This window comes from Sphingomonas sp. 35-24ZXX (assembly GCF_000786215.1).
Lineage (GTDB): Bacteria > Pseudomonadota > Alphaproteobacteria > Sphingomonadales > Sphingomonadaceae > Blastomonas.
In genome coordinates this window covers 230,687-343,936 of the sequence record NZ_JROG01000001.1, presented here as the reverse complement: position 1 = coordinate 343,936, position 113,250 = coordinate 230,687, and the positions used below count along the sequence as shown (strand labels likewise).

At 63.8% G+C, this 113,250-nt stretch carries 108 protein-coding genes, 2 tRNA genes and 2 pseudogenes (2 of these 112 only partly in view); 57 read left to right on the top strand and 55 right to left on the bottom strand.

Features of this window, described 5'->3' with window-relative positions:
* Both gatA and gatC read right to left on the bottom strand, forming a co-directional pair.
* Positions 1-1,377, bottom strand: partial view of an Asp-tRNA(Asn)/Glu-tRNA(Gln) amidotransferase subunit GatA gene (gene gatA, locus LI72_RS01550; protein ID WP_033924094.1) — the 5' portion only. It extends 108 nt beyond the left edge of the window; the window shows 1,377 of its 1,485 coding nt (coding positions 1-1,377); its start codon is at positions 1,375-1,377; the stop codon falls past the left edge of the window.
* A gap of 2 nt (positions 1,378-1,379) precedes the next feature.
* Positions 1,380-1,667, bottom strand: a complete 288-nt coding sequence (gene gatC / locus LI72_RS01545) for an Asp-tRNA(Asn)/Glu-tRNA(Gln) amidotransferase subunit GatC (protein WP_033924093.1) — start codon at positions 1,665-1,667, stop codon at positions 1,380-1,382.
* Between the two features lie 158 nt (positions 1,668-1,825).
* Between gatC and LI72_RS01540 the strand changes: the two genes are divergently transcribed.
* A complete protein-coding gene (locus LI72_RS01540) occupies positions 1,826-2,938 on the top strand; it encodes a DUF3089 domain-containing protein (RefSeq protein ID WP_033924325.1) in 1,113 nt (370 codons plus the stop codon).
* On the top strand, positions 2,935-3,393 hold the full coding sequence (gene ruvX / locus LI72_RS01535; RefSeq protein ID WP_033924324.1) for a Holliday junction resolvase RuvX: 459 nt from the start codon (positions 2,935-2,937) through the stop codon (positions 3,391-3,393). Before LI72_RS01540 ends, ruvX begins: the two co-directional genes overlap by 4 nt.
* A 25-nt stretch (positions 3,394-3,418) precedes the next feature.
* Here ruvX and LI72_RS01530 read toward each other — a convergent pair whose 3' ends face one another.
* The 4 genes from LI72_RS01530 to LI72_RS01515 form a co-directional block, all read right to left on the bottom strand.
* Complete coding sequence (locus LI72_RS01530) at positions 3,419-3,697, bottom strand: ETC complex I subunit (RefSeq protein WP_033924092.1); 279 nt, start codon at positions 3,695-3,697, stop codon at positions 3,419-3,421.
* 98 nt (positions 3,698-3,795) lie between these two features.
* Positions 3,796-6,240, bottom strand: a complete 2,445-nt coding sequence (gene hrpB / locus LI72_RS01525) for an ATP-dependent helicase HrpB (protein WP_033924091.1) — start codon at positions 6,238-6,240, stop codon at positions 3,796-3,798.
* Positions 6,233-7,639 carry an MATE family efflux transporter gene (locus LI72_RS01520; protein WP_052129385.1) on the bottom strand — a complete coding sequence of 469 codons (1,407 nt, stop codon included), beginning with the start codon at positions 7,637-7,639 and terminating at the stop codon, positions 6,233-6,235. Before LI72_RS01520 ends, hrpB begins: the two co-directional genes overlap by 8 nt.
* A 52-nt stretch (positions 7,640-7,691) precedes the next feature.
* Positions 7,692-8,720: a polyprenyl synthetase family protein gene (locus tag LI72_RS01515; RefSeq protein ID WP_033924090.1), complete on the bottom strand. Its 1,029-nt coding sequence runs from the start codon at positions 8,718-8,720 to the stop codon at positions 7,692-7,694.
* A gap of 92 nt (positions 8,721-8,812) precedes the next feature.
* Here LI72_RS01515 and LI72_RS01510 point away from each other — a divergent pair, with 92 nt between their 5' ends.
* A complete protein-coding gene (locus tag LI72_RS01510; protein ID WP_033924089.1) occupies positions 8,813-9,100 on the top strand; it encodes a chorismate mutase in 288 nt (95 codons plus the stop codon).
* A 10-nt stretch (positions 9,101-9,110) separates the two neighbouring features.
* On the opposite strand, the gene LI72_RS01505 is transcribed toward LI72_RS01510, so the two are convergent.
* A complete protein-coding gene (locus LI72_RS01505) occupies positions 9,111-9,476 on the bottom strand; it encodes a hypothetical protein (protein ID WP_052129384.1) in 366 nt (121 codons plus the stop codon).
* 29 nt (positions 9,477-9,505) lie between these two features.
* Here LI72_RS01505 and LI72_RS01500 point away from each other — a divergent pair, with 29 nt between their 5' ends.
* Both LI72_RS01500 and LI72_RS01495 read left to right on the top strand, forming a co-directional pair.
* On the top strand, positions 9,506-10,627 hold the full coding sequence (locus LI72_RS01500) for a serine hydrolase domain-containing protein (RefSeq protein ID WP_033924321.1): 1,122 nt from the start codon (positions 9,506-9,508) through the stop codon (positions 10,625-10,627).
* 59 nt (positions 10,628-10,686) lie between these two features.
* Positions 10,687-11,316 (top strand): hypothetical protein, encoded by a 630-nt coding sequence (locus LI72_RS01495; protein WP_052129442.1) that lies wholly within the window; start codon positions 10,687-10,689, stop codon positions 11,314-11,316.
* Between the two features lie 41 nt (positions 11,317-11,357).
* Here the strand turns inward: LI72_RS01495 and LI72_RS01490 are convergent, their stop codons facing one another.
* Together LI72_RS01490 and pdxH are read right to left on the bottom strand one after the other, a co-directional pair.
* Positions 11,358-12,167: a PhzF family phenazine biosynthesis protein gene (locus LI72_RS01490; RefSeq protein ID WP_033924087.1), complete on the bottom strand. Its 810-nt coding sequence runs from the start codon at positions 12,165-12,167 to the stop codon at positions 11,358-11,360.
* On the bottom strand, positions 12,164-12,742 hold the full coding sequence (pdxH, locus tag LI72_RS01485; protein WP_033924086.1) for a pyridoxamine 5'-phosphate oxidase: 579 nt from the start codon (positions 12,740-12,742) through the stop codon (positions 12,164-12,166). Before pdxH ends, LI72_RS01490 begins: the two co-directional genes overlap by 4 nt.
* A 139-nt stretch (positions 12,743-12,881) precedes the next feature.
* On the opposite strand from pdxH, the gene LI72_RS01480 reads away from it, so the two are divergent.
* From LI72_RS01480 to LI72_RS01445, 8 genes are all read left to right on the top strand, one after another.
* Positions 12,882-13,343, top strand: coding sequence for an ABA4-like family protein (locus LI72_RS01480; RefSeq protein WP_033924085.1), 462 nt, complete (start codon positions 12,882-12,884; stop codon positions 13,341-13,343).
* Positions 13,344-13,422: 79 nt separating this feature from the next.
* The gene (locus tag LI72_RS01475) at positions 13,423-14,355 is read left to right on the top strand and encodes a DnaJ C-terminal domain-containing protein (RefSeq protein WP_033924320.1); all 933 of its coding nucleotides are present in this window, start codon (positions 13,423-13,425) and stop codon (positions 14,353-14,355) included.
* Between the two features lie 15 nt (positions 14,356-14,370).
* Positions 14,371-15,264, top strand: coding sequence for a YihY/virulence factor BrkB family protein (locus LI72_RS01470; protein WP_033924084.1), 894 nt, complete (start codon positions 14,371-14,373; stop codon positions 15,262-15,264).
* A 10-nt stretch (positions 15,265-15,274) separates the two neighbouring features.
* Positions 15,275-16,081, top strand: coding sequence for an enoyl-ACP reductase FabI (gene fabI, locus LI72_RS01465; protein ID WP_033924083.1), 807 nt, complete (start codon positions 15,275-15,277; stop codon positions 16,079-16,081).
* 87 nt (positions 16,082-16,168) lie between these two features.
* Positions 16,169-17,239 (top strand): chorismate synthase, encoded by a 1,071-nt coding sequence (gene aroC, locus LI72_RS01460; protein ID WP_033924082.1) that lies wholly within the window; start codon positions 16,169-16,171, stop codon positions 17,237-17,239.
* A gap of 167 nt (positions 17,240-17,406) precedes the next feature.
* Positions 17,407-18,768, top strand: coding sequence for a spinster family MFS transporter (locus tag LI72_RS01455; RefSeq protein WP_081984510.1), 1,362 nt, complete (start codon positions 17,407-17,409; stop codon positions 18,766-18,768).
* A gap of 42 nt (positions 18,769-18,810) precedes the next feature.
* Positions 18,811-20,595 (top strand): SLC13 family permease, encoded by a 1,785-nt coding sequence (locus LI72_RS01450; RefSeq protein WP_033924081.1) that lies wholly within the window; start codon positions 18,811-18,813, stop codon positions 20,593-20,595.
* Positions 20,596-20,665: 70 nt separating this feature from the next.
* Complete coding sequence (locus LI72_RS01445; RefSeq protein WP_033924318.1) at positions 20,666-21,904, top strand: dicarboxylate/amino acid:cation symporter; 1,239 nt, start codon at positions 20,666-20,668, stop codon at positions 21,902-21,904.
* Between the two features lie 10 nt (positions 21,905-21,914).
* Here LI72_RS01445 and LI72_RS01440 read toward each other — a convergent pair whose 3' ends face one another.
* The 3 genes from LI72_RS01440 to LI72_RS01430 form a co-directional block, all read right to left on the bottom strand.
* Positions 21,915-22,349, bottom strand: coding sequence for a hypothetical protein (locus LI72_RS01440; RefSeq protein WP_081984509.1), 435 nt, complete (start codon positions 22,347-22,349; stop codon positions 21,915-21,917).
* A gap of 81 nt (positions 22,350-22,430) precedes the next feature.
* Positions 22,431-23,591 carry a M14 family metallopeptidase gene (locus LI72_RS01435; RefSeq protein WP_033924080.1) on the bottom strand — a complete coding sequence of 387 codons (1,161 nt, stop codon included), beginning with the start codon at positions 23,589-23,591 and terminating at the stop codon, positions 22,431-22,433.
* Positions 23,588-24,214, bottom strand: coding sequence for a hypothetical protein (locus tag LI72_RS01430; RefSeq protein WP_081984508.1), 627 nt, complete (start codon positions 24,212-24,214; stop codon positions 23,588-23,590). The genes LI72_RS01435 and LI72_RS01430 overlap by 4 nt, the downstream gene beginning before the upstream one ends.
* 252 nt (positions 24,215-24,466) lie before the next feature.
* Here LI72_RS01430 and ykgO point away from each other — a divergent pair, with 252 nt between their 5' ends.
* The 4 genes from ykgO (at position 24,467) to LI72_RS01410 (ending at position 26,008) form a co-directional block, all read left to right on the top strand.
* The gene (gene ykgO, locus LI72_RS01425; RefSeq protein WP_003046794.1) at positions 24,467-24,592 is read left to right on the top strand and encodes a type B 50S ribosomal protein L36; all 126 of its coding nucleotides are present in this window, start codon (positions 24,467-24,469) and stop codon (positions 24,590-24,592) included.
* Between the two features lie 108 nt (positions 24,593-24,700).
* Entirely contained in the window at positions 24,701-25,327 is a 627-nt protein-coding gene (locus LI72_RS01420; RefSeq protein WP_033924079.1) for an HAD family hydrolase, read from the top strand.
* Positions 25,328-25,355: 28 nt separating this feature from the next.
* The gene (locus LI72_RS01415) at positions 25,356-25,613 is read left to right on the top strand and encodes a type II toxin-antitoxin system Phd/YefM family antitoxin (RefSeq protein ID WP_033924078.1); all 258 of its coding nucleotides are present in this window, start codon (positions 25,356-25,358) and stop codon (positions 25,611-25,613) included.
* Entirely contained in the window at positions 25,610-26,008 is a 399-nt protein-coding gene (locus LI72_RS01410) for a type II toxin-antitoxin system VapC family toxin (RefSeq protein WP_033924077.1), read from the top strand. The genes LI72_RS01415 and LI72_RS01410 overlap by 4 nt, the downstream gene beginning before the upstream one ends.
* Here the strand turns inward: LI72_RS01410 and pyk are convergent.
* Positions 25,996-27,453 carry a pyruvate kinase gene (pyk, locus tag LI72_RS01405; protein WP_231562325.1) on the bottom strand — a complete coding sequence of 486 codons (1,458 nt, stop codon included), beginning with the start codon at positions 27,451-27,453 and terminating at the stop codon, positions 25,996-25,998. The genes LI72_RS01410 and pyk overlap by 13 nt on opposite strands.
* Before the next feature lie 112 nt (positions 27,454-27,565).
* Between pyk and LI72_RS01400 the strand changes: the two genes are divergently transcribed.
* The 10 genes from LI72_RS01400 to ruvB all read left to right on the top strand — a co-directional run bounded on the left by LI72_RS01400 (position 27,566) and on the right by ruvB (position 33,032).
* On the top strand, positions 27,566-27,889 hold the full coding sequence (locus LI72_RS01400) for a DUF1244 domain-containing protein (RefSeq protein ID WP_033924076.1): 324 nt from the start codon (positions 27,566-27,568) through the stop codon (positions 27,887-27,889).
* A 67-nt stretch (positions 27,890-27,956) separates the two neighbouring features.
* Positions 27,957-28,202, top strand: a complete 246-nt coding sequence (locus LI72_RS01395; RefSeq protein WP_017670405.1) for a DUF2312 domain-containing protein — start codon at positions 27,957-27,959, stop codon at positions 28,200-28,202.
* Positions 28,203-28,211: 9 nt separating this feature from the next.
* Positions 28,212-28,706, top strand: coding sequence for an arsinothricin resistance N-acetyltransferase ArsN1 family B (locus LI72_RS01390; protein WP_033924075.1), 495 nt, complete (start codon positions 28,212-28,214; stop codon positions 28,704-28,706).
* 69 nt (positions 28,707-28,775) lie between these two features.
* The gene (locus tag LI72_RS01385) at positions 28,776-29,519 is read left to right on the top strand and encodes a YebC/PmpR family DNA-binding transcriptional regulator (RefSeq protein WP_033924074.1); all 744 of its coding nucleotides are present in this window, start codon (positions 28,776-28,778) and stop codon (positions 29,517-29,519) included.
* 19 nt (positions 29,520-29,538) lie between these two features.
* The gene (gene ruvC / locus LI72_RS01380; RefSeq protein WP_033924073.1) at positions 29,539-30,018 is read left to right on the top strand and encodes a crossover junction endodeoxyribonuclease RuvC; all 480 of its coding nucleotides are present in this window, start codon (positions 29,539-29,541) and stop codon (positions 30,016-30,018) included.
* Positions 30,019-30,154: 136 nt separating this feature from the next.
* Entirely contained in the window at positions 30,155-30,754 is a 600-nt protein-coding gene (gene ruvA, locus LI72_RS01375; RefSeq protein ID WP_033924314.1) for a Holliday junction branch migration protein RuvA, read from the top strand.
* A complete protein-coding gene (locus LI72_RS01370; protein WP_033924072.1) occupies positions 30,751-31,365 on the top strand; it encodes a hypothetical protein in 615 nt (204 codons plus the stop codon). The genes ruvA and LI72_RS01370 overlap by 4 nt, the downstream gene beginning before the upstream one ends.
* Before the next feature lie 101 nt (positions 31,366-31,466).
* Positions 31,467-31,718 (top strand): ribbon-helix-helix domain-containing protein, encoded by a 252-nt coding sequence (locus tag LI72_RS01365; protein WP_033924071.1) that lies wholly within the window; start codon positions 31,467-31,469, stop codon positions 31,716-31,718.
* On the top strand, positions 31,711-32,013 hold the full coding sequence (locus tag LI72_RS01360; RefSeq protein ID WP_052129383.1) for a type II toxin-antitoxin system RelE/ParE family toxin: 303 nt from the start codon (positions 31,711-31,713) through the stop codon (positions 32,011-32,013). The genes LI72_RS01365 and LI72_RS01360 overlap by 8 nt, the downstream gene beginning before the upstream one ends.
* Positions 32,010-33,032, top strand: a complete 1,023-nt coding sequence (ruvB, locus tag LI72_RS01355; RefSeq protein WP_033924069.1) for a Holliday junction branch migration DNA helicase RuvB — start codon at positions 32,010-32,012, stop codon at positions 33,030-33,032. The genes LI72_RS01360 and ruvB overlap by 4 nt, the downstream gene beginning before the upstream one ends.
* 3 nt (positions 33,033-33,035) lie before the next feature.
* Here the strand turns inward: ruvB and LI72_RS01350 are convergent, their stop codons facing one another.
* The 3 genes from LI72_RS01350 to LI72_RS01340 form a co-directional block, all read right to left on the bottom strand.
* Positions 33,036-34,124 carry a PepSY-associated TM helix domain-containing protein gene (locus tag LI72_RS01350; protein ID WP_033924068.1) on the bottom strand — a complete coding sequence of 363 codons (1,089 nt, stop codon included), beginning with the start codon at positions 34,122-34,124 and terminating at the stop codon, positions 33,036-33,038.
* The gene (locus tag LI72_RS01345; protein WP_033924067.1) at positions 34,124-36,292 is read right to left on the bottom strand and encodes a TonB-dependent receptor; all 2,169 of its coding nucleotides are present in this window, start codon (positions 36,290-36,292) and stop codon (positions 34,124-34,126) included. Before LI72_RS01345 ends, LI72_RS01350 begins: the two co-directional genes overlap by 1 nt.
* 170 nt (positions 36,293-36,462) lie before the next feature.
* Positions 36,463-39,441, bottom strand: a complete 2,979-nt coding sequence (locus LI72_RS01340) for a TonB-dependent receptor domain-containing protein (RefSeq protein WP_033924313.1) — start codon at positions 39,439-39,441, stop codon at positions 36,463-36,465.
* Positions 39,442-39,751: 310 nt separating this feature from the next.
* Between LI72_RS01340 and LI72_RS01335 the strand changes: the two genes are divergently transcribed.
* Positions 39,752-40,294 (top strand): hypothetical protein, encoded by a 543-nt coding sequence (locus LI72_RS01335; protein WP_156139429.1) that lies wholly within the window; start codon positions 39,752-39,754, stop codon positions 40,292-40,294.
* A 118-nt stretch (positions 40,295-40,412) separates the two neighbouring features.
* Here LI72_RS01335 and LI72_RS01330 read toward each other — a convergent pair whose 3' ends face one another.
* The 4 genes from LI72_RS01330 to xseA all read right to left on the bottom strand — a co-directional run bounded on the left by LI72_RS01330 (position 40,413) and on the right by xseA (position 46,461).
* Positions 40,413-43,517 carry a TonB-dependent receptor domain-containing protein gene (locus tag LI72_RS01330; protein WP_033924065.1) on the bottom strand — a complete coding sequence of 1,035 codons (3,105 nt, stop codon included), beginning with the start codon at positions 43,515-43,517 and terminating at the stop codon, positions 40,413-40,415.
* Positions 43,518-43,739: 222 nt separating this feature from the next.
* The gene (locus tag LI72_RS01325; RefSeq protein ID WP_033924064.1) at positions 43,740-44,666 is read right to left on the bottom strand and encodes a M23 family metallopeptidase; all 927 of its coding nucleotides are present in this window, start codon (positions 44,664-44,666) and stop codon (positions 43,740-43,742) included.
* 4 nt (positions 44,667-44,670) lie between these two features.
* Positions 44,671-44,874, bottom strand: coding sequence for a DUF2093 domain-containing protein (locus tag LI72_RS01320; protein ID WP_033924312.1), 204 nt, complete (start codon positions 44,872-44,874; stop codon positions 44,671-44,673).
* A 129-nt stretch (positions 44,875-45,003) separates the two neighbouring features.
* Positions 45,004-46,461: an exodeoxyribonuclease VII large subunit gene (gene xseA, locus LI72_RS01315; RefSeq protein WP_033924063.1), complete on the bottom strand. Its 1,458-nt coding sequence runs from the start codon at positions 46,459-46,461 to the stop codon at positions 45,004-45,006.
* Between xseA and purD the strand changes: the two genes are divergently transcribed.
* A complete protein-coding gene (gene purD / locus LI72_RS01310; protein ID WP_033924062.1) occupies positions 46,460-47,728 on the top strand; it encodes a phosphoribosylamine--glycine ligase in 1,269 nt (422 codons plus the stop codon). The two genes, xseA and purD, sit on opposite strands and share 2 nt — an antisense overlap.
* Before the next feature lie 411 nt (positions 47,729-48,139).
* Here the strand turns inward: purD and leuB are convergent, their stop codons facing one another.
* The 12 genes from leuB to LI72_RS01250 form a co-directional block, all read right to left on the bottom strand.
* A complete protein-coding gene (gene leuB, locus LI72_RS01300; RefSeq protein WP_033924060.1) occupies positions 48,140-49,201 on the bottom strand; it encodes a 3-isopropylmalate dehydrogenase in 1,062 nt (353 codons plus the stop codon).
* A gap of 81 nt (positions 49,202-49,282) precedes the next feature.
* On the bottom strand, positions 49,283-50,017 hold the full coding sequence (gene recO, locus LI72_RS01295; protein WP_033924059.1) for a DNA repair protein RecO: 735 nt from the start codon (positions 50,015-50,017) through the stop codon (positions 49,283-49,285).
* 6 nt (positions 50,018-50,023) lie between these two features.
* A complete protein-coding gene (gene uvrC, locus LI72_RS01290; protein ID WP_033924058.1) occupies positions 50,024-51,967 on the bottom strand; it encodes an excinuclease ABC subunit UvrC in 1,944 nt (647 codons plus the stop codon).
* Positions 51,968-52,037: 70 nt separating this feature from the next.
* Entirely contained in the window at positions 52,038-52,916 is an 879-nt protein-coding gene (locus tag LI72_RS01285; RefSeq protein WP_081984560.1) for a glutaminyl-peptide cyclotransferase, read from the bottom strand.
* A gap of 94 nt (positions 52,917-53,010) precedes the next feature.
* Complete coding sequence (locus tag LI72_RS01280; protein ID WP_033924057.1) at positions 53,011-53,562, bottom strand: F0F1 ATP synthase subunit B family protein; 552 nt, start codon at positions 53,560-53,562, stop codon at positions 53,011-53,013.
* A complete protein-coding gene (locus LI72_RS01275; protein ID WP_033924056.1) occupies positions 53,555-54,049 on the bottom strand; it encodes a F0F1 ATP synthase subunit B family protein in 495 nt (164 codons plus the stop codon). The genes LI72_RS01280 and LI72_RS01275 overlap by 8 nt, the downstream gene beginning before the upstream one ends.
* Positions 54,050-54,126: 77 nt before the next feature.
* The gene (locus LI72_RS01270) at positions 54,127-54,354 is read right to left on the bottom strand and encodes a F0F1 ATP synthase subunit C (protein WP_023839593.1); all 228 of its coding nucleotides are present in this window, start codon (positions 54,352-54,354) and stop codon (positions 54,127-54,129) included.
* Positions 54,355-54,425: 71 nt separating this feature from the next.
* Positions 54,426-55,211, bottom strand: coding sequence for a F0F1 ATP synthase subunit A (locus LI72_RS01265; RefSeq protein WP_033924055.1), 786 nt, complete (start codon positions 55,209-55,211; stop codon positions 54,426-54,428).
* Positions 55,212-55,228: 17 nt separating this feature from the next.
* Positions 55,229-55,588 carry an AtpZ/AtpI family protein gene (locus LI72_RS01260; RefSeq protein ID WP_033924054.1) on the bottom strand — a complete coding sequence of 120 codons (360 nt, stop codon included), beginning with the start codon at positions 55,586-55,588 and terminating at the stop codon, positions 55,229-55,231.
* 204 nt (positions 55,589-55,792) lie between these two features.
* Positions 55,793-56,173, bottom strand: coding sequence for a YdbL family protein (locus LI72_RS01255; RefSeq protein WP_033924053.1), 381 nt, complete (start codon positions 56,171-56,173; stop codon positions 55,793-55,795).
* Entirely contained in the window at positions 56,173-56,361 is a 189-nt protein-coding gene (locus LI72_RS18820; protein ID WP_052129439.1) for a YnbE family lipoprotein, read from the bottom strand. Before LI72_RS18820 ends, LI72_RS01255 begins: the two co-directional genes overlap by 1 nt.
* Before the next feature lie 23 nt (positions 56,362-56,384).
* Positions 56,385-59,606: an intermembrane phospholipid transport protein YdbH family protein gene (locus LI72_RS01250; protein WP_052129382.1), complete on the bottom strand. Its 3,222-nt coding sequence runs from the start codon at positions 59,604-59,606 to the stop codon at positions 56,385-56,387.
* 104 nt (positions 59,607-59,710) lie between these two features.
* Here LI72_RS01250 and radC point away from each other — a divergent pair.
* The 4 genes and pseudogenes from radC (at position 59,711) to LI72_RS01230 (ending at position 63,731) form a co-directional block, all read left to right on the top strand.
* Positions 59,711-60,449, top strand: a pseudogene (gene radC / locus LI72_RS18690) (RadC family protein).
* 39 nt (positions 60,450-60,488) lie between these two features.
* Positions 60,489-61,676: an NAD(P)/FAD-dependent oxidoreductase gene (locus LI72_RS01240; RefSeq protein WP_033924052.1), complete on the top strand. Its 1,188-nt coding sequence runs from the start codon at positions 60,489-60,491 to the stop codon at positions 61,674-61,676.
* A 130-nt stretch (positions 61,677-61,806) separates the two neighbouring features.
* Positions 61,807-62,181: a hypothetical protein gene (locus LI72_RS01235; RefSeq protein WP_033924051.1), complete on the top strand. Its 375-nt coding sequence runs from the start codon at positions 61,807-61,809 to the stop codon at positions 62,179-62,181.
* The gene (locus tag LI72_RS01230; protein ID WP_033924050.1) at positions 62,172-63,731 is read left to right on the top strand and encodes a methyl-accepting chemotaxis protein; all 1,560 of its coding nucleotides are present in this window, start codon (positions 62,172-62,174) and stop codon (positions 63,729-63,731) included. The genes LI72_RS01235 and LI72_RS01230 overlap by 10 nt, the downstream gene beginning before the upstream one ends.
* An 84-nt stretch (positions 63,732-63,815) precedes the next feature.
* Here LI72_RS01230 and LI72_RS01225 read toward each other — a convergent pair whose 3' ends face one another.
* Positions 63,816-64,202, bottom strand: a complete 387-nt coding sequence (locus LI72_RS01225; RefSeq protein WP_156139428.1) for a hypothetical protein — start codon at positions 64,200-64,202, stop codon at positions 63,816-63,818.
* Positions 64,203-64,230: 28 nt separating this feature from the next.
* On the opposite strand from LI72_RS01225, the gene LI72_RS01220 reads away from it, so the two are divergent.
* Together LI72_RS01220 and LI72_RS01215 are read left to right on the top strand one after the other, a co-directional pair.
* A complete protein-coding gene (locus LI72_RS01220; protein ID WP_033924049.1) occupies positions 64,231-64,440 on the top strand; it encodes a hypothetical protein in 210 nt (69 codons plus the stop codon).
* A gap of 13 nt (positions 64,441-64,453) precedes the next feature.
* Positions 64,454-66,526 (top strand): DEAD/DEAH box helicase, encoded by a 2,073-nt coding sequence (locus LI72_RS01215; RefSeq protein ID WP_033924048.1) that lies wholly within the window; start codon positions 64,454-64,456, stop codon positions 66,524-66,526.
* A 65-nt stretch (positions 66,527-66,591) separates the two neighbouring features.
* Here the strand turns inward: LI72_RS01215 and LI72_RS01210 are convergent, their stop codons facing one another.
* The 4 genes from LI72_RS01210 to LI72_RS01195 all read right to left on the bottom strand — a co-directional run bounded on the left by LI72_RS01210 (position 66,592) and on the right by LI72_RS01195 (position 73,775).
* On the bottom strand, positions 66,592-68,025 hold the full coding sequence (locus LI72_RS01210; protein WP_033924047.1) for an efflux transporter outer membrane subunit: 1,434 nt from the start codon (positions 68,023-68,025) through the stop codon (positions 66,592-66,594).
* Positions 68,022-71,156 carry a multidrug efflux RND transporter permease subunit gene (locus tag LI72_RS01205; protein WP_052129438.1) on the bottom strand — a complete coding sequence of 1,045 codons (3,135 nt, stop codon included), beginning with the start codon at positions 71,154-71,156 and terminating at the stop codon, positions 68,022-68,024. The genes LI72_RS01210 and LI72_RS01205 overlap by 4 nt, the downstream gene beginning before the upstream one ends.
* 66 nt (positions 71,157-71,222) lie before the next feature.
* Positions 71,223-72,344, bottom strand: a complete 1,122-nt coding sequence (locus LI72_RS01200; protein WP_033924308.1) for an efflux RND transporter periplasmic adaptor subunit — start codon at positions 72,342-72,344, stop codon at positions 71,223-71,225.
* Positions 72,345-72,539: 195 nt separating this feature from the next.
* Entirely contained in the window at positions 72,540-73,775 is a 1,236-nt protein-coding gene (locus LI72_RS01195; RefSeq protein ID WP_033924307.1) for an FAD-dependent oxidoreductase, read from the bottom strand.
* A gap of 196 nt (positions 73,776-73,971) precedes the next feature.
* Here LI72_RS01195 and LI72_RS01190 point away from each other — a divergent pair.
* The 3 genes from LI72_RS01190 (at position 73,972) to LI72_RS01180 (ending at position 76,280) form a co-directional block, all read left to right on the top strand.
* Positions 73,972-74,048, top strand: a tRNA-Met gene (locus LI72_RS01190).
* A gap of 190 nt (positions 74,049-74,238) precedes the next feature.
* Complete coding sequence (locus LI72_RS01185; protein WP_033924045.1) at positions 74,239-75,663, top strand: tetratricopeptide repeat protein; 1,425 nt, start codon at positions 74,239-74,241, stop codon at positions 75,661-75,663.
* Positions 75,664-75,881: 218 nt separating this feature from the next.
* The gene (locus LI72_RS01180) at positions 75,882-76,280 is read left to right on the top strand and encodes a hypothetical protein (RefSeq protein WP_033924044.1); all 399 of its coding nucleotides are present in this window, start codon (positions 75,882-75,884) and stop codon (positions 76,278-76,280) included.
* A 33-nt stretch (positions 76,281-76,313) separates the two neighbouring features.
* On the opposite strand, the gene LI72_RS01175 is transcribed toward LI72_RS01180, so the two are convergent.
* Both LI72_RS01175 and LI72_RS01170 read right to left on the bottom strand, forming a co-directional pair.
* On the bottom strand, positions 76,314-77,285 hold the full coding sequence (locus LI72_RS01175; RefSeq protein WP_033924043.1) for an oxidoreductase: 972 nt from the start codon (positions 77,283-77,285) through the stop codon (positions 76,314-76,316).
* A 49-nt stretch (positions 77,286-77,334) separates the two neighbouring features.
* Entirely contained in the window at positions 77,335-78,354 is a 1,020-nt protein-coding gene (locus tag LI72_RS01170) for a peptidylprolyl isomerase (RefSeq protein ID WP_033924042.1), read from the bottom strand.
* Between the two features lie 80 nt (positions 78,355-78,434).
* Here LI72_RS01170 and LI72_RS01165 point away from each other — a divergent pair, with 80 nt between their 5' ends.
* Together LI72_RS01165 and LI72_RS01160 are read left to right on the top strand one after the other, a co-directional pair.
* Positions 78,435-79,070, top strand: a complete 636-nt coding sequence (locus LI72_RS01165; RefSeq protein WP_052129380.1) for an adenylate/guanylate cyclase domain-containing protein — start codon at positions 78,435-78,437, stop codon at positions 79,068-79,070.
* 108 nt (positions 79,071-79,178) lie between these two features.
* A tRNA-Ser gene (locus tag LI72_RS01160) sits at positions 79,179-79,269 on the top strand.
* 75 nt (positions 79,270-79,344) lie between these two features.
* Here LI72_RS01160 and LI72_RS01155 read toward each other — a convergent pair.
* The 3 genes from LI72_RS01155 to LI72_RS01145 form a co-directional block, all read right to left on the bottom strand.
* Complete coding sequence (locus tag LI72_RS01155; protein WP_052129437.1) at positions 79,345-80,292, bottom strand: Abi family protein; 948 nt, start codon at positions 80,290-80,292, stop codon at positions 79,345-79,347.
* Positions 80,293-80,656: 364 nt separating this feature from the next.
* Positions 80,657-81,190 (bottom strand): hypothetical protein, encoded by a 534-nt coding sequence (locus LI72_RS01150; protein ID WP_156139427.1) that lies wholly within the window; start codon positions 81,188-81,190, stop codon positions 80,657-80,659.
* A complete protein-coding gene (locus LI72_RS01145) occupies positions 81,187-81,474 on the bottom strand; it encodes a hypothetical protein (RefSeq protein WP_033924040.1) in 288 nt (95 codons plus the stop codon). The genes LI72_RS01150 and LI72_RS01145 overlap by 4 nt, the downstream gene beginning before the upstream one ends.
* A 960-nt stretch (positions 81,475-82,434) precedes the next feature.
* Between LI72_RS01145 and LI72_RS01140 the strand changes: the two genes are divergently transcribed.
* From LI72_RS01140 to LI72_RS19870, 4 genes are all read left to right on the top strand, one after another.
* A complete protein-coding gene (locus LI72_RS01140) occupies positions 82,435-82,806 on the top strand; it encodes a hypothetical protein (RefSeq protein WP_033924039.1) in 372 nt (123 codons plus the stop codon).
* A 182-nt stretch (positions 82,807-82,988) separates the two neighbouring features.
* Entirely contained in the window at positions 82,989-83,426 is a 438-nt protein-coding gene (locus LI72_RS20435) for an excalibur calcium-binding domain-containing protein (RefSeq protein ID WP_033924038.1), read from the top strand.
* A 77-nt stretch (positions 83,427-83,503) separates the two neighbouring features.
* Positions 83,504-84,343: a DUF4238 domain-containing protein gene (locus LI72_RS01130; RefSeq protein ID WP_081984507.1), complete on the top strand. Its 840-nt coding sequence runs from the start codon at positions 83,504-83,506 to the stop codon at positions 84,341-84,343.
* Positions 84,344-85,028: 685 nt separating this feature from the next.
* On the top strand, positions 85,029-85,292 hold the full coding sequence (locus tag LI72_RS19870) for a hypothetical protein (protein WP_156139426.1): 264 nt from the start codon (positions 85,029-85,031) through the stop codon (positions 85,290-85,292).
* Between the two features lie 540 nt (positions 85,293-85,832).
* Here LI72_RS19870 and LI72_RS01125 read toward each other — a convergent pair.
* Entirely contained in the window at positions 85,833-86,015 is a 183-nt protein-coding gene (locus tag LI72_RS01125) for a hypothetical protein (RefSeq protein WP_033924036.1), read from the bottom strand.
* A gap of 589 nt (positions 86,016-86,604) precedes the next feature.
* Between LI72_RS01125 and LI72_RS01120 the strand changes: the two genes are divergently transcribed.
* The 4 genes from LI72_RS01120 (at position 86,605) to LI72_RS01105 (ending at position 89,982) form a co-directional block, all read left to right on the top strand.
* A complete protein-coding gene (locus LI72_RS01120) occupies positions 86,605-86,799 on the top strand; it encodes a helix-turn-helix domain-containing protein (protein ID WP_033924035.1) in 195 nt (64 codons plus the stop codon).
* On the top strand, positions 86,799-88,445 hold the full coding sequence (locus tag LI72_RS01115) for an AAA family ATPase (protein ID WP_033924034.1): 1,647 nt from the start codon (positions 86,799-86,801) through the stop codon (positions 88,443-88,445). Before LI72_RS01120 ends, LI72_RS01115 begins: the two co-directional genes overlap by 1 nt.
* 261 nt (positions 88,446-88,706) lie before the next feature.
* Positions 88,707-88,952 carry a hypothetical protein gene (locus LI72_RS01110; RefSeq protein ID WP_156139425.1) on the top strand — a complete coding sequence of 82 codons (246 nt, stop codon included), beginning with the start codon at positions 88,707-88,709 and terminating at the stop codon, positions 88,950-88,952.
* Positions 88,953-89,454: 502 nt separating this feature from the next.
* Positions 89,455-89,982, top strand: a complete 528-nt coding sequence (locus LI72_RS01105; protein WP_156139424.1) for a hypothetical protein — start codon at positions 89,455-89,457, stop codon at positions 89,980-89,982.
* Here LI72_RS01105 and LI72_RS01100 read toward each other — a convergent pair.
* Positions 89,972-91,192, bottom strand: coding sequence for a tyrosine-type recombinase/integrase (locus LI72_RS01100; RefSeq protein ID WP_033924031.1), 1,221 nt, complete (start codon positions 91,190-91,192; stop codon positions 89,972-89,974). The two genes, LI72_RS01105 and LI72_RS01100, sit on opposite strands and share 11 nt — an antisense overlap.
* A 449-nt stretch (positions 91,193-91,641) precedes the next feature.
* Between LI72_RS01100 and LI72_RS01095 the strand changes: the two genes are divergently transcribed.
* Positions 91,642-92,295 (top strand): CDP-alcohol phosphatidyltransferase family protein, encoded by a 654-nt coding sequence (locus LI72_RS01095; RefSeq protein WP_033924030.1) that lies wholly within the window; start codon positions 91,642-91,644, stop codon positions 92,293-92,295.
* A gap of 52 nt (positions 92,296-92,347) precedes the next feature.
* Here the strand turns inward: LI72_RS01095 and LI72_RS01090 are convergent, their stop codons facing one another.
* The 7 genes from LI72_RS01090 to LI72_RS01060 all read right to left on the bottom strand — a co-directional run bounded on the left by LI72_RS01090 (position 92,348) and on the right by LI72_RS01060 (position 101,868).
* The gene (locus LI72_RS01090; RefSeq protein WP_033924029.1) at positions 92,348-93,712 is read right to left on the bottom strand and encodes an efflux transporter outer membrane subunit; all 1,365 of its coding nucleotides are present in this window, start codon (positions 93,710-93,712) and stop codon (positions 92,348-92,350) included.
* Between the two features lie 5 nt (positions 93,713-93,717).
* Complete coding sequence (locus LI72_RS01085) at positions 93,718-94,836, bottom strand: HlyD family secretion protein (RefSeq protein WP_033924028.1); 1,119 nt, start codon at positions 94,834-94,836, stop codon at positions 93,718-93,720.
* Positions 94,833-96,521: an MFS transporter gene (locus LI72_RS01080; RefSeq protein WP_033924027.1), complete on the bottom strand. Its 1,689-nt coding sequence runs from the start codon at positions 96,519-96,521 to the stop codon at positions 94,833-94,835. The genes LI72_RS01085 and LI72_RS01080 overlap by 4 nt, the downstream gene beginning before the upstream one ends.
* A gap of 501 nt (positions 96,522-97,022) precedes the next feature.
* A complete protein-coding gene (locus tag LI72_RS01075) occupies positions 97,023-98,105 on the bottom strand; it encodes a catalase family protein (RefSeq protein WP_033924026.1) in 1,083 nt (360 codons plus the stop codon).
* Between the two features lie 11 nt (positions 98,106-98,116).
* Positions 98,117-100,351, bottom strand: coding sequence for a xanthine dehydrogenase family protein molybdopterin-binding subunit (locus LI72_RS01070; protein WP_033924025.1), 2,235 nt, complete (start codon positions 100,349-100,351; stop codon positions 98,117-98,119).
* Between the two features lie 3 nt (positions 100,352-100,354).
* Positions 100,355-101,335, bottom strand: a complete 981-nt coding sequence (locus LI72_RS01065) for an FAD binding domain-containing protein (protein ID WP_033924024.1) — start codon at positions 101,333-101,335, stop codon at positions 100,355-100,357.
* A complete protein-coding gene (locus LI72_RS01060) occupies positions 101,332-101,868 on the bottom strand; it encodes a 2Fe-2S iron-sulfur cluster-binding protein (RefSeq protein ID WP_033924023.1) in 537 nt (178 codons plus the stop codon). Before LI72_RS01060 ends, LI72_RS01065 begins: the two co-directional genes overlap by 4 nt.
* Positions 101,869-102,067: 199 nt before the next feature.
* Between LI72_RS01060 and LI72_RS01055 the strand changes: the two genes are divergently transcribed.
* On the top strand, positions 102,068-103,198 hold the full coding sequence (locus LI72_RS01055) for a cobalamin-independent methionine synthase II family protein (RefSeq protein ID WP_033924022.1): 1,131 nt from the start codon (positions 102,068-102,070) through the stop codon (positions 103,196-103,198).
* Between the two features lie 8 nt (positions 103,199-103,206).
* Positions 103,207-103,602, top strand: a complete 396-nt coding sequence (locus LI72_RS01050) for a nuclear transport factor 2 family protein (RefSeq protein ID WP_033924021.1) — start codon at positions 103,207-103,209, stop codon at positions 103,600-103,602.
* Here LI72_RS01050 and LI72_RS01045 read toward each other — a convergent pair.
* A complete protein-coding gene (locus LI72_RS01045) occupies positions 103,592-103,864 on the bottom strand; it encodes a metal-sensitive transcriptional regulator (protein ID WP_033924020.1) in 273 nt (90 codons plus the stop codon). The two genes, LI72_RS01050 and LI72_RS01045, sit on opposite strands and share 11 nt — an antisense overlap.
* Positions 103,865-103,937: 73 nt before the next feature.
* Here LI72_RS01045 and LI72_RS01040 point away from each other — a divergent pair, with 73 nt between their 5' ends.
* From LI72_RS01040 to LI72_RS01020, 5 genes are all read left to right on the top strand, one after another.
* Positions 103,938-105,731: a copper resistance system multicopper oxidase gene (locus tag LI72_RS01040; RefSeq protein ID WP_081984504.1), complete on the top strand. Its 1,794-nt coding sequence runs from the start codon at positions 103,938-103,940 to the stop codon at positions 105,729-105,731.
* On the top strand, positions 105,728-106,699 hold the full coding sequence (locus LI72_RS01035; protein ID WP_033924019.1) for a copper resistance protein B: 972 nt from the start codon (positions 105,728-105,730) through the stop codon (positions 106,697-106,699). The genes LI72_RS01040 and LI72_RS01035 overlap by 4 nt, the downstream gene beginning before the upstream one ends.
* 17 nt (positions 106,700-106,716) lie before the next feature.
* Complete coding sequence (copC, locus tag LI72_RS01030) at positions 106,717-107,106, top strand: copper homeostasis periplasmic binding protein CopC (RefSeq protein WP_033924303.1); 390 nt, start codon at positions 106,717-106,719, stop codon at positions 107,104-107,106.
* A 4-nt stretch (positions 107,107-107,110) separates the two neighbouring features.
* Positions 107,111-108,034 carry a CopD family protein gene (locus tag LI72_RS01025; protein ID WP_033924018.1) on the top strand — a complete coding sequence of 308 codons (924 nt, stop codon included), beginning with the start codon at positions 107,111-107,113 and terminating at the stop codon, positions 108,032-108,034.
* Between the two features lie 202 nt (positions 108,035-108,236).
* A complete protein-coding gene (locus LI72_RS01020) occupies positions 108,237-109,238 on the top strand; it encodes an XdhC family protein (protein WP_033924017.1) in 1,002 nt (333 codons plus the stop codon).
* A 23-nt stretch (positions 109,239-109,261) separates the two neighbouring features.
* Here the strand turns inward: LI72_RS01020 and LI72_RS20425 are convergent.
* The 3 genes and pseudogenes from LI72_RS20425 to LI72_RS01010 form a co-directional block, all read right to left on the bottom strand.
* Positions 109,262-109,738: pseudogene (locus LI72_RS20425) on the bottom strand (nucleotidyltransferase family protein); the annotation flags it as partial.
* A 20-nt stretch (positions 109,739-109,758) separates the two neighbouring features.
* Positions 109,759-112,020 (bottom strand): xanthine dehydrogenase family protein molybdopterin-binding subunit, encoded by a 2,262-nt coding sequence (locus LI72_RS01015; RefSeq protein ID WP_231562324.1) that lies wholly within the window; start codon positions 112,018-112,020, stop codon positions 109,759-109,761.
* On the bottom strand, positions 112,020-112,517 hold the full coding sequence (locus LI72_RS01010; protein ID WP_231562323.1) for a (2Fe-2S)-binding protein: 498 nt from the start codon (positions 112,515-112,517) through the stop codon (positions 112,020-112,022). The genes LI72_RS01015 and LI72_RS01010 overlap by 1 nt, the downstream gene beginning before the upstream one ends.
* A 202-nt stretch (positions 112,518-112,719) precedes the next feature.
* Between LI72_RS01010 and LI72_RS01005 the strand changes: the two genes are divergently transcribed.
* Positions 112,720-113,250 carry the 5' portion of a LysR family transcriptional regulator gene (locus LI72_RS01005; protein ID WP_033924016.1) on the top strand. 408 nt of this gene lie beyond the right edge of the window, so 531 of the gene's 939 nt are visible here — the first part of the coding sequence; the start codon lies at positions 112,720-112,722; its stop codon lies off the right edge, out of view.

Here is a 113,250-nt window from a genome sequence, read left to right as displayed (position 1 = left end):
GAGCGGCAGGCCCTGGCTGTCGAGACCGCCGGGCACCGACATCGCGGGCAGGCCCGCCAGCGAAGCGGGCACCGCGAACACGTCGTTCAGGTACATCGCGATCGGATCGTCACTGTTCTCGCCCAGACCGAATGCGGCACTCGGCGCGGTCGGCGCGAGCAGCACGTCGCAATGCTCCCACACCTGCGCAAAGTCGCGTGCAATCAGCGCACGGACCTTCTGTGCCTGGGTATAATAGGCATCATAGAAACCGGCGGAGAGCACATAGGTGCCGATCATGATGCGGCGCTTGACCTCGCCGCCGAAGCCGGCAGCGCGGGTCGCGGCGTACATGTCCTGCAGGCCCGCACCATCGGGCAGCGTCCGCTGGCCATAGCGCACGCCATCATAGCGCGCGAGGTTGGACGAGGCTTCTGCCGGGGCGATGATATAATAAGCCGGCAGCGCATAGCGCGTATGCGGCAGCGAAACCTCGACGATTTCGGCACCCGCATCGCGCAGCCACTGCGTGCCCTGTTCCCAGACCGCAGCGACATCAGCGTTCATGCCGTCCATGCGATATTCCTTGGGAATACCAACGCGCTTGCCCTTGAGATCGCCCGACAATCCGGCCTCCCAATTGGGCACGGGCAGGTCGAGCGAGGTTGCGTCCTTGGGATCAAAGCCGCTCATCGCCTCGAGCATGATGGCGCAATCGCGCACGTCGCGCGCCATCGGGCCGGCCTGGTCAAGCGACGAGGCGAACGCGATCACGCCCCAGCGCGAGCAGCGGCCATAGGTCGGCTTGATGCCGCTGATGCCGGTAAACGCGGCGGGCTGGCGGATCGAGCCGCCGGTATCGGTGCCGGTTGCCGCCGGGCACAGCCGCGCGGCGATTGCGGCCGAGCTGCCGCCCGAAGAGCCGCCGGGCGCCAAAGGCGCGTTGCCGCCGTCGTTGCGCCGCCAGGGCGAGATGACGTTGCCGAACGCGCTGGTCTCGTTCGACGATCCCATCGCGAACTGGTCCATGTTGAGCTTGCCCAGCATGCCCGCGCCCGCATCCCACAGCTTCTGGCTGACGGTGGATTCGTACGTCGGCTTGAAACCGTTGAGGATTTCGCTCGCCGCGCGCGCTTCCACGCCGACGGTGCAGAACAGATCCTTCATGCCGATCGGCACGCCCGCCATGATCGGCAGGTCATCGCCCGCAGCGCGCTTCGCATCAATCGCATCGGCGGCGGCCAGCGCATGTTCCGGCGTATCGATGAGGAAGGCGTTCAGCGCCTTGGCCGAAGCAACGTTCGCATTGAAGGCGCTTGCCACTTCACGCGCGCTGAAGGTTCCGGCGCGCACGCCGTTGCGGATGTCGGCAATGCCGAGATCGGTAAGGTCGGTCATGGTTATTCGATCACTTTCGGAACGCCGAAAAAGCCGTGTTCGGCGGCGGGCGCATTGGCCAGCACCTTGTCGCGGATGTCGCCGTCGGTGACGACATCCTCACGCAGGCGCAGGCTATTGGGGATGACGGCGGTCATCGGCTCGACGCCGGTGACGTCGACCTCGCCGAGTTGCTCGACCCAGCCCAATATGCCGTTGAATTCGGGGACCATCGCTTCCACCTCGGCATCGGTCATGGCGATCCGCGCCAGGTTGGCGATCTTCTTCACGGTTTTGCTATCTACTGACATGGGCTTAGCGGCTAGCACCGGGCCGCGCTGCCATCAAGCGGGCAAATGCTGCAACTGCGGGATCAAACACCGCTGGCAGTGCGCAGGGCCTGCACCTATATGCCCCGACAAGACGGGCAAGTCGCTGGACCGCCCTGCCCGCCGTTCGGAGAGTGTTTTTGGCCCGCAAGTTCCTGTATCTGATCGCGACGATCATCTTTCTTCTCGTCGCAGCATTTGCCCTTTACCGGCTGTTTCCCCAGCAGATTTTTGCTGCAGCCTTTGTGCCGTCCACCGAGTTCGTCAAACCCGAGGCGGTCGAGACAAGTGCGTATGCGGACCAGAAAATGTGGTTCTCGCGGCCCGAAATCACCGGCAGCGACAATCCGGCGCTGTGGACGCCCGAAGGCTTCGAGCCCACCGACGCCCCCAAGGTAGCGGTGTTCTATGTCCACCCCACATCGTACATGAAGCGCGAGCTGTGGAATGCACCGCTGGGTGACCAGGAATCGCAGGATCGCGCGCGCATCTTCCTGCGCAGCCAGGCGAGCGTCTTCAACGGCATCGGCCAGATCTGGGCGCCGCGCTATCGCCAGGCAGCGATCGGCGCCTTTCTCACCGACAAGCCCGAAGCACAGATGGCGTTCGACGCCGCCTATAGCGACGTGCTTGCCGCCTTTGACGAGTTCATCGCCGAAATCCCCGAAGACATGCCTATCATCATCGCCGGCCACAGCCAGGGCGCGCTGCACCTGACCACATTGATGCGCCAGCGCGTCGTGACCCGTCCGCTCGCCGACCGGATCGTCGCCGCCTATGTCATCGGCTGGCCTGTCTCTCTCACCACCGATCTGCTCGCGCTCGGCCTGCCGCCGTGCACCGATCCCGATCAGGCGAATTGCATGCTGGGCTGGCAGAGCTTTGGCGAACCGGCAGAACCCGATCTGATCCTCTCGGTCTATGATGCCAGCGTCGGCTTTGACGGAACCCTGCGCGGGACGACCCCGATGCTGTGCGTCAACCCGCTGACGGGCGTGATGGGCGACGAGGCCACTGCAGACAGGAACCTCGGCACGCTGGTGCCGAACGAGGAACTGACCGATGGCGTGATCACCCCCGGTGTCGTTCCTGCCCGCTGCGACGATCGTGGCCTGCTGCTGCTCGGCGGCGAGCCCCAGATGGGCAACTATGTGCTGCCCGGCAACAACTACCATGTGTACGACTATCCGCTGTTCTGGGTCAATGTCCGGGCGGATGCAGAGCGGAGGGTGAAGGCATTTCTGGTGCGCTGATCACGACGCAGGCGGCAGAATTCCGCGACGCACTGCCTGAGGGCGGGCGGCTGATCGGGCTCGATGTCGGCAGCAAGACCATCGGCACCGCGTTCTGCGATGCGGGATGGAGCTTTGCCACCGCAGCCAAGACGATCAAGCGCACCAAGTTCGGCAAGGACAAGGAGCAGATCGAGCAGCTGGTGCGCGATCAGCAGATCACCGGCCTGGTCATCGGCCTCCCGCTCAACATGGACGGCACCGACAGCCCGCAGACGCAAAGCGTGCGCGCCTTTGCGCGAAACATCGCGATACTGGGCCTGCCGATCTTCCTGCAGGACGAACGCTGGTCGACCCAGGCCGTCGAGCGCGCGATGATCGATGCAGACATGAGCCGCGCCAAGCGCGCCGAACGTGTCGACAGCGCGGCGGCGGCCTTCATCCTTCAGGGTGCGATCGACGCGATGGTAAGCTGAGCGATTGACCGCTCAGCGTTAAAAGTCAGCGAAAATTATCGGCATAGGCCTGAATCTTCAGGCGGCGCGGAGGTGTCTGCTCGATGCGAACGGCAATGCCGTACTTGTCGGCATAGGCCTTGGCAGCATCCAGATCGGGGAATTTCAGCACCACCTGCTGCTGGGTATCGCCAGATCCTGCCCAGCCGGTCAAAGGATCGGGCTTCTTCGCTTCGGCGGGCTCGAATTCGAGCACCCACAGATCGGTAAGCGCGCGACCCGACTGCATGGCGTTCTTGGGGCGCTGATAGATTCGTGCGGCCATTGGTATCCGTCCCGGGAAAATGTGATCGACGCGCCTTTGCTACAGCCGGGGCGTTCGGGTCAAGCGTGCTGTGGCTATCCGCCTTGTCGTCACGCGTCTCAGATCCCCTGCCGCTTCTTCGTCGCGAGGCTCGCCTGCGCCTCCCAGGGTGCGTCCGGCCAGTGGTGGCGTGGGTAGCGGCCGCGCATGTCCTTGGCGACATCGCGCCAGCTGCCGCGCCAGAAACCGGGCAGATCGCAGGTGGTCTGGATCGGGCGGCCGGCAGGCGATGTCAGTGACAGGACGAGCGGGATACGATCACGCCCGACGACCGGGTGCGTATCGAGCCCATACAGCGCCTGCACACGCAACTCGACCGTTGGCCCGGCGGTGGCGGCATAATCGATGGCATGACGCGTTCCAGCGGGACTGGTAAACTCCGGCGGCGCGATCCGGTCGACCGTCTGCGCTGCATCCCAGCCCAGCAGACCCTGCAGCGCATTGTGCAGGTGTCCCGCTGTCGCAGCCGAAAGCGAACGGTCCCCGGCGAGCAGCGGGGCGAGCCAATCATCCAGCGACGCCAGCAAGGTCGCATCGTCGAGCGCGTCGATGCCAGCAAAGGCCGCGCGCTGGCGCAAGGCCTGCGCCTTGTCGCCCCAGTCGAGCAGCTCCAGTCCGTGCTCGCGCACCCCGCCGATCAGCGCGGCGCACAGGGCTTCGGGCGACGGCGCAGCGTCCGGACCGCTTGCCAGCCGGATCGCACCCAGCCTGCGCTCCAGCCGGGCCTCGGCACGGCGCTCGGCCAGCGCGAAGCTGCAGCGGCTGACCCGCTCGATCCGCCCGGCCAGATGCGTTTCAACGTCGCTCGGATCGAGCGCGAAGGCGCTGAGGATGCGCGCATCCGCCGCCTTGCCCTGCACGTCGCCGATGGCGAGCCACTGCGCGGTGATCAACGACGACGCGGGATCGAGTCGGAAGCTGCGTCCGCCCGCACTGGCCCAGGCCTCGCCTGCGGCATCGCGGCGCTTGGCCACGCGGTCGGGATAGGCAATGGCCAGCAGGATGGCAGGCGGAATGTCCTGCCGCGCCCCGGCTTGTACCTGCCGCTCGGCAAGCTGTGCCCAGCGCTGTGCCAGCTTGCGCGATTTGCCTGCCCGCTCGCCCCGGTCGCTGCGCCAGCGCATCAGCCGCGCATCCAGGTCCTCGCCCTGCCCACCGAGGCCGCGTTCCTGGAGCAGCAGCGCAATCTCTGCTGCCAGCATCGCGCAGCCTGCCTCGGCTCCCTTGAGCAGCATCGCAGCGAGATGCGGCGGCAACGGAAGCGCCGCGATCGCCCGGCCGGTCGCGGTAATCGCACCGCCTCCGTCAATTGCATCCAGCGCGATGAGCCGCTTGCACGCTCCTGCCAGCAAGGGCGCGGGCGGCGGATCGAGCCAGTTGAGGCGCAGCGGATCGCTCTCCCCCCAGGCGGCGCATTGCAGCACCAGCGGGGCAAGGTCGCTGTCGAGAATTTCGGGCGGATCGAACGGTGGCAGGCCTCCGGTGGCCGCCTCTTCCCACAACCGATAGGCCACGCCCGGCCCCTGCCGCGCGGCACGGCCCGCCCGCTGGGTCGCTGCGGCCTGGCTGGCGCGTTCCGTCACCAGCCTTGTGGTCGCGGCCAGCGGATCATAGCGCGCGCGCCGCGCCAGACCGCTGTCGACCACGATCCGCACGCCATCGATGGTGAGGCTGGTCTCGGCGATGCTGGTGGCGAGAATGACCTTGCGGCGGCCGTCCGGATCGCGGCGGATCGCGGCGCGCTGCTCGGGCGGGGTCAGCGTGCCGTGCAGCGGCAGCACCGCGATGCCATCGCCCAGGGTGGCGAGACGCTCCTGCACCCGCGCGATCTCCGCGACGCCGGGGAGGAAGGCCAAGACATCGCCTTCCACCTCGTCGCGCAAGGCGGTTCGGATCGCCTGCGCCATGGAATCCTCGATCCGCTGCTCGCCGCGCCGCCCCACGTAACGCAGATCCAGCGGGTGCGATCGGCCCTCGCTGGACAGCACCGGCGCATCGCCCATCAGCGTCGAGAACCGCGCGCCATCAAGCGTGGCAGACATGGCGAGCAGCCTGAGATCGGGCCGGAATGCGCCCTGCGCTTCCAGCGCCAGCGCGAGGCCGAAATCGCTGTCGAGGCTGCGCTCGTGCACCTCGTCGAACAGCACCGCCGATACCCCGGCCAGCTCGGGATCGGCCTGGATGCGATTGACGAAGATGCCTTCGGTCAACACCAGCACGCGCGTCGCTGCGCTGCTCTTGCTGTCCATCCGCGTCGCATAGCCGATGGTCTGGCCCACCGGTTCGCCCGCCAGCACCGCCATGCGTTCGGCGGCGGCGCGCGCGGCAAGGCGGCGCGGCGAGAGCAGCAGCACCTGCCCGGTGCACCAGGGCTGATCGAGCAGCGCGGGCGCAACGGTGGTGGTCTTGCCTGCCCCGGGCGGTGCGACGAGGACGGCGTTTGGGCTGGTCGCGAGCGCCGCCAGCAGATCGGGCAGGACTGCATGGATCGGCAGCTCAGCCATACACCCCCAGCCCCAGCCGCTCGCGCATCATCCAGCGCGCGACCATCAGCACCGAGACCACGGCCAGGCCGGCGGCAAGGCCCACCCACACGCCGACGCCATCCCAGCCCAGGCGGAAGGCGAAGAACCAGGCGGTGCCCATGCCGACCACCCAATAGCCGAAAGCGGCAAACAGCATCGGCCAGCGCGTATCCTGCAGCCCGCGCAGCACCCCTGCCCCGACTGCCTGCACCGCATCGACCAGCTGGAAGATCGCGGCGACCAGCAGGAAGCTGAGCGCCAGCGAGAAGGCGGCAGCCGCGCTGGCATCGAGCGGATCGATGAACAACCCTACCAGGGCATCGGGGAAAAACGCCATGATCGCGGACATCAGGCAGGCCGAGATCACGCCCAGCCCCAGCGCCGCCCAGCCTGCGCGCCCGGCGGCTTGCGAATCGCGCGCACCATGATGCAGCCCGACGCGCACCGTTGCGGCCTGCGACAGGCTGAAGGGCACCATGAAGGCGAACGAGGCGATCTGGATGGCGACCGCATGCGCCGCGAGCGAATCGCGGCTGATCAGCCCCATCAGGAACGCGGCCGAGCTGAAGATCGCGACCTCGAAGGCAAAGGTGATGGCGATCGGCAGGCCCAGCCGGAACAGCCCCCGGTAGCGGGCCCAGTCCGCCACCCAGAAGCGCCCGAACAGCCGGTAGCGGCGGAACGGTCGGACGGTGGTGACGACCAGTGCCATCACCGCAAACAGGGTGCAGTTGGCCACCAGATTGGCGGTCGCCGCCCCCATCAGCCCCATTTCGGGAAAGCCCATATTGCCGAACACCAAGGCCCAGCAGACGATGAGATTCACCCCCACGCCGCACAACGTGACGATCACGCCCCAGATCGGCCGTTCGAGCGCGGACACATACATGCGCAGCACGAACTGCAGCAGCCAGGGCAGCAGGCCCCACATCGCCACGCGCATGAAATGCCCGGCATCGCGCGACAGATCGGGCTGCTGGCCCATCAGCAGGAACAGCTTTTCCGAATTCCACAGCACCGCCCAGATCGGCAGGCAAACGGTCAGCGCCACCCAGAAGCCCTGTCGCACGGTGCGCCGGATATCGCGCACCGACGACTTGCGTCGCCCACGCTCAGCCGCGATCATCGGCGAGGCCGCCGTCATCAGCCCCATGCCGAACGTGCCGCACGCGAAATACAGGTTCACCGCCAGTGCGGCGGCGGCCAGCGCCTGGACGTCGTACCGTCCCAGGATGATCACCTCGGTGGTGTGGATCGCCATCTGCGCCAGATTGCCCAGCACCAGCGGTCCCGCGAGCAGAAGCAGCGCGCGGATTTCGATCCCAAGGCTGCCCTTGGCGATCAGGTCGGGACTGGAACTGGCTGTAACCGCCGTCATGGGACTGAAACTCGATATACCGGGACTGCCCGGTGATTCGGGTCAGCCGACGTCAATAGCCCCGGGCGATCGCGAATTCGACCGTTTCGATCAGCGCTGCCTTGGCCTTGCCATTGGGGAAGCCCGCGATGGCGTCAATGGCGCGCTGGCCGAAATGGCGGGCGCGGTCGAGCGTCAGGTCGATCGCGCTGTGGCGGCGGAGCAGATCGGTCGCGTGCGCCAGATCCTCGTCCGAGGTGCGGTGGCCGATGATCGCGGCCTCCCAGAACTTGCGCTCCTCGGGCGTGCCATGGGCGTAAGCCAGAATCACCGGTAGCGTGACCTTACCGTCGCGGAAATCGTCGCCGACATCCTTGCCCATCTTGGCTGCGTCCGAGACATAGTCGATGGCATCGTCGACCAGCTGGAAGGCGATGCCGAGGTTGCGGCCATAGGCATCGAGCGCCAGTTCGTCGGCCTCGTTGCGTTCGGCCACGACAGCGGCGATCCGGCAGGCGGCCGCGAACAGAGCTGCCGTCTTGGCACCGATGATCGCAAGATAGCGTTCTTCGCTGGTTTCGATCTGGCGCTGCGCGGTCAGCTGATCAACCTCGCCCTCGGCGATAATCGCAGACGCTCCCGACAGGATCTTGAGCACCTTGAGCGAACCGTCCTCGACCATCAGTTCGAACGAGCGGCTGAACAGGAAATCGCCGACCAGCACCGTGGCGGGATTGCCAAACACCAGATTGGCGGCCTTCTTGCCGCGCCGCATGTCCGATCCGTCGACGACGTCGTCGTGCAGCAACGTCGCGGTGTGGATGAACTCGACCGCGGCGGCCAATTTGTGATGCCGGTTACCGGGATAGTCGAGCAGCCGCGCGCTTGCGAGCGTCAGCATCGGCCGCATGCGCTTGCCGCCGCCGGCGATCAGATGCCCGGCGAGCTCTGGAATCAGCGGAATTTTCGACTGCATGCGGTCCAGAATCACGCTGTTGACCGCATTCATGTCTTGCGCGACCAGCGCCATGATCGGGTCCAGGCTCGGGGCGGGTGCAGGAGCGCCACCGGGGCGGCCTATCGGGTGAACAGTCGCTGTCATGGGTTGCGATGTGGCAATCCGCATGGCTTAAGGCAAGCTCAAAGCGCAGCGCGCACCAATGCGTTGCCCGATTCTGACAAGGCACACGGCATATGGCGCAAGACCCGGTTCTGGCTTCATTTCGGCAAAGCATCGACAATATCGATGCTGCGCTCATCTTCATGCTGGCCGAGCGCTTCAAGATCACCAAGGCCGTGGGCGAGTACAAGGCGAAGACCGACCTGCCCCCTGCCGATCCCGGCCGCGAGGAAGAGCAGATCGCGCGGATGAAGCGGCTGGCGGTCGATGCCGATCTCGACCCCGATTTTTCCGAGAAGTTCCTGCGCTTCGTGATCGACGAGGTCATCCGCCATCACGAACGGATTCGCGACGAGAGCTGATCCGGGCCGCTCAGCGGATGTTTTCCCGCTGCTTGGGGGTCATCAGCACGCAGCCATAGCCTTCGCGATACTCCGCGCTTTCGGCCGCCATCAGGGGCACGGTAGCATCGATGCGCTTGGCATCCGCCGCTTCGCTGAGGCTCACCACCTCCATGCCCGGCTCCAGATCCTTCTCGCAATCGCCCAGTTCGCGCCCGCCGATATAGCGGCACGAACACACGACGCGGGCGGAATAGGCAGCGCCAGTCTGGCTGTAGGCGCGCAGGCTGGGCCACATCCAGGCGATTGCGGCCAGTGCGATCACCGCCAGCGCGAGCAGCACCCATCGCAAACGGCCGCCACTGCCCTGCATCCTGCCCATATTTCGAGTTGCCATTGATCCCCGCCTGATTGATGGAAGCAGCCATGAAGCACCGCATCCTGCTCGCCCTTGCCGCAACCGGCCTTCTTGGCGCAACCGCTTTCGGTCTTTACGGGATCGAGGGCAAGGCCGCCGATACCGGCGAGACGATGATCGCCGATGTCCCCGGCGTATCCACGCCTGCGCTCAATGCCGAGATCGACAAGCTGTTCAACGAGGACGAATTCGCCGAAACCCGCGCGCTGGTGATCATGCGCGGCGGCGAGATCGTCGCTGAACGCTATGCGCCGGGCTACGACCAGGGCACCAAGTTCATCAGCTGGTCGATGGCCAAGAGCGTGACTGCCGTGCTGGTGGGGCTGATGGTGGCCGATGGCCGGCTGGCGCTCGATGCCCCCGCCCCGGTGCCCGATTGGCAGCGCCCGGGCGATCCGCGCGGCGCGATCACGCTGCGGCATCTGCTGCACATGGCATCGGGCCTGCAGCATACCGAGGCCGGTGACCCGCCGTACCGATCGGACGAGGTGCGCATGCTGTTCCTCGACGGGCGCGACGACATGGTGCGCTATGCCGCGAGCCAGCCGCTGGAAGCCGAGCCTGGGGCGAAGTTCGAATATTCGACCAATACCACCGTCATCCTTGCGGACATCATCACCCGCCAGCTCACCGACAGCAAGGACCCAGAGGTGCGCCGCCGGGCGATGTTCGACTATATGCGCGGGCGGCTGATCGAGCCCCTGGGCATGACCTCGATGGTGCCGGAATTCGATGCCTCGGGGACGATGGTGGGCGGATCGATCATCCAGGCCAATGCCCGCGACTGGGCGAAGTTTGGCGAATTCCTGCGCAACAAGGGCTCGATCGCGGGCAACCAGTTCCTCACCCGCGGCTGGGTGGACTTCATGCTCACCAGCTCGCCCAACAATCCGACCTATGGCGGCCACATCTGGCTCAACAAGCCCAATGCACCAGGGCAGCGCAAGATCCTCTACCCCGATCTGCTGCCGCCCGATGTCTTTGCCGCGCAGGGGCATCTGGGCCAGTTCGTCATCGTCAGCCCCAGCCAGCGGCTGACGATCGTGCGGCTCGGCAAGACGCAGGACAACGAACTTGCCCCGGTCAAGGAGCAGATCGGCAAAATCGCCGCGATGTTCCCGAGGGGCTAGGCTGATCGCCCGACCTCTGTCAGACTGCCCGCAAGGTTGATCTTGCAGGGGGTATGGACATGCGACGGATGAAGTACACTGCGGCGCTGGCGGCGGCGGTCATGGCACTGAGCACGGTTCCGGCACCTGCCATGGCCATGTCTGCCGATAGCGCAGCTGAAGCTGCCAGGCCCGCAGTGTTCGTCCCCGCCAGTTTCGAGGTGCCGACGCTGGTGACGACCCCGTCGTTCAAGGTCGTGCCGCTGGGCCCCGATCTCGTGAAGGTCGATTTCGACGCCTATATGTCGTCGATCGAGCATCTGCAGAAGACCTTTACCCGCAGCACCAGCTGGCCGCACGCGGGTGTCACCGATGCCGACGCAATGAAGGACATGCAGACCGAGCAGGGCCGTTTCCAGCGGCGCGAATCGTTCGCCTATGCGGTGCTCACCCCCGATGGAAAGCGCGAGCGCGGCTGCGTCTACGTCTATCCCAGCGAGATCGAAGGCTATGACGCGGTGGTGACGATGTGGGTGACCAAGGCAGAATTCGACGCGGGCTTCGACGCCGAACTCTATGCCTGGGCGACCCAGTGGGTGGCTGAAAAATGGCCGTTCAAGCGCGTCGCCTATCCCGGCCGCAGCGTCGATTGGGACACCTGGGATGCCATGACCGCGGCGCAAAAGGCCAAGGATGCGCAGGCGAGCTGACACGCCTCTCGCCGCCGCCGGCGGGGAGAGCGATATCGCCGCTACCGCAGCCGGAAGGTTCCTGTGACCACAGTGAAGCACTGGCCGCCCAGCACCGCGCGGTCGCCATCAAGCGTGCAGCGCAGCAGGCCGCCGCGCTCGCTGGCCTGGCACGCCGAAAAGCTGTCACGCCCCAGGCGCTGTGCCCAGAACGGGGTCAGCACCGCATGCGCAGAGCCGGTGACGCTGTCTTCATCCACCCCTGCCCCCGGCACGAACACGCGGCTCAGCACGTCGGTGTCGACGCCCGGCGCCGTACAGATGAACTGGTCATCGCCCATTGCCGCCAGCGCCTTGAAATCGGGCTGCAGCGCCAGGACGTCGTCGGCGTGATCGAACAGCAGCACGTTATAGCGCCCCGGATAGGCATGATATTCGCTCGGCAACCCGCCCAGCAGGCTGGTCCAGTCGGGCAGCGGCGCGGGCGATGGCGGATAGGCAGGCAATGACAGCGACAGCATGTCGCCGTTGCGCGTGACGCTCAGCACCCCGGCCTTGCGGGTCAGAAACCGCACCGCGTCACCAGCAAAGCCATTCTCGAAGACATAATGGCCCGCCGCCAGCGTGGCATGGCCGCACAGCGCGATCTCGACCGCAGGCGTGAACCAGCGCAATTCGTAATCGGCCTCATCGCCGTCCAGCGGCACGATGAACGCGGTTTCGGCAAAGTTGTTCTCTTCGCCGATCGCCTGCAGCACGGAATCATCGAGCCAGGCCTCGAGCGGCATCACCGCCGCCTGGTTGCCCGTAAACGGGCGGCCGGCAAAGGCGTCGATATGGCAATAGGGCAAGGTTGCAGGCAGATCGGTCATGGGTAGAGCAGTCCTTCGGTCCATCCGGTGGGCGTGCGCGTGAACACGCGGCGATGGTGCAGCCGGTGATCGCGATCTTCCCAGAACTCGATCCGCTGCGGCACAACGCGGAAGCCAGACCAATGCGGCGGGCGCGGCACGGGTTTGTCGGCAAACAGCGCCTGCACTTCTGCAAACCGCTGTTCGAAGATCGCGCGCTCGGGCAGCGGACGCGACTGATCGGACGCCCAGGCACCCAGCTGCGAATCGCGCGAGCGGCTGGCGAAATAGGCATCGGCGGTCGCTGCATCGACTGGCTCTACGGGCCCTTCGATCCGGATCTGCTGGCGCTGCGACTTCCAGTGGAACAGCAGCGCGGCGTGCGGGTTGGCGAGCAGCTCGCCACCCTTGCGCCCCTCGTAATTGGTATAGAAGACGAACCCATCGGGCCCATGGCCCTTCAGCAGCACCATGCGCACCGAGGGGTGTCCCTGCTCGTTCGCCGTCGCCAGCGCCATGGCGTTGCTGTCGTTGATCTCGGTCTCGCGGGCTTGGGCATACCATGTATCGAACAGCGCAAAGGGATCGTCGGCCATCTCATCCTGCCTTGGTCAATGCGGCTCGCTTGACTGCCTTAACCATATAAGACAGTGGTGAATCCGCCAGAGCGGCTTATGGCGCAGCGCCAAAGCGATGAACAGGGTTTTGCAACGGTCATCAGAAGGATAGCCGGCGATGTGGGAACAGATTTTCGGGGCAGCCAACCTGCTGGCGATGATCGCCTGGGCAGTGCTGATCCTTGCCCCCCGCCGCGAAAGCGTGATGCGCGGCCTTTTCTTCGGGCCCGTTCTGCTACTGGCGCTCGGCTATGTGACCGGGCTGACGCTGGTGCTGACCGGCGCGGTGCCGACCGGCGGCGGCGCGGATTTCTCGACGATCGAAGGCGTCCGCAGCATCTTCGCGAGCGACCCCGGGGTGACGATCGGCTGGGTGCATTACCTCACGTTCGACCTGTTTGTCGGTCTGTGGATCGCGCGCAACGCCGATGCGCACGGGCTTGGCGACCTGAAAGGTCGATTGATCCAGGCCCCCATCCTGTTCTTCACCTTTGCCGCGGGGCCTTTCGGGCTGGCGCTGTATATCGGGCTGCGCGCAATTTTCTGGCGCAGGCACTCGGCTCATCTGATACCGGCTTGAAAAATGCCCTGCCCCTCCCCCAGATATTGTTGTAAATCGGCAACAATGGATAATCTCACCAACAATGGCGACCACATTCATGGCTGATCCCTATGCAATTCTCGGCGTGACCAAAGGCGCGAGCGAGAAGGACATCAAGAGCGCGTACCGCAAGCTCGCCAAGGAGCTGCACCCGGATTACAATAAGGACAATCCGGTGGCTGCAGCGCGCTTTTCCGAGGTGACGCGGGCGTACGACCTGTTGTCCGACAAGGACAAGCGGGCCCGCTTCGACCGGGGCGAGATCGACATCGACGGCAATCCGGCCGCTCCTTTCGGCTTTGGCGGAGGCGGCGGCTTTCGTCAGCAGGGCCGCTCGAGCGAGAATGCGGGCTTTTCCGGCTTCGGCAACGACGGCATCGATTTTGCAGACATTTTCGATGGGCTGTTCGGCGGACTGGGCGGCGGCGGTGGTGGCACCTACCGGGGTGGCGCACGCAGCAATGCCCCCAAGGGTGCCAACGTTGCCTATAAGCTGGCGGTCGATTTCACCGATGCTGCCACGCTCAAGCCGCAGCGGATCACGCTGGCCGATGGCAAGACGATCGACCTCAAGCTGCCCAATGGGGTCGAGACAGGCACCAACATGCGCATGTCGGGCAAGGGCCAGCCGGGGCCAGGCGGCCCGGGCGACGGCATCGTCACGATCGAGGTCCGGCCGCACCGCTTCTTCCGCCGCGATGGCGACAATGTCAGGCTCGACCTGCCAATCACGCTCAGGGAAGCAGTGGCGGGCGGCGATGTTCGCGTGCCTACCGTCGATGGCGCGGTGATGCTGAAGATCAAGCCGGGCAGCCAGTCGGGCCAGCAGCTGCGTCTCAAGGGCAAGGGTTTCCACGGCAAGACCGGGACGCGCGGCGACCAGATCATCGAACTGCAAATCCGCCTCCCCGAAGGCGGCGATGCGGCACTCAGCGCGTTCGTTGACGGCTGGCAGGCGGACTATGACCCGCGGTCCGGCTTGCTAGGCTGACCCCCCGATTTCACGATGGCGATTTTCAAACCGTTGAAGCCGGACACACTGAAGCAATTGCGGGCAACATCGCTGGGCATTACCCGTGAGGTGACTGGCAACGTCCTGGTGCATGGCGGCGTGGTGGCGGGCAATTTCGCCTATCTGTCGCTGCTGACCATTTTTCCGTTCTTCATCGTCGCCGCAGCGCTGGGCGGCGTGTTCGGGCGGAGCGAATATGGACAGCAGGCGGTGAACGCGTTTCTTGCCGCCGTCCCGCCCAGCATGGCGTCGGTCATTGGCGCACCTGTCCAAGCCGCAATGTCGGCGCGCACGGGGCCCTTGCTGTGGCTGGCCGTGATCGTCGGGCTGTGGACCACCGGCAGCCTGATCGAATCGATCCGGTCGGTGATCCGCCGGGCGTATGGCACCACCAACAACAAGCCGTTCTGGCGCTATCGCCTGGGATCGATGGCACTGATCATCATCGCGGTCATCGCGACGATGCTGGCATTGAGCATGCAGGTGGTGCTGGTGGGCGCAGCCGAAGTCATTGCCGCCAGCGTCCGCTTTCCGCAGAATGCCAACGCGCTGGTGGCCTTCAGCCAGCTGTTCACCTTTTTGGTGCTGCTGGCGATGCTCTATCTGGTGTTCGGAATGCTCACGCCGACGATCTATCGCCGCGCCGGCCACCCGATCTGGCCGGGGCCCCTGTTCATCAGCATCTGGTGGATGGTCAGCCTCGCAGTGCTGCCCTTCTTCTTGAGCACCTTTGCCGATTACGACCTCACCTATGGCAGCCTGGCAGGCGTGATGGTGAGCCTCATTTTCTTCTTCCTCATCGGCCTTGCTATGGTAATCGGGGCCGAACTGAACGCCGCGATTGCGCGAGCGCGCGGCGGTGTGCCGCAAGAAACAGCCATTGAATAAGGATCAAAGCATGGACGGACTGATGCAGGGCAAACGCGGCCTCATCATGGGGCTTGCCAACAACAAGTCGCTGGCCTGGGGCATCGCGCAGAAGCTGGCCGAACATGGCGCGGAACTGGCGTTCTCCTATCAGGGCGAAGCACTCGGCAAGCGCGTCATCCCGCTCGCAGCGGAACTGGGCAGCGATTTCACGTTCGATTGCGACGTCGCCGACATGGGCGCGCTCGACCGCGCCTTCGAAACGCTGGCTGCACGCTGGCCGACGATCGATTTCGTCGTTCACGCCATCGGCTTTTCGGACAAGAACGAGCTGCGCGGCAAATATGTCGATACCAGCCTCGACAACTTCCTGATGACCATGAACATCTCCGCCTATTCGCTTGTTGCGGTGGCGAAAAGAGCGCGCGCGATGATGCCGAACGGCGGGTCGATCGTGACCTTGAGCTATTATGGCGCGGAAAAGGTGATCCCGCACTACAACGTGATGGGCGTCGCCAAGGCCGCACTGGAAACCAGCGTCAAATACCTCGCCAACGATCTGGGCCAGGAAAACATCCGCGTGAATGCGATCTCCGCAGGACCAATCAAGACGCTCGCCGCCAGCGGCATCGGCGACTTCCGCTACATCCTCAAGTGGAACGAATACAACGCCCCGATGCGCCGCAACGTGACCATCGAGGATGTCGGCGGTGCCGGGCTCTATCTGTGCTCGGACCTGTCGTCGGGCGTTACCGGCGAGACCCACCATGTCGATGCCGGCTATCACGTCGTGGGCATGAAGCAGGAAGACGCACCGGATATCGCGCTGGACCAGTAACCTCGGTTTGCAGGCGCGCCATCTGGACAGCGCAGGCGCAATGCCGCAAAGCGCGCGCGATACCCTTGCGCCGGAACGGATTGCCTCATGAGCTTCAACACCTTTGGTCGCGTCTTTCGCTTCACCACCTGGGGAGAAAGCCATGGTCCGGCGCTGGGCGTGGTTGTTGATGGCTGTCCACCGGGGCTGACGCTGAGCGAGGCGGACATCCAGCCGTTCCTTGATGCCCGTCGCCCCGGCACGTCGCGCTTCACCACCCAGCGCCAGGAGCCCGATGCGGTGCGCATTCTGTCGGGCGTGTTCGAGGGCCGCACCACCGGCACGCCGATCAGCCTGATGATCGAGAATGTCGACCAGCGCTCCAAGGATTACAGCGAGGTCGCCAAGGCCTATCGCCCCGGCCATGCCGATTATGCCTATGACGCCAAATACGGCTTTCGCGATTATCGCGGCGGGGGCCGTTCCAGCGCGCGCGAAACCGCTGCGCGGGTGGCGGCCGGCGGTGTGGCGCGGCTGGTGATCCCCGAAGTCACGCTGACCGCCTATGTCTGCGAGCTCGGCGGCGATTCGATCGACCCTGCCCGCTTCGATGCTGCAGAAATCGGCCGTAACCCGTTCTTCTGCCCCGATCCTGAGGCAGCCAAGCGCTGGGAAGCCAGGGTCGATGCCGCGCGCAAGGCCGGCAGTTCGCTGGGCGCGGTGGTCGAATGCGTCGCGACAGGCGTCCCGGCAGGCTGGGGCGCACCGCTCTACGCCAAGCTGGACAGCGAACTGGCCGCTGCGGCGATGTCGATCAACGCGGTCAAGGGCGTCGAGATCGGCGACGGCTTTTCCGCCGCACGGCTGAGCGGCGAGCGCAATGCCGACCCGATGCGCCCGGGTGCCGAAGGCGCGCCCGAATTCCTGGCCAACCATGCCGGCGGTATCGCCGGGGGCATTTCGACGGGCCAGCCGGTCGTCATTCGCGTCGCGTTCAAGCCGACCAGTTCGATTCTCACCCCGGTCGAGACCATCACCCGCGACGGCGAGGCGAGCGAGATCGTCACCAAGGGCCGTCACGACCCGTGCGTCGGCATTCGCGGCACGCCGGTGGTCGAGGCGATGGTGGCCCTGGTCCTGGCCGACCAGAAGCTGCTGCACCGCGCCCAGTGCGGTTGAGCGCTGGTTCGCACCACGTCTGATCGCCGGTTCCCGTAGCGGCAGTTGACGTAAACGTAACAATTCGCCGCGAAGCGATTGCCTCTGTCGTGCAACTGTGTCTAGCATGGTGGCAACAGCAGCCGCCTGCCCATGACGGGTGAAGATGCGGCGCGACAGGAGAGTGAATGACCGTGACGCCCAACCGGGCAGGCCATGCCGGTGCGCCGCCTGCCGAGGCCGCATCCGCGCCGTCCGCCGCCACGACCGCCGGCCCTGGCTCGCCCGGTGCCACCACACCGCGCGTGATGCTGTGGACGTTGATGATCATCTATATCTTCAATTTTCTCGACCGGCAGATCGTGTCGATCCTCGCCGAGCCGATCAAGCGCGACTTCCAGCTGAGCGATACCCAGCTCGGATTGATGACCGGGCTGGCATTCGCGCTGTTCTACACATTGCTGGGCATCCCGATCGCGCGCTATGCCGACCGCAGCACCACCAACCGGGTGTCGCTGATCGCCTGGTCGGTGGCGATCTGGTCGGCGATGACGATGGCGTGCGGCGCGGCGCGCACCTTTCCCCAGCTGCTGCTGGCGCGCGTCGGGGTCGGTGTCGGAGAAGCCGGCTGCACGCCTGCGGCGCACTCGCTGATCACAGACAGCGTGCCTGCCGACAAGCGGTCTTCCGCCATCGCCTTTTACGGGCTGGGGATCCCCATTGGATCGCTGCTGGGCATGGTCATCGGCGGCGGGCTCGCCGATGCCTATGGCTGGCGGACCGCCTTCTATTTCGTCGGCATGCCGGGCCTGCTGCTGGCCCTGCTGGTGCCGTTCCTGATGAAGGAACCGCGCCGCGCGGGCATGCTGGCCGGTGAGCGCATGCCCACCGCCCGGCCGCAGGTTCCTGTCAAGGAAGCCCTGCGCGAGCTGGCCACATCGCGCTGCTTCGTGTTCCTGTGCATCGCCGGCGGGCTGATTGCCTTCCTGTCCTATGGCAAGGGCGTGTGGGTGGCGGTGCTGTTCATCCGCAACTTCGGCCTGTCCCCGGGCGAAACCGGCCTGTACCTCGGCGTCACTCTGGGCGTTGCCAGCATGATCGGCACCTGGGGCGGCGGCAAGCTGGCCGACCATTTCGGCAAGCGCGATCGCAAGCATCTGCTGACCGGCCCTGCCATTGCGATTGCTCTTGCCGCGCCGATCCTGTTCCTTGCCTATCGAGCGACCGACTGGCGCGTTGCGCTGGCGCTGCTGGTGCTGCCGACCGCGATGAACATCATGTATTACGGCCCGATGTATGCGTGCGTGCAGGGGCTGGTGCGACCGGAACTGCGCGCGGTTGCGGCATCGGTGATGCTGTTTTCGCAGAACCTGATCGGCCTGGGCCTTGGGCCCCTGCTGTTCGGCATGATGTCGGATGCCTTCCAGCCGATGGCCGGAGAAGACAGTGTTCGCTGGGTCCTGTACGGCGCGGCCTGGCTGGGCCTCATCCCTGCTTTTCTGTTCTGGCGCGCGAGTTTGCGGCTGACACGGGAACTGAAGAGCGGGTAAGGCATATCAGCTGATTGCACGTTAACGGGGGGCCAGCAGCCTATGGACGAGATCCGGCTGTTCATCGAAACCTGGCAGGCCCCGATCGGGCTTGTCATCCTGGGGCTGATGTTTGTCGGCTTCATCATGGAACGCTTTCCCGCAGCGGTGATCGCGATCCTGGGGGCCTGCTCGTTCCTGTTTCTGGGCATCATCGATTCCAAGCAGCTGTTTTCGGTCTTCTCGAGCAGCGCGCCGATCACCATCGGGGCGATGTTCATCCTGTCCGGCGCCCTGCTGCGCACCGGGACCATCGATGCCATTGCCGGCGCGATCATCAGCCGGGCTGCCCGCCACCCTCGGCTGGCCGTGGGCGAAATGTTCTTGGGCGTCTATGTCGCCTCTGCCTTCATGAACAACACGCCGGTGGTGGTGGTGATGATCCCGATCATCCTGCGACTGGCCCAGGCCACCGGCTATTCGGCCAAGAAGCTGCTGATTCCCTTAAGCTTCGTGTGCATTCTGGGCGGGACAACCACCCTGATCGGCACGTCGACCAATTTGATCGTCGATTCGGTGGCGCGTTCGAACGGTCTGCCGGCCTTCGGTATCTTCTCGATCACGCCCTACGGCCTGATCGCAGGGGTTGCGGGCATGATCATGCTTGCGGCGTTCAGTAGCTGGCTGCTGCCCAAGGACGATGCCGACATGGCGAGCGGCACGGCGAACGACGAGCTCTTCCTCACCGAGCTGACCATCCGCAACGCCTCCAGCCTGCGCGGCAAGACGCTGGGCGAGACACCGATCGCCAAGCGCTCCAAGATTCAGGTGACGGCCCTGAAGCGCGATGGCCGCTATATCCGTCACAACCTGACACGCGAGATCCTGCTGCCCGACGATGTCGTGGTGATCCGCACCGATCTTCCCGAGCTGATGTCGCTGCGCAAGAGCGCGGACTTCAAGGTCGGCATCGTGCGCAAGGGCGATGTCGGGGCCATGGGCGACGTGGTGGTCGAGGCCATGGTCGCCCCCAGCCACCCCAGCATCGGCAACCGGCTGTACGACATCCCGTTCCTGTCGCTGCTCAATGTCCGGATCCTGGGTCTCAGTCGTTATCGCAACCTGCCGCGGTCCGACCTGCCCAACGCCAAGATCCACGCCGCCGACAAGCTGGTCGTCACCGGATCCAAGGCGGATATCGCACGGATGTACGAGAACCCGAACCTGTTCGGCATCACCAGCACCAATGCTCGCGCGTTCCGCCGCGACAAGGCGCCGCTGGCGATCGGTGCGCTGGCAGCGGTCGTCATTCTGTCCGCGCTCAACGTGCTGGCGATCGAGGTGGCCGCGATCCTGGCGGTCGGCTTCATCCTGATCGCCCGCTGCATCGATGCCGAGGAAGCCTGGGGATCGATCGACGGCAACGTGCTGGTCTTGATCTTCGGCATGCTGGCAGTGGGGCTGGCCCTCGAGGAGGCGGGCAGCGTAAACATGGTGGTCGATGCGCTGGCGCCCTTCCTGACCGAAGCGCCCATCTGGGCAGTGGTTTTCGCGGTCTACATCGTCTCGGTGTTGCTGACAGAGATCATTACCAACAATGCCGTGGCGATCATCGTCACACCGATCGTGATCAAGCTGGGCAATGATCTGGGGATCGATCCGCGTCCGCTGGTGATCGCAGTAATGTTCGCGGCATCGGCGAGCTTTGCCACGCCCATCGGATACCAGACCAACACCCTGGTCTACGCTGCTGGCAACTACCGCTTCACCGATTTCTTCAAGGCCGGCATTCCGCTGACGATCGGGGTCGGCCTTGCCACCTGCTTTGCGATCATCGCGCTGGGCTGAACACCGGCAAACTTGGCCCTCGCGGAAACCGTCTCCTAGCCCCGCGCGTAATCAACGCGTCAGGGGATGCATCTTGGGTTTCTGGTTTCGAATTCCGCTGTGGCAACGCGTCATCGCCGCCCTTGTTCTGGGGGTGATTACCGGGCTCGTCTGGGGCGAAGGAGCAGTTGCGATCAAATGGATCGGCGACCTGTTCATCCGGGCGATCAAGATGCTGGTCGTCCCGCTGATCTTCTTCTCGCTGGTGGCGGGTGTCGCGTCGATCGGCGATGTGCGCAAACTGGGGTCGGTCGGCGGGCGGGCGATGCTCCTGTTCCTGGTGACCGGGCAGCTCTCGGCCATCCTGGGCCTGACCATGGGAACACTGATCCAGCCCGGTTTGGGCGTGGACGCCAGTCTCGCCGGTACCGCCGATACGCCCGCCCCGCAGACCCGTACCGCCAGCGAAATGATCCTCAAGATGGTGCCCGAGAATGTCGTCGAGGCCATGGCAACCACCGACGTCCTCGCGCTGATCGTGTTCTCTCTGTTGCTGGGAATCGGCATATTGATGGCCGAAAAGGACGGCGAACCCGTTGCCCGCATATTCGATTCCGGCGCGGTCATCATGCAGAAGGCCACGATCCTGGTGATGGAGCTGACCCCGTTCGGCGTGTTTGCGCTGATGGCATGGGTTGCCGGAACCTTCGGGTTCGAAGGGCTGGTGCCGCTCGCCAAGCTGGTGGCGCTCAACTATATCGGCTGTGCCATCATCATCCTGGTCATCTATTCGGCCATGATCCGCTTTCTCACCCGGCTGCCGGTGATCGATTTCTTTCGCGGGATGGTCGATGCCATCGCGGTCAGCTATTCGACCGCCTCATCCAACGCGACGCTGCCGGTCACCTTGCGCTGCACCCAGCGTAACCTGGGCGTCTCGTCCAGCGTGTCGAGCTTTGTCGTCTCGCTGGGCGCGACGGTCAACATGAACGGCACCGCGATGTATCTGGGCCTGGCGACCTTGTTCGGCGCGCAGATCTTCGGCGTCGACCTGAGCTGGGGCGACTATGCGATGATCATGGTGACATCGACTCTGGGCGCGGTGGGCGCAGCGGGGATTCCCGGCGCCGGGCTGATCATGATGGCACTGGTGTTCGGATCGGTCGGGGTGCCGCTCGAGACGATCGCTCTGGTGGCCGGCGTCGACCGTATCATGGACATGATCCGCACCACGACCAACATTACCGGGGATGCGGCTGTGGCCGTCTGCGTTGCTGCCGGGACCGGAGATCTCGACCGCGCCGAGATGATATCCGACGACGACGTGTGAAAACCCGGCCTCAGCCGGCCTTGGGCGTCTTGATCAGCTTGACCGGGGTGAATTGCCCCAGCCCGCAGCTGGCGCCGCGATTGAACCCGCCACCGACATTCTGGAGCACGGTGATGATATCCACGTTGCACAGCTGGGTCAGCGATGTGGAATAGGTGAATGTGCGATCGAAGCCGAGGCCGCCGCACTGCTGTGGCAGCTCGTTCCGATAGACCTTGCCCCCCGCCATGATGAAATCGATGGTCCGGTTGTCGCGGACCTGGCTGTTACGGATCTGCGAGAGGTTGATGCAGCTGATGGGTTCTCCCACCACTTCGGCGGCGGGTACCCGCGACTTTCTGGGTGCAGTCGGTTCGCCCTGCGCCAGGGCCATCGCCTGCAGCGCGAACAGCGCAGCGCCCGTGACAATCAAGCCGGTGGCGATCAGGCGACGATTGGCAGGCATGGCGATTCCTTTCGGGTCGTGGGGCGCGGGCGATTGTGCCCTTCGCACCCTTGCAACGCGATGAACGACCGCCGGAGAGTATCAGCCCGCGATCATCTCCGCCAGCACCGCCAGACAATCATGCGCCAGCAGCTTCGACCGCTCCGGGCTCCACCCTTGGTCTGGGCATGGCAGATCGTCATTGTCCTTGAACGGCATTTCCAGCGTCATCGCCACACAGCCATGCGAGGGACCAAAGCGTTCGGCGAGCTGGTTGGTCGACATCGACAGGTTGGCCCGGCCCGCAGCAGCGCGCGGATAGCCCTGCGCGGTCTGGAAGTCGGGCGTCCGCGCAGCCAGCAGGTCGCGATACCGCTCGTAGCGCGCGCCCTGATCCTCGGTCCAGGACGGGATGCCGTCGAACCCGGCGATGAACACGTGCGGGATCGCCTCGTCTCCATGCACGTCCATCGCCCAGTGGACGCCGGTCGCGTCCATCGCATCGCGCACGCACACAACCTCGGGGCTGCGCTCGGCGCTGGGTTCATGCCATTCGCGGTTGAGGTTCACCCCCACCGCGTTGGTACGCAGATGGCCGCGCGCAGAACCATCCGGGTTCATATTGGGCACAATATGCAGGGTCGCCTTCTTGCGAAGCAGCCGCGCATGCGGGTCGGCGGGATCGGTCAGCTTTTCCAGCGCCCCTTCCATCCACCATTCGGCCATGCTTTCGCCGGGGTGCTGGCGTGCATAGAGCCAGACCTGGATCGGCCCTTCGCCCATCTCCAGGCAGTCGATGGGCTGACCCTCGATACTCTGGCCGAGCTCGCGGTGCCGAACGCCTGCGCGGCTGGCAATCTCAGCCACCAGGTCGTGATGCCGTTCCATCGAATAAGGCGCAAAATAGGCGAACCAGGCAACGCCGCCGGTCATCTGGTAATGGATGGTCAGGCGACCTTGCGCCGCGTCATAAGAGGTATCGGTGCGGCCCCAGAAATCGCGATCCTCGCTGACACAGGCGCGATAGCCCGGCCAGCCGCCCGGATAGGCCGAATCCTTGAGACCGGTGATCACCAGCTCCAGCTCATCGCCCGGCTGCGCGGCGACGCGGAAGTGGAACCACTGGAAGAAATCCGAATCCTTGTCCTTTCGAATCGCAAGCTCGGCGCGCCAGGAGCGGGGAGACGTCGGGGCGACCGACTGGACGGTGATGTTGCCTGAATCGAAAGCGCACGAAATGCTGGGAGCATGGGTCTGGGTCATGGCACGCTGATAGTCGCTCCAGACTCGCCGGGAAAGCGGGTAAACAGGCCTTGGGCGAGTTTTGCCGCATTCAGCTGGGTCTCGGCCATGGGCGAGCCCGCCTTGGCCTCGACACTGGCGCGTCCCTCCCACAGCACGGTACCGTCGCTCGCACGAATGTTCGCGAACATTTGCGTCGCAATCCGGTCCTTGGGGCGACCGCCCAGATTGATGCCGATACCGACCCCGACACCCGATCCAAAGCCGCCCGTGCCTCCGCCGACGCCGACGGACACCGGGCTGCGATCATCGGCCACCGGAGACAGGACCGATCGCTCGATCCGCACGGTCGCGGTCTGCACGCCGGTCGCGTCTCGCGCGCCGACCGGCAGCACCTGATAGCCGATGCGTTCCAGCTCGCGCTCCACGGCGGTCGCATAGCTGCGATATTCCAGCGCGGCGCTATCCATGCCCTCGCCGGCAATCACGCGAATCGGGCCGCGCCCCAGCTCGGCGGCTCTGTCTGGCGACACGAAGCGGACCGCTTCCACCGGCCCTGCAGGAGAAACGCAGCCCCCTGCGAGCAGCGCGAGCGCCAGCACGCCCCCGGTTGCCGCCTGCCCCAATGTGCGTGAAAAGCCCATGATGTTCGCGCCCTTTCTGCCCGCAATCCTGTACGAGCCTTCCCTGCCTGCCTAGCGCACATGGCGATGAACCGGCAATGAAGCGCAGAAAAATCACGCGCGGAAACCTCGGGCATGCTTGACTTTGGATGGTCGCCCACGTATCCGCGCCGCTTTCCGGCATGGTTGATCCGGCCCGGCAAACGCGAAGACTCAGCGGTTGCCGTCCGACTCCATGACCCTGCATCGTTTTCAATCAAGGGCCCGAACGTCATGAAGATTCGCAATTCGCTGAAGTCGCTCAAGGATCGCCATCGCGACAACCGCGTGATCCGTCGTCGCGGCCGCACCTATGTGATCAACAAGACCAACCGTCGCTTCAAGGCTCGCCAGGGCTGAACCGCGCTGCTGCGTCCTGACGGCCGCGCAGAATACAGGTTGGATAGAGCATCAAAGGCTCCGGAGGGCTCCGGGGCCTTTTGCTTGCGCGTTTGATGGGGACAGACAATGTCGCAACCGGTAGATGCCATCATATTCGATGTCGGCAATGTGCTCTATCAATGGGACATCCGGCACCTCTACGCCCGACTGATCGACGATCCGGCCGAACTCGATCATTTCGTCACGCACATTGTCACGCCGGAATGGCATTTCCAGCATGATGCCGGGCGTCCGCTGGCCGAGATGGTCGAGGAACTCACCGCGCAATATCCCCATCACGCGGAATTGATCGCGCAATATGTCCCGCGCTGGCTGGAAACGATCCCGGGGCCGGTTCCCGGGATGATCGACATGGCCGAAAGGCTGGCGTTGCTGGGCTACCCACTGTTCGGCATCACCAATTTTGGCGTCGAGTTCTGGGACATGTTCCGCCCCACCGCACCGATCTTCGATCTGTTTCGCGACATCGTCGTCTCGGGCGCGGAGAAGCTGGTGAAGCCAGACCCCGCCATCTACCGGCTCGCCATCGCCCGCTTCGGCATCGATCCGGCGCGCACGCTGTTCATCGATGACCGCGAGGACAATATTGCCAGTGCCATCGCTTGCGGGCTGCAGGGGCATGTGTTCCGGGATACCGCGACGCTCGAGGCTGACCTTCTGGCGCGGGGCGTGATCGAGAATGTGACTACATGATGGTCACCGACTATGCTATGGCAGCGCCATGCAGATGTCGATCCGCGAAGCCAAAGCTCGTTTCTCTGAAGCCATCGCTGCAGCCATGCGCGGCGAACGCGTGGTGATTACCCGCCACGGCCGCGCTATGGTCGAGCTGATCGCCGCGACAGGCAAGCAGTCGCTGAATTTTGCCGCTGCCGACGCCTATCTGGCCGACATCGGTTGGGATTCAAGCACCATGAAACTGCCGCAGCATTTCGACGATCCCGCGTTCAGCCGTAACGTGCTGGGCCTTGACGATTGAGGCTGCTGCTCGACACGCACATTGCCTATTGGCTCGCGGTCGAGCGGCCTGCACTGTCCGGCAAAGAACTTGCGACTCTGACGGAAGCGGATAACGAAATCCTGGTGTCGGCTGTCGCGATCTGGGAACTGCGGCTCAAATGGAACAGCTTTCATGTGTCCGGTACGCGCAAGGGACCGGGTGACCCGACACCGGTTCTCGGTGCGCTGAAGCGGATGGGGCTGGATATCCTGCCGCTGGACGCCGAAACCGCAGCTACCCCCCTCATCGTCCCGCTCGCCCACAAGGACCCGTTCGATGAACTGCTGCTCGTCCAGGCGCAGCGGACCGGTGCGCGGCTGTTGACGCGCGACCGGGCCCTGCTGGAACACCCCCTGGCCTATCAGTCGTTATAACCCTTCAGTTCCTCGCCGGTCAGCGTGACGATATGAAGCACGTTGGTCGAACCGGGCGTGCCGAACGGAACGCCTGCCAGCGCGATGATCCGGCCGCCGGCTTCGCCAAAGCCATGACGCAAAGCCATGCGCTTGCCCTTGCCGATCATCTCCTCGAAGCTGCCGATATCGCGCGTCACGACCGGATAGGCCCCCCAAAGCAGGCCCACGCGCCGCGCCGTCTCGCGCGACGGGGTCAGCACCATCACCGGCACGGCGGGCCGCTCGCGCGATACGCGCCGCGCGGTCGAGCCCGACAGGGTAAAGCAAACGATCGCGCTGACGCGCACGGTGTTGGCGATCTCGCTGCACGCGGCAGACAGCGCATCGGCGGTGGTCGCATCAGGCAGCGTCTCGATGAAATGGACGCGCGCGCTATAGCCCGGATCGCTTTCGACCTGCGTCGCGATGCGGTCCATCATGCCGACCGCGAGTTCGGGCCAGTCGCCTGCCGCGGTCTCAGCCGAAAGCATCACCGCATCGGCGCCGTCATAGACCGCATTGGCGACATCGGAGACCTCGGCGCGGGTCGGCGACGGGCTGGTGATCATCGATTCGAGCATCTGCGTGGCGACGACCACCGGCTTGCCCGAACGGCGCGCGGTCTCGACGATACGCTTCTGCATCACCGGCACCTCTTCGGGCGCCATTTCCACGCCCAGATCGCCGCGCGCGACCATCACCGCATCCGACATTTCGATGATCGCCTCGAGCGAGGCGAGCGCGGCGGGCTTTTCGATCTTGGCGATCAGCGCGGCACGCCCGCCGATCAGGCTGCGCGCTTCGGCAACGTCATCGGGCCGCTGGACGAAGCTCAAGGCGATCCAGTCCGCACCCATGTCGAGCGCAAACGCCAGGTCGCGCCGGTCCTTTTCGGTCAGCGCCGCCATCGGCACCAGGCTGTCGGGGACGTTCACCCCCTTGCGGTCGGAAATGAACCCGCCCACCTCGACCGAGCACAGGATTTCGGTCTCACCGGGGCGCAGCACGCGCAGCACCATCTTGCCGTCGTCGATCAGCAGCCGCTGGCCCTTGTCGAGCGCGGCGAAAATCTCCTTGTGCGGCAGGTAGGCGCGCTGATCATCACCGGGTTCCGGGTTCGAATCGAGCGTGAAATGCTGGCCGTGCTTCAGGAAAGCCTTGCCGTCCTTGAACGTGCCGACCCGCAGTTTGGGGCCCTGAAGGTCGCACAGGATCGTGATCGGCCGCTGCAGCCGCGTCTCGATCTGGCGGATCGTGTTGATCGTCGTCGCATGCGTGGCGTGGTCGCCATGGCTCATGTTGACACGGAATGCATCGGCCCCGGCGCGGAACAGCTTCTCGATCATGTCCGGGCTGCTGCTCGCCGGGCCCAAGGTTGCCAGAATCTTGACCTTGCGGCTGCGCTTGGCGATAGTCTTGCTCACATCTTTCCCCTGGACTGGTATCGCCGTAGACGCTTGCAAATCGTAACGGCATGGTCGCGCGTTGCTTAGGCCAGACCGTCTCCAATCGCAAAACCGTTGTGGAAAAATTTATATGACTGATGCCATCCCTTCCCCGCCCACCGAGATCGACATCCCCGATGATGTTGCTGCCGCCGCCTTCCGCCGCCTGGTCGGCCATCTGCGCCACCGGCATGATGCCGAAAACATCGATCTGATGGGTCTTGCCGGCTTCTGCCGCAATTGCCTGGCCGACTGGGTGCAGGAGGCTGGCGGCGCGCCCGACCGCGACAGCGCCCGCGCACTGATCTACGGCATGGACTTTGCGACCTGGAAATCCCGCTACCAGGGCGAAGCCAGCGAAGAACAGATCGCCCGCATGAAGGAAAGCGTGGCGAAGAACGCCGACCACCCTTAAGGGGGCGATCCACCATTTGCGCGTCGGGAGATTCGCCCGGTGCCCCATCCGAAATGAAAGACAGATCATGAGCGAACCCATCATGTCGGCCGACGACCAGCTGCGCCTTTTCATCGAACGCATCGAGCGCCTGGAAGAAGAGCGCAAGGGCGTCGCTGACGACATTCGCGACACCTATAACGAAGCCAAGTCGCAGGGCTATGACGCCAAGATCATGCGCCAGATCGTCCGCCTGCGCAAAATGGAGCCGCACGATCGGCAGGAAATGGAAGCGATCCTCGACACCTACAAGGCCGCTCTGGGCCTGGGTTGATCTGAAAGAATGGCGGCGATCCATATCCGCGACGGGCAGCCCCGTGACGGAGAGGCCCTCGCCGCCATCTACGCGCCTTTTGTCGAGCAGAGCTGGGTCAGCTTCGAAACCGAAGCCCCCAGCGCCGACGAAATGGCGCGCCGCATCGCAAATTACGGCGCATCGCACGCATGGCTGGTGGCGGAAAGCGATGGCCAGATCGCAGGCTATGCCTATGCCAGCCCGCACCGGGTTCGCGCCGCTTACGCTACCTCTGCCGATATCGCGATCTACATCGCCCCGCACGCGCAGGGCCAGGGCGTGGGCCGCGCGCTCTATACCGCGCTGTTCGATCGGTTGAAGGCCAGATCCATCCACGCCGTCTTCGCTGGCATCGCCCTGCCCAACACAGCCAGCATCGCGCTGCACGAGGCGATGGGCATGGTTCCTGTCGGCATCTATCGCGAGGTGGGCTGGAAGCTGGGTGGCTGGCGCGATGTCGGCTGGTGGCAGCGGTTGCTATAGGCCGCCCCGCTGGTGTAAAGGCGCGCACCAGCATTCGCATCCACTCAATCAGACAGGCAGAACTCCGCCATGGCAGGCCATAGCAAATTCAAGAATATCATGCATCGCAAGGGCGCGCAGGACAAGAAGCGCTCGGCGATGTTCTCCAAGCTCAGCCGCGAAATCACCGTTGCGGCCAAGATGGGGATGCCTGATCCCGACATGAACCCGCGCCTTCGCCTGGCCGTCAATGCCGCCAAGGCGCAGTCGATGCCCAAGGACAATATCCAGCGCGCCATCGACAAGGCATCGGCCGCTGGCGGCGAGGATTACGAAGAAATCCGCTATGAAGGCTATGGCCCCGGCGGCATCGCGCTGATCGTCGAAGCGCTGACCGACAACCGCAACCGCACCGCGACCAACGTTCGTACCGCGTTCAGCAAGAACGGCGGCAACCTGGGCGCATCAGGCGCGGTGAGCCACGGTTTCGACCGCATGGGGCTGATCAGCTATCCGGCCAGCGTCGGTGACGAGGAAAAGGTACTCGAAGCCGCGATGGAAGCAGGCGCCGAGGACATCGAATCCACCGAAGACGGCCACGACATCTGGACCAGCATGGAAGACCTGCACGCGGTCTCCGGCGCGCTGGAAAAGACGCTGGGCGAAGCCGAGAGCGTCAAGCTCGCCTGGCGCCCGCAGGTCAAGGTCGATGTCGCAGAAGGCGACGCGCAGACGCTGTTCAAGCTGATCGACGCGCTCGACGATGACGACGACGTCCAGACCGTCTGGGGCAATTACGAGGTCTCCGACGAGGTGATGGAGAAGCTGGGGTAACCCAGCTCGCCCCGCGCGAATGACGATCATCCTTGGCATTGACCCTGGCCTGGGGACCACGGGCTGGGGCGTGGTCCGCTCGGTGGGGAACCGGTTGAGCCATATTGCCAACGGCCAGATCAAGACCAACGCCAAGGCTGGTTTGCCCTCGCGGCTGCTGGAACTCGATACCGCGCTGGCGGCGATCATCACCGATTATCAGCCGGACAGCGCGGCGATCGAGGAAATCTACGTCAACAAGAACCCGCAATCGACGCTGAAGCTGGTGCAGGCGCGCGGCGCCTTGTTGCTCGGGCTGGCGCGGGCGGGCCTGAGCGTGGGCGAATATGCCCCGCGCCTTATCAAGAAGGCGATTGTCGGCACAGGCGCGGCTGAGAAGGTGCAGATCGACGCGATGGTGCAGCGGCTGCTGCCCGGCGTGCAGATTGCAGGGCCCGATGCGGCCGATGCCCTGGCAGTGGCGATCACGCATGCGCATCTGGCGGGGCAACCGTACTGAAGGCTCGCGTTCCCCTTGCCGTCACCCTGAACTTGTTTCAGGGTCCATCTCTCCCCCACGCGGCTTCGGCTGCCGAGGCACGATGGATGCTGAAACGAGTTCAGCATGACGAAAAATGGAAAGCAGCTTCGCTGAAATGATCGCCAAACTCACCGGAACGCTCGACAGCATGGGGCATGATCACGCGGTGATCGATGTCGGCGGCGTAGGCTATCTGGTGTTCGCCTCGTCACGTACACTCTCCGGCCTGGCGGCGCGCGGCGACAAGGTCGTGCTGCACACCGAGATGCAGGTGAGCGAGACCGACATGCGGCTGATCGGCTTTGCCTCTGCCAGCGAGCGCGACGGCTTTCGCCTTCTCACCGGCGTGCAGGGCGTGGGATCGAAGGTGGCGCTAGCCATCCTCTCCGCCCTCACCCCCGAAGAGCTGGCCCGCGCGGTGGCGCAGGGCGACAAGGCGATGATCGCGCGCTCGCAAGGCGTGGGGCCGAAGCTGGCGCTGCGCATCGTCAACGAGCTCAAGGACAAGATGGGCGCGATCGCCCTAGGCCCGGCGGGCATCGGCATCCCCGCGCTGGTCGGCAACCACGCCGCCGACGCGGTCTCCGCGCTGCAGAACCTGGGCTTCAAACCCGCCGACGCGGCCCGCGCCGTGGCTGGCGCGGAAGAAGAACTGGGCGACGGCGCGAGCCTCGACGCACTGGTGCGGCTGGCGCTGAAGAAGGCGGCGCGGTGACGGTTAGCAAATCCTGGCTGGTCGCATTTTTCATCGGGTTGATGGCACCGATTGCCCATCCCGCTATCGCCTGCACGTATACAGGAACCTACCGTTCGGTTGTGGTAAACAAGGCTCCTGAATATGTCCCCGACGGCGCCGTCGTACTGAAGGTTCGGGTGGATAAGGCTCTGCACTCGGCTGCGAAGCAGGAAATACAAGGCCTCCAAGCAACGACCTTGGAAGCCGTGCGCGGTATACCCGTCGGCAGCACAATCGAGATCAAATTGAGGCTTACCTCAATGTGCGACACCTGGGTCGAGATGTGGTCAGACGATCACAACTCAAGAGATGGCGTTCTAACGGGATTCATCACCGGCAATGCCAGTCGGCAGCCGAACAGGACTTTTGCTTTCTCGCCCTTGCTTTTCCAGCGAGCCGAAGACAGAGATTGGAGCAAAGGCCCGGACTCGTTGTCCCGTGGCTTGGTCGCGCGCGGCACGCCAAGGCCCTTGGATCCTATCGCCAAATGGGTTCCGTTCAAGATTGATGCCGAAGCCTTTTCGCGCAATCTGGATGAGACGAATGCTGAGATCAGACGAAATCTGGATGAGATGGAGAAACAGAGGTAGACGTTACCCTCTGTCATTCCGCCACAGCATTAAGCCATCCATAGCGGCGCGGTGAAGCGCCGTCGCTGGACTTGATCCCGCGTTCGACTATAATTTCGTCCATGACGGACATGACCATATCGGTGTCGCCTGCCCTGAAGCAATGGATTGACGAGCGCGTCGCGCTGGGCGAGTACGCCGATGCAGCCGACTATGTGCTCGACCTGCTGCGGCGGGATCAGGAACAGGCAGCAGAAGAGAGCGCCTGGTTGAAGGCACAGATAGACGTGGGACTTAAATCCAGGGTGCTGGACAGCGAGCCGGAGGACGTTCTCGACGCAATCATGGCCGAAGACCCCGATCTGCGTGGTTAGGCTGCGTATTGCTGAGGCTGCGCAGCACGATCTGCGCGACATCAGGATTTACAGCAAGGCGGCATTCGGCGCTGCCACCACCCGCCAATATCTGATCGGTTTGCGGGCGACCTTTACCCTGCTGAGGGAAAGGCCGTTAATCGGTACATCAGAGGAACATCTGGGTTTCGCAATGCGCAGTTTCGGGTACAAGTCGCATCGCATCTATCTTCGCAGCGCGGATGACGAAGTTCTGATCGTTCGCATTCTGCACCATGCCAGAGACGTACCCACCTCGATGACGCCAGAACAATGACCACAGACCGCCTGCTCACCCCCGACCGCATCCCCGAGGACCAGGATGCGGCGCTGCGCCCCAAGACGCTGGCCGAGTTCATTGGCCAGGCGGCGGCGCGCGATAATCTGCGCGTGTTCATCGAGGCGGCGCGTGGGCGCTCCGAGGCACTCGACCATGTGCTGCTGTTCGGCCCTCCCGGCCTCGGCAAGACCACTCTGGCGCAGATCATCGCGCGCGAGATGGGCGTGGGCTTTCGCGCGACATCCGGCCCGGTGATCGCCAAGTCGGGCGATCTGGCGGCACTGCTGACCAATCTCGAGGAAGGCGACGTGCTGTTCATCGACGAGATTCACCGGCTTAATCCGGTGGTCGAGGAGGTGCTCTACCCTGCGATGGAGGACCGCGCGCTCGATCTAATCATCGGCGAGGGGCCATCGGCACGCAGCGTGCGGATCGACCTGCCCGCGTTCACGCTGATCGGCGCGACGACCCGTCAGGGGCTGCTGACGACGCCGTTGCGCGATCGCTTCGGCATTCCGGTGCGGCTCAATTTCTATACCGTCGGCGAACTCGAAGCCGTCGTGACGCGCGCCGCACGGCTGCTGGGCTTGGCCATCGCCCCCGATGGTGCGACCGAAATCGCTCGGCGTGCGCGCGGTACGCCGCGCGTCGCCGGGCGGCTGCTGCGCCGGGTGCGCGATTTTGCCAATGTGGCGGGACAGCCCACTGTCGATGCGATTGCAGCGGACGCCGCGCTGACCCGGCTGGAGGTCGACCGGCTGGGGCTGGATGCGATGGACCGGCGGTATCTGATGATGATCGCGGATATCTATCGCGGCGGTCCTGTCGGCGTCGAAACGCTGGCGGCAGGTCTGTCCGAGCCACGCGATACCATCGAGGATGTGATCGAGCCGTATCTGATCCAGCTGGGCCTCATCGCCCGCACTGCGCGTGGCCGCTGCCTCAATGCGCGCGGCTGGAAGCATCTCGGCCTCAACCCACCCGAGGGCGCACAGGAAGGCCTGTTCGACCTGTAACGGCTATTCTGCCGCCACCGGTGCGCGCACGCGTCCACCACGCTGTGCAGGTTTGCGGCGGGACCAGAAGGTCCATACGGTCAGCGATCCCAGCAGGCTGAGCGCCAGGCCGACAATCGTCAGCAGCAGCCGATAGGGCAGCCCGCCCACCTTGGCCGCGTGCAGCGGATAGGCCATGTTGAACCATTGCGCTGCGCCCGGCAGCTTGAGCGCATCGCGCGCTTCGACCAGCCGCCCGCTATCGGGTGCGAACCACAAGGTCGTGCGGCCGTTGGGCAGCCATTCGGCCGGCTGCTTCATCCGCATGGTGATCGGCCCGCCCTCGTCGCGCGGCAGCGCGATGATGCGGATTTCAGCATCGGGAAAACGCTGCCGCGCGGTGCCGATGATCCGCACCCAATCGGGCTGTGCGGCGAGCGGCGCAGGCGCGATATCGGGCGCCTTGAACGATGCCTCGATCGTCGCGGGCGCGGACGACCCCAGCACCAGGGCGGTAATCGGACGAAAGACCATCGCCGTCCCGGTGAAGATGACCAGCAGCAGCAACGGCGCGACGATGATGCCCAGATCGCGGTGATGCCACAGGATGGCGGGGCGCGTGAGGCGCGCCGGGATCAGACGGAGCCGGAATGTCGATCGCGTCCGCCACCACAGGATGATACCGCTGATCACGAAGAACAGCCCGCACAGCCCGGCGATGATGGTGACGATCTCCCCGGTCTCGCCCGCCAGCAGATGGTGATGCAGATCGAACAGGAACAGTTCGGGCCGCTGCCACGGGCTGTCCCAGCGCATCACGATCTCGCCCGCCTGCGTGGCATAGGCCCCCGCGTCGTGGGGATAGGACAGCCGGTGCAGACCGAAGCTTTCGCTCGCCATCACGATGCCGTTGGGCCGTGCTTCGGGATCGCGCATGATCCGCCCGACCGCAGCGATGACCGCGCCGGTCTCCTGTACCTGCGCGTCATCGGCATGCGGCACACCGATCCACGCATCGCGGTGCAGCAGCACGGTTCCGCTCAGCCCCAGCACCAGCAGCACCAGGCCGATGAGCCCGCCTGTCCAGCGGTGCAGCCAGTCGAGCGTCTTCATCAGAAGCGCATGTCCCAGGCGAGCGTCATCGTGCGGCCCCGCCCCGCGAAGAACGCAAGGTTGTCGGTCGGCAGCCGCACGTCGCTGTTATAGTCGATGTACTGGCGGTTGAAGATGTTCTGCGCGCTCAGGATGACCCGCCCGGGCCCGACCTCATAGCCCAGATACGCGTCGGTGAGCGTGTAGCCACCAAAGTCGTTGCGCGGATCGCGGACAAGCCCTTCGAACGTCCGCGAGAAATAGACCTGGGTCTGCACGCGCGCGGACACCCTGCCCCGATCGAAGCTGGCGGCAAGGTTGAGGCGATCAGGCGAGATGTTGGTGCCATCAAGATCGGTATCGACCCTGTCGTCGGCATTGGTATCGGTGCGGCCGGTAATGTGCGCATAGCCGGCGGAGAGCCGTAGACCGTCGATCGGCATCTGAACGCCAAGGTTCAGCTCCAGCCCTTCGATCTCGACGCGCTGACGCTGGACATCGAAAATGCCGTCAGGCCGCGCCACCAGGATCTGCCCGCGCGTGCTCGACGACCAGAAATAGGTCACTGTAGCGTCCAGCGGCCCGCGCTTTACCTCGGCCCCGATCTCGCGGTTATTCGAAATGATCGGACTGATGTCGAGGAAATTGTCGAGATCGACCCCGGGCGTGCTGATGGCGCGCGTGATCCGGCCGACATCGGGGACGGTGAAACCTTCGGCATAGCTGGCATAGAAGCGGATGCCCTGTGCTGGCTCGAAAATCACGCCGCCGTTGAGCAGCACATCATCGAACTTGGGGCTGCCGCCATTGACCAGCACCCCGCCCCGCGGCGTCGTTGTGGTAGCAATTGTGGTATAGTCGTCGATCTTGATTTCGACATTCTCCCAGCGCGCACCACCCGCGACGCGAAAAAGCCCATCGAACAGCTTGAGGTTGGCCTGCGCGAACGGCGCGAGGCTGCGGAAATCAGTGGGCGGCACCCAGACGCGATCCGTGGCGATCAACCGCTGTTCGGTGCGGTCATACAATGCATCAAAGCCGATGATGGCGGTCAGATCTTCAAACCCGGGAACCGCGCGCTCGTAGCTGACCTTGCCGCCGAGCTTGCGCGACCGGTTCTGCGACTGATCGAACAGCGTTCCGACCGGCGCGATCCGCGCATCCTGAAAGGTGGCAATCGGCGCAATTTCGCCGCCGAACGTATCTCGGGTCCGGTTGAAGAAGACCTGGCTGACAAAATTGCCACCGCCCAGATCGGTATCGGTCAGCGACAGCGCCAGGCTCTCGGTGCGGTTGGCCGCAGGATCGCCCGGAGGGTTGCCGCGAACGGCGCCGGTGGGCAGACCGGTGAGGCGATTGCCGGCCACCGCAACAAACTCGCCGTCGCCCTTGAGCTCGTAGCGGCTGGCCATCAGGTCTATCCGGGCTGTGGACGATAGTGCGTAGCCAAAGCGACCGAACAGCGACAGCGCATCGGATGTCTGGGTTTCGCCCTGAGTGAGATTCAAGCCGATGCGGCGTCCGCGCGCATCATAGAACACGCCGCGCCGCTCGTACGACGCGCCCACCGTCGCATCGAACCTGTCCGCCTTGTATTGCACCAGCCCGGCAGCCTTGGCTCCGAAGCCATCCGAATGGAGATCGCCGTCTGCGGTACCCTGCAGCAGAACGCGGCCCGAAACGCCTTCCTGGGTCGGAGCGCCGACGGTGACCTGGTTGACGATGCCGCCCGTACCACCGATGCCCTGCAGCGCGTTGGAGCCGTAGATCAGTTCGACACGATCCACAAAGAACCCGTCGATGGTGAAGCCATCGCGGCTGCCATCGCGCAGCGGTGTCGACTGCGGGATGCCGTTGATCGCATAAAGCGGTGAACGACCCCGCAACGTCTCCCCTGCCCCCGACAGCTTGCCGCGCGTCGGCGAAAAGGACGGCGTGAGCGTGGCGACGGCATCGGTCACTGAACCGGACAGGATGATCTGCTGGTCCAGCGCCTCCTTGTCGATGATATCGATTGTCAAAGGCAGAGCGGTTGGCGGCAGAATGGTGCGCGCGGCGGTGACGACGATATCATCATCGTCAACCTGATCCTCGGCTATGTCTGCTGTATTTGGTGCGGAGGTCTGAGCCCAGGCCACTGGCGTAGCGGTTGTCGCCAGCAGGCCGATCAAAACATGCGAAATCTTCATGACTCACCCCTTTTGCTGGGTGAGCCTCTAACAACGCGTCCACGCTATTGCAACCCATTTGCATTAGCTTCGCGATCTCTTTCGAAGCTATATCCATCCCTGAGATGGACAAAAAAAAGGGCGGGTCTTGCGACCCGCCCTCCTTTGTTCGTTGCTGAACCCCGAGGGGATCAGAAGCGCAGCTTGATGGCCGCACCGAAGCGACGACCCAGCGCGTCATAGGTCGACGGGAAGGTGTTGCCCGAGTTGAACGCAGTCGGACCAGCAGCGTCCCCGGTGATCGGCGGCGTCTTGTTGAAGATGTTCTGAACGGTCAGTGTGACAGTCAGGTTCTCCATCAGGTCGAAACGGGTGGTCGCATCGAAGTAGTTGTAGGCAGGAATGGTATTGAGGTCTTCACGGTTGGTGTAACCGATCGGGGTGCCCTGGAAGAAGTTGTTCGTTGCAATACCATCGTTGAAGAACTCGTATTCGAACGAGTCGATGTAGCGCCACAGCAGCGATACATCCACGCCTTCAAATCCGAGGGTCAGACGAGTGGTTGTCTGGAACTCAGGCTGCAGGGAACCGCAGTTGATGCTGTAGATGCCAACGCAATCGCGGTTGACGTCCGACGGCGTCGACTGGAAGGTCGAGCTATTGGTCCAGTTACCAACGAACGAAAGCGACAGATCGGCAAAGCCGAGGTCACGGCGATAGTTCATGACGAGATCGATACCGTCGGTCGCCAGACGACCAAGGTTCGACAAGCCCAGGAACAGACCCGGCGTGGTTGCCGGATCGCCGTTGAGGCTGCCGGTCTGGGGATCACGACGGATCGCCAGGCAGGCAGGGTTGCTGACGCTCAGGTTGGCACCCGAGAAGCAGGCGTTCAAAGCATCGTCAGGCGAAGGCGTCGAAATGGCGCCCGAAACCTTGATGTTGTAGTAGTCGATGGTCATCGAGAAGCCAGGGATGAACGCCGGTTCAAGCACCAGGCCGATCGTGTAGCTGTTCGACGTTTCAGCACCCAGGGCAAGGTTGCCGCCCGACGTCTGATTCGCCTGGCTCGCTGTCGGCTGGTTGATCGACCCCACGTTTGCAGCGTTTGCACCCTGCGCCAAGCAGACATCACGCAGCGTTCCGGTCGGCGCCGGACGGATACGAGCCGTGCCGGTGTCGTTGATCGATGCGCAAGGATCGTTGGTCAGGCTGGTCAGACCCGTGTTGTTGGGTGCGAACAGTTCGTTGATGTTCGGAGCGCGAACAGCACGTGCATAGAAGCCACGCAGCTTGGCGCCGGTCACCGGAGTCCAGCTTCCGCCGACCTTCCAGGTGGTGGTCGTGTAACCAGGGCTGGCCGGATCATCGACGGTGTAATCGGAATAACGGATACCGGCTTCGAGCGTCAGATCTTCGAAGAAAGGCTTGCTTTGGACGACGGGGATGATGACTTCGCCGATAGCTTCATAGACGTCATACTGACCGTTGATGTTCGGAGCCGCACCGCCGGCACCGCCGAGGTCACCCGACGCTGCCAGCGTGTCAGACGCCTGCTGCGCGGTGTACTTGCGGTACTCGCCACCGACAGCGAACGAGATCGGGTCGGTTGCGAACGGGCTGGCCACACCGAAGTCGCCGCTGATCGTTGCACGAGCCTGCGCCAGCGTGGTCTTGGTCTGCACGGTAGATTCACCGACCAGATAGGCAACCGCTGCTGGGGTAAGACCACCGACGGTCGCGCTGAAGAAGTTCGCGGGAACACAACCAGCATTGCCGCTGAGGCAGGTGTTGGGGTTGGTCGCACGCAGCGAGTCACGGACACGCGAGTTGAGGGTGTAGCCCTTGATGGTCTGCACCTGATCCGACTGACCATAGCTACCGAACACATCGAAGTCGATTGTGTCGGTGATACCGCCACGGATGCCAAGCTTATAATCGAACACGGTGTTCTGGTAGTTCGAGATACGCGGACCGGCTTCGACTGCACGACGGAACAGCGAGGTGGTGATTTCGCGGTAGTTGGGGTCCGTAGGGCTGGTTGCCAAAGCAGCAGCATTACACTGTGCGGTGGTCAGCGTCTGGATACCGGCAAGCGTGGGGTTCGAGTCGTTGGCAGCGCAGAACTGGTTGCGGATGCCAGCGGGCAGGAACGGATTGCTCAGCGGGATTTGGACGGCGATACCGAACGCGCCCGAGGGTGCGATGATGGTGTCGACGGTGTTCTTTGAGAACAGGCCGCGGGTGTAGACTTCCATGCCGTCCGACACTTCATACTTGGCAGCGCCGAAGATGTTGAAGCGCTCGAACGGGGTCTGGAAGATGTTGTCCGGAGCGAAGTTGAACGGCGCGTAGGTCGGAACTAGGCCATTGCCAGCCGGGTTGATCTGCAGCGTGCCCGATCCGGGGACGCTGAAGCGCGACGGAACGGCAGTACCCGAACCGGCACCCAGCCCGGTGAACGAACCGATGACGTTCTGACCGATCTTGCGATCGCCCTGGTACACAGGGTCAGCGGTCTGGTAGCCGACGCTCAGCACGACGTTACCGCGACCATCGTCGAAGTTGGCGCCGGTGGTTACGTCGAGACGGACGGTGTGACCATCGCCTTCTTCGGTGATCTGCGTTGCGGCATTGACTTCGAGACCGGCGAAATCCTGACGCGTGATGAAGTTGACAACACCTGCGATAGCGTCGGCACCATAAGTGGTCGACGAACCGCCGGTCAGCACTTCGACGCGCTCAATTAGTGCCAGCGGCACGTTGTTGAGGTCGAACTGGCCAGCGAGCGTCGCAGGAACCAGACGGGTACCGTCGAGCAGAACAACGTTGCGATTCGAGCCGAGGCCGCGCAGGTTGACGAACGAGTTACCGCCGTTGCCGTTGTTCACGGCCGAACCGATCGACGGAACGATACCGGGGATTTCGCGAAGGATTTCTTCAGCGACGTTCGACTGCAGCAGGTCGATTTCGTCAGCCGATGTCACATTGACCGGAGCGGCACGCTCGATGTTCGGGTTCGAAATCAGCGAACCGGTCACGACGATGGTGGAATCGCTCTGTGCGGCGGTGTCCTGCTCCTGTTCCTGCGCGAAGGCAGGCGTTGCGAGCGATGCTGCACCTACGAGGAGGCTGGTGCCAAGCAGGCTCAGCTTAAATTGCGTCTTCATGTGGTATTTCCCCTTGATCGCCGCGCCCTTGGGCATGGCTAAACCCAGTTCTGGAGGGTCTCTGTGGCCCACCATGCGGTCTGTGTAGGCGAAACAAAGAAAGCTGCGCAACTGTGGACGGCGGAATTGTAACGCTTTTCCGCCGCATGTAGCAAAAAAGCCACACAGCTTTCATTGCGGCGCAGCATATCGTGGGCATCGCGCGCCAGCCTGCGCAAATGACGCTGCCATGCGGTGTCGAAACCGTTTTCCACTTTTCCACCGGATCGGTTATGGCAGGTTTATTCGACAACATTGGGAAGAGTGACACATGAGGCAGGTACATTCGATGCTGGCATGCGGGGTGGCCATCGCCGCGATCCTGGCAACGCCCGCCATCGCGCAGGATCGCAAGAAAGCGCCCACACCCCCCAGCCCCGAGCTGTTCGAAGCGCTGGAGGCGTGCCGCGGCATTGCCGACAACACGCAGCGGCTCGCCTGCTTTGACTCCACATCGGCCACGCTCTCGGCTGCGGTCGATTCCAAGCAGATCGTGGTGATCGAGGAAAAGGAAGTCCAGAAGACCAAGCGTTCGCTGTTCGGCTTCCGCCTCCCCGACCTGTCGATCTTTGGCGGCAAGGACAACGACACCGAAGCCGACAAGACGCTGAACACCACCATCAAGAGCCTGGGCCGCGCCGCAGGTGGACGCTGGAACATCGGAATCCCGGAAGGTGCCGTCTGGCAGACCACCGAAGCGATGACGATCAACCCCGCCGTCGGCGATGCCGTCGAGATCAAGGCAGGCGTGATGGGCGGCTATTTCCTCAAGGTGCGCAACAAGCGTGCTGTCCGCGCCAAGCGGGTCGAATAAGCTCAGACCTCAGCCAGACGCAAAAAAGCCGCGTTCCCCGCAAGAGGAACGCGGCTTTTTTGTGGCTTGTGCACCCTGGCCAGCCGCCCCGGATGGAGCGACCGGCCCTGGTGACAGATCAGAACTTTGCTTCTGCGCCGACGTAGAAGAAGCGTCCGACGTTGTCGTAGGTGCCCGAACCAGCGCCCGTACCATCGAGGCCCAGCGGGGGCTGACGGTCGGTCAGGTTGTCGACACCGCCATACAGACGGAAGCGCTCATCCACGTCCAGACCGACGCGCAGGTTGTGGTAGACCACGCGCGGATAGAAATCGCGCGGGAACGCATCGGGGTTGGTCGGCGGACGATCCTGGATCGTGCGGATCGACTCGATGGTCCCGATCGACTGCTTGTCGAGGAAGCGCATGCGATAACCCACGTCGATCTTGCCGAAGTCGAGATCGACATTGAAGTTGGCCGCCCAGCGCGGATCACCCAGTTCAAACAGGACCTGATCGCGGAAATCAGGCTGGTTGATGTCGGTGAAGTTGTCGCGACGGATGACGTACGAAACCACAGCGCGCAGGTTCAGGCGGGTGTTGCCGTCGCTGACGGTGTAGCTGATGTCGGCATCGATACCCGCCGTCTTCTGCTTGGCGAAGTTGAACGGACCCGAGATGAACGAGGTGTCGTTCGGACCAACCGTATAGTTGATCGTGCCGCCACCGACGTTGCGGTTCTGCTGACCCTGGAACGTGCCGTCCGGACGACGGAAGATCGCCGCGCAGAACGGGTTGTTGATGCCGCTCGGATTGTCATAGCACTGGTTGATGATCGTCTGCGCAGCCAGCGAGAAGATCACGTTGTCGATCGTGATGTTGTAGTAATCGACCGAGATCGTCAGGCCGGGGATGAAGCGAGGCTGAGCCACCACGCCGACGGTGAAGCTGTCGCTGCGCTCTTCCGACAGATTGGGGTTCGAGCCGTTGAGGCCGCGAATACCCGATGCCGGAATGTTGGTGAACGGAACGGTCACGCCGTTGACAACTTCCGTGACCGGAACGCCGGCTGCAGCGCAGTTGCGGACGCGGTTCGGGTTGTTGTTGATGTTGTTCTGGCCGCAAGGATCGACCAGACCGTTCAGGAAGGTCTGGCTGGGGGCTGCGAACAGATCGCTCTGCGTGGGAATGCGCACCGAACGAGCATAGGTACCACGGATCCGCAGATCGGGAACCGGAGCCCAGACGCCGCCGATGTTGTAGGTATAGACCGTGCCCGAGTTGCCGATGTTGTAATCGGCCACACGGCCTGCCGCGTTCAACGACAGTTCGTGGAAGAACGGCACTTCGGAAAGGATCGGAACCTGGATTTCGCCGAACGCTTCATAGCTCTTCAGACGCGGAGGGTCGAAGATCGGAATGGCGTTCAGGAAGGTCGCGCCCGAACGGGTCTGGGCATCGAATTCCGAATAGGCGGTTTCGTCACGATATTCGCCACCGATTGCGAAGCTGACCGGACCGCCGGGCAGTTCGAACAGCTGCGACAGGTCGCCCGAGACGAACGCCGTGGCATTGATCTGCTCGGCATTCTGGAAGCGGGTCGAATCCACGATGAAATAGTTCAGCGCGGCCTGGCTGGGCTGGCCGTTGCCGAACAGGTTCACCGGAACGCATGCGGCATCGTCGTTGGCGGCGGTAGCATCGGCATTGATACCGCAAACGATGTTGCCGGCGGCGTTGCGCACGGCATTGATCGAGTTGTTGTAGCGAGCGACGTTGACGTTGCCTTCGGTGCGATAGAAGGTTTCGAGACGGCCGTAGTTCAGCGCGACTTCATACTTCCAGTCTTCGTTGAACGTGCCTTCGAAACCACCGACGATGCGGAAGGTTTCGCGCTGGTGGTCTTCACCGCGACCGCCGAAATCGACGTTGAAACGCTGTGCGGTAAAGGTCGTGGCACCCGGTGCCAGCGACTGCACCAGCGTGTTGCGTGCCTGGGTGGTCAGGAACGCGTTGTTGATGCTGAAGGTGTTGTTGAAGAACGACGGCTGGCCTTCCTGGATCGCATTGATGCGAACGTACTTCGACTCCAGGAACACACGGAAGGCTTCGCTGAATTCATAGCTGGCCAGCGTGTTGACGGCGATGCGTTCCAGTTCGGGGTTCAGCTGGCCGGTCAGGCGCAGCGTCGAGCCCAGACCGCCCTGCGAGTTGGCCGAACCAACCGTGCGGAAATCGCGGGCCACGTCGTTGCGGACAAGGCTGCCATCGGGTGCGAAGACAAAGGTGAAGCCCAGCGGCTGGCCGGTGTTGCTTAGCAGGCCGTTGCAGTTCAGCGCACGGCGCGCGGCGTTGGCTGCGCTTGCCGGCGTGGGGCACGTCGAGGTGTACAGGCCACCTTCGGAGATGTTGTTGTTGCGGATGCCGCGCAGGAAGGTGTTGTCGAAGATGCCGTTGCCTGCAGCCGGTTCACCGATGGTGTTTTCGGTCAGCTGAAACTGGCTGCGGCCCGAGAATGCACCGTACTGGCTGTCGCGATCGGTGTAGTAAAGATCGTTCTGGAACGAATATTCGACGTTGACGGCGACGTTGCCGCGACCTTCGGCGAAGTTCTCACCAGCGGTCAGCGACGCGAAGTACGAACCACGGTCCTTTTCGCCCGAGATGCCGGCCTGGGTGCGCAGGCGAATGCCTTCGAAATCGCGCTTCAGCACGAAGTTGACGACGCCTGCCACAGCATCGGCGCCGTACACGGCAGCGTTGCCGCCGGTACCGATGTCGACGCGCTCGACGAGGTCAGTCGGAATGGTGTTGACGTCGACGCTGGTCGGGACGCCCGGCTGCGAGGTGATGTGGCGACGGCCGTTGACGACAACCAGGGTGCGGTTGGTGCCCAGGCCGCGAAGGTCGAGCAGGTTCAAACCGGCGGTACCGATGAAGCGCGTCGAGTTCGACTGAGCGAAGGTCGAGCGGAGCGCCGGCAGTTCGTTCAGCGCGTCACCCAGCGAGACGTCGCCGCCGCTGGCCAGATCGGCGATGGTGATCGACGTGATCGGCGAAGGCGAATTGACGTTCGGGCGATCGATGCGCGAACCGGTCACGACGATGGCCGAGGCATCAACCTCGTCAGCAGCGGCTTCCTGATCCTGTGCATCCTGGTCCTGCGCAAAGGCAGGTGCCGCGGTCAGCGCGACTCCCAGAACGACGGGAGCGACCCCGGCGAATAGGCGGGCGGAAATTCTCATGTGTGCAACCCCTGTACGGTTTGTGCGCGGTGCGCGGTTCAAGGCAATCAGGGGCCGAACTTCGGACACATAACACCCGTCGGTCTCCCCAGACCTGGGTGCAGCTAAACTTCGCAGTTATCGGATGTAAAGGACAGGGAGCCCATGAAACCCCCGTTTTACGGCTAGCTGTAACATGAATGCCACATTTACCGGCGGTTCAGATTCCAGCAAGAAATAAAGTTACTGTCGAGCCCCCATCGGACCCACCAAAAGTTGCGGGTCGATTCTGGCATCGTTCCACTTCATGCTCCAGTGCAGATGCGGCCCGGTCACTCGGCCCGTTGCGCCGATTCGCCCGATCTGCTGGCCCTGCCGCACGCGTTCGCCGTCCTTCACGTCGATCGACGACAGATGCAGGAACGCGCTGTTGAGCCCCATGCCATGGTCGATCATCAGCAGATTGCCTTCGAGCGAGAATGGCGTGGGGGCTGCCAGGATCACCACCCCATCGGCAGGGGCCACGACCGGAGCCCCCACCGCGCCTGCGACATCGACACCGCTATGGAAGGACCCGGGCTCACCCGCGTAGACGCGCTGCGACCCGAAGATACCCGAAATGCGGCCCTGCGCCGGCCAGATGAACGGCTGACGCCAGCCGAGGCTATCTGATCCGCGCAATCTGGCCGCCGCGATCATGTCGAGCTCGGGCTTGCGCCGTGCCATGAACGCCTCGCTGGGCACGCCGCCGCGCGCCGCCACCGCGACATATTCGACCCGCCATGATCGCGGTTCGATCGCCAGGGGCTCGCTGACCACCTCGCCATCGGCAAAGGTCACGGTCAACACGCCAAGTGCAGGCGCATCGCGGTTGAAGCCCAACAGGAACGCGCCATCCTCTGCAACCGGAACCCTGGTCCCGTCGAGATCGAGCCCGGTCACCCCGCGCGGCGCGGTGCCGCGCAGCAAGGCGCCCTGGCTGGGCGCGCCATCGAGGCGGATGCCGCTCGCGAGTGGTCGCATCGCGCCAAACGGGCGCTTGAGAAAATCGGGCGCATCAGCCTGGCTGGCGGCGGTCTGCGCCGGCGCCGCGGCGGGCGTGGCCTGCGCAAGCAACGGCGCAGTGATCGCAGCCGCTGCCAGACCGGCAAGAAGTCGCCCCGCCGTCATCGGCTCAGCGCTGCCCCAGTGCTGCGCGGACCGAAATTTCGCAGGTGGCATAGGCTTCCTGCCGCTCGACGCTCCAGTAGCGCAGCTCTTCCAGATCGATCTTCTGGCCGGTTTCGGCGCACAGCACATGGTCACCGGGGCTCAGCAGACGAAAGCCGTTGGGCATGTAATGCAGGCGCGCAGTGCGATCGCGGTTGGACATCAGCATCGTGTAGACAGGCTCCATCGGGAGAGAATTGTTGCGTTGCAGATGGGGCAATCGTCCCCCCTCCTGCATATTGATCAGCACAAAGATAAGCGAATCCGCCGCCCGGTGCAAATCGGCGGCGGCAAGCCGCTACAAAAAGCTGGGCTGGCGCGCTTCCGACGGCTTGGGTTTCGCGCGCGGAGTGGGCGGAGCCACCGGGCCCTCGACCGGGACGACATCAAGCACGCCATCGCGGAAATGCAGCTTCAGCGAGGGTTCTGCCGCCGCAGCGGGCTTGTCGATCAATGTCCGTCCATCGGCAGCACTGACCCGTGCATAGCCGCGCTGCAACGGAGCATCGGGGTCGAGCTGCGCCAGCACCCGCTCCAGCCCGGCCAGCCGCTCGGCCGCCCGCCGCGTGATCCGTTCGAGCACCGCCGGATCGAGTGTCAGTCGCGCCAGCCGCTCGCGCGCCAGTCCCGCGCGCGCATCAAGCACCGCAGGCCGCAGCGCGCCTGATGCCCGCGCCAGGGTACCGCGCGCATCGGCGAGCCGCAGCCCCAGAGCGGCGCGCAGTCGTTCGCCCAGATCATCGGCGCGCTGTTGTTGCGGGCTGAGCAGATCCTGCAGCCTGGGCAGCCTCTGCGCGCGCACCTCGAGCCGCTCGCGCGCCAGGCCCTGGGTGCGGTTGATTGCCCGCGTTGCGCGCAAGCCCAGTTCGCCAAGACCTCCAAGCAGATCGGCGCGCACCGGCACCGCCATTTCGGCGGCAGCCGTCGGCGTCGGCGCGCGGCGATCGGCGGCAAAATCGGCCAGCGTGGTGTCGGTCTCGTGCCCCACGGCGGAAATCACCGGGATGACGCTTTCGGCAATCGCGCGGACCACGGGCTCCTCGTTGAACGCCCACAGATCCTCGATCGAACCGCCACCGCGCGCGACGATCAGCAGGTCGGGCCGCTCTCCGATCGGCATAGCGCCGAAGCCGCGCACGGCAGCGGCGACCTGGCCTGCCGCCCCGTCGCCCTGCACCAGTACCGGCCAGACCAGCACATGGCTGGGAAAACGGTCCGCCAGCCGGTGGAGGATATCGCGGATCACGGAGCCTGTGGGCGACGTCACCACGCCGATGGTGCGCGGCAGATAGGGCAGCGGCCGCTTGCGGTCGGAATCGAACAGTCCCTCGCCCGCCAGCCGCGCCTTGAGCTTCTCGAATAGCTGCATCAGCGCGCCTTCACCGGCGAGTTCGAGCGATTCTATCGTGATCTGATATTTGGAGCGCCCCGGGAAGGTCGTCAGCTTGCCGGTGGCGATGACATCCAGCCCGTCCTCGGGCGCGAAGTTCAGCCGCCCGGCGGTGCCCTTCCAGATGATCCCGTCGATGACCGCCTTGTCGTCCTTCAGCGCCAGATAGCAATGGCCCGAGGCGGCACGCTTGAAGCCCGAAATCTCGCCGCGAATCCGCACATGGCCAAACCGGTCCTCGACCATGCGCTTCAATGCATTCGAGATTTCCGAAACCGACAGCGGCGGGGCGTTGTCGCCCGCCGCCATCTGGGCTAACAGCCCGCCCGAACGCGATTGGGCATCATCTGAAAAGGGGTCGGGCATGAATATCCTGTTGGTGGGGAGCGGCGGACGCGAACATGCCCTGTGCTGGAAACTGGCGCAATCCCCGCAGGTGGAAAGCATCGTCGCCGTGCCGGGCAATCCCGGCATTGCAGAGCACGCCACCTGTGTCGACCTCATCGTGACCGATCATGCAGCGGTTGCGGCATTCTGCGCCAAACATGCCATCGGGCTCGTCGTGATCGGACCCGAAGCGCCCTTGGTCGATGGCCTGGCCGACAGCCTGCGCGCTGCCGGTGTGCCGGTGTTCGGACCCTCGGCGAAAGCCGCGCAGCTCGAAGGCTCGAAGGGGTTTACCAAGGCCCTGTGCGACCGCGCGAACATCCCGACCGCACGCTATGTCCGCGCCAGCCATGCAGCCGAAGCGCGCGCGGCGCTCGCCGATTTCGACCTGCCGGTGGTGATCAAGGCCGATGGACTGGCGGCGGGCAAGGGCGTGATCATCGCCGAGACCGCCGAAGAGGCCGAGGACGCGATCGGCCATATGTTCGCCGGCGCCTTTGGCGATGCCGGGGCCGAGGTGGTGATCGAGGAGTTCATGACCGGCGAGGAGGCGAGCTTCTTCGCGATCACCGATGGCAGCGCGATCGTCGCCTTCGGATCGGCACAGGACCACAAGCGCGTCGGCGAAGGCGATACCGGGCCGAACACCGGCGGCATGGGCGCGTACAGCCCGGCTCCCGTCCTGACGCCGGAGCTCGAAGCGCAGGTCATGGAGCGCATCATCGCGCCGACCGTCGCGACGCTGGCTGCCGAGGGGATGCCCTATTCGGGCGTGCTGTTCGCCGGGCTAATGCTCACCAGCGAAGGGCCCAGGCTGATCGAATACAACTGCCGCTTTGGCGACCCCGAATGCCAGGTGCTGATGTCCCGGCTGCGGAGCGACTTGGCCGAATTGCTGCTCGCAACCGCCAAGGGCGAGCTGGCCAGCTGCCCCCCTCCCCGCTTCTCGGCCGACTATGCGCTGACCGTGGTGATGGCCGCGAAGGGCTATCCCGGCACGCCTGACAAGGGCGGCGCGATCACGCTAGGCGATGTCGGCGACGCGAAGGTCTTCCACGCCGGAACCGCGCTCAAGGACGGCGTATTGGTCGCTAACGGCGGCCGCGTGCTCAACGTCACCGGCACCGGCAGCAACGTGACCGAGGCGCAGACCACCGCCTATGCCGCGGTCGATGCGATCAGCTTCCCCACCGGCTTTTGCCGCCGCGACATCGGCTGGCGCGAGGTGGCGCGCGAGCGGGGGTGAATCTCAGCAACGGCCATACAGCGTGATTAGTCTCTTCAGGCTGTCAAACTTGCATTCATGCCGCGCCCGTGTCAGCAACGGAAGCATCGAATAAACGCGGGCTGGACCATGAAAATCTATCGATTCATCGGGAGAGGGTCTGCCAGCTTTGCCTTCGCTGGAATGCTGCTATGCAACCTGATCGTAATGCTCACGGATTTTGGACAAAATCACTTTCGAGAATTTCTGCTGTTAGCCTTGATTTGGTTTTTGTTGTTTTTCGTAATTATGCTGACGTTTAGGTTTGCGAACTGCAACAATGTCATCGCGCTCAACATGATGGGCAAAATTTTGGACGAGGGAAAGCTTGGCTTCCGGAGCAAGCATTCGTTTTATAATCTAACCTGCCCCGATTGTGGGGGGCATTAAAGATTAGCCCAGCGCCGCCAGCACCGCATCGCCGATCGCGACGGTGCCCATCGTCCCGCCGAGATCTGCCCCCAGCGCGCCTCCGTTGAGTGCACTCGCGACCGCCGCCTCGATCCGTGCGGCCTCTGCTTCCAGCCCGAAGCTGTGGCGCAGCATCATCGCGGCGGAGAGGATCATCGCGACAGGGTTGGCGAGGCCCTTGCCCGCAATGTCGGGGGCGCTGCCGTGGATCGGCTCGTACGCTCCCTTGGTGCCGAACGCGGTCTGCTCCGCGCCCAGCGAGGCCGAGGCGAGCAGGCCGATCGAACCGACGCACATGCTCGCCTGATCCGACAAAATGTCGCCGAACAGGTTGCCGGTGACGATGGTGTCGAACTTGCCAGGCGCGCGGACCAGCTGCATTGCGGCGTTGTCGACATACATATGCTCGAGCGTCACATCGGGATATTCCGCCGCGACCTCGATCATCACATCGCGCCATAGCTGCGAGGTTTCCAGCACATTGGCCTTGTCCACCGAGCACAGCCGACCCGAGCGTCCCTGGGCGGTGCGGAAGGCGACATGCGCGATGCGGCGCACCTCGCTCTCGCTGTACGACATGATGTCATAGCCTTCGCGCTGGCCATCGGCGGTGGTGCGCATGCCCTTTTCGCCGAAATACACGTCACCGTTGAGTTCGCGCACGATCATCAGGTCGATGGCGCCGGCCACCTCGGGACGCAGCGAGCTGTGCGCCTCAAGCCCCGGAAAAACCTTGGCTGGGCGCAGGTTGGCGAACAGCCCCAGCTCCTTGCGCATCCCCAGCACCGCCTGCTCGGGGCGCAGATGCCGCTCGAGCCCGTCGCAGGCGGGATCGCCCACCGCGCCGAACAGCATTGCATCGCATGCGTGCATCAGCGCCAGTGTCTCGGGCGGCAGCGGATGACCGTGCACACGCCAGGCCGCGGCGCCGACAAGGCCATCGTGCAATTCCATCCCCGGCAGGTCGAGCGCGCGCAGCACACGCACGGCTTCAGCCATGATTTCGGGTCCGATGCCGTCGCCGGGAAGGATTGCAATTTTCATGAGGTTTTCCTGTCAGTGATCGCCGCGCGCATAGCGTCCGACAGCGCAATCAAGCAACATTGTTTTGCGGGAGCCGCGCGATCAGCCAGCGATCCGCCTCAACCGGTCGATCATCATCACCCGCGCCGCCAGCGGATCGGCGCGGCGCTCGGCGAAGAACTGGCGCTCGATGAAATGGCCGGTGAGCGCAAAGCCCTGCAGCAAGTCTTCCCAACCAGGCTCGGCGTCACTGGTCATGAACGCGGGGAGCACCAGCAATTTCTCGGCATAGACACCTGCGGCGTGCAGCGACACCGCGCGCCCGGTGCGCGGGCTGACATAGGCCAGGTCCGCACGCTCCCCGGTCACCGCGCACCGTTCCAGTTCGAGCCCGAAGCCCAGCTCTGCCAGCAACAGCGCCTCATATTGCACCATCGCCCTTGCCCACCAACGCGCCGACGGGGCCGCGCAGATCAGATCAAGCAGCGCCGCCAGCGCAGCGTAGAGGCGCGGGAAAGGCTGGTCCTCCGGGGCGACCGTCGCGGTGAGCAACGTCACCCAATCAAACGCCGCCGCCGCCAGAGGCTCGGCATAATAAGGCGCGCGGCTGGTGGAAAGTTCGACCGTCAGGCTGGCAAGCTGATCAGGCGAACGGCTGCGCAGCTCTGCCGTCACTAGGTTTGCGGGCATCAGCACCGGTCGCAAAGCCGTAGAGCGCCCGCCCTGCACATAGCCCGCCTGCAAGCCGTGGTCAGGCGTAAACAGCCGCGCCACCGCCCCACGCTCCCCATGCTTGCGCACCGTGCAGACGATCGCGGGGGTGCGGATTACGGGCAAGCTCAGCTAGCCCCGAAAGAAGTCATAGACCAACTGCGCCATCGCCTTCGACACGCCGGGGGCCATCTGCAGATCCTGCAGGCTGGCGCTGCGGACCGCCTTGGCCGTACCGAAGTGCATCAGCAGCGCGCGCTTGCGCGCTGGGCCGATGCCGGGGACCTCGTCGAGCGGGCTGGTGGTCATCGCCTTCTTGCGCTTGGTGCGGTGCGCGCCGATGGCGAAGCGGTGGGCCTCGTCGCGCAGACGCTGGAGATAAAACAGCACCGGGCTGTTGGTCGGCAGCGTGAACTCCTTGCCATCGGGCAGGAAGAAGGTCTCGCGCCCGGCATTGCGGTCCGGCCCCTTGGCGACGCCCACCAGCGCGACATCGTCGATGCCGAGCACCGCCAATGCCTCCATCGCAGCCTTGAGCTGGCCCTTGCCGCCATCGACGAGCACCAGATCGGGCCAGTCGCCGCCGCTGCGGTCGGGGTCCTCGCTCTGTGCGCGGGCGAAGCGACGTTCGAAAACCTCGCGCATCATCGCATAATCATCGCCCGGCACGGTTTCGGCGCGCTTGATATTGAACTTGCGATACGCCGCCTTGCGGAAGCCCTCGGGCCCCGCGACCACCATCGCGCCGAGCGCATTGGTGCCCTGGATGTGGCTGTTATCGTAAACCTCGATGCGGTCAGGCGGGCCGTCGAGCCCAAACAGATCGGCCATCTCGGCAAGGTACGTGGCCTGGCTCGCGCTCTCGGCAACCCGCCGCTGCAGTTCCTCGAGCGCATTGCGCTGCGCCTGCTCAATCAACCTTTTGCGCTCGCCGCGCTGCGGCACGAGCAGCTCGAGCTTGTGCGTCATGTTGGCCGACAGCGCCTCGACCACGAGATCGCATTCGAACGGCGTGCGGTCGGTCAGGATCAGCCGCGGCGGCGGCATGTCCTGATAGAATTGCATCAGGAAGCTAGTGAGGATCTCGGCCTCGTCGAGTTCCTGCACATGCGCGGGGAAGAAGCTGCGATGACCCCAGTTCTGCCCGGCGCGGATGAAGAACGCCTGGATGCACACGGTGCCGCCCTGGCTCGCCATGGCGAACACATCCGCGTCGGCGATGCCATTGGCATTCACCGCCTGGCTGCCCTGGATGAAGGTCAGCGCTTTCAATCGGTCGCGATAGGCCGCTGCGCTCTCGAAATCGAGCGCCTCGGCTGCGGCCTCCATCTTTGCGCCCAGCCGCGCCTGCACGTCGGTCGACTTGCCGGTAAGAAATGCGCGCGCATCGCCGACCAGCGCGGCATAATCCGCCTTGCTGATCCGGTCGACGCACGGGGCAGAGCAGCGCTTGATCTGGTACAGCAGGCACGGCCGCGAGCGGTTGGCGAAGAAGCTGTCCGAGCACGAGCGCAGCAGGAACAGCTTCTGCAGCGAATTGAGCGTGCTGGTCACCGATCCGGCGCTGGCGAAGGGGCCAAAATACTGGCCCTTGTACTTCTGCGCGCCGCGATACTTCGACATGCGCGGAAAGTCGTGATCCTCGCGCAGCAGGATATAGGGGAAGCTCTTGTCGTCGCGCAGCAGCACATTGTACGCCGGGCGATAGCGCTTGATCAGCTGCGCCTCGAGCAGCAGCGCCTCGGCCTCGCTGTTGGTCGTGACGATCATCATCGACCGGGTCAGCGACACCATCCGCTGCAGGCGGCGCGGCAGCTTGTCGACCTGGGTGTAGTTGGTCACCCGGTTCTTGAGCGCGCGCGCCTTGCCGACATAGAGCACATCGCCGCGCGCATCGATCATCCGGTAAACGCCGGGACGCGCCGGCAGCGATTTCAGCGTGTTGCGGATCGCGGCGATGCCGGTGTCGAGGTCCGGCGTATCGGCGCCGCGCACGCTGTAGGTCGCCGCCTCTTCGAGGAAGCGGTCGGGCGCGCGCGGATTGCTGTCATTGGGGTGTGCGGGACGGCCTGCCATAGTCCATGGCGATATGGCGCGTGTTGGCGCAGCGTCAATTCAAAAGGTGCGCAATGCGCCGCTGCCCGGCTCAGGGTGCTGTCGGCAGAACCCGCCCCACGACCTTTGCATCGGGCAACTGCGCGCATCCCGTGGTCCTGGCGGACGGCTTGCCGGGCCGCAGCTCGAAGACCAGCGGCCAGGTCTTGCCGGTCACGAACAGGCGCTTGCCCGCCGCGTCATACGCAATGCCGTTCAACACCGCATCGGGGTTGTCGCGCGAGGCGACCGCGGCAAGGTCGCTGAGGTCGAGGATTCCGGTCACCTTGCCGGATTGCGGGTCGATCCGGACGATCTGGCTGGCCTGCCAGACATTCGCGTAAATCGCCCCTTCGACCCATTCGAGCTCGTTGAGTGCAGCCAATGGCCTGCCGTTGACGGTGACCGGGAGGGTCCGCAGAACTGCAAAACTTTCGGGATCGATGAAGCGCAACCGGTCCGTGCCATCGCTGAGAATCAGGGTGCGGCCATCCTGGGTGAGCCCCCAGCCCTCGCCCTCGTAGCGTTGCACCTTGCGCAGCATCAGCGACTTGCGGTCCCAGCGAAAGGCAGTGCCCGATCGCCACGTGATGCTGATGACATCCGATTTCCAGTCGGTCATGCCCTCGCCGAAATGGGGCGGCTCGACCTTCGCAGACTGCATCACCTTTCCGTCGGCGATGCGGACACGACGGATCGAAGACTGCCCGACGAGGCCAGTGCTCTCGTAGAACTCGCCGCGGCGATAGATCAGCCCCTGCGTAAAGGCCTCCGGGTCGTGCGGATAGCAGGCGGCGATGTGAAAGTGCAGATCGTCGGCCGCGGCGGATACGGCCGGGCTCCCGGCAGACATCGCAGCCAGCAGCGGCGCATCGGGCGGGGCGAGCGAGGCCGCGACCGCGCCGCCAGCTACCAAAATAGTGAGCACCATCTTCATCGGGGTTTCATGCCCCGGAATGGTCACGCTGTACAGGCGATGGTGGAAAGCCGCGCGCCGTTTCGGTCGCGCGGCGATCGACCGGAGGTCAGTTCAGCCGCGTGCCGAGTTCGGCGACGGTGTGGTCGACCAGCGCCTTGTCGGCGTCTGCGGTGTGGTTTTCGGCGATCAGCGCAGCAGCCGCGCCGGTAGCAGCGCGGGCGACCTTGCTGCGGATTTCGGCGATGGCAGCGCGCTCGGCGGCCGCGATCTTGTCGGTCGCCATCTTCTGGCGGCGGGCGATCAGGCTCTCTGCGTCGGTACGGGCCTTGGCGAGCACCGCTTCGGCTTCGGCCTCGGCGCGCGCGTTCATGTCGGCGGCTTCCTGCGTGGCTGCGGCCAGCTTGGCCTCATATTCGCCGCGCAGACGCTCCGCATCGGCACGCAGCGCCTGGGCCTCGTCGAGTTCGGCCTTGATGCTGGCGATCTTGCGATCGAGCGAGGCTCCGACCAGCGCAGGCACCTTCTTGTAGAGGATGATGCCGATCAGGATCAGCATCGCCGCGGACACGAAGAAGGTCGCGTTCAGCAGATGGACGCCACCCACCGACGGATCGGCATGTTCGCCCGCTTCGGATGCGAGAATGACGAGATCAAGCATCGGTCAGCGCTCCCTTGACCGCACGGTTGACCTGCGGCTTGGTGATCTTTGCCGGGGTGAGCCGGGCAATGATGTCCTGCGCGGCTTCCACCGCGACGGCTTCGATTTCGGTCAGCGCCGCTGCCTGCTGCGCCGCGATCGCCGCTTCGGCATCGGCCAGGTGCGAGGCGATGCCGACATCGGCTTCGCGCACCTTGACTTCGGCTTCACGCGCGCCCTTGGCCTTGGCTTCCGCAGTCACGGCGAGAGCCGCATCACGGGCCTTGGCGTGGGCGAGGCGATATTCTTCCTCGATCTCGTCGGCCCGGGCATGCGCAGCGCGGGCAGCGGCCAGATCACCGGCGACTTTCGCCTTGCGCTGATCGACCGTGCCCTGGATCTTCGGCAGCATCGAACGCCCGATTACAAAATAAATCAGCCCGAACGTGATCACCAGCCAAAAGAACTGGGACCCGTAGGTGGACATGATCTGGTCAATCTGGGGCATATCAAAGCTATCCGTGGATCAGAATCTGGGGGTGCGAAGCGGGATCGGCGGCTGGCCGACCCCGCGTTCGCGAAACATCAGGCAACGAAGATCAGGATCATCGCCACGACGAACGCCAGCAGACCGAGAAGTTCGGCAGCGGCGAAGCCGATGAAGAGGCGGCCCTGCTGGCCATCGGCAGCTGCCGGGTTGCGCAGTGCGCTTTCCAGGAACGAACCGAACACGTTACCCACGCCGATGGCGGCCATGCCGGCACCGATTGCAGCCAGGCCAGCACCGACCAGTTTTGCAGCTTCTGCGTCCATTGTAATACTCCTTAAGAAACTCGATTGGATGGAAAGATTGAGAGCGAAAAAAGTGAGGCCCGGTGACCCGCTCAGTGCAGGTTTACCGCGTCATTGATGTAGAGCGAGGTGAGCAGTGCAAACACATAGGCCTGCACGACCGCGACCAGGATTTCGAGAGCGCTGATGCCGACCATCAGGGTCAGGCTGGGAAGTCCGACCATCAAGCCATAGCCGATGCCGGCATTGGTCGAGTTGATCACGAACCCGGCCAGCACCTTGAGCAGGATGTGCCCTGCGGTCATGGCAACGAACAGTCGCAGTCCCAGGCTGAACGGGCGGACCAGGAAGGACAGCAGTTCGACCAGGAAAATGAACGGAATCATCGGCAGCGGCGTGCCGTGCGGCACGAACAGCGAGAAGAAGTGGAAGCCGTGACGGCTGAAACCGACGATCAGCACGATCGCGAAGCTGACGATGGCGAGCACGCCGGTAATCGTCAGATGGCTGGTCACGGTGAACGGGTGTCCGCCCACAACGCCGATGGGCAGCAGGCCCAGGATGTTGGCGAACAGGATGAACATGAACAGCGAGAACACGTAAGGCGCATACTTGCGGCCTTCTGCGCCGATATTGGCCGTCAGCATGTCGTCGATGAAGCCGGTAAAGCTCTCGACCATCAGCTGCCAGCGACCAGGCACCAGCTCACGCTTCATCCCGCCCTGCATGAACACCCACAGTGCCACCAGCGTCAACAGCATCCACAGGGCGCTGTTGGTGAAGGCGATGGACTGGCCAGCAATCTCGAAACCACCCGGAATGACGGGCGCGATTTCGAACTGGTGCATCGGGTCGATTTTGCCTGACTCGGCTGCCACAACCTTACCTCTTCGTATCAATCTTCAGACTTATCCTGCGGAGACTGCTGATTTTTCAGCCCCGCCGAATACGCGTTGGAAACCCGGATGATGTTCCTGAACGCCACGATGATCCCCAGTGTGAGGAACGCGATCAGGAGCCAGGGCGATGTGCCCAGCCAGCGATCAAACAGCCAGCCGAACAGCAAACCACCAGCAATCCCCCCCAGCAGATCGGCGAGCACCCGGTTGCCCAATCGATAATTCGCATCGACTGCGCCACCCTTGCCGCTCGCTTCGGCCTGCTCCCGCTGCGTGATATCGCGCAAGCGATCACCAATGTGATCGATCCGCGCGTCGCCGCCGACAGGGTCTTGCCCGGGTTCATTCTCCGCCATGTGCTTTACTCCCTGTTATCGCCCCTGAGGGTAGGATATCCAAAAAGCAAGCCACCAGCGACGAGTGGACCCGCCAAGGCGCGGCCCGTTTAGAAAGGGCTGGGTTGCAAGTCAATGGCCATGCTGCGCTGCGGGAACAAGCGCAAAAAAGCCCGGATTTCGCGCAAAATCCGGGCTTGATCGCCGTTCAGGGCATGGTTGCGGTCATGGGCAGCGCGCGTCACGCACCGGCGGGCTGCCATCCCGAGTCTTCCAGCTGCCGTCAGGCGCCTGGTATTTTTCGCCCGGCTTTGTGCGCGAAATGGTGTTGCACCCGGCGGTAAAGGCAAATTGCTCGACGGTCGAACCTTCGGCCGAGGCACGGTCGGTATAGACCTGCTTGCGCTTCAGATTGATGTCGCTGACCATCTTCTGCAGCTGGCCGTCGCCCCCGCTGACGATGCCCAGATAGCCATCGGGCTTCTCGCCGATCGATCCGTTTTCGCGCGCGGCCTCGTAGGCCGGATCGCGCTGTGCCATGGCGGGCATGGCGAGGCCGAGCGCCAGAAACGCTGCCATGCCGGTGTGGAATACTGCCCTGTTCATCAGAAAATCTCCGCATTTTCGTCGATCACCTCTTTGGCCTTGCCATCGAGCCGATAGACGACTTCCTGTTTGATATTGATGTTGAGGTTGATGACGATCGGCTTGTCAGGTGCCGACACCGTCACGCAGCCCCCGAGCGCCGCCATCGTGGTCGCCAAGGCCACCATCACACTCGCCCGATTTCTCATCATCGCCATCCTGTGTGTCCCCTTCATGGACGATCCTCGCTTTCTGGGGGCTGAATGCCCGGTTTTTCTGGTGTTGTCGCTGCGCCCGGTCCTGCGGCAGGATTGGCCCGCGGATTGTTGACCTGCCCGGGCAGCAATCCGAGCACGCCCGGATCGGTGATGTATTGCGTATCGTACAGCGACCGCGCCGAGGTGATCAGCTGCAGGAACGGCGCGCTGATCGTCACGTTGAACTGCAGCGGAAGCTTCTCGACCTGGCGGGTGAGGAAATTGCGCGATGCTCCCTCGCCCTGGCTCAGCCCATCGAACCGGATGCGGGTGATAACCTCGCCGGCCAGCTCTCCATCCATCTCGATGATCAGGTATTTATAACGCAATGATCGCAAGGCGTTGAACGCGAAATTTGCCATCGTGCCGAGATCTTCATAGGTCAATTCGCCGACATAGGCGAGCGTGCCGCCGTCTTCGATCACCTCGAGCCGGCCGCCGCGGACATGCCCGCCGTCCTTGTCGAAGATGATCGGAATGACCCCGGCGAAATGGCCGGTGGCGTTGATATTCTCGAAGTCGAAGCCGGACAGGAACTGCGCCGCATCGACGCGGTCGACCCGGAATACCAGACGCCGCGGTTCTTCGCTCACCAGGTCGATGGTGCCCGGGTCAAGCAGCAGCCTGCCCCCGGCAAACGGCCATTCCCCGCCCTCGACCTGCATGCGGAAATTCGGGAGCAGCTGATAGCGAATCGCCCCGCTGTAGACCGCAAAGCCCGGATTGACCTCTGCCAGCCGCACCAGCTGCCCCGGCCCGGTTTCCAGGCCCAGCAGGTCGGTGAATGCGATATCGCCCGACAGCCCGGTCACCGGACCGAAGGCCGCCGCAAAATCGAGCGAATCGGTGCGGAAGCGTCCGGTGCTCGATGCAACCCCCGCGGCGGTCCAGTCGATTCGCCCCGTGCCCGACACCGTGCCGCGGGTGTTGGCGATGATGCCCAGCGCGATGTTGCTGATCATCTCGGGCTGGAGCTGATCGTCAAAGGTCATGGCATCGACGAACAGGTCGGCGTGCCCCGTCACCGCAGCTAGATCGTGCGCGATGCCCACGCGCAGCACCTGGCGCTGTGTCTGCGGCTCGTCCAGCGTCCCGCTGACCGCGATCTGGCCATCGGCCAGGGTCAGCCGCATGTCGTCCGTCACCAGCGGTTGGAAGCGCGCGGGGACCTGGCGGTCGCGCAGCAGCCATTCGTCGCCAGCAACTCCCAGAACCGAATCCACAAAGCTCCAGCTGCCGCTGCCGCGCGTGAGAAGCAGTGGCACCGCGCCGATGGTCGCTTCCGCCTCGGCATAGCGGCCACCCAGCACGCGACCCAGATCGATGCTGAATTCGCCGGCCTTGATATGCGTGCCCGCTTGCGCGGCACCGATCAGCAGATCGACATCGGAAAGCCTCGCCGAGCCGGGGAAGTCGAGCTGCATCGCGCCGATCGCCAGCTGCATGTCCGATCCACCGATTCTGCCGCGCAGTTGCGTTGCCGAGGCGAGATTTGCTGCCATCACCAGCCCGCGCGGGCCCGAGCGGATCATCGGGGCGCCGCGCCGCGGACACAATGTCACCGCCTGCCGCGCGCTGCTGAAGGTCGAGAGCCGCAGCTGATCGAACCGCAGTGTCTGGCAGCGGTCAAACAGCGACGCGCCGCCGCCTTCGCTCCACCGCCCCTGCAATGGCAGCAGTAGGCCCTGAACACTGCCACCAGGGATCGGTCCGCTCAGCCGCGCCGCTCCCGTAAAGACGAGCCCGCCGCGCCCGTTCCACTGCGCTTCGAGCTGGGGCAGCGCGAGCGAGGCACCGCCGGCGCGATACTCCTCCATCGCCAGCCGCAGAGCATAGGCCCCTTGCCCGCGCGGCACGATGCGCAATTGCGCCACGGGCAGGCCCGCGCCCCCGGTGGCGATGTTTCCGGCCAGCTGCAGCGCGCCATCCGCCTGGCGCAGGGTCAGGCTGTTGCCGCCGAGCAGCTGCTCCCCCTTCGCCCCTGTGAGTGACAGACGCGGTATATCGACAGCCAGTGCCCGGTCGCTGCCGCGCGCGTTGACCGCCATCGCCAGGTCCGAGCCTGGCAGAGCGCGGCGGGCGGCAGCGGCCATGCGGGCAACCAACGGGCCAATCGGCAGCCCCGCGCTGGCGTCGACCGCGCGGTCCAGCGCACCCAGCCGCTGCCGGTCAACCGCCAAACGCTCGCCGCGGACATCGCCTTCGAAGCTGTAACCGGGCTCGGGGCCGGCAAGCCGCAGCACGCCCTTGCCGCTGGCCGCGAACCGATCGAAACCGATGCCTGTTCCGCCGGCATCAGCCAGCGCCAGATTGATCGTCGCGTCGATCTGCTGCGCGGCATAGGCAAAGCCCAGCTGCCCTGTCAGCCCATCGGAAGCGAATGCGCCTGCACGAATGGCACCGCTGGCGGGCACGATCGTGCCCTCGATCCGGTCCAGCGCCACGTTCGCGCCTGCGCGCAGCGCCAGCGACGATGGGCCGATCGCGACGCCACCGGTTTCGCAGGCCAGGCCGGCAAAACGTACCGGCCCCCTGAAGGTCGGGCGCTGGCCTGCGATGCGGATCGTGCCGAACAGGCTGGGCCGGTCGATGGTGCAGCCCTGATAGGCCATCCGCGCGCCGATGGCGGCCAGCGAGCCTTCGAAGCCGCCACGCAGATTGCCGCTGCCTGCCGCCTTGACCCCCAGGGTGCCATAGGGGCTTTCGATCCGCAGCCGCGCGTCGCGCAGCGTCAGATCCAGCCTGGGCAGACTGAATGGCTCCTGGCTGTCGGTGTACAGGATCTTGTCCAGCGTGCCGAAGCTGACCCGGCCATTCTCCAGCCTGCCATAGCCGCGAAGCCCTTCGACGATGACGCGATCAATGCTGAGCCCGAACAGCCCGCCGCTGATATCGAGGCTCAACCGGTCGATCGTCGCATCGGGCCGCGCCGGATCGCCCAGCACCAGATTGCGCACCGTCTGCCGGCCGACGCCGATCGATTCGATGTCATAGCGCGCCTGGATCCCCCTGCTCTCCAGCGCGTTGCCGATGAAGTTGCGCGCAATATCCTCGCGCTGGGTCCATGCGATCAGACCCACCAGCCCGAGCACGGCCAGACCATAAAGCACCGCGCGCAGCGGCCAGGCCATGCGCTGCCATGCCCGCACCTGCCGTTCGGGCGGGATCGCCTCAGCGTCTGTATCGGGGTCGCTCATCGTCACCTGAATGCGCTGCAACGCGGCTGGTTGCAACGGCGCGCGATATCAGTGGTTCCGACAAAGCGTTTGCCCGCGTCCGGGCGAGAGATTAACTTCAAACCATGCCCTCTTCCTCGCCTGTGCTGCCGCTATTGGCCGATGCCGAGCTGCCCGACGCCCCGGCGGGCGGTCATCACGGTGCGGGCCACCGCGCCCGGCTTAGGCAGCGTTTTGCTGAACACGGACGGAACCGGGCTGCATGATCATGAAATTGTTGAATATCTGCTGGCGCTCGCAATACCGCGCCGCGACACAAAGCAGCTGGCCAAGCATCTGATCGACCATTTCGGATCGCTGGCAGCCGTGCTGACCGCCGACGGCGATTCGCTGCGTGCGGTGCCCGGCATGGGCGAAACCAGCGCGGCGGCACTCAAGATCGTGCAGGTCGCCGCGCGCCGGCTGGTCAGCGAGCCGGTGCACCGCCAGCCGATCCTGTCGAGCTGGCAGGCACTGCTCGACTACCTGCGGCTCGACATGGCGCACCTCACCCGCGAACGGGTCCGCGTGCTGTATCTCAACGCCAAGAACATGCTGATCAGCGACGACAACATGTCCGAAGGTTCGGTCGACCAGGCGGCGATCTACACCCGCCAGGTGATCAAGCGCGCGCTCGATCTGGGCGCGACGTCGCTGATCCTGGTGCACAACCACCCCAGCGGCAACCCGCAGCCCAGCAAGCAGGACATCCAGATCACCCGCGAGATCATCGAGGCGGGCAAGCGACTGGGCATCGCCGTGCACGATCACATCATCATCGGGCTGGACGGGCATTCGAGCATGCGCTCGATGGGGCTGATTTGACCTCGACTAAGCGTGGCCTGCGCGTCATAGCGTCGGCCAATGCCTTCCCCTGCCCCCTCCTCCTATGACGCGATCATTCTGGGCGCCGGCGCGGCAGGCCTGTTCTGCGCAGGCATCGCGGGGCAACGCGGGCGCAAGGTGCTGCTGGTCGATCATGCCGATGCGCCGGGCAAGAAGATCCTGATCTCGGGCGGCGGGCGGTGCAATTTCACCAACATCCACACCCAGCCGGACCGCTACATCAGCGCCAATCCGCATTTCCCCAAATCCGCGCTCGGCCGGTACAGCCCGCAAGATTTCATCGATCTGGTCGATGCCCATGGCATTGCATGGCACGAAAAGACTCTGGGGCAGCTGTTCTGCGATGGCTCGGCCAAGCAGATCGTCGCGATGCTTCTGGCCGAATGCAACAAGGGCGCGGTCGAGATATCGCTCGGCCATCCGATCGGCACGGTCCGCCACACTGACGGGATGTACCACGTCGCGATCGGCAATCGCGAGGCTGCGGCCCCGGCCCTGGTGATCGCGACCGGCGGGCCTTCCATCCCCAAGATGGGCGCCACCGGCTTTGCCTATGATCTGGCGCGGCAGTTCGGCCTCAAGGTCGTGGAACCGCGCCCCGCGCTTGTCCCGCTGACGCTGGGTGGCGATGAAACCCTGTTCCGGTCGCTCTCCGGTGTCGCCACCGACGTGGTGGCCCGGGCGGGCAAGACCATGTTCCGGGAAGCGGCGCTGTTCACGCACAAGGGGCTGTCGGGCCCTGCCATCCTGCAGGTGTCGAGCTATTGGCGGCATGGCGACCCGGTGGCGATCGACTTTCTGCCCGATGTTCCCCAAGGCTGGCTGACGGCTGCCAAGCGCGCACAGCCCCGCGCGACGCTGCGCAGCACGCTGGCCGCGATGCTGCCCGACAGGCTTGCAGCCACATTGAGCGAGCGCATCGGCCAGGACAGCCGCCTCGCAGATTGTGCCGACCGCCTTCTCTCCGCCGCAGAGCAGCAGCTGAAAGCCTGGGTCTTCCACCCCAACGGCACCGAAGGCTATGCCAAGGCCGAAGTGACAGCCGGCGGCATCAGCACCGACGGACTTTCATCGCAGACGATGGAGGCCCGCAAAGTTCCCGGCCTTTATGTTATCGGTGAAGCGGCAGATGTCACTGGGTGGCTGGGCGGCTACAACTTCCAATGGGCATGGGCGAGTGGCCATGCTGCGGGCACCGCAATTTAGCGTTATCGAACGCCCATCTGTCGGTAATCATCATGCCTACAAAGGTTTGCAGCCATTATAAATGGGCTGTTAGGCAGAATTAGCCCCAAAAATAAGCGAATATTTACTTGTCGATTGGATATTGCAGAACATGCAAGTGTCCATACCCTCCGGCGACATCCAGGCTGATCGCTCCACGCGGGCGCTGACGATTGCGCTGTATACGCAGATCGCGATGGTTGTGGCGGCTATTGTTGCGATGACCCTGGCACCCCCGCGCGAAGGACCGATGATGGTCATTCCGCTGGGCCCTGCGGCGGTCGGTCAGACGATGGGCTGGGCCTTGCCCAAGGGGGCGGCCTTTCTGGGCCAGGGGCCGCTGCCAGGATCGATACTCGTCTACGCGCGGCGCGACCTCCTCGCGGCCAGCGCATGGCAACATTCAAGTCTGTTAATCAAGGCGCCTGAAATCTTTTGCGGGAAGATTGCAGGAACCCAAGGGAAGAAACAAACCTCATGGAACTGACCGGTATCCGCAAGAACGGCGTGTTTGCGCTCGTCATCATCGCCTGGCTCTGCGTTGCGATCATCGCAGGCGTGAGCATCTATGGCGCGGCGGGTTGGACCCCCGTCGCCATCGCTGTCGCCATCACCCTGCTTCCGACGCTGATCGCCCGATCGAGCAACATTCAGTCGACAGGGCGTATCCTGCTGGGCGTCACGATGCCGGTCTATCCCGCGATCCTGCTGTATCAGGCCGCGGGGACGAATCTGCAGATGGACATCCACATGATGTTCTTTGCCCTGCTGGCGACGCTGGTGGTCATGTGCGACTGGCGACCGATCGTCGCCGGCACCGCGGTAATCGCGGTGCACCATCTGGGCACGAATTTCATCATGCCCGCCTGGGTCTTCCCCGATGGCGCTGATCTGCCGCGGGTGTTGCTGCACGCGGTGATCGTGCTGGTCGAAGCTGGCGTGCTGATCCAGGTCTCATTGCAGCTGGAACAGATGATCGAACGTCAGGCCGCAGCCCGGCGCGAAGCGGACCGGCTGGAACAGGAAGCGGCCGCCGTGCGCAACGCCATCGCCGCCGAGCAGGCGCTTGTCATCGGCGCGCTAGGCGAAGGCCTGAACGCGATGGCCCGTAACGACCTGACCCGGCGGATCGACGAGACCTTCCCGACGGATTACGAAAAGCTGCGCACCGATTATCATCTGGCGCTCGAAGGCATGCGGCAGGCACTGGGCAAGATCTCCGGCGCTGCGACCAGCATCGATGAAAGCGCTGGCGATGTCAGCCATGCCGCGCACGATATGGCGGACCGGACCGAACGACAGAGCGCAACGCTGCACGATACGGTCGCCAGCATCCGCGAAATCACCGACAGCGTGTCGGGCACCGCCCAGCACGCTACCGAAGCCCGGCAGGTGCTGCAGGCCGCGCAAGGCGAGGCGCAGAGCTCGTCCGAAGTGGTCGAGCGCGCGCGGGTGGCGATGGACAATATCGAACATGCCGGGATGGAAATCGATCAGATCATCGCGGTGATCGACGGGCTTTCGTTCCAGACCAATCTGCTGGCGCTCAATGCCGGGGTCGAAGCGGCGCGTGTCGGCGAAGCCGGCAAGGGATTTGCCGTGGTCGCCACCGAAGTGCGCGCGCTGGCGCAGCGGTCGGCCGAAGCCGCTCAGGACATCAAGGCCAAGATTGGCGCTTCCAACACCCAGATTGCGCTGGGCGTTCAGGTCGTCGCGGAAACCAGCGAGACGCTGGAGCGGATCACCTCGCGGATCCTGCAGATCAGCGATTTCGTCACGACGATCGCGCAGTCCGTCGAAGCGCAGGCAGGCAAGTTGCGCGAGGTCAACTCGACCGTGGGCGCGCTTGACGGGATTACCCAGCAGAACGCGGCGATGGTCGAAGAAACCAGTGCTGCCGCGCGCTCGCTGGCGCAGGAATCGCGGACGTTGGCCGATGAGATCGCCAAGTTCCGTCTGGGTGCGGATGTCGGTCGGCCCGCGATGCAGCCAGCCAGGGGCCGAGGCAGCCAGCCTTACATAGCGCGCGCGGCCTGATATGGCGCATGGCCCGGGCCGACACGCAACAGGGTGTCGCCCGGGATGCGCTGGTCCTGTGATGTCTCGCCAGGGCGCTGGCGCTTAGCGTGTGCGGCAGCGTCCGGTATTGGTGCTTTCGATCGTCCCATCGTCGTCATAGCGGATTTCCATGGTGAACCCGTCTGCGGCGATCGACCGGATCGTGGCGCGATACCATTTTTCGTCGCTCCAAAGGCAGGAGATGCGGCTTCCGGCCTGCCAGTCGAAGGGCAGGACCGTATCGCCCTGGCGAGTTTCGACACTGCCATCGTCGAACCGGATCGTCACCACCGATCCGCTGCGCGACTCGACGACGCCGGGATAATAGACCGAGCTTCCGCGCCAGGGTGAAAGCACCCAGTCGCCCACGTCCTGGGCGACAGCCATGCCAGGGAGCGCCAGCGCGCCCGCTGCTGCCATCACAAACGCAAACGCACTAAGCTTCTTCATCATTACCTCCCCCAGGGAACCTTGCCGAATGACCCGGCTTCGCATCCTCTTGCATGACGATTTTATCTGCGTCCAGACCTCGACTCAACGGATGGCGCACCACCGGTTCAAAGGCGCTTCAGCGATTGTCATTGTGTCCGAGCGCCATAACCGCTATGGGCGCACACTTGCAGCGGTGGCCGTGTTTTCCACCGCGCGCGGTTTCGCCGACGATCGCGGAACCTTCGCATCCCTATAGAATTGAAATCCCGATGCCTTTTGACTCCGTTCCCGCCGTTCTGTCGGACGCGCTTGATGCGCATGGTTACGACACGCTGACCCCTGTCCAGCAGGCAGTGCTTACCGAAGACGCGCAAGGTCGCGATCTGATCGTGTCCGCCCAGACCGGCTCGGGCAAGACCGTCGCGTTCGGCCTCGCCATGGCCAGCGACCTGATCGGCGAGGACAATCGCATCGCCCCCAGCCACACCCCGCAGACGCTGATCGTCGCCCCGACGCGCGAACTGGCGCTGCAGGTCAGCCGCGAATTCATCTGGCTCTATGGTCCGGCTGGCGCGCGCATCGCGACCTGTGTCGGCGGCATGGACGCCTCGAAAGAGCGCCGCGCGCTGTCGCAGGGCGCACAGATCGTGGTTGGCACGCCGGGACGCCTGCGCGACCATCTCGAACGGGGCGCGCTCGACCTGTCCGGCCTCAAGGTTGCCGTGCTCGACGAAGCCGACGAGATGCTCGACATGGGCTTTCGCGAAGACCTCGAGGAAATCCTCGATGCGACCCCCGATGGTCGTCGCACCATGCTGTTTTCCGCGACCATGCCTCAGCCGATCGTCGCGCTGGCCAAGCGATACCAGCGCGATGCGCACCGCATCTCGACCGTCGGTGCAGATCGCGGCCATGGCGATATCGAATATCTCGCGGTGACGGTTGCCCCAGCCGATATTGAAAATGCGGTCGTCAATCTGCTGCGTCTGCACGAAGCAGAAACCGCGATGCTGTTCTGCGCCACGCGCGACAACGTCCGCCACCTTCACGCCAGCCTGATCGAGCGCGGCTTTTCTGCCGTCGCTCTGTCGGGTGAGCACAGCCAGAACGAGCGTAACGCCGCCCTGCAGGCCTTGCGCGATCGCCGTGCCCGCGTCTGCGTCGCTACCGACGTGGCCGCGCGCGGGATCGATCTGCCCAGCCTGTCGCTGGTCATCCACGTCGAACTGCCGCGCGACATGGACACCCTCAAGCACCGTTCGGGCCGTACCGGCCGCGCGGGCAAGAAGGGTACGGCGCTGATGATCGTGCCCTATCCGCGTCGTCGCCGCCTCGAATCGATGCTGCGCGGCGCCAATATCAATGCGCAGTGGATCAATCCGCCTTCGGCCGAAGACATCCGCCGCGCCGATCACGACCGCCTGCTCGACAAATTGCGCGCACCGGTCGAGGCGGACGAAGCGGACCGCATGCTGGCTGAAACGCTGCTGGGCGAGCGCACGGCAGAAGACATCGCGATCATGCTGGTGCAGGCGCACCGCGCGCAGATGCCTTTGCCCGAAGAACTGCTCGATGCCGCTGCCTCGCCGCCGCAGCGCGACATGGGCCCGCGCCCCGGGTTCGAGGATACCGTCTGGTTCGCGATGAACATCGGTCGCCGCCAGAATGCCGACCCGCGCTGGCTGCTGCCGCTGCTGTGCCGCCGTGGCCACATCACCCGCAGCGAGATCGGCGCGATCCGGCTCAGCGACGATGCCACCCATTTCGAGATCCCGCGCGCCGTCGCCGATCGCTTTGCCGACGCCGTGCAGCGCACCGCGGGCGGTGAGGATGGCGAAGAGGGCAGCGTGTCGATCACCCGCGCCGACGGCCCGCCCCAGGGCCACAGCCGTTCGGGCCCGCCGCGTCGTGCGGACAGCCGCGACGGCAGCGGATCGGGAAAGAAGGGCAAGACCAACTCAGGTCCGCTCAAGCCGCGCTATGAAGCCAAGGCGTTCGGCGAGAAGAAGCCGTTCGGCGACAAGAAGCCCTTTGGCGATCGCAAGCCGGCCGGTGACCGCAAGCCCTATGGCGAGCCCCGCGCGTTTGGCGACAAGAAGCCGTTCGGTGACAAGAAGCCTTATGGCGACAAGAAGACCAACGCGGACCGCGCCTCCTTCGCCGACAAGCCGCGCGGGCCCCGCGCCGATGGTCCGCGCAGCGATGGTCCGCGTGCGGGTGGCCCCGGCGGTGGCAAGCCCTACGCGCCGCGTGGCGACAGCCGTCCCCGGCCTGAAGGCGGCAAGCCCAGCTTTGCTGGCCGCTCGGGTGCCAAACCTTTCACGAAACGCCCCAAGGGCTGAACCGACTCGGTAACCGCTTACTCACCTGCTCCCCTGCCTGAAAAGGAGGGGAGCATGGACGGCAATCAGGGTTGAACCGTCTCGCCGCCCAATGCCCGGTACAGGGTCACGCGGTTGCTCGCTTCGACCAGTTGCGTCGTCAGCAAGGTCCGCTGGGCGGTATTGAGCGAGCGCTGCGCATCGAGGCTGGCGAGGAACGAGTCCAGCCCACCACGATAGCGCATGTCGGTCAGCCGATAGCTGTCCTCGGCGGCCTCGACAAAGGCACGGGTCGCGCGCAACTGTTCGGTGATCGTGCCGCGCCGCGCCAACGCATCGGAGACATCGCGGAATGCCGCCTGGATCGCGCCTTCATAGCCCGCAATCGCGGCATCGCGCTGCGCCTGGGTCTGCGCGACACCGGCCTGCGCCGCGCCGCCGGCAAACAGCGAATAGCGCACATTGGCACCCGCCGAATAGTTGAACGCAGCACCCGTAAACAGCGTCGAGAGCGCATTGCTGGCGAGCCCGGCGAGCCCCGTCAACGTGATCCGCGGGAACAGGGCTGCGCGGGCCGCACCGATCTCTGCATTGGCCGCACGCAGTTCGTATTCCGCCTGCATAACATCGGGGCGACGCAGCAGGATCGTCGAATCGAGGCCAGCAGGCAAACTCTTCACAGCCTCGCCCGCATCCGCGATCGATCGCGGCAGCAATGCCTCATCGACCGGTGCACCGACGAGCAGCTGCAGCGCGTTGACGTCCTGCGCGACCGCCGTGGTCTGGGCCGCGATATCGGCCACTGCGGTTGCAAGGATCTGTTCGGCCTGGCGCAGATCGGTGCGCGGCGCGATGCCGCCATCCAGCCGCAGCCGGGTCAGTTTCACCCGCTCGCGCGCATTGGCTGCGGTCTCCTGCGCCAGCGTCAGCAGCGACCTGTCAGCCGCATAGGTCAGCCACGCATCGGCAATATCGCCGACCAGCGTCAGGCGCGTCGCCCGCGCTGCCGCCTCGGTGCCGAAATAGCGGTTGAGCGCGGCATCGGACAGCGACTGCAGCCGCCCGAACAGGTCGAGCTCGAACGCGGTGGTGCTGACATCGGCCGTGTAGCGGACCCCTGCCGTCGAGCGGCTGGCGCTGGGGTCATTGCCGATATCGACATCCTGATTGCGGTTCTGGTTCGCGGTGCCGTTATCGAACTGCGTCCTGTTCGCCCCGATGCCGATCTGAGGCAGCTGGCTGGCGCGCTGGATGCGGAACTGGGCACGTGCCGCCTCGATATTGGCGGCCGCGACGCGAAGGTTGCGGTTGTTGGCCAGCCCCTGCTCGATCACCTGCGCCAGGCGGGCGTCGACGAACACCTCGCGATAGGAGAGAACCGGCAGCGCCGCTTCGCTCTCGGCGAGATAGGCGTCCCCGACCGGCCAGGACTGCGGCACCGGCAGGTCCGGCTGGACATATTTGGGTGCCATCGAGCAGCCCGAAAGCAGCGCGACGATAATCAGTGAAGCCCGCCTCATGCGACCCCCTCGGTGGGCTTGCTGTCGCCGATATGCAGCTTCTTGAGCGTGTCGCGGGTGGTGCGGCGGACCAGCACGAAGAACAGGGGGATGAAGAAGATCGCCAGCACCGTCGCGGTCAGCATGCCGCCGATCACCGAGGTGCCGATGGCGATGCGGCTGTTGGCCCCTGCCCCGCTGGACAACGCCAGCGGCAGCACGCCGAAGATGAACGCGAGGCTGGTCATCAGGATCGGCCGCAGACGCAGGCGCGCGGCCTCCAGCGCTGCATCGATCACGCGCGCACCCCGCTTTTCGGCCTGCTCGGCAAATTCGATCACCAGGATGGCGTTCTTGGCCGCCAGCCCCATCGTCGTGAGCAGGCCGATCTGCAGGTACACATCGTTCTCCAGCCCGCGCAGTGTCACTGCGAACACCGCGCCGACGAGGCCCAGTGGAATGACCAGCATCACCGCGACCGGGATCGTCCAGCTTTCGTATAGCGCCGCGAGGCACAGGAAGACCACCAGCAGCGACAGGCTGTAGAGCAACGGCGCCTGGCCCGAGGACAGCCGCTCCTGGAACGACAGGCCCGACCAGGCCACGCCCACGCCAGGGATCTGCTTCGCCAGTTCCTCGATCCGGTCCATCGCCGCGCCCGAGCTCTGCCCCGGTGCCGCCTGGCCTTCGTACTGGAAGCTGGGATAGCCCTGGAAGCGCGACAGCGTCGTCGGCGTGGTCGACCAGCGGGTACGCGCGAAGGCCGAGAACGGCGCCATCTGCCCGTCATTGCCGCGCACGAACCACCGGTTGAGATCGTCGGGCGTGGCGCGATAGGGGGCGTCTGCCTGCACGAACACGCGCTTGACCCGGCCACGATCGATGAAGTCGTTGACATACTGCCCGCCCCAGGCGGCCGACAGCGTGGTGTTCACGTCCGCCTGGTTCAACCCCAGCGAGGCAAGCTTGGGCTGATCGATATCGACCTGCAGCGTCTGCACATCGGGGAGCTCGCCCAGACGCACGCCCGCCAGCACGGGATCATTCTCGGCCAGATCCAGCAGCTTGTCGCGCGCTTCTGCGAACTCCTCGCGGCTCATGCCGCTGGTGTTCTGCAATTGCAGACTGAAGCCGTTGGTCTGCCCCAGTCCGCGAATCGCGGCGGGAACCAGGACGTTGACCTGCGCATCGCGAAAGGCGGAAAACGCCTTTGTTGCGCGTTCGCTGATCGCGTCGGCGGAATCGTCTGCACTGGTGCGATCGGACCAGTCGACAAAGTTGACGAAGCCCTGGCCGGTGTTCTGCCCCGCCGCACCCTGGCCGCCGCCGGCGACGCTGAACATCACGGCGATGTTCTTGCGCTCATCCTCCAGCATGTATTTCTCGATTGCCAGCTGCACCTCGCGGGTGCGGCCCTGGGTCGCGCCGGCGGGCAGGCGGAACTGAAGCCGCGCCGCGCCCTGGTCCTCGGTCGGCAGGAACCCGGTCGGCAGGCGCACAAACAGCGCGACCAGCAGCACCAGAACGATCGCGTAAATCGCCATGAACAGCCATTTGCGATCGACCACCTTTTCGACCGCGCCGACATATCTGTCGGTGCCGCGGGCAAAGCCGTGATTGAACCAGTGCTGCGCCCGATCCATCTGCGCCGCGCCCCAGGGCCAGGCGCGCTTCAGGCGGCTTTCCTGCTCGGTCCCGTCATGCTTCTTCTGCTTGAGCAGCGTCGCCGTCAGCGCCGGGCTGAGGATCAGCGCCACCAGTGCCGAAAGCACCATCGCCGAGACGATCGTGATCGAGAACTGGCGGTAGATCACGCCTGTTGACCCGCCAAAAAACGCCATCGGAAGGAACACGGCGGACAGCACGACAGCAATGGCGACAAGCGCGACCTGGATTTCACCCATCGACTTGATCGTCGCTTCCTTGGGCGTGAGCTCGGGGTCTTCCTCCATCAGCCGCTCGACATTCTCGACGACGACGATCGCATCATCGACCAGCAGGCCGATGGCGAGCACCAGGCCGAACAGGGTGAGCGTGTTGATCGAGAAATCGAACAGATAGAACACGGCAAAGGTACCGAGCAGAACCACCGGCACCGCGATCGTCGGGATCAAAGTGGCGCGCCAGCTCTGCAGGAAAACGAACATCACGATGACCACGAGGATGATCGCCTCGATCAGCGTCTGCACCACCTCATCGATCGACAGCCGGATGAAGGCCGTGCTGTCATTGGCATAGGCCACGTTGTATCCCGCCGGGAAATTGCCCTTGGCATCAGCGACCGCCTGCTTGACCAGATCGGCGGTGGCCAGCGCATCGGCGCCGGGAGCCAGAGAAATGGCAAGGCCCGCACCCGGGTGGCCGTTGATGCGGCTGGAAGCGGAATAGTTTTCCGCGCCAAGCTCCACGCGCGCGACATCCGACAGCCGAACGACCGCACCGCTCTGCTCGGCCTTGAGAATGATCGCCTCGAACTCGTCGACCGTGCGCAACCGCGATTGCGACGTGACAGTGGCGTTGAGCCGGTTGCTCTCCGGCTGCGGAAGCCCGCCCACTTCGCCGGCGGCAACCTCGGTATTCTGGTTGCGGATCGCGGTGACGATATCGCCCGGCATCAGCCCCACCGAGGCGAGACGATCCGGATCGAGCCAGATGCGCATCGCATATTGCGACCCGAACACGTTGGTTTCGCCGACGCCCTCGATGCGCGACAGGGTATCCTGCAGGTTCGACACCAGAAAGTCGGAGACATCGATATTGGTGCTGCGATCGGTCTCGTCATAGACACCGACGATGAACAGGAAATCGGGGTTCGATTTGGTAACCCGCAAGCCCTGCTGCTGCACCTGCTGCGGCAACCGGGCCAGCGCCTGCTGCACCTGATTTTGCACCTGCACCTGCGCGATATCGGGGTCGGTGCCCTTTTCGAACGTCGCGCTGATCGTCACCTGCCCGCGCGAGGTCGAGCTGGAGTTGAAATACAAAAGGCCGTCGATCCCGGTCAGCTGCTGCTCGATGATCTGGGTGACGCTGTTTTCCAGCGTGTCTGCAGACGCCCCGGGGAAGGTGGCGCGGATATTGACCTGCGGCGGCGCGACATCCGGATATTGCTCGACCGGCAGCATGTAGATCGCGCCGACGCCCGCCAGCATGGTGATGATCGCCAGCACCCATGCAAAGATCGGCCGTTCGATGAAGATGCGCGACACGGCGGGGCCTCAGCCGCGCTTTGGCGGTGATGGTGGAGCAATGACCTGCGGCTTGCTGGCGGGAACGGGCTTGATCGGCGCGCCTGGCTTTACCTTGGCGAGACCCTGGACGATCACCTTGTCGCCTGCCTTCAATCCCTTGGTGACCACCCAGTCGGTACCCACCGTGCGATCGGCGGTTACCTGGCGCTCGGCGGCCTTGTTGCCTGCATCGACCACGAACACGCTGGCCTGGCCGCGCGCGTTGCGGTTGACGGCCGCCTGCGGCACCAGCACGGCTGTGGTATCGATCGACTGGTCGAACCGCGCACGCACGAACATGCCGGGCAGCAGCAGACCCTGGGGATTGGGGAAGCGGGCACGCAGCGTGACCGTCCCGGTGGCCGCATTGACCATAACTTCGGAAAACTGGACGACACCGCGCGGTCCATATTCGGTGCCATCCTCGAGCATCAGCGCGACCTCGGCGCTGCCGGGGACCGATCCGCCCTGCGCCAGCGACCGGCGGAGCGTCAGCAGTTCCGCGCTCGATTGCTGGATGTCGACGAAGACGGGATCAACCCCCTGGATCACCGCCAGCGGCTCGGCCTGGTTGCCGGTCACCAGCGCGCCGACAGTGAACAACGACCGCCCGATCCGCCCGGTAATGGGGGCAGGCACGCGCGTGAACTGCAGGTTGACCTGCGCGGTTTCGACCTGCGCGCGGCCCTGCTGTACGGCGGCGGCGGCTTGGCGCGCGGCAGCCACGGCATCGGTATAGTCCTGCATCGCCACCGCTTGGGCCTCGGCCAGTGGCTTCAGTCGCTCGGCGCGGATTCGCGTGGCCTCGGCATTGGCGATCGCGCTGTTGAGGTTCGCGCTCGCCTGTGCGGTGGCGGCGCGGAAAAGCCTGGGGTCGATCTCGTACAATGTCTGCCCTGCCCGCACCACCGAACCTTCGGTGAACAGACGGCGGCGGATCAGGCCGGTGACCTGCGGGCGGACTTCCGACATCTCGAACGCGGCAATGCGGCCTGCGAGCTCGACCGCCATCGGGACTGCACTGGTGCTGGCGACGATATAGCCGACCTCGGGCACCGGACGGCCGCGGCCCTTATCGTCCTCACCCCCCGAACAGCTGGCAAGCGCCATCGCCGCCAGGCCGATCAAGGCATGACGCTTCAAATGCGTTCGTGTCTGGCGAACGGGACGAAAAATGGCGGACTCGCAGAATTCAGGGGACACCGTATACGATGGTCTGATCGTATCTAGGGGGTAAACCGATGATAGGGCAAGATTGTTTCATGACTTGCGAATTTTTTGCCGGATTTCGCTAAAAATCGGCGATCAGGCGTGGTCAACCTCCTTGATTGGTACGTTGGGGTCGGCAAGTTGTTCAAGATCGAGCGGGGTCCCATCGACAATCGCCTTGCGGCCCTGCACGTAATCCTTGGTGGCATTGACGCAGTCGAGCGCGATGATCTTGCCCCCGCGCAGATAGATCACGGAAAAACTGCGGCTGGCAGGGTCGCCGCGCACCAGCTCCCGATCGTAATCGAGCGACAGCCCCACCGTCTGCAGCCTGAGGTCATACTGGTTCGACCAGAACCACGGGATGGCGTGATACGCCTCCGCCTTGCCCAGAATGTGGCTGGCCGCCACCTTCGCCTGATCGTTGGCGTTCTGCACCGATTCGAGCCGGATCACGCGATCGTTGGCAAACGGGTTGGCATGCGCCGCGCAGTCGCCAATCGCATAGACATCAGGCAGGCTGGTCCGGCAATATTCATCGATATCGACACCATTTCCGCCTGCAGCACCGGCCAGGATCAGCGGGCCGGTCTGTGCGATGATGCCGATGCCCACGATCACCATGTCGGCCGCGATACGCTCGCCGTTGCCGCATTGCACGGCGACTGCATGGCCGGCCTCGTCGGTTTCGATGTGATCGACGGTGTAGCCGGTGCGCAAATCGACACCATGGGCGCGATGCTCTTCCTCGAAGAAGGCGGACAACGTGGGGCCCGCGACGCGCGACAGCACCCGGTCGAGCGCCTCGATCAGCGTCACCTGCTTGCCCAGCTTGCGCATCACTGCGGCCGCTTCCAGGCCGATATAGCCGCCACCGATGATCGCCACGCTGGCGGTATCGTCCAGCCGGCCCATGATCTTGTCGACATCGGCGCGGGTGCGGACGGCAAAGACGTTGCGGGCGTTACTGCCCTGACAGTCCAGCATTCGGGGCGATCCGCCGGTGGCCCAGATGAGCGTGCCATAGCCCAAGGTCGCGCCACCGCTCAGCGTCAGAACATGCGCGGCAGGGTCGACGGCGGTAACGCGCTTGCCCAGCTGCAGATCGATGCCGCGTTCGGCCCAGAATGCCTCGGGCCGCAACAGGATGCGCTCGAACGGCTTGTCGCCGGCCAGATATTCCTTCGACAGCGGCGGGCGCTCGTAAGGCGGGAACGATTCGTCGCCGAGCAGGCCGATGGTGCCTTCAAACCCCATCTGGCGCAGGCAGATCGCCGCCTGTGCGCCGGCATGGCCGGCCCCCACGATGGCAATATCATAGCTGTCGAGCACGCCGTTCTCTCCTGCGACCTGTTTCCCTGCCGGTGCGGCATCGCTTGCCATCTGCCGGTTGACGTTGCGGAAAACAAGCCTCAACTCATATTGTCTGCAGCAACCTGTCATGCCCATGCAATTTGGTTTGACCGCAGCCCATGGTGCAATTATAGGGCGCGACCTGCACCGGCCACTGGCCCGTGCCTGCCTGGATGGCGGAGTAGCTCAGCTGGTTAGAGCGGCGGAATCATAATCCGTAGGTCGGGGGTTCAAGTCCCTCCTCCGCTACCATCCCCGCACATGACCGCATGTGCCTGACATGCCCGCACTCCCTTTGGGAAAATGTCGCGGGATATCCTTGATTTGTTTCATAATGTCTGGACAGCCGCCGCCCCCCGCCGATAGGGTTGTACAAGGCGCGGCTTCTCGGTCGATTGAAACGTGCCCGCAGTGGGGTTGTAACAATTGGTGGAAATGGTCGTTGAACCAGCCGGAATCCAATGATCGAAGGCTGGATGGGTGGAAGGCGATAGCCGCCTATTTTCGGCGCGACCGCACCACCGTCATGCGCTGGGCGCGGGAACGCAGCCTTCCGGTTCACCGGCTCCCCGGCGGCAAGCAGGGTTCGGTCTTCGCCTATGAGCACGAACTCAAGGCCTGGGCGGGACAACTCGAACAATCCGATCTTGCCGAGGACCTGCCCGCCCTGCCGGACGACGCGCCGCCCTCCCCCGCCAGCCCGGCTGGAGAACCCATCAGGTTCCCGCCCGCTGTTCCCGAAGCCCCCGGCAAACGCACACGACCGCTGTTCGTGGCGCTTGGGGCGGTGTTCGTCATCGCTGCGCTGCTGACCATCACCGTCACCCTCTCCGACGGCCTTGGCCCTGCGCAGTCCCCGGTGGAGCGGGCAGCCGCGCTGCCGAGCGATCCAGCCATCGCCGACGATTATGTCGCCGCGCGCGATCTGTGGGCGCGGCGTACCCCTGCCGATCTGCGCCGCGCGATCACGCTGTACGAAAAGGTCATCACCGCCGATCCGGATTTCGCGCCTGCTTATGCCGGGCTTGCCGAGGCCTGGCTGATCTACCGCGAATATGGCGCTGCCACCGAGAGCCGCGCCTATAGTGCCGCCAAGTCGGCGGTGGAACAGGCGCTGTCGCTCGATGGTCAGCTTGCCGCCGCCCACCGGGCCAATGGCTTCATCCAGTATTGGTGGAGCTATGATGCGCAGCGCTCGGTCGATTCGTTCCGCCGCGCGCTGGAGCTCGACCCCCGCGATGGCCTGACCCATTTCTGGTACGCCAATGTGCTGTCCGACCTGGGCCAGGATGCTGCCGCGCAGCGCGCCTATGATACGGCGCAACTGCTGTTGCCAGGCACCCCGGCGATCGCGGTGGAGCGCGCCTGCGCACACTGGCAGGCCGGCCGCGATCGCCGCGCGGTAATGGAGCTGAACCAGCTGAAAGCGCAGTATCCCGACGACGCGACAATCCGCAACTGCCTGGCCTGGGCGCATATTTCGCGCGGCGACATCAAGGCCTATGCCCGCGAATATCGCGCGTTGGCCAGTCTTCGCGCGGTGCCCGAGATGCAGCGGCTGTCGCGCGCGCTCGATGCCGCCATCGCGCGTGACCCCGCCACCGCGCACAAGGTGCTGGTCGCCGACGCGCGCCGCGAGTTTGCCGAGGGCGAACGCAAGACGCGGATGACGCCGGCCTTCCATGCCTCGTGCATGGGTGATCGCGAAACGCTGGTCGCCTTGCTGCAGCAGGCATCGATGCTGGGTGAACGCTGGTATTCGGCGACGCTCAACCGGCGGATCGCCCGCAAGTGGCGCAGCGATGCAGAGATCATCCGGCTGCTCAACAAGGTGATGGTCGCCACGCCGGACGTCGACCTTTCCTGACCGATCGCGCGCCGGCTGGCTTTCCCCACCTCCCGCATTTTCCGGCATTTGCAACAATTTGCGACAAGCCGTTTGCGGCCAGGTTCGCTTAGTCTGCTGATGGTCTGATCGTCAGCGGGCGGGGTTAACCCGTCGACCCAAAACGGCTGCTGGCCAACCTTCGTGCCCGCCCGCTGGCGGTCAGGCCAACCGCGACTTCCCGCGAGCCGGAGCGATCGATGACGCGAGCTTGGCTTTCGCTGCTGCTGCTCATCATGGCAGTGCTGCTGGTAGTGGCTTGGCCGCGCCATGCAGCGCAGGCCGAGATGCTGGCTTTTGCGTCACCCAGACAGTCTTCCCCATCCGGAAAACCCGTCCGCGTGAAAGCCGACCTCGCCCGCCGGATCGATGTCTGGCACGGCAAGGACGATTGCCGGTCGCCGGATCGCGCCCGCGCCGCGCTGACCCCGATCCTGTCGCAATGGCTCGGCACCCGCATGACCGAGCGACCCTCGCGGCAGCTGGCACAATGGGGCTATCATTCGGGCGATATCTGGCATGAGGACCGCGTGATCGACGGCAAGCGCCAATGCAGCGGCGGCTTCCGCCGGGTCATCGCCTATGCGGATTTCCGCTGAGCCACGACAATCGCCGACCGGAGCCCCCGTGGCTCAGGCGTCCGCCAGCAGGCTTTCGCTCAGCGACCAGAGACGCTCGGCGCTGCCCTGATCGACCGCGTGCGGATCGACATTGCGGTAGCGCACCGGCTCTGCGCCCGATACCGCAGCGATATTGCAGTCCTCGCAATAGACACCGCCCTTGCCCTCGAGCAGCGGGCTGGTCGCCGCCCACAGGGTCGTGGTGCAGCCCTGGGTCGGGCTCTTGAACATCGCCCTCGCGCCGTCGGAAATCTCGCCCTGCTCGTTGAGCCAGCCCAGCACGATCATTTCCTCGGTGGGCAGATGGCGCTGCAGCGGGGTGAAGATACCACCGGGATGGACGGCAAAGGCCATGCCGCCGCTCTCTGCGAGCCGGGCGTTGAGGCCCAGCGCAAACAGCGCATTGGCGGTCTTCGACTGGCCATAAGCCTTCCACTTGTCATAGCTGCCATCGGTCCAGTTGGGGTCGTCCCAGCGGATGTCCGAAAGCTTGTGACCGGTGGAAGACAGGGCGACCACACGCGCCCGATCGGTGCGCTGCAGCAACGGCAGCAGCACCTGGGTCAGCGCGAAATGGCCCATATGGTTGGTACCGAACTGCATCTCCCAGCCCGGCCCCACCCGCGTCTCGGGGCAGGCCATGACGCCGGCATTGTTGATCAGCAGATCGAGCGCCGCATGATCCGATGCGAAGTCCAGCGCAAAGCGGCGCACCGATGCGATATCGGCCAGATCCATCGGTGCGATGGTGATATCGCCCGCCATCCCTTCCAGCGCGGCATGGGCCTTGCCCGTGTCGCGCGCGGGAACGGTGACCGCAGCGCCCGCCGCGGCCAGTGCGCGGACCGTCTCCAGCCCCAGTCCAGAATAGCCCCCGGTCACGATGGCCGTCTTGCCCGTCAGGTCGATGCCCGCAAGCACCTCATGCGGTTCGCTCTGCCGACCGAAAGGCGACTCCACGGGGCTCTGGTGTTCGGCAATCATCGGCGGCTCTCTCCCTGGTTCGGTTTTGGGGTTCTGTTTATGGTTCTGTTTATGGTGCGGTCTTGCGGATGGGCACCGGAATGTTGCAGATATCCGCAGCCCCCGCCGGAATGTTGAAAAAGGCATCCTTGCGGTTGGCCCGCGCCTGAGCGTAGCGCGCAAACGTTCCGCTGTCGCTGGCGAGATACTCCAGCTGCGGCTGCTCGGCCTGCGGCAGTTCGCTCGCCAGCCGTACCGAGCGGATCACGGTGCGCTCTTCGGGCGTTTCGTAGAATCCCAGGGGACCGGTGCCCCGCGGCAGGCTGGAGAGGTGCTCGATGCCTTCGACCACGCGCCCCACCAGCGCGATGTTGCGGTCCAGATGGCGCGGCGCGTGGCCGATCACGGTGTAGAGCTCTGCCCCGCTACCGGTGTCGGGCGACAGGTTGCGGCCGACACCGACCATGCCATAGCAATGCACCGGCCAGGCCGGATAGCCACCCTGCCCTCCAGCCACGGTCCCGATACGTCCTTTGGTGTCGTTCGCCATCGGCCAGGACTTGTAGAAATGCGGGTTGCGCGCATAGCTGTCGGGCGCCAGGCGCGGCGGCGGAACGGGAAAGCCTGCCCCGGTCTGGTCGCGCGGTGCCTGCGGCAATCCGGTCTCATAGTCCTCTTCGCTCGGCGTCACCAACCCTTTGGGCAACGGCCTCGCCTTGGCCGCATCCTCGCCATCGGGATCGCCCCATTGCACCACATAATTGTCCTGCATGCGCACGATGGCGAGACCATCCCACCAATGGGCGGCGGCGAGCTTGCGGATGTTGCCGATCCACGGCTGGCTGATCGGCGCCGGCATCAGCTGGATCACGGCCCGGCGCGGCTTGCCCGCTGCATCGGGCGATAGCTCCATCACCAGCAGATCTTCAGGCGCTATCTTCACCCAGTCGGACGCAGGTGCGGCAGCGACGATGTCCCCCGGCCCTTGCGGCGCAGGAGCCGGAGCTGGATCGCTCGCGGCGACAAGACACAATGGAGAAAGCGCGGCAAACGAGCGCAGCGCGGCGGTGCGGAGTCGGGCAGATATCATGGCCGGCACGCTATCACGCCCGACAGGCTTGCGAAACCGGCCTGCGCTGTGCAAGCCTCAGGCGATCGGAGGGCGAATCCATGGCACAGCAGGACACGGACGATGATACCCCGCTTTCGCTGCGCAACAGCCATGCGACGCTGGACCGGTTGCTCGACGACATGATCGAGGCGCCGGATCGCATCGGCGAACTGGCCCGAACCATCGAGCAGGTGTTTTGCGAAACCCGCGCGATCATGGTGCTGGACATGAGCGGCTTTTCCCGCACCACGCAGCGGCACGGCATCGCCGCATTCCTGCTGATGGTCCATCAGATGAAGCGGCTGGCGCTGCCCGAGATCGAGGACAAGGCAGGCCTGCTGGTCAAGGCGGAGGCGGACAATCTCTATTGTCTGTTCGACCGCACCGACAATGCGGTGCGCGCCGCAAGGGCGATCGTGAGGCAGCTCAATGCCGCCAATCTCATCCTGCCCGAAGACCGCCGGCTCTATGCCTCGATCGGGATCGGCTATGGTCCTGTGCTCAACATCGATGACAGCGACCTGTTCGGCGACGAGATGAACCTGACCTGCAAGCTGGGGGAAGACATCGCTCAGCGCAGCGAAATCCTGCTGACCGAAGGGGCGCATACCACGCTGACGCTCAAGAATGTCGAGACCAGGCCCGAGCAGTTGAGCATATCGGGCCTGGCGTTGATCTATCACCGGCTGGTCTGACGCCCCCGCCCCCGAAACTGGGCTGCCGATGCCGCGCGTGACGCCTGCTGCAAAGCACGCTTGCACGAACCTCCGCTTGGCATTAGGGGGGCGCTTCCCAGGACATGCGGAGCGGTGGCCGAGTGGTCGAAGGCGCTCGCCTGGAAAGTGAGTATACGTCAAAAGCGTATCGAGGGTTCGAATCCCTCCCGCTCCGCCACGGGACACCCTCCTATCCCACAAGAAACCGCCAATCTTAATCGGAAGCTGGGCAAGCCGCCCCTCAATTGGTCCCTCAATTGGGGAGTGCTGGCATAGCGACCTCGTTGTCCGTTTGCCAAAGAGGACGTTCTTGCCAATCAAGTGGAAAGCCCATTGAACGCAGCTGCCAGTCGGTTCGGTCAGAGACTAGGTCGGCAACTCGAGTCGCATAGGATGTGTCAGTGCTTTGATGCTTCAGCAGCAAAGCGAGGATGACCAGTCCGTTGTAAATCCGATTATCGGCCTGGCCCTTGGCCGTGATTGCTATATCGCGTCTGAACCGCTTGATTGTCGGCAGCTTCTTTACTGTTTGCCGGTTCCAGAGGCGCGAGTGGTGTGCGCATATGTTGCGGACATATGCCAAGTACTGAACAGTGCCTTCTAATGCCTCACGTGTTGGCAAGCCCAGATCAAATGCAATTGCGGATTTCATTTTGAGGTCGGCGGTGCATTGCAACCAACGCGACAACTCACCGAACGTGAGAAGCTCAGTTACGATCCAGAGCGGCGGGACATAGGGGGCATCGTATTTTTCGAGATAGTGTTTCACGAAGCGCTCTTGGCTGCTAGTAACCGGTCGATTGAGGGCCGCTACCATTTGAGCATGCTGCCAGGGTTCGGTGAATGCAGCGCGATCAATGTGTGCGTGTGCACCAGATGCCAAGCTTAGGCGATTTGTCCATCGCGCCCGCAATGCGATCTCAATCCGCTCGATCGCTTCCATGACAATTAGTCTAAGCTTGCGGTCGAAAACGTAAATGTCGATGATTGCTTCGAACCGCGTTTCGGGTCGAAAAACCTTGCTGCGAGTCTGGCCCTCAGGTGGCTCTTGCTCAAAGGGAAGCCAATATGCGCTAAGTCGATAGTACCCGACAGTCTGGAGCCACCTCTCGACTAAATTCTCGTCTTCCCACTGCATGCCTCTATCTCGCAGCAGGTCAAGCTGCTGAGCGATTGTGGTTGCTGGCTTATCATAAAGCATAAAGGCCTCCCCGGATAACCGGAGAGGCCCTATGAGTGACCCCCCGGTGTTGAGCAGCCGAAGCTTCCGCCTGGGGGGTGTTGTTGAGGCATACCTAACCATCCGGTTATCAACCGTCAATTAACGGAGCCGAAAAAATATCGCAAAACGATAATCGGTGGTTGATGGGTGCTATCACGCAACACAGAAAATACCTCGTAATTCAACCCGTTTGTGGCCTGATCGGCCCACATGAATGATTTCTCGACATGTCAATTAGCGACAAGTCGCCCTTTTGAAGGCATCAGAAATTTGCCTGCTGGCCGCGATCTCTGCACGTCCGGCGGTCGGTACCCTCGGCGGGAATCAGCGTCGTGGAGACGCCTCAAATGATCACCGGTAGGTAATCGTCATCAATCAGGGTGGTGCGCTCGTGATGCGCTAGGTTATCTATCCACTCGACTGGGGTCATTATCCATAGACCTGGCAGGGCGGCACGCATTTCTTCCCGCTTACGCACGATTCGATCGTCGAGAGTAACAAAGAAACTGCCCCAGATGGAAGCATCGCAGCAATGTTCCGCATCCCGATCATGTTTGGCACTGGCTGCATTCCCGCGCATGATGGACTTCGCTTTCCTTACGATGTCGGCAGATGCGATCTTGGTGTCGAAGGAATAGATGAACGCGCTTGCCCGTTCCTTAACGACAGCTGGCGTTCGCGGGTGATCGATCTCTGCTTTCACAGAATGCGGTAACATGATCTGAAATAAGGTCTTAGGTAGCTCCACAATTTTATCGCGAGCAGCGCGTTGGGCCGCCCGGTCATCACTTATATCGTCGAGCAAATGGGCGTCGAGCATCGTACCGTGATACCGCGGATCTGGTGGTGGCAGTCGGCCGCGCTTGCGCTCAGTCATGAATGCTGGTCCTTTTCACTAAGGCTTACTGTTTCCGGGCCCGCTTCATCCTTACCCCATATTCCCGGCCGCTGCCCAAAATAGCCGTTGTCCACCAGGTCGGCCATAACCACAGCCAATGACGCACCGGACAGGCGGGCAGCTATATGCTTGGCCATGGCATCATGGGCGCGGTCGCTCTCCATCGCCAGCTTGGAGCGCAGGCCCGTCTTGGCGGTGGCAGGTGCGGCCTTGAGGGCGTGGTACAGGATCTGCTCGAGTTCGGCTTGGTCGATTCTACGCATGGCGGCAGGATGACGCTGAGCTTGGGGTGTAGGAAAGTGAAAACAGGCAGGCCGTCACACCTCCGCCAATTCTTAAATTGATGGCCTCTCTATCGCTTCCAAAAGGCCTGATAACGTAGCGTTAACCAAGATTGGCTAAGAGCGGCTTCGCTTACGCAGCTGGTTCCGGGCGCTATTCATGGGGCGCCGAGACGGCACCAGTAAGAGAGGGCCGGTTCCGCCCCCGGTAGCCGGCCCTCTTCTAGTGATCAGACACTTTGTGCTCTGGATCACGCGGCAACTAGGGACCGCGTTGCATCCAAACGCGGCACCTCAAAGTGCCAGCCTGCATTTGCGACCCGGTGCAGGATGCGGCCAAGGGGCTTGGAACTTTCAGCACTGAGCCCCTTGGTTGCGTGGCCTAAAGCGAGGCACAACTACCTTGCGGTAAGGTCATATTCATTTCTATCTCTGTGTCCTTCCGTTTGACCATCTTGATGACAATCGCGCCGAGGCGTGGCAGCTCCTGATTCAAGTGCTGCCCGATGGTCATGAGCCTCCGGGTGGTGCCAGAGAAGAGGGTCGGATAGGCTAACCCCCGTGGTTCCGGCCCTCTTCTCGTCGATACCTGGCCACGTTGGGCAGCCACGGTGCTGTCAAGCTAGCCAAAAAAATGTGCCGTAGCGTAGAAATCTGGTCGGTCCGGCAATCAGGCTCCGCTTGGCAATCAACTGGTAATTATCACGGCTCGGTCGCCACCCCATAGAACCGCATCCGGTTGCTTCTCCCTTTGGCTGATCGCATCGTCGCTGATACAATCGCCAGGCAGGCAACGGGCAATAGGAAGACCGCTGCATTGTCGGACGGAAGGGGCTGGGGTGCGCTGCACTACCAGCCTCTTTTGCATTGGTGCTTGCCGATTGCGGTAGATTGGTGAGACAATACAATCCAGCAAACGCGCAATAGCAAAGGTGACGGGGCATGGGAGTCGTTATAGCGATCGTTACAGCCGCGACATTCAACTTGGTGTGCGTGGGCACCAGATATTCAAGCGACAAGTTCGACCCTGACGCCTCAAAAAAGCCAGTAGAACTGATTGCCCGAGTTGATCTCGACCAAAAGCGCTGGTGCGCAGGTGACTGCAATGCCACTGCCCCCATCCATCGCGTCTCCGATACTGAAATCGTGTTCGATTACGTAGACACCCAAATTCTGTTGAAATCGTTCGTGGTGAACCGTGAATCTGGCGCCTTTGAGCAAAAGACCCACACGCGCGGTACTAAATGGGTTCAGATCATCACTGGCCAATGTGAGAGGGCGAACTTCTCCGGTTTTCCAAAGCGCAAATTCTGATCTCCAGCGATGTTATTGCCTTCGAACCAAAAGCAATGGCATGCCAGAATAAGCCCCGCCAGGCGCCATCCCTGCGCTTCCTATGTTTCACCGCCTGACGCTCTACGCTCCCTGTCGTCGCACCGCATTCCCCCCAATAAGAAGGATTCGACACACTCGGCCCCGAGGCGCAGCATCCCCGGATGGCCGAAGCAAAGGGGAACAGTCTCGGGACGCTGGGCTTTATTGCCCTGGCCGCATTCATCGCTGGCCGCTGGTCTGTCGACCCCACCAGAGATCCTACGCGCGCCCAAAGAGAGCCATCGTATCTAGTCGCTCCTGCCGAGCTCGCGGATCAATCCGCTGAAGCCGTCGCAGAAGAAGCCGCCACCGCCGGGATGCTTGCGGCAGAGCAGGCTGGCGAAGCCGCAGCTGAGTCAACTGCAACTGCTATTACGGAAGCCCCCGATGATCCCCCTGCCCCGGTCTACCTGGCGGAACCGACAAAGGGACCAGAGGAGTACGTCTATTGGCGCAACTGCTCCCATGCCCGCGCAGTTGGTGCCGCGCCCGTCAGGGTAGGCGATCCGGGCTACCGCGCCGGCCTCGATCGGGACGGTGACGGCATCGGGTGCGAATGAGCAACGGCGGCGGTCGAGCCTCATGCCTAGCGGCATGACTGGTTACCTCTAGAAGCCCTTGGTGCTATCGGTGCAAGATGAGTATTCCCCGAGAACACCATTACCTTCCGCAATTCTACACAGCTCGATGGGCCAACCAAGGAACAATGGTTCGATACGTGCGCCCTTCACCTGATGGTTCGTTGCATGCAAAGAAGGCCGTGCCGCGGGGGATCGGTAAAGAGCGCGACCTTTACGCCTTTTCGGCTGCGGCGACTGAGGAGGAGCGCCAGCGCCTTGAGAGCCAGTTTTTCCAACTTATCGATGCTCGCGCAGCAGTCGCATTGCAAAAACTGGACAAAGGGGAGCGCGGCTCTGATCAGGATAGAGTTGGCCTTGTGCGATTTGTGATTTCACTTATGCATCGGAGTCCAAGTCGCATCCAGTATTTGCGACAGGAGTTGAGGGCCCGAATGACAGGCACGGCCGACTTCGATCCAGGCTCCCCGGCCCATCAGTCGATGGTTTCCGACCAGATCAATCACCTTTTGGCCGACATGATTTCATCACCTGATATCGTGCAACTGGTGGCGAGCATGCGCATTTTTCGCATCGATGTCAGATCTCGGCATAGGCTGCTGACCTGCGACCTTCCCCTCATGCTGTCCCAAGGAATCGCACAGCCTCATGGATTTCTGATGTTCCCTTACGCACCCGATCGCGTAGTGATACTTGTCCATCGCGAGGATGTCGCCAAGGCTTTTTCTAGCCAAGCACCCGATGCTCTTGCGAAAGCTCTAAATGATGCCGTTGTTCGGCAAGCGCGTGAATGTGTTATCGCTGCAGATCGCAAGGCTGCGCGCTTTATCGAGAAACGCTTTTTGAGAGATCCTGAGCCCGTCGGAGGGGATGGGCTGATCCGTTGGCAGGTCCCATAACGGATAGGACTGCCGTTAATACGGAAGCTGACGGCCTCACCCTAACCGCCAGTACATCAAACATCCACCCAGTAGCCTCGGCGCAAACCGTGGTGTCAGGTGCGCCAGCAAGTGGGTATGGGAATGTTTGATGAAGCGAGTCACAGCCTAATCACCGAACTATCTGACCTAACTAAATCAGAACTTCCAAGGGTTCGCTGCAGGCTTGTTGCTGGTCTTTGGCGGCTGCCAGCTGGGAGTGGTAGACCGATACGTCGGCGCAGTGGTGCGCGGATAGGATCGGTTCAATGTCGAGGTATATGGATCGACCGTCCCAGTGCGCCCGGTGTAGGGGTTAACATTCGGCTTGGTGGACCAATTGTCGTAGACTGACGAATTCGGGTTGGTGCGGCGGTGACCCTGAACGAACGTGCCATCTTTGCGAACATGAGGCCGAACAGAAGTTGACTGGGCATAGGCGGGAACGGCAATTGCCAAGCAACAGATTCCGATAATCATCTTGCGCATTTTATTCTCCTGCTGGTCAACATAAGACAGCCAATAGAAGCTCGACCGACCTAAGGTCTTGGCATAATGTTTCGCTGCGACTCGATAAGAAGCTATGGGGATTAGGCGCCCGCAAACTGATATCCACAACCCCCAGAAGAAGGGGGTAACTGAACGCGGGTCGTAAAAGGGAAACTTAGTGCGAAAGTCTATCGTTATTGCGGTCACGCTCGGGTGCATCGCTGCCACCAGTTGCAAGGGTCCTGGCCTCTCCGATTCCCAGAAGGACGAAGTGGCGGACATTGCTTCTGATAACAGCTTCGATCCAGACGAACTGCAATCCAAGCTCGATGACCTGGAAACCCGTCTCGACGCAGCTGAAGCAACCAATAGCGAGCTGGACTCACGCATTGCTTCGCTTGAATCAGAGGTCAGCAATCTGAGATCGCAGGTTGGCTATTAAGCGAGACAAGCCTTGGCCGCTTACGGTAGCCAAAGCCACCCATCCCCAGCCCGCGGACGATGTGCCCATGCGGTCAGATACAGCGGTGCGATCGCCAGTATCGCGCCCAACGCATCGCCAGCCCGGCCTTCACCATCGCGCAGCTGATGTCGCCGTGCACAGGCGAGCTGCACCACGCAGCAGTGCGCGTTCCACCTGCGCCGCCGTCTGAAACGCAAGATAGTCGTGGCCCTTTGACCAACAGATGACCGGTCGAGGCTGTGCCTGCCACCGTGCCTAGTAGCTTCGCCAGGCCGTCGCGTGCCTCCTCAGCGCTGGCGGTCGGGCACGGATGCCCAGGGCTGCAGCTCCCGTCCATTTCACGCGCAGCGATCCCTGAGAGGCGGATGCGCGGCCCCTCGGCGCACCAGATAGGACCATCGCCGTCCCAGACATGGGTCGGGGTGCATTCGAACGTCTGCCCGGCGGGGACGATTTGTAGGAGAAGGATCAGCAGCATCGCAGGGAGCTAGCTTACGATTGCGCCAACCGATAGCCAGCTCACGCGCTCACCTTGACCGCCAGCACCTCGAGCATCCACCGTGCGGCTTCAGTGCGGACCGTGGCGTCCTGCGCGCCACATGCCAGCCGCATCATCGTTTCGGCGTCACAATCAGCTGCAGCGCGCTCGGCCTGGCGGTGCTCACGGTCGGCAGCGGTGGGGAACTGGATCACGTTGTTCATGGGATCGGTCCTTCTCTGTTGATCCAAGAATCGTCCCAGAAGCCCCTGTCGGTAGCAACGATTTTGTTGTCGGGCAGATTGTCGGCCTTGCCCGACATCGAAGGCGGCAAGATCGCCGGCAAGGTGACGGCCGGCTGTCGGCTCTGTCTATCGCAGTTGCCTGCCGGGGGGGGGTGGTGTCGCTCGGCTGCGGGCGACATTGCCCGACGCCATTACAGCCGAATCGATGGGGCAGTCGGGCTGGGCGGGTGAGAGTGGTAAAGGCGGCCAAATCGACCGACGAGGCCACTGACCCCCCGGGGGGTGCCCGGCGCACGACCTCCAAATTCCATTTCCGGTGCCCGCACCAAAATTTTTTTTCAAATGTGTCGTATTGGCTCGATAGGACAAGATGTACCATCCAGGTTTGATAGAACCCTGCTGACTTCCAATTGTTGTTAAACTCGCAAGGAGTGTGCCAAAAGACAAGATGTACTATAGAGTTGAGACAATAGCTCTTTAATAACTATCGTATTTGGCTACGATGCTTGACTGATCGGATTTTTCGATCAGTTTAAGGACATCCAACCCCTAACGAGGATGTCCCGCCATGAGTAATTTCGTCGAACCAATCGCAGACTGCCCCGCCGACGCCGCCAGACGCCTCGGCATCAGCCGCAGCAAGATCTACCAGGAAGTGAACGCCGGCCGCATCCGTGCGCTGAAGGCCGGCGGCCGGACGTTGATAACGCGCGCCGAACAGCAGGCGTGGCTTGATCGACTGGCCGGCGCGGTGTCCGTGTGATGTCGGATTATGTCGCCGTCCCGTTCACAATCGGGACTTCGAGCTCTACGCCCGAGCTCGATCGAGTAAGCGAGCATTTTGTCAAAATAGGTGCATTCCACACGCCGCATTCGCCAAGCGATGCCGGCCGCTTCAATTTTGGGGCCTGCTTCATCGTAAATCGGAACGAGGCCGATGCAATTGTCAGCCATCTGCGCGGGACTGCTCTGAAAACAGATAATGACTGGTTTTGGACCGGGGGACACATTTGGAATAGCCCCGATGGCGACTGGTCGAATGGTGGCGCGAAGATAAGCGCCATAGAGCTGGACCATGCTTTCGCCCGCGCGGTCGAGTTGCCATTCGCTCTTGCAGACCGTCAGGGCGACGTTTGGCAAGCCCGACTGCAATCTACGCCTGAGCTCGCGCGAAAGGAATATGAGCGCGAGGACATTTATATCGCGCGGTTGAAAGTGCAGCATGAAATGGTGCTTGGGCCCAACCGAGAGAGCGTCCAGGGGATTGAGCCGACTATCGATAAACTGCCCCGAGCGGGAGAAACAGAACAAGCGTGGGCAGAACGAGTTCGCGCTGACGGTCAAAAAATTCTCGAAGAACTGGACCTGCTCGACGACTTGAACTGGAATCTTGACCTGTATGCGGCCTTCAATCCGTCTGAGGACGAAACCGAATTTCGATGGGTGGTGCCCGGTCTGATTCCGCGAGGCACCACAACGCTCGTTATCGGACCAAGCGGTGTGGGCAAATCTACCATGCTGGGCGAACTCTGTGCGATGATTGGTTCGCAATCCAAGGGCGAACTTTCGTTTCTCGGACAGCCGGTTGAAGGCGGCGGAAGCTACATGGTCTTTTCTGGCGAAGAGAACGCTGCCACACTCAGTGAGCGTCAAAACCATTTCTCCGGACCAGAGCACGGATCCTATCGTCGTTGCCTGTTACTACCGGCCGCAGGCAAAGATATCGATGAGTGCCTAGAATGGCCCGATCGTGTACGCTGGCCAGTAGACCTGGTCATTGCTGATCCTGCGTTGAAATTCCTCCGGGATGAGAATTCGCCAGAGGCAGTCAGCGAGCTCTACGACAAGCTCAACGAGGTGGCGAGGAGACACAACTGCGCGGTCATCTTGGTCCACCATCTGCGCAAAGGGCATGTTCAACGGTTCGCTCAGATGCGGGACGCGATCCGCGGATCGAGTGCTTTTGTCGACCGACCGCGCATGGTGATCGGCATGCACCCGCGTGGTGCGGATCTGGTCGACATTGGCATCCTGAAGCAAAATATCCCTCCCAGCCAGCAATTATGGGGGGAGCCTGGCAAGGCCCGCTTGTTTCGGCAGAACCGGGAAACCCTGCGCCTTGACCGGGTTGATGGGCCTGTCTCAGCCTCAACGGCAACGCCGGGCCAAGACCAGCAAAACAGCGCCGAGCTCGAGCGCTGGGTTCTCGACACGGTGCGCGCCAGCAGGACCAAAGGTTGGGAGGTGCGCAAGACCGGCCGCAAGAGCCTGTACCAAGGCCAGCCGGCCACGGGGGGCGCATACTCGCGGCAGGCAATCGAGCGCGCCCAAGAGGCCTTAATAGCGGCCGGTCGCCTGCTCGACACAGAGCACGGCCTAAAAATCGCGGATCCTGCACCCGTAGATTGAGTTGCATTTTATGCAATTATGATGTCTATTTTGTACAATTCCCGTTCCCGAAGGCCGGAAATCCGTTCCCGGGAACGGGAATGCGTATGCCTCATCCTATTGAATTTATTAGATTTCCGATTCCCGCACCGTTTTGGGAACCAGCAATGAAAAATGGCTGTTTTCTGCCATTCCCGGTTCCCGTTCCCGGCTAGAGAGAGGGATGCTCTTGAGAGCACCCTCCTCTCGTATAGGCAACTCGAGCAACCAGAAGGACCAAACATGCTTGCACAAACGATCAACAACCCCCTCGCACTGATCTCCGGTTATGTCAGCGACCATGTTGCAAACCTTCGAGCGGCCTTGCCCAGCAGCGCGCCACAGGTTGTGCCTGACCGTCGTGGGGAGACTTTGGCAGATATGGCGCAGGGCATCGCGGCCTTGCGGCCAGGCGAGACGATTGACGAGCTCATTGACCGTGTGAAGGCGGCAACCGGTTATGACGGCGGGCTGGTCGTGATCTGGTAAGCGTCGGCGGAATTCCTCGACCATCCCCTCCCCGCCCGGCGGGATCAGCAACCGAGCCGGGCGTCCCCACAATCGGTATCAAGACGCGCTCAGGGCGCTCCTCGCATGCGCTGGCGATCGGCTGGGTGGCTGCAGCGACGCGCCTTGAGCCGGGTGAAAGCCGCATTTGAGGTGTGTGCAAGGCCGGTGATTTCTAGCGCGCTTGGCTGGCAACAGGGAGCATGTCACTCAACTAGAGATTTATGTGATGTTATTACATAACGCGCGCGGGCTAAATGCTGTGCAGAATTTCCATGGCGCAGTCTTATAAAAACATTTGGATGTTTGCGGGGTTCCGAATGGAGGTGACCGCAGAACACGCAGATCATTTTGTCGTGACACCTCAGATTTATGTTATAAAGCAAGGCGCTGCAATCTGCTTGTAGACCTATGAAAAAGCCGGAATAATCAGTATTTCGCTCGGTCGAAGGACAACAAATAGATGCTCATTCGAAGCCTAGTCATGGCATTTTTTCTGCTGGCAGCTGGGCAGTCGGTTGCTGCAGAGGCAGCAGATCCCCTTGCAGCGTTAAACCAACATGCCATCCGCTCTGTGGGGTTTGACCTGTGCCTGCCAGCCGATGGCTACGAGTACGCAGCACTCGGAAAAAATGCAGTTATTATGCTCACATCAGAGACCGCAATTGCGCCAGAGCTCCCACTACGATCGGTTTACGTGGAAGTCGGTGATGTCCGAGTGCCGCTCCAAGTGCTCGGCCGCACCGACGTTTCAGAACAAGGCGGGAGGTACCGGCAGGTTTCATTCTACATGGTGCCGATTGAACTTACCAAGCGCCAGGCTCGCCTAATTGCGGACTTTACCGGCGGGCGGACCGGTTTCAGCATCACTAACTTTGGGCCGGATTTTTACGCTGAGGATGCACCCGCATTCGTGCGGCTTGATGAATATGGCTGGTCAAGCGAGCCGGAACCAGCGGCGTTACGCGCATTGCTCGAGCGGGAGTATCCTGACTTTTTCACTAAGGATTGATCGAGCTTACCGCCTTGGGCTGAAGATACAGCACTGACGCGCTCTTGCCATCCAGATACCCTGCCCAAGCTTCCATCAGCTCGCGCCGCCGCTCGAGGAGGTTTCCGCGCCGATAGGCCTTCTCGACCTTCGACGCCACCGAGTGCGCAAGCGCCATCTCGGCCAGCTCACCACTGAAATTGGTCGTCTCTGCCACCCAATCGCGGAAGCACGATCGCCAGCCATGGACCGTAGTGCCCGGCGCCAAAGCGCGCTGCACCTTGCTCATTGTCATATCGCTGAGTGGCTTGGCCCGAAGGCCTGGGAAGATCAGCGCGTCTGGTTTGACGGCCAGCGGCTTCATCGAGTGCAGCACATCGACCACCTGCGATGTGAGTGGCACGATGTGAGCTCGCTTTGCTTTCATTCGCTCGGCCGGGATGGTCCAGGTCTTGGCTTCAAGGTCGACCTCGCTCCACCGTGCGCCGCGCACCTCGCCCGAACGCGCCGCGGTCAGGATGGCGTACTCGAGCGCGCTCCGACCGATCGTCGAATCTTCCCCGCGCAGCTTAGCAATGACGGCCGGGGCGTCAGCATAAGCGACAGCAGGAAAATGCTGCTTCAGCACGTTCTGCTTGGGCATCGCCTTCAGGACGGCCCGCATGGGCGCTTCACGGTCGCGCCAGTTGCGCGCATGGGCATAGTCGAGCACCGCGCCTATGCGCTGCCTCAGCCGTCGCGCTGTCTCCGGCAAGCGCTGCCAGATGGGCATCAGCGTATCGACGATCATCGGCGCATCTATCTCGTTCACCGGCTCCGCACCGATCTTGGGATATGCGAACTCGCGCAGCGTGTATGTCCACTGCGCCTTGTGCTTCTCGTTGCGCCAGGACGGCGAATGTGCAGCCATGAATTCGGTAGCAGCCGCCTCGAAGGTCCGGCTCGCCTTGGCGTCCTCCCGGGCCTGCGCTCGCACCTCGGCGCGCTTAACCATTGATGGGTCGCGGCCTTCCTTGGCGATCGCGCGCCACTCAGCCGCCTTTTCGCGCGCGCTGGCCAGCGACAGCTCTGCGACGCTGCCCAAACCGAAGTCCCGCCGCTTGCCCGCCACCATCACCCGCAGCAGCCAGGACCTGGATCCGGTGTCGCGGACCAACAGATACAGGCCGGCGCCGTCAGCATGGCGGCCGGGCTTGGCATTCTTCACTTGGAGCGCAGTCAGTCCGGCCATAAGGGTCCCTCACTTCGTCCCTCATTGTAGATGGCTGCGGCTGAACGTCAATAGAAACGGCTAGACGAATTAGGCTCTAAAAGCCTTGGTTTCTCGAGGTTCGATCAACAAGCCTGAAAATGGCTGGATTATAGTTTGGCGGACTCCCGCTCCGCCACTTTTCACCGAATGGATCGAAATCGTTCATCGCAAGTCGGTGACGCCCAACCCTTGTCCAACGGGATGGGTTGAACAGCGGCCAGCGACATCGCGAAACCGATCTGCCGACAGCAAGGCTGCATGCGCCAACCCGCATTATGACAGATTCCTTACATCAGCCTCGATTTCTCTGCCGATTGCCCTATAGGCCGCAACAGAGTGCGCGGGGGACAGCACGGATTTGCCAAGGATTTGCAGATGACGGTACCCCAATCCCCGATACAGCGGCGCCCTGCAGAGCGGCGGCAGCCATGAGCGGCGTCAACCGGATCCAGGGCAACATGCTCGCGGTCGCCGAACGGCGGCTGCTCAACTGGTTGTGCGCGCGCCTGCCCGCCTGGGTTTCTCCGGATGGTCTGACGCTGATGGGATTTTGCGGAGCGCTCACCATCTTTGCTGGCTACGGCCTCAGCCTCTACCGGATCGAGTGGCTGTGGCTGGCGATCGCAGGGTTTTTCATCAACTGGTTCGGCGATTCGCTCGATGGCAGCCTGGCACGCTACCGCAAGATCGAGCGGCCGAATTACGGCTATTTCATCGATCACAGCATGGATGCGCTGTCCAACCTCATCATTGTCTTCGGCTTGGGCCTGACGGCCTTCATCCGGATGGATGTCGCGATGTTCGCCTTGGGCAGCTATCTGCTGCTGTCGATCCACACGTTCCTGGCGGCGCGCGTGACGGGCGAATTCAGATTGTCCTATCTGGCTGCCGGACCGACCGAACTGCGTCTGATCCTGATCGCCATGAGCCTGGCGATGTTCACCACGCGGCCGACCACGGTGATGGGAACGGGCCTTTCGCCATTTGATCTGTTCATCCTGGCATTGGGCACAGGGATGATGGGCCTGTTCGTCTTCCAGACAGCTGTCACGGGTCACAAGCTGCACGCGCTCAGCAAGTAATTCCGGCCGGGCGCTCGCACAGGACCGCCTTCGCGCCTGTTACATTCGCCAGTCATTGCGGCGCGCCGCCGACCGCCTGATACAGCCCGACCAATGTCGACAGTTCGTCTGCCCTTGTCTGGATCAGCGAAAGGTCGACGCTGAGCAAGGCGCGCTGGGCATCGATCTGCTCGATATACGGGGTGTAACCGGCGCGATAGCGGTTGGCGGCATGGCGCAGCGCATCGGCCACCGCGGTGCGCTGAGCCTGGAGCGCGGTTTCCTGCTCGCTCAGATTGGCGACCACGGCCATGCGATCCTCGACTTCGCGAAAGGCGTTCAGCACGGCCGCGCGATAGGCCCAGGCGGCTTGGTCACGTTGCGCCGTTGCGGCATCCAGCTGCGCGGTGAGCCGGCCTCCCTGGAAGATAGGGGCCAGAATGCTGCCGCCCAGCGACCAGATGCTGATCGGATCTGCGAGCAGGTCCGATACTGCCAGACCCGCCGTTGCACCAAGGTTGATCGAAGGCATGAACTGCGCGCGAGCCACCCGCATCTGGGCATCGGCGGCGGCGATGCGATATTCGGCAGACGCGATGTCGGGCCGGCGGCGCAGCAGCTCCGATGGCAAAGTTGCCGGCGCAGCGGGCAAGCGAAGGTCATACAGCGCGCCGCCGCGCGCGACAGCACCAGGAAGCTCGCCGGTCAGGACCGCAAGCGCATTTTCCTGCCGGGCGATCTGGGCCTTGATCTGGGGCACAAGCTGAACCGTGGCCTGATACTCGGCCTCGGCCTGGCGCAGTTCGAGCTGCGACGTATAGCCGACCTCAGCGCGGTCGCCCGCGAACTTCAACGCCTGCTGACGCGCCACCACGGTCTCATCCAGAACCGCCAGCCGCGCGTCCAGCGCGAGCAGCGTAATATAGCCTGTGGCCGTCGCCGCTTCGACCGACAGCCGTGCTGCATCTTCGGCAGCCGCGCTGGCAGCCACATTGGCTTGGGCAGCATCGACCCGCGCGGCATTCTTGCCGAACAGATCGATCTCGTAGCTGGCGCGGAATGCCGGCTGAGCCACCACGGAATTCAGCCCCTGACCGAACGGAGAAACCTCGCGCCGTACCGCACCATCCACGCCGGCGCCCAGTGATGGCAGCAGCAACCCGCGCGATCCGCGCTCCGTGGCGCGCGCTTCCTCGACCCGCGCTGCTGCCAGCAAGACATCGGGATTGTTGAGCCGCGCCTTTTCGACCAGCGCTGACAGACGCGGGTCGCCAAAGCCCTGCCACCATTGCGCATCGACCGGTGCCGTCACGCCCAGCGGGGTGCGCCATTGGGTAGGGGACGTCGCCGATGCGCCCTGCGGCGCGTCCTGCAGGGCCGGGACGCAGGCGGACAGCAGCATCGCGCCGGACATCGCGGCAAAGATCATCTTGCGCATGGCACTCACGTCCCGGTGTGAACGGTCGCAACGACCGACATGCCTGGCCCCAGGCGCTTGGCCGCCTTCTGACCGGGATCCAGCACGATGCGGACCGCGATCCGCTGCGGCACCTTCACGAAATTGCCCGCCCCCGTGTCGGGCTTGACGATGCTGAACTCGCTGCTGGCAGCAGGCGCGACACTTTGAACGCGACCGGTCAGCCGGGTGCCGCCCAGTGCGTCAATCTCCAGCGTCGCGCGCTGGCCCACGGCCATCTTCTCGGTCTGGCCCTCCTTGAAATTTGCGACGACCCACAGCTCATCGGGAACGATGTACATCAGCTGTGTCCCTGCGCTGACCAGCTGGCCCTCACGCGCGGTAATCTCGCTGAGCCTGCCCGACCGCGGCGCGCGGATTTCGGTGCGGGACAGCTCGAACGCCGCCAGATCGCGCGACGCCTGCGCGCCTGCCACCTGCGCCTCGAGCGCCCCCCTGCCCACCCGGACCGAGCGGACGTTTTCTGCCGCGATGGCGCGCTGCGCCTGGGCCTGGCGCACACCGGCCTGCGCCTGGCGCAGCGCCGCCAGTGCCTGATCGCGTTCGCGCAGCGAGACCGAGCCTTCATCGACCAGTTCGGCAATGCGGTTCATGTCGGCTTGCGCCTTCTGATAGCCCGCCTGCGCGCTGGCGACGGAGGCATCCTGAAGCTGAAGCTGCGCCTGAGCGGATCTGAGGCTCTGCTCGCTATTGGCAAGCGTCGCCTGTTGCGCGGCGATGTTCGCAGCGCCCTGCTGCACCTTTTCCCTAAACGGCGTCGCATCAATGCGCGCCAGCAGCTGGCCCTGTTTCACCGTCTGAAAGTCGGCGACGCGCACTTCAACCAGATAGCCTGCCACCTGCGGGCTGACGATGGTCGTCCTGCCGCGCACATAGGCATTGTCGGTGGTCTGATCGCCCCCAGCAAAGGGCGGCAGACTCCAGGCGAACAGCGCCACCAGCACACCCACCGCAATCAGCAGGCTCGCAACACCGACGCGCTTGCGCGACAGTTGCGGAGACCAGCCTTTTTCGGGCTGTGCAGCTGCAGGGCTGCTGTCCGCAGCTTCGGGCGCTGCAGGTTGCTCTGGAGGAGGAGGTGTCATGGCTTCGTCCTTGCGCGCATGGCCTCGATAAAGGCCAGTTCCTTGGCGAGCGGATTGCGCCCGCGAATCTTGTTGATCACCCACGGCACCAGCAGAGCCACGAAGGTGACCGCCGACAGCGTACCGATGAGGAAGAAGACGTCGTTGAATGCCAGCACTGCGGCTTCACGCCCGATCTGCTGCGATATGCTGGCCGCCGTTGTCTGCTGAAGTAGCGCCGAATCCTGCTGAAGCGGCGCGGTGCGCTGCGCGAGATTGGACATGGCTTGAGACAGCTGCGCGTTGCCGATCGCCAGGGTCGTGCCGGCGTCGATCAGATGAGTCTTCAAGCGAACGGTGTGAAAAGCAGACAGCAGCGCGATCCCGGCAAGACCGCCCACCGATTGCGACAGCGAGAAGATGGCAATGAAGCTGATGATGTAGTTCTGACCCGCGGCCAGCGCTCTCAGCATGCCCTGCATCAGCACCGGCCCCATCGCGAACACCGCGGCAAAGGCGATCGCCGCCTGCGACAGGTACAGGTCTTGCGGACGGCTCATCACGCCGGTCCGGGTATCGGCAAAGGCAGCCACACCGATCACGAACACCGCAAACAGCACCGGCCGGGTCAGATCCTTGGGATCGAGCCGGATCACCGAAAGCACCATGCCGGCCAGCGTTGCGCCGGTCAGCACCCAGAAATAGCCGGTCAGCTGTTCGTTGCCATAGCCCAGGGCCGCGAACATGCCGCTGGCGCCAAAGCCCTGTTCCGCCACCAGAATGCGGACGGTCGCGCCGATCGCGGCAATGCTCAGGATAGCGCGGCTCGACAACCAGCTCAGATCGAGCATGGGGTTCCTGCGATTGGCCTCGATCAGCAGACAGCCGCCCAGTCCCAGCACAGAAAGCGCGACCGCATAGCCCAGCCACGGCGTATCCCACCACTGGAGACGCCCCTGGATCAGGAAGGCGCAGAGCGCGCCCACACCAAGAATGAACAGCGCGATGCTGGGAATATCCAGCCTTTCGAAGGTCAGCTTGCGCACCCCGGGCGGCAGTCGCAGCATATAGACCAGGCCCAGCCCAAGCAGCGACAGCGCGAACTGGAACTGAAACACCCGGTCCATGTCGCCATCCACCAGCAGTGCGGGAGAAAGAGCGCGGGTCAAGGGAAAGGCAACCTGTGTCAGCCCGAGCGACAGCACCAGCCCCACAGTGCGCATCGCAGGCGGCAGGCCCTGCATCAGATAGTAGATGGTCAGCGCCGACAGTCCGCTTGCCGCGATACCCGCCACGGCACGCGCGCCCAGTTCCGGATAATAGCCCGGGCCGATCAGCTGCACGAAATTGGACGCGACCAGCCCTGCCATCGCCCAGCGCACGAAGACCTGGATGCCGAACTCCTGCCGTACGCGAAACAGCAGCATGCTCATCGAGGCATAGGTCGTGTAGAATGCTACCGTCATCCAGCCCGCCTCGACCGGCGTCAGCGCGAACTTTGCTTGCAGCGCAGGCGTATTGGCCAGCAGAAATCCGTTCTGGGCGCCGCCGACCAGCCCGATGAACACGCCGATGGCGAGATACGCCGCCCGGCGCCGCGGCGGATGATCCGGATTGGCGGGTGATCCGGGCAGGATCGGCATTTCATGCGGCTTGAACGCGTAACCGTCCGCCGTATCGATCAGCGGTGGCGGAGTTTCAGCCAAAACGCAGCGCCTCGTCGATCAGCAGCGTCTCGAGCGCGGCGGCGGATTGCTCGATGTCATCCATGTCGACCACCAGCCTGGTCAGCCGATCGCGCCGGGCCACGCTGCTGGCTGGCGCATAGAAAAATGCAATCCGGCAGCCTTTCAAGCGCTGCACTGCTGTCGCTCGAATGATAAGCGGGTCGGCTTGCGCCTGTTTTCTGGGCCATGGTTCATTCCACCGCGCGATTTGAAGGCATCCGCCCAGCCTGATTCAACACGCGTTGAGTACGAAGCGCCTCAGCCCCAGTTCCGGCTGCGGATAAAAAATATAACATGGGTTAATTATGGCGCAGGATAGGGCTGCTCCAGCCGCGAACAGCAGGGCGCACTCGCCCGACGGATCAACCCGGACACGCGAAGTGGCGCAAACTGTGAAGGGCCATGCACAGCGCTGACCTGCAAGGCCAGTCCGGTCGGGTATGCGATGGAACCCGACCGGTTCGATCAGAACGAAGTGATTCAGTCCGCGGCTTGCGCCGCTGCGGCCAACGGACAGCCGTTGACCCGAACGCGGAAGTCGGAGGAGTTCTTGTAGGCGCGTCGCCGGGCGCGGTTGATACCGCCCAGTGGCCGATGGTCCACCAGCGCATTCCAGGGAGAAAAGTGCAGCGTCTCGTCGATGCGCCGCACCTTGTCGTCGGACCAGCTGTCCTGCGGTTCGATGCGCAAGGTCGCAACCTGGACGAAGGGGGCATCCTCCTCCTTCCATTCGACACTGGCGTCCTCGATCGGCTGCTTGTCCAGATCGCGGGCAAGCTGGACTTCGAACGCCCACTCGCCGGTCAGCTTGGCAGCATCCTTCCGAATCGTCTCGCGCAGGCCATCGGGCCGGCCGGATGTATCGATGATCGTGTCGGTCAGCACCGTCAGCGACGGCGAAAGCGGACGCAGGCGGAACTTTGCCACATGGTCGCCATAGCGAAACGGCACGGTGCTGAAATAGGTTTCACCCAGCGGGTGGACTTGCGGCGATCCCCCCATTCCGGCCAGTGCCTTGGATTCAAGCCCGACCTTGCCCAGCGCGGAATTGATGAAGCCCAGAACCGTCGACAGCGCCACCTTGGCACCTTCGGCGCGGTCGGTTGTCGCGGCGAGCAGCTTGAGCTTGCCTGCAAACTTGTCCGGTGTGGCCACGGCAAAGACCGGTCCATTGACCATCAGGAAATCCTGGCCATCGCCTTGTGCGCCCGGAACGCGCTCACCTTCGACGCGCTCGACCCTCAGCGCGATGCCTCGGGGAAGCACGACATTGTCATCGAGGATATCGCCGGGATTGGTCGAGATGCGCAGCGCGGCTGGATAGATGCCGGGCTTGGCAAACAGGCCTTGCGCCAGTTCCTGCGGGAGATGGCCGTCGACCGTGAACGTGCCTTCGAACAGGCCATGGGCCTTGGCATGGACGGCACGCACCGCGTGGCCATAATCGGCTGCTGTCGTTTCCAGAATGTGGTTAAACGACTTTTCGAGGCTGGCATCGGTCTCGGCCTCATCAGGCTGCGGCTGTTCGAGGTCTGCGGTGTAGCGCAGCGGAGGTGCAATCACGGGACGACCTTTCAGGCGGCCGACGCAAACGGGTCGGGCAAATGAGGGATGATCTTGTCGAGTGTCAGCGGGAAACTGCGCACGCGTACGCCGCAGGCGTTGCGAACGGCATTGGCAATCGCGCCGGCGGCACCGCAGATGCCGAGTTCACCGACACCCTTCGCCTGCAGCGGGCTGGCCGCGGCGTCGCGTTCTTCCAGCAGGATGACCTCGAGCGCAGGCACGTCGGCGTGCACGGGCACGTGATATTCGGCCAGATCGTGGTTGACCAGATGACCATCGCGCAGGTCGAACGCCAGTTCTTCCGTCAGCGCGCTGCCGATGCCCCAGACCATGCCGCCCAGACATTGCGAACGGGCGGTCTTGGCATTGAGCACGCGGCCGAAGCCGAACGCCCCGGTCATTCGGCGCACGCGCACTTCTCCAGTGAAGGCGTGCACGCCCACTTCGGCAAAGAACGCGCCATAGCTGGCCTGCGAGAAATCCTTGAACGTCTTGCCGGGCTTGATCGACCCGATCTCTGCCATGTCCTCGCCCTCCAGAAGATCGACCAGCGACCGTTGGCGGCCATCCACGCTGGCCATGCCGTCCCGGATTTCGAGAGTTTCGGCGTCTCCGTCCATCTTTCGGGCCAGTTTGGTGCGGATCGCCTCGCAGGCTCGCAGGACCGCAGACCCGGTCGAGATCGCACCGAAGCTTCCGCCCGATCCCGCGCCTGGCGGCAGCGTGGTATCGCCCAGCACGACCTTGACGCGGCTGATCGGCAGACCCAGCATTTCGCCCGCGATCTGCCCCAGAATGGCGTAGCTGCCGGTGCCGATATCGGTCTGGTCGGTTTCGACCAGTGCAGTGCCATCGGCCTTCAGCGTGACCCGGGCTTCGGCAGGGATCAGCATGTTGACGCGGGCGGCGCTGGCGACGCCCATGCCGATCCACCAGTCACCCTCGCGGGTCTCGCAGGGCGCGGCCTTGCGCTTGTTCCAGCCGAATTGCGCGGCCCCCTGCTCCAGGGCCTCGACCAGCATGCGGGACGAATAGGGCGTGCCTTCCACCGGAACTTTCGCGGGAAGATTGCGCTTTCTGAGCACGATAGGGTCGATGCCGACCTTTTCGGCGAGTTCGTCCATTGCGGCCTCGAGCACCTGCATGCCAACAGCTTCCCCGGGCGCACGCACAGAGCCCGCAGTCATGCGGCAGATCCGCGCCACATCTACCTTGAGCAGCCGGTTCTCGCCGCCATACAGAAACTCGGTCGCCTGGGTGACGGGCTCGGCAAAATCCTCGGCGGGCAGATTGGAAACGAGCGCTTCATGGCCCAGGCCGATGATCCTGCCTGCCGGATCGGCGGCGAGGCGCACGCGCTGGCGTGTCTCGGACCGGCGCATCACGGTCTGGAAAACCTGCTGACGGGTCATCACCACCCGCACCGGCCGACCAAGCTCCTTCGAAGCGATCGCAGCGGCCACTGCCTCGTGCGTGATGCCCAGCTTGGAGCCAAAGCCCCCGCCCACATAAGGCGCGATGATCCGGACCTTCTTGGTCGACATCGACAGGCAATCCGCGATCTCCTTCACATTGAAGGCCAGCATCTGATAGCTGCCGCGCAGAATCAGATGATCATCCTCCCAATGCGCGATCGTGGCATGCGGCTCCATGGCGGCGCTGGCATGGCCCGGCGTATCGTATTCGACATCGATGCTGAACGCGGCATCGCGCATCGCCTGATCGAGATCGCCGCCTTTGACGGGCTTCTGGTCGGACGGCTGCTCAACCTCGGCATCGGGACTTTGCGGGTCGAACGCGACCCGGTCTTCGGCAGCGTCATAGTCTACCCTGAGCGCGAGCGCCGCGTCGCGTGCCTGCTCGAATGTGTCAGCCACCACCAGCGCGACGGGCTGCCCGAAATAATCGACGGTATGGACATCCTGGACCGGAGCCTTGCCTGCGGTGCCTTGTGCCGAGCGACGCACCATGGCCTCGTCGGCGAGTACGGCGAGCACGCCCGGCATCCCAAGTATCGCGTCGCGATGGATGGTCTTGACGGTGCCCTGCGGAATGTCCGCCAGAACCAGCATGCCTTCGACGCAGCCATCGAGCTTCCACTCGGCGGAATAGGTCGCGGTGCCGCTGACCTTGAGCGGTCCTTCGGGACGATCGAGCGGCTTGCCGATGACACCCTGCTTCATGGTGTCGAGAAGATTGCGCTCGTCGGGCGTGTTGTACAAATCGGCCAGGGGTATGCGCATGGGTCAGGCCTTTCCTGTTCGCGTGGCGTCGTTCAGCGTGGCGGCCAGCGCGCGCGCAGCCAGCGGGATCTTGAAATCATTCTCGCCAAAGCCCTGCGCATCTTTGAGCAGGACGTCGGCAGCCCTGGCGAACAGCACCGGGCTGGGCGTCTCGCCGATCAGCACCTGTTCCATTTGCTGATCGCGCCAGGGCACGGTCCCGAGGCTTCCAAACGCGACCGCGCACCGCGCAATGCGGCCCTCTTCCATCGTCAGATCCACCGCCACCGAGACGAGCGCAAAGGCATAAGAGGCGCGATCGCGCACCTTGCGGTAGATCTGCACCCCGCCTGTCGGGGCGGGCAGACGCACCGCGACAATCAGCTCTCCGGCTTCGAGGACGTTGTCGCGCGAGGGATTGTCACCGGGCTTCAGATGAAATTGTGCCATGGGAATTTCGCGGGGTCCCGCGGGGCCCTCGGTCAGAACCACCGCATCCAGCGCGAGCATCGCGACCGCCATGTCCCCCGGATAGGTCGCGATGCACGCGTCGCTGGTACCGAGTACGGCATGGATCCGGTTGAAGCCATTACGCGCGGCGCAGCCCGAACCAGGGTCACGCTTGTTGCACGCCTGGCTGGTGTCATAGAAATACCCGCAACGCGTGCGTTGACACAGGTTCCCGCCTGTCGTCGCGCGATTGCGCAACTGCGGGCTGGCGCCTGCCAGAATGGCCTTTGCAAGCAGGGGCCAATGCTCGCGAACGCGCATGTCGGCAGCGCAATCGGCATTGGTGACAAGCGCGCCGATGGTCAGGCCGTCGCCGTCCTGCGCAATCTCGCCAAGCGCGGCATGTTTCAGCGAGACGAGCCGCTCGGGCGTCGTGATCTGCAGCTTCATCAGGTCAACGAGGTTGGTGCCACCCGCAATCGCCGTTGCACCTTGCGCCAACGCCTGCAGCGCGGTCTCAGTCGATGCCCGATGATCGAGTGCGAACGGTTTCATGCCCCTGCCCCCTGCTGCCCGGCATCCGCTGCAATCACCTCTTCGAGCGCTGCAATGATGTTCGAATAGGCCCCGCACCGGCAGATGTTGCCGCTCATCCGTTCGCGCAGTTCCTCGGCCGTGGGGGACGGTCGCGCAGTCAGGTCATCGGTCTGGGCGCTGGCCCATCCGTCGGCCAGTTCCTGCATCAGGGCCTTCGCCGAACAGATCTGACCGGGGGTGCAATATCCGCACTGAAAGCCGTCGTGCGTGACAAAGGCACGTTGCAGTGGCGCGAGGTTGTCGGGAGTTCCGATCGCCTCGATGGTTTCGATCTGGTCGCTTTCGTGCAACTGGGCGAGCGACAGGCAGGAGTTGATCCGACGCCCATCGACCAGAACGGTACACGCCCCGCATTGGCCATGGTCGCAACCCTTCTTGGTGCCGGTCAGCTCCAGATCATCGCGGAGCCAGTCGAGCAGCGTCCGCCGCGGATCGGTTGGCAATGGGTGGGCGACGCCATTCACGACCGCCATGGCAGTGCTTGAAACCATGTCTGCTGGATACCTTCTCGCTGGGATTGCACTCGGGATACGTGCGGATCTGCAGAGCGATCCGGCGTCCGGCTGTTTTAGCGCGCACGCAACGCATTGTGCATTATTGGATCCAATGTTAGGCACCTGCCATCAGCTGGAAACGCCCTGCGGCAAGAACACCGTCCGCAAAGGGTCTGGCAGCCAAGGGAGGGAATGCATGACCTATATCGCCACCACGCATGTCGGATCGATGCCGCGCGGCCCGGAATTGACCGCGCTGCTGCTCGCTCGGGATGCCGGTGAACCGTATGATGCTGCTGCATTCGATCTCGCCGTGGCCGATGCGGTCGATCGATCGGTGGCGTTCCAGCGTGGTTGCGGAGTCGATATCGTCAGCGACGGCGAAATGGGCAAGGTCGGCTATTCGACCTACATGATCGAGCGCCTGTCGGGATTTGGCGGGCATATCGACCGCAAGCCCGCCGCAGACCTTGCCGAAGTGCCCGATCTCGCCCGCAGGCTTTCCGCGATCATGGGCTCACAGGACTTTGTCCGCGCATCGTGCATCGGACCGGTCAAGCTGGTCTCGCTGGAACCGCTGCACGACGATATCCGCCGCTTCCGAGCCGCGATGGACACGCATGGCAGCGGCGCGCGCGGGTTCATGAATGCGGCGTCTCCCGGCCTGATCACCGCCTTCCAGGTCAACCGCCATTATCCCAGCCATGAAGCGTATCTGGCCGATCTTGCCGATGCGATGCGCGAGGAATACGAGACGATCGTGGCCGCAGGCTTCGATCTGCAGCTCGATTGCCCCGATCTCGCGATGTCGCGGCATACCGGCTACCAGGACCTGTCCGAAGACGATTTCCTGAAGGTGGCCGCGGCCAATGTCGAAGCGCTCAACGCCGCCACCGCGAACATCCCGCCCGAACGGATGCGCATGCACATCTGCTGGGGCAATTACGAAGGCCCGCATGATCATGACATCCCGCTCGAGCGGGTGGTCGATATCGTTCTGGCCGCGCGCCCGGCGACCATCCTGTTCGAAGGCGCCAACCCTCGGCACGAGCATGAATGGACCGTGTGGCGCGATGCTGCGATCCCCGATGACAAGACGCTCGCGCCCGGCGTAATCGATACCTGCTCGAACTATGTCGAGCATCCCGAGCTGATCGCACAGCGGCTCGAGCGCTTTGCCGGCATCGTCGGCGCCGACCGCGTCATTGGCAGCACAGATTGCGGCTTCGGCACCTTCGCCGGTTACGGCAAGATCGATCCGCTGGTCACCGCCAAGAAGCTGAAGGCGCTGCGCGAAGGGGCTGACCTGGCGAGTTCACGGCTGTGACACTAAGCATGACCGGGGCCGAGCGGCAGGCGATCGAGTGGGAATGCACCCGCCTGATCGCGCTCTATGCCAATCTGAACGACGCGCACCGCTGGGCAGAGATTGTTGCGCTCTACCATCCCGATGGGCTGATGACGCGTCCGACCGCGCCGGACGACGAGATTCGCGGTCACGCGGCGATCCTGGCCGCGTTCGAGGCGCGCGCGCCGCGCACCACCCGGCATGTCTGCGCCAATGTCGTGATCGATGTCGCAGACGAGAACAAGGCGACCGGGCATTGCGCGATGCTGCTGTTCGTCGAGAACCGCCCTCCCCTGGTTGGTTCGTTCGATGACCGGTTCGTGCGGCATGACGGCCAATGGCGGTTCCTGGAACGCCGCGGATCGCTGACCTTCAGCGCTTGACCTTCTCGAAAAGGTCGATGAGTTCGTTGAACTTGGTCCGCTGCTCGGCAACATCGCCCGATGCGATCGCCTCGGATACGCAGCAGGCGGCATGGTCCTTCAGGATTTCGCTTTCCGCGCGGGACAGCGCCGCCTTGATCGCCTGGACCTGGTGCAGGATATCGATGCAATAGCGGTCGTCCTCGACCATCTGCGATACCCCGCGCACCTGCCCCTCGATCCGGCGCAGTCGGTTCAGGATGGCTGTCTTGTCCTTGGCCATGATGTACGTCCCTGCAGGCTTGATATACGATAGGGGGGTATAGTATGGCCTTGCCGAAGGACAGGCAAGAGTCATGCAGCAGGAATTTTCGAGACGGTCGCTTCTGGCGGGCATGGGCGTTGGCGCATCCATGCTGGCAATGCCCGCATGGGCGCAGGGCCACAGCATGCACGGCGGCGGCCACGGCCGCGGCGGCCCGCTGATACCGGCGGGATTCGACGAGGTGCGCGGGCAGGTGATCGACCTGTCCATCGGCAGCGGCCACCGTGTCGTTCAGGGCCGCCGGGGGCCCGGCGTTGCCGTCAACGGCAGCGTGCCTGGTCCGCTCATCCGGCTGACCGAAGGACAGGAGGTGCGCCTCAACGTCACCAACACGCTTGACGTCGACAGCTCGGTGCACTGGCACGGGCTGTTGCTGCCGTTCCAATATGACGGCGTGCCCGGGATCAGCTTTCCCGGGATCAAGCCCGGAGAGACCTTCACCTATCGCTTCCCGATCCGCCAATCGGGCACCTATTGGTATCACAGCCACTCGGGGCTGCAGGAGCAATCGGGCCATTATGGGCCGATGATCATCGAGCCTGCAGGCGGCGAGCCGATCGTGGTCGATCGCGACTATATCCTGCTGCTCAGCGACTTCACCACGCTCGACCCGCATTTCATCATGAAGCGGCTGCGCACCGGCGAAGGCTATTTCAACCGCCAGCAGAACACCTGGACCGATGATTACGCGATGTCTGCCGAGGAGCGGCGGATGTGGGGCCAGATGCGGATGATGCCCACCGATATCGCGGACATCGGCGGCAAGACCTATACCTTCCTCGCCAATGGGCGCGGGCCGGACGAAGGCATGGAATATCTGTTCAATCCCGGCGAGCGCATCCGGCTGCGCATCATCAACGGTGGTGCGATGACCTTTTTCAACGTGCGCATCCCGGGCCTGCCGATGACCGTGATCGCCACCGACGGCCAGATGGTGCGCCCGGTGGAGGTCGACGAACTGCAGATCGGCACGGCGGAAACCTATGACGTGATCCTGGAGCCAGGCACCCAACCCGCCTACAGCATCGTCGCGGAATCGATGGACCGTTCAGGCATGGCGCTGGCGACGCTGGCGAGCGCTCCGGGGTTGCGCGCCGCCGTCCCTGCCCTGCGCGATCCGCCGCTGCTCACCATGGCAGACATGGGGATGAACCATGGCGACGGTGGCATGGATCATGGCGGCATGGACCATGGATCGATGGACCACAGCGCCGCGCCCGAAGGCGACAGGGAATCGTCCCAAAGCATGAGCATGCAGGGCATGAAGATGCGCGATCCCTCGCTGCTGCCCCCCGATGTCGCGATCGGGCCGGGCATCGACATGGTCTCGATGGCGCCGGTCGACAAGATGGGTGATCCGGGCCTGGGCCTGCGCGATGTCGAGCATCGCGTGCTCAACTATCGCATGCTGGTCGCGCGGGATGCCAGGGCCCAGTCGCCCGAGCCGACCCGGCTGCTCGAGCTGCACCTCACCGGCAACATGGAACGCTATATGTGGTCGTTCGACGGGCGGATGTATTCGGCGGTGAGCGACGTACCGATCCGTTTCGCCTGGAACGAGCGGGTGCGGGTGAAGCTGGTCAACAACACCATGATGGCGCACCCCATCCATCTGCATGGGCTTTTCTTCGAGATGGTCAACGGCCAGCCCGCCGCACTGCAACCGCGCAAGAACACGATGATCGTGCAGCCCGGCGCGAGCGCGCAGTTCGACCTCACCGCCAATGAGCCGGGCGACTGGGCCTTCCACTGCCATCTGCTCTATCACATGCACGGCGGAATGATGCAGACCGTGACCGTGATGGGCCCGGAGGCGGCGTCTTGATCCGCGTTGGACTGGCGACGCTGGCATTGGTCGCGCTTACCACTCCTGCATGGGCGCAGGATCACAGCGCGCATCAGGCCGAGGCCGACCCGCACGCCGGGCATGCCATGCCACCTGCTGAGACACCTCCGAGCGATTCGGACAGCGTCAATCACAGCGCCATGGATCACGGCACGATGAACCATGCTGCCGATCCTGATGCATCCCCCTCGCCCGGGCCAGAAATGGAAACCCCGCCTCCCCCGCAAGCCGGAAATGGCCCGCCCCGCGCCGCCGACGCGATCTGGGGCGCCGAGGCAATGCGCGCATCGCGCCGCGACCTCCAGCAGACGCATGGCGATTACACCCTGTTCTGGTTCCAGGCTGACCGCGCCGAATTTCAGGCCCGCGACGGAGCCGATGGCTATCTGTGGGACCTTCAGGGCTATTACGGCGGCACCACCAGCCGCTTCTGGTTCAAGAGCGAAGGCGAAGGCGCGTTTGGCGAGCGGATCGAGGACCTCGAAATCCAGGCCCTCTATTCGCGTGCGATCGCACCGTTCTTCGATCTGCAGGCGGGCATCCGCCAGGATCTTGCCGGGCCCGATACGACCTATGCGACCTTCGGCATCCAGGGGCTCGCGCCCTATATGTTCGAGATCGATGCCGCCCTCTTTCTGTCGCACCGCGGTGATCTGACGGCGCGGCTGGAGGCGGAGCTCGACCAGCGGATCACCCAGAGCATCCTCATCCAGCCGCGCGCCGAACTAAACCTCGCCGCGCAGGACGTGCCCGAACTGGGCATCGGTGCCGGGATCGATAGCTTCGAGGTCGGGGTGCGGCTGCGCTACGAGATCATCCGCGAGATCGCGCCCTATATCGGCGTCGAGCAGACCTGGCGCGCCGGCCGCAGCGCCGATTTAGCGCGGGCTGCGGGCGATGGTCCCAGTGTCACCAATTTTGTTGTCGGCATCCGGCTGTGGTTCTGAACCTGAAGGAAAACACCATGCGTCTGAATTCCCTTTTCGTCCTTGCCGCTGCGGGCGTGGCAGCCCTGGCTACGCCCACGCTGGCTTTGGCGCATACCAAAGTGGTCGCCTCGTCGCCTGCGCAAGGGACGACGGTTGCCAAGCCGAAGCAGGTCAAGCTGACCTTCAGCGAAGCGCTGCTGCCGCCGACGGTCGCCACCAGCATCGTCATGACCGCGATGCCGGGCGTGAAGAACCACGGCGAGATGGTTATCCGCAACTTCACGTCGAGCTGGTCGGATGGCAACAAGACGCTCACGCTCGTCCTGCGCCAGCCGCTGAGCCCCGGAAGCTATGACGTGCGCTGGCAGGCGGCAGGCGCGGACGGGCACCGCATGACGGGCAAAGTCAGCTTCACCGTCAGCTGATCCGATGCCGGCCGACTGGCTGTTTCAGGCACTGCGATTCGGTCATTACGCCGTGCTGCTGGGTCTGTTCGGGGCAATGGCATGGCGGACCCCGGCGCTGCGCCATTTGGTAGCGAACGACGATCAGTGGTATCGCCCGCTTGTCGTCGCAGCGGCGATCGCAGCTCCGTTGCTGTCGCTCGGCGTGATGCTGGCCGGGATCGCCGCGATGATGGGCCAGACATTGACCGATCTCGGCAGCGAAACGGTCTGGGCGATGCTGTCGACCACGCCCACAGGCTGGGCCTTTGGTGTGCGCATGGCACTGTTGCTGGTCGGGCTCGTTGTGGTGATCCGCGCCTGGAGCTCACCAGCCGGAACCATCGCGACCGCCGCGTGCTATGCGCTGGCGCTGCTGACCTTGGGCTGGAGCGGTCACGCGGCAGCGAGCGAGGGCCTGGTCGGGCTGGCCCATCGCACCAACAACGGCGTTCATCTGGTGGCGGCAGGCCTGTGGTTCGGCGCGATCGGCGGATTTGTCGCCAGCACCATCGGCGCGCACCGCCGTCGTGACCACGCTACGGCCCGCCGCCTGCTCGTCGCGATGCATGATTTCAGGGGCCTGGGCATCGCCATTGTCGCCATCATGGCGGTGACCGGTGCCCTCAACGCGCAGCTGGTCTTCGGTATCGAGAACAGCGTCGCGGTGCTCGCCGGGTCCTATGGCTGGCTGCTGGCAGGCAAGATTGCACTGGTCTTGCTGATGCTGGCCTGCGCTCGCCATCACGCGGCCACGGCGCGCAACCGCATGGCGAACGGAGACGCCGCAGCACCGGATGATGCCGCCCTGCTGCCGCGGGTGCGGGCCAGCCTGATCATGGAACTCGCTCTTGCCATTGCCATCCTTGGCATCACGGCGGTACTGGGTCTCGGGTCACCGCTGAACTGAGATTGGCTGGCGATGATTCCTACCTGTTCCCGGCTTGGCAATCCATCCCATCCACGGAGCGGGACGAATATTGCGAAACCTTCGGGCTCCGCCACTTTCGCTTGGCACCGGCGATGCCTATCAGTGAACCAGGCACGGTCAGGATCGTTACCCGGTGGCAGGGCAGCATGGTCACGACCCAACATCCAACGACAGGCATGGCATGAGCAAATGGAATCTCGCAGCGCAGGCAGATGATATCAGGCCGTTGCTGATCGAGCAGCTTGCCGCATCACAATGCTTTGCCATCGCGACGCTGGTCGAGACATCGGGCCCTGCCCCGCGCGAGATCGGCGCACAGATGCTGATCACGCAGGACGAGCATTGGGGCTATCTCTCGGGCGGCTGTATCGAGGCCGATGTCGCGCGCCATGGCCGCGAGGCGATGGCAAGCGGCGAACCTCGGCTGCTGCGTTATGGCGAAGGCAGCCCCTGGATCGACATCCAGCTCGCCTGCGGCACGGGCATTTCGGTGCTGGTGGAGCCGGTGGGCAGGGACGATCCCGCACTGGCCGCACTGCTTCAGGGTCATGCCGAGCGAGCGCCTGTCCTGTGGACCAGTAATGGCACCACCCGTCAGGCCTCGGCTCCCCATGCCGCGCATGCTCCATGGGATGGCGCGCGGTATGCGAAACTCTTTGAACCGGTGCTGCGGCTGGTGCTGATCGGCGAGGATGCGACCGCGCTCGCCAGTGCGGCGTTGGCCTGCCAGCTGGGGCTGGAGGTCATGCTGATCACCCCCAACGGCCCCGAATTGCCCCCCTTTGCCGGCATTGCCTACCATCGTACCGCCGCTGCAGCCGCGCTGGATGCGATCGGGCTGGACCCATGGACCGCCGTCGCGGTGCTGTCGCATGACCGCGAGGATGACGAGGCAGCCCTCGCCCGTGCGCTGCTGTCCGATGCGTTCTATGTGGGAGCCATCGGCGCCCGTGCACGGCTTGATGGCCGGATGGCCCAGCTGCGCATGCATGGCGTCGACGAGACACGGATCGCGCAGTTGCACGCCCCGATCGGACTTCAGGGCTTCGGCAAGGCTCCGCGCGATATCGCGCTGGCGCTGGTGGCTGAAGTGGTGCGCGATTTCCAAGCCCGCTCGGCCGCGGCGAGATCGTCCGGAGCATCGATGTCGAGCAGCACCCCGCTATCGGTGGTATCCAGATAGGCCACCGGCTTTTGCTTCAACAGCGGCGCTGCACCGTCATCCCCTTGCAGCCGTGCCAGATCGGCCAGGGCTGCGAGCGTGAAGCAGACCGGATGCCCCGGCTTGCCCGCCTCCCGGGGCCGTGCGGCATAGCCCCCTGCCTCGGCGAGGTCTGCCAGAGGCTGGCACAAAGCGATGGGCACCAGCGGCATGTCTCCCAGGAACACGAACAGCCCCCGCCCGGCTCCTGCCAGCGCGGCGCTGCCGGTGCGGATCGAGGCAGCCATGCCTTCTGCCCAATCAGGTGTTTCCAGAACCCGGCAATCCAGTCCGGCCAGCGCTGCGGCAATCGCCGCGTGCTGCGAACCGGTCACCACGACGACATCGTCAAAGCCTGCCGCGACCACGGCCTCGGCCGTGCGACGGACAACCGGCGCCCCGTCCAGCATCGCAAGCATCTTGGGCGCACCGAAGCGCCGCGCCGCACCTGCTGCGAGGATCAGCGCGCCCCAGCCGGGCATGGCCATGGCGCGACGGTCGCTCAGGCCTTGGCCTGGGTGCGCAGCGGCAACGTGCGAATGCGCTTGCCGGTCGCGGCGAACAGCGCATTGGCCAGCGCCGGTGACGCAGGCGGAACGCCGGGCTCGCCGATCCCACCCATCTTGGCACCGCTCTCGATGAAATGCACGTCGACCACCGGCGGCGCATCGGCAAGTTTCAGGATCTCGTAATCGTTGAAGTTGCTCTGCACGACCGCGCCCTTGTCGAGCGTGATTTCCTCGCCGATCGCCGACGAGAGCCCCATGATCAGACCGCCCGCTATCTGCGCCTCGGCGTTCAGTGGATTGACCGTGGTGCCGCAATCGACCACCGCCCAGGCCTTGAGCACCTTGGGTCTGCCGTCCTCGTGCACGCTTGCCTCGATCACCTCGGCAACAATGGTGCCGAAGCTCTCGACGATCGCGATGCCGCGTCCCGTGCCTTCGGGAAGCGGACTGCCCCAGCCCGAGCGCTTGGCCACCGCATCGAGCACCGCGCGGTGGCGCGAGCCTTCGGGCAAGTGCTTGCGACGGAACTGATAGGGGTCTTCTCCTGCGGCGTGCGCCAGTTCGTCGATGAAGCTCTCGTTGTAAAAGCCCATCTGCGTCGAGTTGACCGAACGCCACGGCCCGTCATTCTGGTTCGACTGATAGGCAAAATGGCGGCGCGACGCCGCCGGGATCGCGTAGATGAAGCTGGTTTCGGCCTCAGCATCGCCGCTCTGCACATAATCGGTGCGCCAGGCGGCAATCTTGCCATCCTTGCCCAATATCGCCGAAAGCTCTGCCGATGATTGCGGACGATAGGACCCGTGCCGCACCTCTTCCTCGCGGCTCCAGACCAGCTTGACCGGATAGGGAACCTGCTTGGCGAGCAGGGCCACCTGATCGACAATCTCGGTCATGTCCGGAAAGCGCCGCCCGAACCCGCCGCCCATCAGCATCGGGTTGAACGCGACATCGTCCATGTCCAGTCCTGCCGCCTTGGCCGCACGAGCGCGGGTGGTCAAAGGATCCTGCAGGCCGCCCCACAAGGTGAGCTTGCCATCCTTGTAATGCCCCGACAGCGCAAACGGCTCCATCATCGCATGGTGGAGGAACGGCACGCGATATTCGGCGCGGACCGGCTTGGCACCCGCTGCCGCAAAGGCAGCATCGACATCGCCGTCGCCGCCCTCGTTCTCAGGCTTGCCCGACGTGCGCAGCGCCACCTGCGCAGCATGCACCGAGGCGCTCGACACGCCCTTGTGACCGCCGTCCGAAAACTGCGGGCTGAGCGCGCGCAGACCCTTGAGCGCCTGCCAATAGCGCTTGGCGACGACGATCACCGCATCGTCGAGCTTGATAACCTTTTCGACCCCCGCAACCGCGAGCGCGGGCTTTTCATCGACCGAAACCAGCTTGCCGCCGCGCACGGGCGCCGCAGCGATGGTCGCGACGCGCATGTCGGGCAGCGTGAAATCGATGCCATAGCGCGCGCTGCCATCGACCTTGGCGGGGATGTCCATCCGCGCGATCGGCTTGCCGATCAGCTTGAAGTCCTTGGAGTTCTTGAGCGCGGGCGATCCGGGCAGCGACCGCTCCGCCGCGCCGGCCGCCAGTTCGCCATAGCGCAGCGACTTGCCCGACTTCGCATGGATCACCTTGCTGTCGACGGTGGTGAGCTCGGATTCGGGCACGCCCAGACGGTCTGCGGCTTCGGCAACCAGCGCCGATCGCACCGCCGCGCCCACCGTGCGCATGCCCACCTGGCCGGTAAAGCGAATGGCGGAGGAGCCGCCAGTGATCTGCAGCGGCATCGACCGCGCGATCATCGAGATGATCGCCGCCGGCAGCGCGTTGATGACGCCGGGCGCGCCCGACATTTCCGCGAGGAAGCCCTTGCCCAGAGCCGAATTGGCAAATGCGGTATCGGCAGGTGCCTGCTGGACCTTCACCTTCGACCAGTCCGCGTCCAACTCGTCGGCCAGCATCTGCGCGAGCGCGGTGTGGCTGCCCTGACCAAAATCGATATGCGGCGAATAGAGGGTGACGGTATCGTCCTCGGCGATCTTCATCCAGCTGAGGAAATTGTGATCGTTGCCGGTCTCGGTGAGTGCCTTTGCGCGGGCTGCAGCCGAACTGTCGCCCCAGTAGAGCCCGAAAGCGCCGCCGCCGACCAGCAAGGCGCTGCCGATCAGGAAGAAACGGCGCTTGATGCCCTTCTTCTTCACCGGCTTGGCGGGCTGCATCACGTCCATCTCGGGATTGGGATTGTCGGCCATCATGCGTCTCCCTGCTGAACGGCGGGCGCCTGGCCCGATGAAGCCTGTCCTGTCGCCGCGATGATCGCCTTGCGGATGCGCGGATAGGTGCCGCAGCGGCAGATGTTGGTCATCGCCTCATCGATCTGTGCATCGCTGGGGCTGCCGGTGCTCTCGATCAGGGCCACCGCCGCCATGATCTGCCCCGACTGGCAATAGCCGCACTGCGGCACCTGCGCCTCGATCCAGGCCTGCTGCACCCGGTGCAACGTGCCATCCGCGCTCTTGAGGCCCTCGATCGTGGTCACCGATTTGCCGCCGATATCGCTGATCGGTACGCTGCACGAGCGAGTGATCGCGCCATCGACATGCACCGAGCACGCGCCGCAGGCCGCGATGCCGCAGCCGAACTTGGTGCCAGTAAGCGCCAACTCCTCGCGCAACACCCACAACAGCGGCGTATCGGCCTCGACCTCCACGCTGACCTGCTTGCCGTTGACCAGAAAGTCGATTGCCACCGCCCTACCCCCTCGGTTGAAATTCAGTCTTGTATAGCAACCAATATCTGCACTCGCCATCGGAAATGCGGCGAGATGTAGTCCTCGCGAACGATCCACCGGCTGCCAGCGCAAGCGTGTCATAGCCGGATGCAGGCGCATTGCAAAACAGACATCGATATGATCTATGCCACGCCAGCGAGAACATAAGTCGGGGGTCATCATGCGGGATCAGGAACCTCTGATCGACCGGAAATTCGCCAGCCGGGTCGATTGGAACCTGCTGCGTACCTTTGTCGATATCGTCCGCGCGGGCGGCATCGGCGCGGCAGCGCGCAAGCTCAACCGCCAGCAGCCGAGCATCAGCGCCGCGCTCAAGCGGCTCGAAGAGCATGTCGGCGCGACATTGCTGCTGCGCACCGCCACCGGGGTGGAAATGACCGCGGCGGGCAAGGCGATGATGGCGCTGTGCGAGGACATGCTCGAATCGGCGCGGATGATGCCGCACCAGATTGCGCAGGCGACGCGGCGCGTCGAAGGTTATGTCCGCATCCAGATCGTCTCGGGGCTGGTCTCGCCCGAGTTCGACGAGGCGATCGCCAGCTTTCACCGGCGCGATCCGGACATCCATATCGAGGTCCGCGTCTCGCCTTGGCGGCAGGTGCTCGATGCGCTGGAACAGGGCGAGGTCGAAATCGGCGTCAGCTACGACAGCAGCGTGCGCGGCACCTTGAAATACGAGCCTTTGCTGGTC

What these genes read in the sequence shown, in the direction of transcription:
- gatC (WP_033924093.1), bottom strand. Translation starts at nt 1,667, where the DNA reads ATGTCAGTAGATAGCAAAACCGTGAAGAAGATCGCCAACCTGGCGCGG.
- LI72_RS01530 (WP_033924092.1), bottom strand. Translation starts at nt 3,697, where the DNA reads ATGGCCGCACGAATCTATCAGCGCCCCAAGAACGCCATGCAGTCGGGT.
- hrpB (WP_033924091.1), bottom strand. Translation starts at nt 6,240, where the DNA reads ATGGCTGAGCTGCCGATCCATGCAGTCCTGCCCGATCTGCTGGCGGCG.
- LI72_RS01520 (WP_052129385.1), bottom strand. Translation starts at nt 7,639, where the DNA reads ATGACGGCGGTTACAGCCAGTTCCAGTCCCGACCTGATCGCCAAGGGC.
- LI72_RS01515 (WP_033924090.1), bottom strand. Translation starts at nt 8,720, where the DNA reads ATGACAGCGACTGTTCACCCGATAGGCCGCCCCGGTGGCGCTCCTGCA.
- LI72_RS01510 (WP_033924089.1), top strand. Translation starts at nt 8,813, where the DNA reads ATGGCGCAAGACCCGGTTCTGGCTTCATTTCGGCAAAGCATCGACAAT.
- LI72_RS01505 (WP_052129384.1), bottom strand. Translation starts at nt 9,476, where the DNA reads ATGGCAACTCGAAATATGGGCAGGATGCAGGGCAGTGGCGGCCGTTTG.
- LI72_RS01500 (WP_033924321.1), top strand. Translation starts at nt 9,506, where the DNA reads ATGAAGCACCGCATCCTGCTCGCCCTTGCCGCAACCGGCCTTCTTGGC.
- LI72_RS01495 (WP_052129442.1), top strand. Translation starts at nt 10,687, where the DNA reads ATGCGACGGATGAAGTACACTGCGGCGCTGGCGGCGGCGGTCATGGCA.
- LI72_RS01490 (WP_033924087.1), bottom strand. Translation starts at nt 12,167, where the DNA reads ATGACCGATCTGCCTGCAACCTTGCCCTATTGCCATATCGACGCCTTT.
- pdxH (WP_033924086.1), bottom strand. Translation starts at nt 12,742, where the DNA reads ATGGCCGACGATCCCTTTGCGCTGTTCGATACATGGTATGCCCAAGCC.
- LI72_RS01480 (WP_033924085.1), top strand. Translation starts at nt 12,882, where the DNA reads ATGTGGGAACAGATTTTCGGGGCAGCCAACCTGCTGGCGATGATCGCC.
- LI72_RS01475 (WP_033924320.1), top strand. Translation starts at nt 13,423, where the DNA reads ATGGCTGATCCCTATGCAATTCTCGGCGTGACCAAAGGCGCGAGCGAG.
- LI72_RS01470 (WP_033924084.1), top strand. Translation starts at nt 14,371, where the DNA reads ATGGCGATTTTCAAACCGTTGAAGCCGGACACACTGAAGCAATTGCGG.
- fabI (WP_033924083.1), top strand. Translation starts at nt 15,275, where the DNA reads ATGGACGGACTGATGCAGGGCAAACGCGGCCTCATCATGGGGCTTGCC.
- aroC (WP_033924082.1), top strand. Translation starts at nt 16,169, where the DNA reads ATGAGCTTCAACACCTTTGGTCGCGTCTTTCGCTTCACCACCTGGGGA.
- LI72_RS01455 (WP_081984510.1), top strand. Translation starts at nt 17,407, where the DNA reads ATGACCGTGACGCCCAACCGGGCAGGCCATGCCGGTGCGCCGCCTGCC.
- LI72_RS01450 (WP_033924081.1), top strand. Translation starts at nt 18,811, where the DNA reads ATGGACGAGATCCGGCTGTTCATCGAAACCTGGCAGGCCCCGATCGGG.
- LI72_RS01440 (WP_081984509.1), bottom strand. Translation starts at nt 22,349, where the DNA reads ATGCCTGCCAATCGTCGCCTGATCGCCACCGGCTTGATTGTCACGGGC.
- LI72_RS01435 (WP_033924080.1), bottom strand. Translation starts at nt 23,591, where the DNA reads ATGACCCAGACCCATGCTCCCAGCATTTCGTGCGCTTTCGATTCAGGC.
- LI72_RS01430 (WP_081984508.1), bottom strand. Translation starts at nt 24,214, where the DNA reads ATGGGCTTTTCACGCACATTGGGGCAGGCGGCAACCGGGGGCGTGCTG.
- ykgO (WP_003046794.1), top strand. Translation starts at nt 24,467, where the DNA reads ATGAAGATTCGCAATTCGCTGAAGTCGCTCAAGGATCGCCATCGCGAC.
- LI72_RS01420 (WP_033924079.1), top strand. Translation starts at nt 24,701, where the DNA reads ATGTCGCAACCGGTAGATGCCATCATATTCGATGTCGGCAATGTGCTC.
- LI72_RS01415 (WP_033924078.1), top strand. Translation starts at nt 25,356, where the DNA reads ATGCAGATGTCGATCCGCGAAGCCAAAGCTCGTTTCTCTGAAGCCATC.
- LI72_RS01400 (WP_033924076.1), top strand. Translation starts at nt 27,566, where the DNA reads ATGACTGATGCCATCCCTTCCCCGCCCACCGAGATCGACATCCCCGAT.
- LI72_RS01395 (WP_017670405.1), top strand. Translation starts at nt 27,957, where the DNA reads ATGAGCGAACCCATCATGTCGGCCGACGACCAGCTGCGCCTTTTCATC.
- LI72_RS01390 (WP_033924075.1), top strand. Translation starts at nt 28,212, where the DNA reads ATGGCGGCGATCCATATCCGCGACGGGCAGCCCCGTGACGGAGAGGCC.
- LI72_RS01385 (WP_033924074.1), top strand. Translation starts at nt 28,776, where the DNA reads ATGGCAGGCCATAGCAAATTCAAGAATATCATGCATCGCAAGGGCGCG.
- ruvC (WP_033924073.1), top strand. Translation starts at nt 29,539, where the DNA reads ATGACGATCATCCTTGGCATTGACCCTGGCCTGGGGACCACGGGCTGG.
- ruvA (WP_033924314.1), top strand. Translation starts at nt 30,155, where the DNA reads ATGATCGCCAAACTCACCGGAACGCTCGACAGCATGGGGCATGATCAC.
- LI72_RS01365 (WP_033924071.1), top strand. Translation starts at nt 31,467, where the DNA reads ATGACGGACATGACCATATCGGTGTCGCCTGCCCTGAAGCAATGGATT.
- ruvB (WP_033924069.1), top strand. Translation starts at nt 32,010, where the DNA reads ATGACCACAGACCGCCTGCTCACCCCCGACCGCATCCCCGAGGACCAG.
- LI72_RS01350 (WP_033924068.1), bottom strand. Translation starts at nt 34,124, where the DNA reads ATGAAGACGCTCGACTGGCTGCACCGCTGGACAGGCGGGCTCATCGGC.
- LI72_RS01345 (WP_033924067.1), bottom strand. Translation starts at nt 36,292, where the DNA reads ATGAAGATTTCGCATGTTTTGATCGGCCTGCTGGCGACAACCGCTACG.
- LI72_RS01340 (WP_033924313.1), bottom strand. Translation starts at nt 39,441, where the DNA reads ATGAAGACGCAATTTAAGCTGAGCCTGCTTGGCACCAGCCTCCTCGTA.
- LI72_RS01335 (WP_156139429.1), top strand. Translation starts at nt 39,752, where the DNA reads ATGAGGCAGGTACATTCGATGCTGGCATGCGGGGTGGCCATCGCCGCG.
- LI72_RS01330 (WP_033924065.1), bottom strand. Translation starts at nt 43,517, where the DNA reads ATGAGAATTTCCGCCCGCCTATTCGCCGGGGTCGCTCCCGTCGTTCTG.
- LI72_RS01325 (WP_033924064.1), bottom strand. Translation starts at nt 44,666, where the DNA reads ATGACGGCGGGGCGACTTCTTGCCGGTCTGGCAGCGGCTGCGATCACT.
- LI72_RS01320 (WP_033924312.1), bottom strand. Translation starts at nt 44,874, where the DNA reads ATGCTGATGTCCAACCGCGATCGCACTGCGCGCCTGCATTACATGCCC.
- purD (WP_033924062.1), top strand. Translation starts at nt 46,460, where the DNA reads ATGAATATCCTGTTGGTGGGGAGCGGCGGACGCGAACATGCCCTGTGC.
- xseA (WP_033924063.1), bottom strand. Translation starts at nt 46,461, where the DNA reads ATGCCCGACCCCTTTTCAGATGATGCCCAATCGCGTTCGGGCGGGCTG.
- leuB (WP_033924060.1), bottom strand. Translation starts at nt 49,201, where the DNA reads ATGAAAATTGCAATCCTTCCCGGCGACGGCATCGGACCCGAAATCATG.
- uvrC (WP_033924058.1), bottom strand. Translation starts at nt 51,967, where the DNA reads ATGGCAGGCCGTCCCGCACACCCCAATGACAGCAATCCGCGCGCGCCC.
- LI72_RS01285 (WP_081984560.1), bottom strand. Translation starts at nt 52,916, where the DNA reads ATGGTGCTCACTATTTTGGTAGCTGGCGGCGCGGTCGCGGCCTCGCTC.
- LI72_RS01280 (WP_033924057.1), bottom strand. Translation starts at nt 53,562, where the DNA reads ATGCTTGATCTCGTCATTCTCGCATCCGAAGCGGGCGAACATGCCGAT.
- LI72_RS01275 (WP_033924056.1), bottom strand. Translation starts at nt 54,049, where the DNA reads ATGCCCCAGATTGACCAGATCATGTCCACCTACGGGTCCCAGTTCTTT.
- LI72_RS01270 (WP_023839593.1), bottom strand. Translation starts at nt 54,354, where the DNA reads ATGGACGCAGAAGCTGCAAAACTGGTCGGTGCTGGCCTGGCTGCAATC.
- LI72_RS01260 (WP_033924054.1), bottom strand. Translation starts at nt 55,588, where the DNA reads ATGGCGGAGAATGAACCCGGGCAAGACCCTGTCGGCGGCGACGCGCGG.
- LI72_RS01255 (WP_033924053.1), bottom strand. Translation starts at nt 56,173, where the DNA reads ATGAACAGGGCAGTATTCCACACCGGCATGGCAGCGTTTCTGGCGCTC.
- LI72_RS18820 (WP_052129439.1), bottom strand. Translation starts at nt 56,361, where the DNA reads ATGAGAAATCGGGCGAGTGTGATGGTGGCCTTGGCGACCACGATGGCG.
- LI72_RS01250 (WP_052129382.1), bottom strand. Translation starts at nt 59,606, where the DNA reads ATGAGCGACCCCGATACAGACGCTGAGGCGATCCCGCCCGAACGGCAG.
- LI72_RS01240 (WP_033924052.1), top strand. Translation starts at nt 60,489, where the DNA reads ATGCCTTCCCCTGCCCCCTCCTCCTATGACGCGATCATTCTGGGCGCC.
- LI72_RS01235 (WP_033924051.1), top strand. Translation starts at nt 61,807, where the DNA reads ATGCAAGTGTCCATACCCTCCGGCGACATCCAGGCTGATCGCTCCACG.
- LI72_RS01230 (WP_033924050.1), top strand. Translation starts at nt 62,172, where the DNA reads ATGGAACTGACCGGTATCCGCAAGAACGGCGTGTTTGCGCTCGTCATC.
- LI72_RS01225 (WP_156139428.1), bottom strand. Translation starts at nt 64,202, where the DNA reads ATGAAGAAGCTTAGTGCGTTTGCGTTTGTGATGGCAGCAGCGGGCGCG.
- LI72_RS01220 (WP_033924049.1), top strand. Translation starts at nt 64,231, where the DNA reads ATGACCCGGCTTCGCATCCTCTTGCATGACGATTTTATCTGCGTCCAG.
- LI72_RS01215 (WP_033924048.1), top strand. Translation starts at nt 64,454, where the DNA reads ATGCCTTTTGACTCCGTTCCCGCCGTTCTGTCGGACGCGCTTGATGCG.
- LI72_RS01210 (WP_033924047.1), bottom strand. Translation starts at nt 68,025, where the DNA reads ATGAGGCGGGCTTCACTGATTATCGTCGCGCTGCTTTCGGGCTGCTCG.
- LI72_RS01205 (WP_052129438.1), bottom strand. Translation starts at nt 71,156, where the DNA reads ATGCTGGCGGGCGTCGGCGCGATCTACATGCTGCCGGTCGAGCAATAT.
- LI72_RS01200 (WP_033924308.1), bottom strand. Translation starts at nt 72,344, where the DNA reads ATGGCGCTTGCCAGCTGTTCGGGGGGTGAGGACGATAAGGGCCGCGGC.
- LI72_RS01180 (WP_033924044.1), top strand. Translation starts at nt 75,882, where the DNA reads ATGACGCGAGCTTGGCTTTCGCTGCTGCTGCTCATCATGGCAGTGCTG.
- LI72_RS01175 (WP_033924043.1), bottom strand. Translation starts at nt 77,285, where the DNA reads ATGATTGCCGAACACCAGAGCCCCGTGGAGTCGCCTTTCGGTCGGCAG.
- LI72_RS01170 (WP_033924042.1), bottom strand. Translation starts at nt 78,354, where the DNA reads ATGATATCTGCCCGACTCCGCACCGCCGCGCTGCGCTCGTTTGCCGCG.
- LI72_RS01165 (WP_052129380.1), top strand. Translation starts at nt 78,435, where the DNA reads ATGGCACAGCAGGACACGGACGATGATACCCCGCTTTCGCTGCGCAAC.
- LI72_RS01155 (WP_052129437.1), bottom strand. Translation starts at nt 80,292, where the DNA reads ATGCTTTATGATAAGCCAGCAACCACAATCGCTCAGCAGCTTGACCTG.
- LI72_RS01150 (WP_156139427.1), bottom strand. Translation starts at nt 81,190, where the DNA reads ATGACTGAGCGCAAGCGCGGCCGACTGCCACCACCAGATCCGCGGTAT.
- LI72_RS01145 (WP_033924040.1), bottom strand. Translation starts at nt 81,474, where the DNA reads ATGCGTAGAATCGACCAAGCCGAACTCGAGCAGATCCTGTACCACGCC.
- LI72_RS01140 (WP_033924039.1), top strand. Translation starts at nt 82,435, where the DNA reads ATGGGAGTCGTTATAGCGATCGTTACAGCCGCGACATTCAACTTGGTG.
- LI72_RS20435 (WP_033924038.1), top strand. Translation starts at nt 82,989, where the DNA reads ATGGCCGAAGCAAAGGGGAACAGTCTCGGGACGCTGGGCTTTATTGCC.
- LI72_RS01130 (WP_081984507.1), top strand. Translation starts at nt 83,504, where the DNA reads ATGAGTATTCCCCGAGAACACCATTACCTTCCGCAATTCTACACAGCT.
- LI72_RS01125 (WP_033924036.1), bottom strand. Translation starts at nt 86,015, where the DNA reads ATGAACAACGTGATCCAGTTCCCCACCGCTGCCGACCGTGAGCACCGC.
- LI72_RS01120 (WP_033924035.1), top strand. Translation starts at nt 86,605, where the DNA reads ATGAGTAATTTCGTCGAACCAATCGCAGACTGCCCCGCCGACGCCGCC.
- LI72_RS01115 (WP_033924034.1), top strand. Translation starts at nt 86,799, where the DNA reads ATGTCGGATTATGTCGCCGTCCCGTTCACAATCGGGACTTCGAGCTCT.
- LI72_RS01110 (WP_156139425.1), top strand. Translation starts at nt 88,707, where the DNA reads ATGCTTGCACAAACGATCAACAACCCCCTCGCACTGATCTCCGGTTAT.
- LI72_RS01105 (WP_156139424.1), top strand. Translation starts at nt 89,455, where the DNA reads ATGGCATTTTTTCTGCTGGCAGCTGGGCAGTCGGTTGCTGCAGAGGCA.
- LI72_RS01100 (WP_033924031.1), bottom strand. Translation starts at nt 91,192, where the DNA reads ATGGCCGGACTGACTGCGCTCCAAGTGAAGAATGCCAAGCCCGGCCGC.
- LI72_RS01095 (WP_033924030.1), top strand. Translation starts at nt 91,642, where the DNA reads ATGAGCGGCGTCAACCGGATCCAGGGCAACATGCTCGCGGTCGCCGAA.
- LI72_RS01090 (WP_033924029.1), bottom strand. Translation starts at nt 93,712, where the DNA reads ATGCGCAAGATGATCTTTGCCGCGATGTCCGGCGCGATGCTGCTGTCC.
- LI72_RS01085 (WP_033924028.1), bottom strand. Translation starts at nt 94,836, where the DNA reads ATGACACCTCCTCCTCCAGAGCAACCTGCAGCGCCCGAAGCTGCGGAC.
- LI72_RS01070 (WP_033924025.1), bottom strand. Translation starts at nt 100,351, where the DNA reads ATGCGCATACCCCTGGCCGATTTGTACAACACGCCCGACGAGCGCAAT.
- LI72_RS01065 (WP_033924024.1), bottom strand. Translation starts at nt 101,335, where the DNA reads ATGAAACCGTTCGCACTCGATCATCGGGCATCGACTGAGACCGCGCTG.
- LI72_RS01060 (WP_033924023.1), bottom strand. Translation starts at nt 101,868, where the DNA reads ATGGTTTCAAGCACTGCCATGGCGGTCGTGAATGGCGTCGCCCACCCA.
- LI72_RS01055 (WP_033924022.1), top strand. Translation starts at nt 102,068, where the DNA reads ATGACCTATATCGCCACCACGCATGTCGGATCGATGCCGCGCGGCCCG.
- LI72_RS01050 (WP_033924021.1), top strand. Translation starts at nt 103,207, where the DNA reads ATGACCGGGGCCGAGCGGCAGGCGATCGAGTGGGAATGCACCCGCCTG.
- LI72_RS01045 (WP_033924020.1), bottom strand. Translation starts at nt 103,864, where the DNA reads ATGGCCAAGGACAAGACAGCCATCCTGAACCGACTGCGCCGGATCGAG.
- LI72_RS01040 (WP_081984504.1), top strand. Translation starts at nt 103,938, where the DNA reads ATGCAGCAGGAATTTTCGAGACGGTCGCTTCTGGCGGGCATGGGCGTT.
- copC (WP_033924303.1), top strand. Translation starts at nt 106,717, where the DNA reads ATGCGTCTGAATTCCCTTTTCGTCCTTGCCGCTGCGGGCGTGGCAGCC.
- LI72_RS01025 (WP_033924018.1), top strand. Translation starts at nt 107,111, where the DNA reads ATGCCGGCCGACTGGCTGTTTCAGGCACTGCGATTCGGTCATTACGCC.
- LI72_RS01020 (WP_033924017.1), top strand. Translation starts at nt 108,237, where the DNA reads ATGAGCAAATGGAATCTCGCAGCGCAGGCAGATGATATCAGGCCGTTG.
- LI72_RS01015 (WP_231562324.1), bottom strand. Translation starts at nt 112,020, where the DNA reads ATGGCCGACAATCCCAATCCCGAGATGGACGTGATGCAGCCCGCCAAG.